The sequence below is a fragment of the Pseudomonas sp. 14A genome, from assembly GCF_018132745.1.
In the GTDB taxonomy this organism is placed as follows: Bacteria; Pseudomonadota; Gammaproteobacteria; order Pseudomonadales; family Pseudomonadaceae; genus Aquipseudomonas; species Aquipseudomonas mercuritolerans.
The window spans coordinates 115,343-230,685 of sequence record NZ_JAGRQJ010000003.1 but is presented as its reverse complement, the minus strand read 5'-3'; the positions used below and the strand labels follow the sequence as shown (position 1 = coordinate 230,685).

Below are 115,343 nucleotides of genomic sequence, written 5' to 3'. Positions count from 1 at the left end.
TGGTGCCTGGGGCGCAGACACAACCTTAGATTTTCGGCGACATAGAAACAGCTTTCGCGAGCAGGCTCGCTCCCACATGGGTACTGCATTCTTTCAGATGGAATGCGGTTGAAGGTGGGAGCGAGCCTGCTCGCGAATGGTTCGAACTGGCGCCGCTTAGACCAAGGTCATCAACGCCTCACGACTAAACGGAAGAATGTCCTGCTCCCGCCCTTCACGGACTTTCTGCGCCCAGTCCGGATCGACCAGCAGCGCGCGGCCCACTGCTACCAGGTCAAACTCTTCTTTGTTCAGACGCTCCAGCAGGTTTTCCAGGCTGGCCGGTTGCGCGACCTTGTCGGTGTTGACCATGAACTGCAGGAACTCGCCATCCAGGCCGACGCTGCCCACGGTGATGGTCGGTTTGCCGGTCAGCTTGCGGGTCCAGCCAGCAAGGTTCAGATCCGAACCGTCGAACTCCGGCTCCCAGAAGCGGCGGGTCGAGCAGTGGAAAATGTCCACGCCGGCGTCAGACAGCGGCTTGAGAAACTCGCCCAGCGCTTCCGGGGTTTGCACCAGACGCGCGGTGTAATCCTGCTGTTTCCATTGCGAGAAGCGGAAGATGATCGGGAAGCCTTCACCGACCGCCGCGCGCACTGCTTGAATCAATTCGATGGCAAAACGCGAACGGTTGGCCAGGCTGCCACCGTATTCGTCGCTGCGCTGATTGCTGCCTTCCCAGAAGAACTGGTCCACCAGATAGCCGTGGGCGCCATGGATTTCCACACCGTCCATGCCGATGCTCTGCGCATCTTTGGCAGCCTGGGCAAACGCGGCGATCACGTCCTGGATGTCCTGCTTGGTCATGCCGTGAACCACGACCTGACCGTCCTTGAGTTTTTCCGACGGACCGTAGCCCGGCACGCTGGCGTCCGGCTCGGTGCCAAGGCGACGTACGCTGCCGACATGCCACAGTTGCGGGACGATCTTGCCGCCCTCGGCGTGCACGGCGTCGACAACTTTTTTCCAGCCGGCCAGCGGCGCGTCACCGAAAAACTGCGGCACGTTAGGATAGCCGTTGGACGCGATGTGGCCGACCGTGGTGCCTTCGGTGATGATCAAGCCAACCCCAGCGGCCGCGCGACGGCGATAGTACTCAATGACTTTGGAATTCGGCACGCCGCCCGGCGAGAACGAGCGGGTCATTGGCGCCATGACCACGCGGGTCGGCAGTTCGAGGGCACCGAGATGGAACGGTTTGAACAGGGCTTGAACAGGCATCGAGAGGCTCCATAGCGATCGATTTATGACGGCGATAATATGGAGAGCCGGAGCCTTTGAACAGCATTATTGATTTGGGTGATTAATGATTAAAAGATTGAAAAGCAAAGATCGCAGCCTTCGGCAGCTCCTACAGAGGAAACACAAACCACCTGTAGGAGCTGCCGAAGGCTGCGATCTTTTGATGCTGCTTGTCAGCTCAGCGCTTTTTCAATCGCATGCACGATGGTCGGATCATCCGGCGCCGTACGCGGCGAGAACCGTGCCAGCACGCGGCCGTCCTTGCCGAGCAGAAACTTTTCGAAGTTCCAGGTGATGTCACCGGGAAACTCGGCGCCCTCGCCCGCCAGCAGGCGATACAACTGATGCCGCTCGTGGCCGTTGACTTCGAGCTTGCTCGACAACGGAAAGGTCACGCCATAGTTGAGGCTGCAGAACTCCTGGATTTCTTTCTCCGAGCCTGGCTCCTGACCGGCAAACTGGTTGCACGGCAGGCCCAGCACAGCAAAGCCTTTATCTTTGTATTGCTGGTAGAGGTTTTCCAGTGCCGCGTACTGAGGGGTCAAGCCGCATTTGGAGGCCACGTTGACCACCAGCACGACTTGGCCCTTGAACGGCGCCAGCGGTAGCTCCTGACCATCCAGGGCTGTCAACTTAAGGTCGTGAAAAGCACTCATGCCGAACTCCAGGATTCTCGTGTTCTACTCGAAACAGCCACTTGGCGAGGCCACCAAGGACAGCCGCGGACTAAAAAGGCGCCCACAGGCGCCTCTCCAGTACTCGAAGCTTAGCGCAGAAAATCAGTGGTGATGGCCACCTTCGCCATGGACGTGACCATGAGCGATTTCTTCCTGGCTGGCGTCACGGATATCAACGATCTTCACTTCAAAGTTCAGGCGCTGACCGGCCAGAGGGTGGTTGCCATCAACGGTGACGTCGTCGCCGTCCAGATCACGGATGGTGACGATCTGCATCTGGCCGTCCGGCGCCGAAGCGTGGAACTGCATGCCGACTTCCAGCTCGTCAACGCCTTCGAACATGCTGCGGCTCAGGGTGCTGACCAGTTCAGCGGCGTATTCACCGTAAGCGTCTTCCGGCTCAACGGCCACTTTCAGCTCGTCACCGACAGCTTTGCCTTCAAGGGCTTTTTCCAGGCCCGGGATGATGTTGCCTGCGCCTTGCAGGTAAACCAGCGGAGCGCCGCCGGCGGAGCTGTCGATGACCTCACCAGCGTCGTTGGTCAGGGTATAGTCGATGGAGACAGCCTTATTGGCGGCGATCAGCATGGGGCGAGACCTTTTGCATAAGAATATAGAAAGGCCAAGTTTAGCGAAGCAATCGCGTGAAAGCGACCACAAGCCGGACAAACGGGTTTCGACCATCACCGGCTTCCATCAGGACGAAGACGGCCATTGGGTGGTCGAGCTTTCCTGTGGCCACACCCAGCACCTGCGCCACCAGCCGCCGTGGCAAACCCGCGCCTGGGTCCTGGATCCGGCGCAACGTATTGAAAAAACAGGTCAACCCTTTGCCTGCGGTTGGTGTGCACAAGGCTCGGTTAGCGATAACCTTGGCGACTGAATTTCGGTAGTCGGCCAGACATAGGCTGACACCCTTGCATAGAGAATTCCCATGCAAACTTTTTTTATCGCCCCCACCGATTTTGGCGTGGGTCTGACCTCCATCAGCCTCGGGCTGGTACGCACGCTTGAACGCGCCGGCCTCAAGGTCGGCTTCTTCAAACCGATCGCCCAGCCGCACCCGGGCGACACCGGCCCTGAACGATCCACCGAACTGGTGGCGCGCACCCACGGCCTGAAACCGCCGCAGCCATTAGGCCTGGCGCACGTTGAACGCATGCTCGGCGACGGTCAGCTCGACGAACTGCTCGAAGAAATCATCGCCCTGTATCAGCAAGCGGCCGTCGGCAAAGACGTGCTGGTGGTCGAAGGCATGGTGCCGACCCGCAGCGCCAGTTACGCGGCGCGGGTCAACCTGCACTTGGCCAAGAGCATCGATGCCGAGGTCATTCTGGTCTCTGCGCCGGAAAACGAAGTGCTCGCCGAGCTGTCCGGCCGCGTCGAGTTGCAGGCACAAATGTTCGGCGGCCCGAAAGATCCGAAAGTCCTCGGCGTGATCCTCAACAAGGTCAAGACCGACGAAAGCATGGACGCCTTCGCCACGCGTCTGAAGGAACATTCGCCGTTGCTGCGCAGCGGTGATTTCCGCTTGCTTGGCTGCATCCCGTTTCAGCCGGAACTCAATGCGCCGCGCACCCGCGACGTCGCCGACCTGATGGGTGCGCAAGTGCTCAACGCGGGCGACTACGAAACCCGGCGCATGAGCAAAATCATCATTTGCGCACGGACCATGCGCAACACCGTCGAGCTGCTCAAGCCCGGCGTGCTGGTGGTGACCCCGGGCGATCGCGACGACATCATCCTCGCCGTCAGCCTCGCAGCGATCAACGGCGTGCCGCTGGCCGGCCTGTTGCTGACCAGCGACACCCTGCCCGACCCGCGCATCATGGACCTGTGCCGGGGCGCGTTGCAGGCCGGTTTGCCGGTGTTGTCGGTGAGCACCGGCTCGTACGACACCGCCAACCTGCTCAATGGCCTGAACAAGGAAATCCCGATCGATGACCGCGAGCGCGCGGAGATCATCACCGATTTCGTCGCCAGCCACCTCGACGCCAACTGGCTGCACCAGCGCTGCGGCACGCCTCGGGAGATGCGCCTGTCGCCGGCAGTGTTCCGTTATCAATTGATCCAGCGCGCGCAAGCGGCGAACAAGCGCATCGTCTTGCCCGAAGGCAGCGAGCCGTTCACCGTGCAAGCGGCGGCGATCTGTCAGGAACGCGGGATCGCCCGCTGCGTATTGCTGGCCAAACCCGAAGACGTCGAAGCGGTTGCCCGCGCCCAAGGCATCGTGCTGCCGCCGGGTCTGGAAATCCTTGACCCGGACCAGATCCGCGAGCGTTACGTCGAGCCGATGGTCGCCCTGCGCAAGAGCAAAAGCCTCAACGCACCGATGGCCGAGCAACAACTGGAAGACACCGTGGTGATCGGCACCATGATGCTTGCGTTGGATGAGGTCGACGGCTTGGTTTCGGGTGTGATCAACACCACCGCCAATACCATCCGCCCCGCCCTGCAACTGATCAAGACCGCACCGGGCTGCACGCTGGTGTCGTCGGTGTTCTTCATGCTCTTTCCGGAAGAAGTGCTGGTCTACGGCGACTGCGTGATGAACCCGCACCCGAGCGCCGCGGAACTGGCCGAGATCGCCCTGCAAAGCGCCGACTCGGCGGCCGCATTCGGCATCACCCCACGGGTGGCGATGATCAGCTATTCCAGCGGCGAATCGGCACGCGGTGAAGAAGTCGAGAAAGTCCGCGAGGCGACCCTGCTCGCCCATGAGCAACAAAATTCGCTGCTGATCGACGGCCCGCTGCAATACGACGCCGCCGCCAACGCGGAAGTCGCCCGACAACTGGCGCCGAACAGCCAGGTCGCCGGTCGTGCCACGGTATTCGTGTTCCCCGATCTGAACACCGGCAACACCACGCACAAAGCCGTACAGCGCAGCGCTGATTGCGTCAGCCTCGGGCCGATGCTGCAAGGCCTGCGCAAACCGGTGAACGACCTGCCGCGCGGCGCGCAAGTCGATGACATCGTCTACACCATCGCGCTCACCGCGATTCAAGCCGCCAACCGACCTATGGATCTGTAAATGCTGGATTTTCTACCCGCACCCGTGCGCGGCGTGATCGCCTCGCTGCTGTTGGCGCTCAACACGATTCTGCTGTGCTCGTTCCTGTTTTGCGTGGCGCTGGTCAAGGCCCTGCCGTTTGCCTTTACCCAGCGCATCGCTGGTTGGCTGATGAGCCACACCCATGAGGCGTGGATCAGCAACAACAAAGGCTGGATGAATCTGGTACGGCGCACCCGCTGGCACGTCAGCGGCCTGCAAGGTCTCGACTATCAGCACTCGTACCTGATCACCAGCAACCACCAGAGCTGGGTGGATATTCTGGTGCTGCAATACGTGCTCAACCGCAAGATCCAACCGCTGAAGTTTTTTCTCAAGCAGGAGCTGATCTGGGTGCCAGTGATCGGTCTGGCCTGGTGGGCGCTGGGCTTTCCGTTCATGAAGCGCTACTCCAAGGCGTACCTGGAAAAACACCCGGAGAAGAAAGGCAAGGACCTGGAAACCACGCGCAAGACCTGCGCGAAATTCCGGCATAACCCGGTGGGAATTTTCAACTTCGTCGAAGGCACACGCTTCACCGAAGGCAAGCATGCGCAGCAGCAGTCACCGTTCAAGTACCTGCTCAAGCCCAAGGCCGGCGGGATCGCCTTTGTGCTGGATGCGATGGGCGAACAGCTGGAGTCGATCGTCAACGTGACCATCCACTACCCGGCCGGACGTCCGGGGTTCTGGGACTTGCTCTGCGGCAATGTGCGCGATGTGGTGGTGCATTTTGAAGAAATCAAAATCCCGCCGGCCTTCATCGGCAAGAACTACGACCAGGACGGCGAGTATCGATTGCAGTTCCAGGGCTGGATCAACCAGCTGTGGCTGGACAAGGATGCGTTGCTGGAGCAGATGCACCGCGAGTACCCAAAGCGCTGAAGATCAAAAGATCACAGCCTTCGGCAGCTCCTACAGGATGCACGCCGAGCCAATGTAGGAGCTGCCGAAGGCTGCGATCTTTTGCCGTTCTCCAGGTAATGAAAAAGCCCGCCGATGATCACTCATCGGCGGGCTTTTTCTTGCCGCTTGCAGCTAGAAGCTTGTCGCTGCTTCTACCTTAGATCGCACCACGCTGACGCAACAGATCCAGTACTTGCTTGACGCTTTCTTCCAGCGTCAGCGACTGGGTATCAATCACCAGATCAGCATTCAGCGGCACGTCATACGGGAAAGACTCACCCGGAATGTTATCGCCACCCGCCGCATACAACCCTTGCGGATCACGCTCGGCGCACACGGTCGGCGAGGCCTGCACATAGACCGTCAGCAAGCGATCCTTGCCGATCAGTTCCTTGGCCTGCTCGCGACCTTCGGCACTCGGCGCAACGAACGCGGCCAGGGTCAGCAGCCCCGCTTCGTTGAACTGACGCGCCACGTGGGCGGCTCGACGCCAGTTCTCGGTACGCCCGGCGCGATCCTGTGGCAGACCTTTGTTCAAGTCATGACGCAGGTTCTGGCCATCCAGTACAAACACCGCGCGGCCCATGTCGAACAGCTTGCGCTCGACCGCGTATGCCAGGGTGCTTTTACCCGCGCCCGACAGGCCGCTGAACAGCACGGTGGCCGGTTGCTGGCCGAAGCGCTGGGCACGCTCTTCGGTCGCCACGTGCGCCAGTTTGCCGTGATGCGTGGCAGTGCCGTGCGCTACAGGCTGAGCGACGATCATGCCAGCGCCAACGGTGCCATTGGTCAGGCGATCGATAACGATGAACGCGCCGGTGGTGCGGTTGCTTTCGTAACCGTCGAGGGCGATCGGCGCATCAAGTGCGATCTTCACCTTGCCGATTTCATTGAGCTGCAACGCGCTCGCCGGGCCTTCTTCCAGAGTGTTGACGTCGACCTTGTTGACGATGCTGGCGATCGAGCCCGGCACGTAACTGGTGGCGCGTTTGATGTCGTATTTCTTGCCCGGCAGCATCGGCTCTTCAGCCATCCACACCAGCATCGCTTCAAAGCTGTCGGTGACCGGCGGCACGTTGTCGGCATGCACCAACAGGTCGCCACGGGAGATGTCGATTTCGTCTTCCATGGTCAGCGTTACCGCCTGACCTGGGCCTGCGTGTTCCAGTTCACCTTCAAAAGTGACGATGGACTTCACGCGGCTGCTCTTGCCCGACGGCAGCACCACGACTTCGTCGCCCTTGTGCACGATGCCGCTGGCCAGGGTGCCGGCGAAACCACGGAAGTTCAGGTTCGGACGGTTGACGTACTGCACCGGGAAACGCAGATCGGTGAAGTTGCGGTCGCCCGCCACTTCCACAGTCTCGAGGATTTCCATCAGCGACTGGCCTTTGTACCACGGCGAGCGCTCGGACTTGTTCACCACGTTGTCGCCTTTAAGGGCAGACATCGGCACGAAGTGCATGCTGGTCGGCTTCATCTTCAAGCCTTCGGCGAACTTCAGGTAGTCGGCCTTGATCGACTCGAACACGCCTTCGTCGAAGTCCTTCAAGTCCATCTTGTTGATGGCGACGACGATGTGTTTGATACCCAGCAGGGAAGCGATGAAGCTGTGGCGACGGGTCTGGGTCTGCACGCCGTAACGGGCGTCGACCAGAATGATCGCCAGGTCACAGGTGGACGCACCGGTGGCCATGTTGCGGGTGTACTGCTCATGGCCGGGGGTGTCGGCGATGATGAATTTGCGCTTGGCGGTGGAGAAATATCGGTAAGCGACATCAATGGTGATGCCCTGCTCACGCTCGGCCTGCAGACCGTCGACCAGCAATGCCAGGTCGATGTCGTCACCGGTGGTGCCGACTTTCTTCGAATCGCGGGTGATCGCTTCGAGGTGATCTTCGTAGATCATTTTCGAGTCGTGCAGCAGGCGCCCGATCAGGGTGCTCTTGCCGTCATCGACGTTACCGCAGGTCAAAAAGCGCAGCAGCTCTTTACGTTCGTGCTGGCCCAGGTAGGCGAGGATGTCCTCGCTGATCAAATCAGAAACATGCGACATGACAGCCCCTTAGAAATAGCCTTGACGTTTTTTGTCTTCCATCGAGCCGGCGCCATCGTGGTCGATGACACGGCCCTGGCGCTCGGAAGTTCGCGTCAGGAGCATTTCCTGAATGATGTCCGTCAGGCTTTCGGCCTCGGACTCCACCGCGCCCGTCAACGGGTAGCAGCCAAGGGTGCGGAACCGCACTTTCTTTTTCACGATGCGCGCTTTGTCTTCGTCGGACAGGTGCTCGAGGATGCGCTCGTCGTCGATCATGATCAGCGTGCCGTTCTTCTCGATCACTTCGCGTTCGGCGGCGAAGTACAGCGGCACAATCGGGATGCCTTCGAGGTAGATGTACTGCCAGATGTCCAGTTCGGTCCAGTTCGACAACGGGAACACACGAATGGATTCGCCCTTGTTGACCTTGCCGTTGTAGACGTTCCACAGCTCCGGACGCTGGTTTTTCGGGTCCCAGCGGTGCTTGCTGTCGCGGAACGAGTACACGCGCTCTTTGGCGCGGGATTTCTCTTCATCGCGACGGGCGCCGCCGAACGCTGCGTCGAAACCATGCTTGTCGAGTGCCTGTTTCAGGCCTTCGGTTTTCATGATGTCGGTGTGTTTGGCACTGCCGTGGGTGAACGGGTTGATGTTCTGCGCCACGCCATCGGGGTTGATGTGGGTGATCAGGTCCAGGCCCAAGTCTTCGACCATCTTGTCGCGGAACTTGTACATTTCCTGGAATTTCCAGCGGGTGTCGACGTGCATCACCGGAAACGGCAGTTTGCCCGGGAAGAACGCCTTGCGTGCCAGGTGCAGCATCACGGCGGAGTCTTTACCGATGGAGTACAGCATCACCGGGTTATCGAACTCGGCGGCCACCTCGCGGATGATGTGGATGCTTTCCGCCTCCAGCTGTTTCAGATGCGTCAGTTTGTCGACCATGGCTACTCACGAAAGCTTTCTTATGAACGGCCAGCGGGCCGTGTTCGAGCGAGGAATCCTAGCACAGCGTCCTCTTCTAATCAGGACGCCAACTAGATCGAAAGGGTATATGAATATGCCCACCAGTTCGGCCCGTCAGGGCCGAATGTGGGAGCGAGCCTGCTCGCGAAAGCGGATTGTCAGGCACCTTTGTATTGAAGGTCTGAGGCGTTCGCGAGCAGGGCTCGCTCCCACAGGAGTTTGCGGCGAGCTCAGATCGGATTCGGGCAATCGATGAAGATGTGTTCAAGGGCAAAGCGCTTCGCCAGATACTCGCCCAGCGCCTGCGCGCCGTAGCGTTCAGTAGCGTGGTGGCCGGCGGCGATGAAGCTGATGTCGTTTTCCCGCGCACTGTGGAAAGTCTGCTCGGAGGCCTCGCCACTGATGAACAGATCGACCCCCGCCGCCACGCCCTGATCGATATAGCCCTGGCCGCCGCCGGTGCACCAGCCGACGCGGCGGATCATGCCGCTGCCTTCGATCAGCAGCGGCTCGCGCCCCATGACTTCCTGCACCTTGCGCGCGAAATCCCGCGCAGTCATTGGCTCATTCAGCGAGCCGACCAGCCCGACGACTTTCGGATTGCTCGGGTCGAGCGGACCTTCGACAGTGATGTCGAGCTGACGCGCCAGTTGCACGTTGTTGCCGACGTCAGGGTGCAGATCCAGCGGCAGGTGATAGGCGAGCAGACTGATGTCGTGCTTGAGCAGGGTTTTCAAGCGGCGCTGTTTCATGCCGGTGACGCAAGGGTTTTCGCCTTTCCAGAAATAACCGTGGTGGACCAGGATCAGGTCGGCGTCGGCTTCGACGGCGGCATCGAGCAACGCCTGGCTGGCGGTGACGCCACTGACGATGCGCATCACCTGCGGGCGGCCTTCGACCTGTAATCCGTTGGGGCAATAATCGGCAATTTTCGCACTGCCCAGGTAACGGTCGGCTTCTTCGACGAGGGTGCTGAGGGCAACGGCCATGAAAGACTCCTAAATATCCCGTTCAGAGGCGCGCGCGGCCTCGTATAATGCGCGACATTATGGGCGGTCTGACCTCGCCTGCAACCTTTCCAGGAACGTGCTTAATGCTCAAGGCGCTGCGTTTTTTTGGCTGGCCGCTGTTGGCCGGTGTGCTTATCGCTCTGTTGATTATTCAGCGTTACCCCGAGTGGGTCGGGCTGCCGAGCCTCGACGTCAATCTGCAACAGGCCCCTCAGACCACGATCGTGCAACAGGGACCGGTGTCCTATGCGGATGCGGTGGGCATCGCCGCGCCGTCGGTGGTCAACCTGTACACCACCAAGGTCATCAACAAACCGGCGCATCCCTTGTTCGAGGATCCGCAGTTCCGCCGCTTCTTCGGTGACAATTCGCCGAAACAGAAGCGCATGGAATCGAGCCTCGGTTCCGGGGTGATCATGAGCCCGGAAGGCTACATCCTCACTAACAACCACGTCACCAGCGGCGCCGACCAGATCGTCGTGGCGCTCAAGGATGGTCGCGAGACGCTGGCACGGGTGATCGGCAGCGATCCGGAAACCGACCTCGCTGTCCTTAAAATCGACCTGAAAAACCTCCCGGCAATCACCGTCGGCCGCTCCGACAGCATTCGCATCGGCGACGTCGCGCTGGCCATCGGCAACCCGTTCGGCGTCGGCCAGACCGTGACCATGGGCATCATCAGCGCCACCGGCCGTAATCAGTTGGGCCTGAACAACTACGAAGACTTCATCCAGACCGATGCGGCGATCAACCCGGGCAACTCCGGCGGTGCGCTGGTCGACGCCAACGGCAACCTCACCGGTATCAACACGGCGATCTTTTCCAAGTCCGGCGGCTCGCAAGGCATCGGTTTTGCCATCCCGGTGAAACTGGCGATGGAAGTGATGAAGTCGATCATCGAGCACGGTCAGGTGATTCGCGGCTGGCTGGGCATCGAAGTGCAACCGCTGACGCAGGAACTGGCGGAGTCGTTTGGCTTGTCCGGGCGACCGGGGATTGTCGTCGCGGGGATCTTCCGTGACGGCCCGGCGCAGAAAGCCGGCCTGCAACTGGGCGATGTGATTCTGAGCATCGATGGCGAGCCCGCCGGCGATGGTCGCCGCTCGATGAACCAGGTGGCGCGGATCAAACCGACCGACAAGGTGACGATTCAGGTCATGCGCAACGGCAAGGAGCTGAAGTTGACCGCTGAAATCGGCCTGCGTCCCCCACCGGCACCGGTGAAAGAAAAAGAAGAGTAAAAATGTTTTCGCGCCAGCGGCGCGAATAACAGACATTCTCAACGGGCATGTTATATTGTTTCAATTCTAGCAATTGGAACAACATAACATGTCGTCTCGCAAAAAGGCCTCGCTGTTGGGCCTGACTCTGGGTTTGCTCTGCGATCCCGCCTTCGCCGATGAGCCGCAGCCCGTTGAGCTGGAAGCCATCAGCGTCACTTCCGACTACGAATCACCCACCGGCCCGGTCAGCGGATATCGCGCGACTCGCTCGGCCAGTGCGACCAAAACCGACACGGCGATTCGCGATATCCCACAAGCCATCAGCGTCGTGCCGGCCAGTGTGCTCTCGGATCTGGGCCGCACCAGCGTTGAACGCGCGCTGGATTTTGCCGGCGGCGTGTCGAAGCAAAACAACTTCGGCGGCCTGACCCTGTACGAATACAGCGTGCGCGGCTTCACCACCTCGGAGTTCTACAAGGATGGTTTCAGCGCCAATCGCGGTTACCCGAGCACGCCAGATGCGGCCAATATAGAACGCATCGAAGTGCTCAAAGGCCCTGCCGCCAGCCTGTACGGCCGGGGTGATCCCGGCGGCACGGTGAACATCGTCACCAAGAAACCGCAGCCTGAAGCGTTCACCACTCTGCAGACCAGCGCCGGCAGTTGGGACCGCTACCGCACCGCGCTGGACGTCAACACGCCCCTTGATGATCAGGGCAATGTGCTCTCGCGCATCAACCTCGCCGTGGAAGACAACAAAAGCTTTCGCGACCACGTCGACAGCCAGCGGGTATTCGTCGCGCCTTCGATCAGTTGGCAGTTGAACCCGGACACCTCGCTGCTGGTGGAAAGCGAAATCGTCCGTCACAACTCGACGTTCGATCGTGGCGTGGTGGCGCCGAACAACAAGTGGAGCGGCGTATCGCGCTCGACGTTCTTGGGCGAGCCCAACGACGGCAACATCGACAACCACAACAACCTGCTCCAGGCCACCCTTGAGCACCATCTGAACGACAGCTGGAAACTGCGTCTGGCCAGTCACTACAAGGAAGGCAAACTCTGGGGCGACGCCACGGAACAACGCGCGCTGAACGCCGACGGCCACACGGTCAATCGCCGCTTGCGCGAACGCGATACGAGTTGGCACGACAGCATCACCCAACTGGAACTGCGCGGTCTGTTCGACCTCGGCCCGTGGCAGCACGAATTGCTGATCGGCACCGAGTACGAGAATTACCGCAAGGACGAACGCGTCACCACCATTGCTGGCGGCCCCTACGCCATCGACATCTATAAGCCGGTTTACGGTCAGCCTAAGCCCAACGACGCACGCTCGGGCACCGACTTCTTTGAACACGTCGAAAGTCATGCGCTGAATCTGCAGGACCAGATCATCATCACCGACAAGCTGCGCGGCATGGTCGGCGCGCGCTTCGAGCATTTCGATCAGCGCATCGACGATCACAGCCGCAACGCCAAAAGCCAGCAGCGCCACGACGCACTGACTCAACGCGCCGGCCTGCTCTATCAGCTCACGCCGAACACCGGCCTGTTCGCCAACGCCTCGACCTCGTTCAAACCGAACAACGGCCTGGATGCATCGGGCAAATCCTTCGACCCGGAAGAAGGCGTCGGTTACGAAGTGGGGATCAAGAACGAGCTGTTCGATGAGCGGGTGAGCAGCACCCTCTCCTTCTTCCACATTGACAAGGAAAACGTTCTCGCCCTCGATCCGGGCACCGACACCAGCCGCGCCATGGGCAAGGCGCGCAGTCAGGGTTTCGATTGGCAAGTGAGCGGTCAGGTGACCGACGCAGTGCGGGTGATCGGCGCCTTCGCCTACATCGACGCCGAGGTGACCAAGGGCGACGCGACCATTCCTACCGGCAGCCGCATCCTCGGCGTGGCTAAACGCAGCGGCAGTCTGCTGGGTGTGTATGAATTTCAGGACGGCCGTCTGCGCGGTTCAGACGTCGGCGCAGCGTTCACCTACGTCGGCGACCGCTCCGGCGAATCCGGCAGCGACTTCGAATTGCCGGCCTACCAGACCGTCGACTTGCTCGCCCATTACAAGGCCAGCGACAACGTCACGCTCGGCCTGAATCTGAACAACATCTTCGACGAGAAATACTACGAGCGCTCCTACAGCAACTACTGGGTCAACCCCGGCGAGCCACGCAATTTCACTGTCAGCCTGACACTCAACCTGTAAAAGGACGTCACCATGCACTACGGCAAATCCCTTCTGCTCATCGCTGCGCTGTTCACCGGTCAGGTGTCGGCCCACGGCCTGTGGACAGAGGAGCGACGCGGCAACATCGAAGTGGTCTACGGTCACGGCGCCGAAGACAACGCCTTCAAGGCGCAGAAAATCAGCGGTGCCTGGGCTTATGACGCAAGCGGCAAAATGATCCCGGTCAGCGTCGAGCGCCTGGCCGATCATGCCCGTTTGAAACCATTGAAGCCGCCGGCGCTGATGGCCGTGGCGCTGAACAACGGCATGTGGTCGCAGACGGCGGACAAGAAGTGGATCAACGAAGGACGCAGCAAAGTACCCGGCGCCACCGAGGCCACGCAGACGTTCAAGTACAGCCTGGCGATCTATCAGCCGGGGGCGAAGTTGCCGAAACTGGAGCAGATCAAACTGCTGATCCTGCCGGAGGTCGATCCGCTGACGGTCGGGCCGGGCAACTCATTGCCGGTGCGGGTGCTGCTCGATGGCAAACCGGCGGCGGGGGTGAAGTTATATGGCGACTATCGCAGCGCGCCAAACACCCTGAGCACCGAGACCGACAAGGATGGGCGTGCGCAGGTGCTGGTGCGTAATGAAGGGTTGAATGTGATTGCGGCGCAGGTTGAAGTGCCGGTGAAGGGCAGTGTGGATGTGGAAAGTAGAGGTTTGTTTACCTCACTGACCTTCCTTGGCGAGCCGCATCACGAGTGAGCAAGGGTCGTTTTCAAAATCCATGTTCGATCTGAATACCATCCCCCTCACCCCAGCCCTCTCCCCCAAGGGGGCGAGGGGGAAAGGGAGCCGATCTGTTTGCTTTTCAACACTGGAGTTCGACTCGGTATCTCACGTCGGTGCAACTCTAAAGTGCGCCTCGGTCAGTCCCCTCTCCCTCTGGGAGAGGGCTAGGGTGAGGGGCTTTTGCTTTTAGAGGTCGCCAAGGCCGTTGATCAACGCCTGATTCTGCTCAGGCGTCCCCACCGATATCCGCAGGAACTGCGCAATCCGCTCCTGCTTGAAGTGCCGCACGATCACGCCCTGCTCGCGCAGCTTGGCCGCCTGGCCCGCCGCATCATGCTGCGGGTGGCGAGCGAAGATGAAGTTGGCCGCCGACGGCAGCACTTCAAAGCCCTTGGCCTGCAACTGCGCCACCACCCATTCGCGGCTCTCGATCACCTGACGACAGGTCTTGTCGAAATACTCGCGATCGGCAAAAGCCGCCGCCGCGCCGACAATCGCCAGACGATCCAGTGGATAGGAGTTGAAGCTGTTCTTGATCCGCTCCAGCGCTTCGATCAGGTCCGGATGCCCTACCGCCAGACCGACACGCAGGCCGGCCAGCGAGCGTGACTTGGACAGCGTCTGCGTCACCAGCAGATTCGGATAGCGGTCCACCAGACTGATCGCCGTCTCGCCGCCGAAGTCGATGTACGCCTCATCCACGACTACGACCGAATCAGGACTGGCCTTGAGGATTTGCTCGACCGCGTCCAGCGCCAGCAGGCATCCGGTCGGCGCGTTCGGGTTGGGGAAAATGATCCCGCCATTCGGTTTGGCGTAATCGGCCGGGTTGATCTGGAACTGCGCATCCAGCGGCACCGCGTCGAATTCAATGCCGTACAGACCGCAGTAAACCGGATAGAAGCTGTAGCTGATGTCCGGGAACAGCAGCGGCTGATCGTGTTGCAGCAAGCCGTGGAAGATGTGCGCAAGCACTTCGTCCGAACCGTTGCCGAGGAACACCTGACTGGTTTGCACGCCGTAGTATTCGGCCACGGCGTTTTTCAGCAGATCACTGTTCGGGTCCGGATACAGGCGCAGGTTGTCGTTGAGCTCGGCTTGCATCGCCGCCAGCGCTTTTCGCGACGGGCCATACGGATTTTCATTGGTATTGAGCTTGACCAGTTTGGTCAGCTTCGGCTGTTCGCCCGGCACGTAGGGCACCAGGTCCTTGACGAACGGGCTCCAGAATTTACTCATCGCTCAGTTCCCCTGCCCTTTCAGAAAGTCTTGGTCTTTGAGGCGGTATTCGGCGCTGCGTGCGTGGGCGCTCAGCGATTCACCACGGGCCAGTACCGATGCTGTTTTGCCCAGCTCGGAAGCGCCGGCCTCGGAGCAGAAGATGATCGACGAGCGCTTCTGGAAGTCGTAGACGCCCAGCGGCGAGGAGAAACGCGCGGTGCCGGAAGTCGGCAACACGTGGTTCGGGCCGGCGCAGTAGTCGCCCAACGCTTCGGAAGTGTGGCGGCCCATGAAGATCGCACCGGCGTGGCGGATCTGCGGCAGCCAGGCCTGTGGATCGGCGACCGACAATTCCAGGTGTTCCGGGGCGATGCGGTTGGCGACTTCGATGGCCTGGGCCATGTCGCTCACCTGAATCAGCGCACCTCGGCCATTGATCGAAGTTTCGATGATGGTCGCGCGGTCCATGGTCGGCAGCAGTTTGTCGATGCTCGCAGCCACCTTGTCGAGGAACTCGGCGTCGGGGCTGACCAGAATCGCTTGCGCGTCTTCGTCGTGCTCAGCCTGGGAGAACAGGTCCATGGCAATCCAGTCCGGATCGGTCTGGCCGTCGCAGACCACAAGAATTTCCGAAGGGCCGGCGATCATGTCGATGCCGACCTGGCCGAACACATGGCGCTTGGCCGTGGCCACATAGATATTGCCCGGGCCGACAACCTTGTCGACACGCGGCACGCTTTCGGTGCCGTACGCCAGGGCGGCAACCGCTTGCGCGCCGCCGATGGTGAACACGCGGTCGACACCGGCGATGCAGGCAGCGGCCAGCACCAGCTCGTTGATTTCACCGCGCGGGGTCGGCACGACCATGACCACTTCGGTCACGCCGGCCACCTTGGCCGGAATCGCGTTCATCAATACCGACGACGGATACGAGGCCTTGCCGCCCGGCACGTAAAGGCCTGCGCGATCCAGTGGCGTGACTTTCTGGCCCAGCACGGTGCCGTCAGCCTCGGTGTAGCTCCAGGAATCCTGCTTCTGTTTTTCGTGATAGCTGCGCACGCGGGCGGCGGCTTTTTCCAAGGCCTCGCGTTGCGGCACAGTGATGCGGGTCAGGGCCAGTTCAAGGCGCTCGCGCGGCAGGATCAGGTCGGCCATCGAGGCGACTTCAAGACCGTCGAACTTCTGGGTGAATTCGACCAGCGCCGCGTCACCGCGCTCGCGCACAGCCTTGATGATGTCGAGCACGCGCTGATTGACCGAGTCGTCAGACACACTTTCCCAGCTCAGCAGATGATCCAGATGATGCGCGAAATCCGGGTCAGCAGCGTTGAGTCGGCGAATTGCAGTCGGTGCGGTCATAGCGAGAGCCTCATAGGAATTGGCAAAAAAACTCAGGCGCCCGAAACTAGCATTCGATCCGCTTGGGCACCTGAGAATTCTGGCTATGAGGCGGATAGACGGCGCGGCCTCGGGCCGCGCTGGTAGATCAGCCGCGGTGTCGCGATTCCACTGCGTTGCGCAGGGTGTCGATCAACGCCTGGATTCGGGCGTGCTGCATTTTCATCGAAGCCTTGTTGACCACCAGACGCGAGCTGATCGTGGCGATCAGTTCCTGTGGCTCCAGGCCGTTGGCGCGCAGGGTGTTGCCGGTGTCGACCACGTCGATGATCTTGTCGGCCAGGCCGATCAGCGGCGCCAGCTCCATCGAGCCGTACAGCTTGATGATGTCGACCTGACGGCCCTGCTCGGCGTAATAACGCTTGGCAACGTTGACGAACTTGGTCGCCACGCGCAGACGGCCCTTGGGCTCGGCCGCGCCGATCTTGCCGGCGGTCATCAGCTTGCACTGGGCGATCTGCAGGTCCAGCGGCTCGTACAGGCCCTGGCCGCTGTATTCCATCAGCACGTCCTTACCGGCGACGCCGAGGTCGGCCGCGCCATGCTCGACATAGGTCGGCACGTCGGTGGCACGCACGATCAGCAGACGCACGTCGTCCTGGGTCGTGGGAATGATCAGCTTGCGGCTCTTGTCCGGATTCTCGGTCGGCACGATGCCCGCTTCAGCGAGAAGCGGCAGGGTGTCGTCAAGGATGCGGCCCTTGGACAGTGCGATGGTCAACATGGGAAACGTCAGTCCTTATCAAGGTACTCATGCCCGGTCGCAATTGGCGCCGGACACACATCGAGGGTGCGTACACCCTCGACTCGAAACGAATTCAGTGGACACGTCCTTGTGTCCCGATGCAGCGATCAGCCCGGAACGCGGCGGATCTTGGCACCCAGCATTTGCAGTTTTTCTTCGATGCACTCGTAACCACGGTCTATGTGGTAGATGCGGTCGATCAGCGTGTCGCCTTCGGCAACCAGCGCCGAAATCACCAGGCTGGCCGATGCGCGCAGGTCGGTGGCCATGACTGGCGCGCCCTTGAGCTTCTCGATACCGGTGACGATGGCAGTGTTGCCTTCAACCTGGATGTGCGCGCCCATGCGGTGCAGTTCGTACACGTGCATGAAGCGGTTTTCGAAGATCGTCTCGATCACCGCACCGGTGCCTTCGGCAATGGCGTTGAGCGAGATGAACTGGGCCTGCATGTCGGTCGGGAACGCCGGGTACGGCGCGGTGCGCACGTTGACCGCTTTCGGGCGCTTGCCGTGCATGTTCAGCTCGATCCAGTCTTCACCGCAGGTGATTTCCGCACCGGCTTCACGCAGCTTTTCCAGCACTGCTTCGAGAATGGTCGGATCGGTGTCCTTGACCTTGACGCGGCCACCGGTGACGGCAGCAGCGACCAGGTAGGTGCCGGTTTCGATACGGTCAGGCATGACCTTGTAGAAGGCCGAACCCAGACGCTCGACGCCATCAATGGTGATGGTGTCGGTGCCAGCACCGGAAACCTTGGCGCCCATGGCATTGAGGAAGTTCGCCAGGTCGACCACTTCAGGTTCGCGAGCGGCGTTCTGCAACACGCTGCGGCCTTTGGCCAGTGCAGCGGCCATCATGATGTTCTCGGTACCGGTCACGCTGACGGTGTCGAAGAAGAAGTGTGCGCCGCGCAGGCCGCCTTCAGGCGCCTTGGCCTTGATGTAGCCGCCTTCGACGTCGATGACCGCGCCCATGGCTTCCAGACCGCGGATGTGCAGGTCGACCGGACGCGAACCAATGGCGCAACCGCCAGGCAGTGCGACTTCGGCTTCACCGAAACGCGCGACCATCGGGCCGAGCACAAGGATCGACGCGCGCATGGTTTTCACCAGTTCGTACGGCGCGATCAGGGTCTTGATGGTACGTGGGTCGATTTCGACGCTGAGCTTCTCGTCGATCACCGGCTCGATGCCCATGCGCCCGAACAGCTCGATCATGGTGGTGATGTCGTGCAGGTGCGGCAGGTTGCCAACGGTGACCGGGCCATCGCACAGCAAGGTCGCGGCCAGAATCGGCAGGGCGGAGTTCTTCGCGCCGGAAATGCGGATCTCGCCATCAAGACGAGCGCCACCGGTAATAATCAATTTATCCATTAGTATCTCGACGCCCTAGGGCTCAGGTGCGCTCGGCCCAGGCCGCGCTGCTGAAAAATTTCATAGTGACCGCGTGGATGCTGCCATCGGCGATCCATGGGTTCAAATGGGCATAGATGCTTTGCTGACGCTTCACCGGGCTCAACGCCGCCAGTTCATCGCTGATCACGTTCAGTTGGAAGTTGCAGCCTTCGCCTTCAACTTCTACCAGCGTTCCTGGCAGCTTTCCTTCAAGGAAGCTCTTCACTTCTACGGCCTGCATGCTCAACCTCAATCGGCGCCCTGTGCGCACGGGTCGGACATCATACAAAAAAGCCCCGCGCCTGCGAACCCCGCAACGCAGGACTCTGACGGGGGGCTTCTTTATAGATGCTGGTTCAGGGATGCGCCAACAGCTCGGTCAGTTCACTGACCTGAGCGATTTCGCGCATGTCTTCGGGCATCGCGCGGATGCTGACGGCCTTGCCGGCCGCCTGTGCATCACGCATGAAGCACAGCAGCAACGACAGGCCGACGCTGCTGGACTTCTGCACCGCCGAACAATCGATGACCAGCGCCGACGCCTTGCTCGACTTGATCAGCGCCTGCCCTTCCTTGCGCAGCTCAGGCCCGGTGCGGTAATCCAGCACGCCGCTGAGCACCAGCTCGTCGACATCACTCATACGAACTGCCGCCTCACTCATTGCGCTGGCTTCGCGGCGGCTTTGTCGGTTTCCTGCTTGGCCTTGGCCACTTCACCGGCCCAGCCATCGATGGTCTTGTCCAGATCGTTGCCATTGCGCTGCATGGCGTCGGCGAACTGGTCACGGAACAGCTTGCCGATGTTGATGCCATTGATGATCACGTTGCGCAGCTTCCACTCGCCGCTGATCTTCTCAAGCGTGTACTGCACCGGATAGATCGCGCCGTTGCTGCCCTTGACGGTCATGTTGACGCTGGTGCGCTCGCCCGATTCGTCTTTGGCCGGGTCAACGGTGATGCCCTGGTTGTTGTATTCCAGCAGAGCGTTACCGTAGAACTGGAACAGACCGCGCTTGAAGTTTTCCTGAAAGCGCTGCATCTGCTCAGGCGTGGCCTTGCGCGAATACTTCACGGTCATGATGCTTTTGGAGATGCCCTCGGCATCCACCACCGGACCGACAATGTTGTTCAGCGCCGCATAGAAATCCTGCGGATCCTGCTTGTACTTCTCTTTGTTTGCCTGCAAGTCGGCAAGCATCCGGTTCGTGGTGTCCTGAATCAGGTCATGAGCCGATTGCCCCGGTGCAGCGTTAGCCATCAACGGCAGGGCCGCGAGCAACACCAACAGGCCACGTCGCAAGATAGAGATCATTCAAAAGCTCCTCATTTGGCGTCTTTGCTAACGGTATTGAGCAGGAATTTACCGATCAGGTCTTCCAGTACCAGTGACGACTGCGTGTCGTGGATGGTTCCACCGTCTTTCAACTGGGTGTCTTCACCGCCGACGCTGATACCGATGTATTTCTCGCCCAGCAGACCCGCGGTGAGGATAGACGCTGTGGAATCGACCGGCAGGTTGTCGACCTTCTTATCCACTTGCAGCGTGACCCGACCGGTGAAGCTGTCGCGATCCAGATCGATAGCGGTGACCTTGCCGATGGTCACACCGGCCATGGTCACTTTGGCTCTGACCGTCAGACCGGCGATATTGTCGAAATACGCATACAACTTGTAAGTGTCGGTGGACGAAGTCGGAGACAGGCCGCTGACGCGCAAGGCGAGCAGCAGCAAAGCCAGGATCCCTGCCAGCAGGAACAGGCCGACACCGATTTCCAGGGTGCGGTTTTGCATCAGAAATCTCCAAACATCAAAGCGGTCAGAATAAAGTCCAGGCCGAGCACTGCCAGCGAGGCAAACACCACGGTCTTGGTGGTGGCACGACTGATCCCCTCGGAAGTGGGCTCACAGTCATAGCCTTGGAATACGGCGATCCAGGTCACCACAAAGGCGAAAACGACACTCTTGATCACGCCATTGAGCACGTCACTGGTGAAATTCACGCTGTTCTGCATGTTCGCCCAGTACGAGCCTTCATAAACGCCCAGCCAGTCGACTGCGACCCACGAACCGCCCCAGATGCCGACGACGCTGAAGATCATCGCCAGCACCGGCAGGGAAATGAAGCCGGCCCACAGGCGCGGGGCAATGATGTACTTGAGCGGATCGACACCGATCATTTCCAGGCTGGACAACTGCTCGGTGGATTTCATGTTGCCGATCTCGGCGGTCAACGCCGAACCGGCGCGCCCGGCAAACAGCAACGCGGTGACAACCGGCCCCAGTTCACGCAGCAGCGTCAGGGCGACCATCTGCCCCACCGCCTGCTCTGAACCATAGCTGGAAAGAATGCTGAAGCCCTGCAACGCCAGGACCATGCCGATGAAAATGCCGGAGACCACGATGATCACCAGCGACATGACGCCGACCGAATGCAGCTGCTTGACCAGCAGGCCGAAACCACCGCTGATACCGCCACGGCCCAGCAGGGCGTGAAACAGGAACAGGGTCGCCCGACCAAACACCGCGACCGCGTCGATCGCCGATTCGCCGAACCGACGCACGCGTTCCATCAATGAAATTCTGCGCATCAGCGCTTCCCCAGAAGATCTGCGCGGTAATCCGTCGCTGGAAAGTGATACGGCACCGGGCCATCGGGATCACCGGTCATGAACTGGCGGATACGCGGGTCATCGGATTTCATCAGCTCATCCGGTGTGCCTTGGCCCAGCACCTGACCATCGCCCACTACATAGATGTAGTCGGCAATGCTCGCGGTTTCTGCAAGATCGTGCGAGACCACGATGCTGGTGATGCCCAGGGCATCGTTGAGCAGGCGGATCAGGCGCACCAGCACGCCCATGGCGATCGGGTCCTGGCCCACGAAGGGCTCGTCGTACATGAGAATCTGCGGATCGAGGGCAATCGCCCGGGCCAGCGCCACGCGGCGCTTCATGCCGCCGGACAGTTCGTCCGGCATCAGATCGATGGCGCCACGCAGACCCACTGCCTGCAATTTGAGCAGGACGATGTCGCGGATCATGTCTTCCGGCAGTTGCGTGTGCACCCGCAGCGGGAAGGCCACGTTCTCGAACACATCAAGGTCAGTGAACAGCGCACCGCTCTGAAACAGCACGCCCATGTGCTTGCGCGCATCGAACAGATCACTGCGCGACAGCGTCGGCAGATTCTGCCCGTTGACCCAGACTTCACCGCTGGACGGCCGCAACTGTGCGCCCATCAGGCGCAGCAGCGTGGTCTTGCCGCAGCCGGAAGGCCCCATGATGCCGGTGACCTTGCCGCGGGGGATGCGGATATCGACGTTATTGAAAATGCTCCGCGCACCGCGCTTGAAGGAGACTCCCTTCAGCTCGACCGCGTAGGCGTTATCGGCACTCATCTAAACTCCTTGCGATGCAGCCTCTCACTGGGATGCCAGACTTTCCTCGGAAACACCTGCATCCCGGGCAGGCCGAACTGGCGGCGAACTATATCACTGCAAAGGCTGAGCGCCCAAGCGAGAACCCGGCCAGAATCGCCGACACATGAGGGTCGCAGCGACTTTCAGAGTGTTTTGGTAACCAGTAATGACAAAGCACGACGAACTTGCGTGAGGCTTTGCCACATAACCGCTATAATCGCCGCCTTTTCATCGGCCCATACGATTCTGACATGAGCAAAACCCGCGACCTGATTCAGTCGGCACAACGCACCATCCGCCTCGAAGTGGAAGCCGTCCAAGGCTTGATGGCCCATATCGACGCCGATTTCGTACGCGCTTGCGAGATGATTCTGGCCAGCAAGGGCCGCGTCGTCGTGGTCGGCATGGGCAAATCCGGGCACGTCGGCAACAAGATCGCCGCCACCCTGGCCAGCACCGGCACCCCGGCGTTTTTCGTGCATCCGGCCGAAGCCAGCCATGGCGACATGGGCATGATCACCCGCGACGACGTGATTCTGGCACTGTCGAACTCCGGCTCGACCAACGAAATCGTAACGCTGCTGCCATTGATCAAACGCCTGGGCATCCAGTTGATCAGCGTTACCGGCAACCCGCAGTCGCCCTTGGCGAAGGCCGCCGAGGTCAATCTCAATGTGCATGTCGAGCACGAAGCCTGCCCGTTGAATCTGGCGCCGACTTCTTCTACTACTGCAGCACTGGTCATGGGCGATGCCCTCGCCGTGGCCTTGCTGGAAGCGCGTGGTTTCACCGCTGAAGACTTTGCCTTCTCGCATCCGGGTGGCGCCCTTGGCCGTCGCCTGCTGCTGAAAGTGGAAAACGTCATGCACGCCGGGCAGGAGCTGCCGCAAGTACAACGCGGCACCCTGCTCAAAGACGCGCTGATGGAAATGACCCGCAAGGGTCTGGGCATGACCGCTATTATTGAAGCCGATGGCAAGCTCGCCGGGATCTTCACTGACGGCGATCTGCGCCGCACCCTGGATCGTGCCATCGACATTCGCAGCGCCACCATCGATCAGGTGATGACCGCCCACGGCAAGACCGCCCGGCCCGACATGCTCGCCGCCGAAGCCCTGAAAATCATGGAAGACCATCGAATCAACGCCCTGGTAGTCGTCGACGAGGAGGATCGCCCGATCGGCGCCTTCAACCTCTCCGATCTGCTGCGCGCAGGAGTCATGTAATGAGCAACGATCTGCTGCAACGCGGCAAAGCAATCAAACTGGCAGTGTTCGACGTCGACGGTGTGCTCACCGACGGCCGCCTGTACTTCCTCGAAGACGGCAGCGAGTTCAAGACCTTCAACACCCTCGACGGCCAGGGCATCAAAATGCTGATGAATGCCGGCGTGCAAACGGCGATCATCAGTGGCCGCAAAACCCCGGTGGTCGAGCGCCGCGCGAAAAACCTCGGCATCCCGCACCTGTTTCAGGGGCGCGAAGACAAACTGGTGGTGCTCGACGGCCTGCTCGGACAACTGGGCCTGAGCTATGAAGAAGTCGCCTATCTCGGTGACGATCTGCCAGACTTGCCGGTAATCCGCCGTGTAGGGCTGGGCATGGCGGTGGCCAACGCTGCCGACTTTGTCCGCGAACACGCCCACGGGGTTACCCGCGCCCGCGGCGGCGAAGGTGCCGCCCGCGAATTCTGCGAATTGATCCTGCGCGCCCAGGGCCGCCTTGAAGCGGCCAACGCCGCGTACCTGTGAGCCTGACCATGTTTAGCAAAAAGTTTCGCAACTTCCTGCTGTTCGGCTGCATCGCGGCGATTTTCGCTGCGGTCGGCTATTGGAACATCAGCCCGGAACGCTTCCTCGACAAGCCACCGCTTTCGGCGGCCGAGAATCCGATCGACTGGTACGCGACCAACACGCATACCATTCAGTACCTGCCCGACGGTAAGGTGCAGTACGAGATGACTTCCGACAAGGCCGAGCACGTCAAGGCTACCGATATCACCCTGGTGACCAAGCCTGATTTGAACATGTACCGCGGCACCGACTTCCCATGGCACGTGACCAGTGAGCGCGGCGAAGTGAATTCGGGCGGTACCGAAGTGGAATTGATCGACTCGGTACGCGTACAGCGCACCGACGAGAAACAGCGCGGCACCCTGATCACCAGCACCCGCATGACCGTGTTCCCGCAGCAGGAATATGCGCAGACTGCGCAACCCGTTAGAATCGAGGGCGCTGGCGGTGTATCGACTGGCGTCGGAATGAAAGCGTACCTGAAGGAAAGCAGGATACACCTGCAATCGAACGTAAGAGGACAGTATGAGGCTCGTTAAAACCCTCCCTATTTTGCTCAGTCTGGGCGCAGCACTGGGAAGCGCGAGCGCCTGGTCCCTGCCGAACGATCAGCAGCAGCCTATCCGCATTCAGGCCGACGACGCGCAACTGGACGACAAGAATGGCATCGCCACCTATAAAGGTGACGTGATCATTACCCAGGGTTCGATGATCGTCAAAGGCAACACAGTGACCATGACTCGCGCGCCCAATGGCGACATCGACGTGGTGACCTCGGTGGGCAACCTGGCTTACTTCGAGCAGCTGCAGACCCAGGGCGACGCCAACCCGGTCAAGGGCTACGGCGTGACGATTCAATACCACGCCCAGCAGAACCGGGTGGTGCTGATCGACAAGGCCAAGGTTATCGACAAGGATAACAACGTCACCCAGGGCGAAAAAATCGTCTACGACACCGTGAAGAAACTGGCCAGCGCCGGTCGCGCCACGGGCAGCAAGGTCACCGAATCGCGTCCGCGCATCGACATGGTGATCCAGCCGAAGAAGAAAACCGAAGAGAAATCCCAGTAATGGCAACTCTGAAAGCTCAGCACCTGGCCAAGGCCTATAAAAGCCGCCAGGTCGTGCGTGACGTCAGCCTGTCGATCGACAGCGGGCAGATCGTCGGCTTGCTCGGCCCGAACGGCGCTGGCAAGACTACGTGCTTCTACATGATCGTTGGCCTGGTGCAGGCGGATCAGGGCCGTGTGCTGATCGATGACCTGGATGTCAGCCACCAGCCGATGCACGGCCGCGCCAAGGCCGGTATCGGCTATCTGCCGCAAGAAGCGTCGATCTTCCGCAAACTGTCGGTCGCCGACAACATCATGGCGATCCTCGAGACCCGCCCGGAACTCGACAAGGCCGGTCGTCGCAAGGAGCTGGAAAGCCTGCTGCAGGAATTCCACATCAGCCACATCCGCGACAACCTCGGCATGAGCCTGTCCGGTGGTGAACGCCGCCGAGTGGAAATTGCTCGCGCGTTGGCCACTGCGCCGAAGTTCATCCTGCTCGACGAACCGTTCGCCGGTGTCGACCCGATCTCGGTCGGCGACATCAAGCAGATCATCCATCACCTCAAGGCCAAGGGCATCGGTGTGCTGATCACCGACCACAACGTCCGTGAGACGCTGGACATCTGCGAAACCGCTTACATCGTCAACGACGGTCAACTGATCGCTGAAGGCGATGCCGAAACCATCCTGGCCAACGATCTGGTCAAGGAAGTGTATCTGGGTCACGAGTTCCGCCTGTAAGCGCGACAGCGCTGTATCGATTCAAGGCGCATTTATCCGCTTTAATTGTTACAGCGCTCTAGGCAAACACTTCAGTTTCAGGCATATAATTTGCTTAAGTTTGGCGCTTCGGCGCCCTGTAGTGGATGGCGCAAAGCGCCGGCGAATAAGGTGTTAAGCCCCTGCCATGAAACCATCGCTAGTCTTGAGAATGGGCCAGCAGCTGACGATGACACCGCAGCTGCAACAGGCCATCCGCCTGCTCCAATTGTCGACCCTGGACCTGCAACAGGAGATCCAGGAGGCTCTGGAATCCAATCCGATGCTCGAACGCCAGGAAGAAGGCGACGACTTCGACAACGCCGATCCTCTGGCCGACAACGCCGAACAGAAGCCCGCCGAAATCCAGGAACCCTCCTACCAGGAAACCGCCCCGACGGTGGACAACCTCGAGGATGGCGAATGGAACGAGCGCATCCCCAACGAACTGCCGGTGGATACCGCCTGGGAAGACGTCTACCAGACCAGCGCGAGCAGCCTGCCCAGCAGCGATGACGACGAGTGGGATTTCACCACCCGCACCTCGGCCGGCGAGAGCCTGCAAAGCCATCTGCTCTGGCAACTGAACCTGGCGCCGATGTCCGACACCGATCGCCTGATCGCCGTGACCCTGATCGACTGCATCAACAATCAGGGCTATCTGGACGAAACACTCGAAGAAATTCTTGAAGCGTTCGATCCGGAACTGGACATCGAGCTCGACGAGATCGAAGCCGTCCTGCATCGCATCCAGCAATTCGAGCCCGCCGGGATCGGCGCCCGCAACCTCAGCGAATGCCTGCTCCTGCAACTGCGCCAGTTGCCGGCCAAAACACCTTGGCTGGCCGAAGCCAAGCGGCTGGTCGCCGATTACATCGACCTGCTCGGCAGTCGCGATTACAGCCAGCTGATGCGCCGGATGAAGCTCAAGGAAGACGAGCTGCGCCAGGTCATCGAACTGGTGCAGAGCCTCAATCCGCGTCCGGGCTCGCAGATCGAGTCGACCGAAGCCGAGTACGTCATTCCCGATGTGATCGTGCGCAAGGACAACGAGCGCTGGCTGGTCGAGCTGAACCAGGAATCGGTGCCACGCCTGCGTGTCAACGCCCAGTACGCCGGTTTTGTGAAACGTGCCGACACCAGCGCCGACAACACTTTCATGCGCAACCAGTTGCAGGAAGCCCGCTGGTTCATCAAGAGCCTGCAGAGCCGCAACGAAACCCTGATGAAAGTGGCCACGCAGATCGTCGAACATCAGCGCGGTTTCCTCGAATACGGCGACGAAGCGATGAAGCCGTTGGTATTGCATGACATCGCCGAAGCGGTCGGCATGCACGAATCGACGATTTCCCGGGTGACCACACAAAAATTCATGCATACCCCGCGCGGTATTTATGAGCTGAAATACTTTTTCTCCAGCCACGTCAGCACCTCCGAAGGCGGCGAATGCTCGTCCACGGCGATTCGCGCGATCATCAAGAAACTGGTCGCAGCGGAAAATCAGAAAAAGCCGTTGAGTGACAGCAAGATCGCTGGTTTACTGGAGGCACAAGGCATTCAGGTGGCTCGCCGCACCGTCGCCAAGTACCGCGAATCCCTCGGAATCGCGCCTTCGAGCGAACGCAAGCGGTTGATGTAAGCCACGTTACAGCGTTCCAGTGGCAGGCTTTTCGGCCTGCCGCTTTATGCACTGGCAACGAAGGAGAAGCTGTATGCAAGTCAACATCAGTGGACACCAACTGGAAGTGACCCAACCTCTGCGTTCCTACATCGAGGAAAAACTCCAACGACTGGAGCGACATTTCGACAAGATCACCAACGTGCAAGTCACGATGTGCGTCGAAAAGCTGAAGCAGAAGATCGAAGCCACCTTGCATATCCCCGGCAGCGAAGTGGTCGCCAACGCAGAAGATACCGACATGTATGCTGCGATCGACTCACTCACCGACAAGCTGGATCGCCAACTCAAAAAGCATAAGGAAAAGACCCAGAGCCTCCTCCAGGGCGCGACCGGTCGTTAACCCCCCTATCCCATGATCCGACTTGAAACCATCCTGACCCCCGGCCGTTCCCAAGTGAACGCGCCGGGCGGCAGCAAGAAAAAAGCCCTCGAACATATTGCCAACCTGATCCACCGCGAAGTGCCGGATCTGGCGATGCAGGATGTCTTTGAGGCGTTGATCGCCCGTGAAAAACTCGGTTCTACCGGTTTTGGCAACGGCATCGCCATTCCTCACTGCCGCCTCAAGGGCTGCACGGCGCCTGTCAGTGCCCTGCTGCATCTTGAAGCGCCAATCGATTTCGACGCCATCGACGGCGCTCCGGTCGACCTGCTGTTCGTGCTGCTGGTCCCGGAAGCCGCGACCGATGCGCATCTGGAGTTGCTGCGCCAGATCGCCAGCATGCTCGACCGCAAGGAAGTTCGTGAAAAACTGCGCAGCGCCGCGAGCAACGAAGCCTTGTACCAGGTTGTACTGGACGAGCAGAACGGGCACTAATCATGCGTTTGATCATTGTCAGTGGCCGTTCGGGCTCGGGTAAAAGTACCGCCCTGAATGTCCTTGAGGACAACGGCTACTACTGCATCGACAACCTGCCGGCCGGCTTGCTGCCGGAACTGGCCGAGCGGGCGCTGATTCACACCGAACTGGCGCAGCCGCTGGTCGCCGTGTCGATCGATGCACGCAACCTGCCCAGCCATCTGTCACGTTTCCCTGAGCTGCTCGAAGACGTGCGTGCCAAACATATCAAGTGCGATGTGCTGTACCTGGACGCCGATGAAGAAACCCTGCTCAAGCGTTTTTCCGAGACCCGTCGTCGTCACCCGCTGAGCAACGCCAATCGCTCACTGGCCGAGGCGATTCACGATGAAACCGCCCTGCTTGGCCCGATCGCCGATCTGGCTGACCTGAAAATCAACACCACCAACCTCAATCTGTATCAACTGCGCGATACCCTGAAGTTGCGCCTGTTGAATCAGCCTGAGCCCGGCACGGCGTTTCTGGTTGAATCATTTGGCTTCAAGCGCGGCATGCCGGTCGATGCCGATCTGGTCTTCGATGTGCGCTGCCTGCCCAATCCGTACTGGAAACCGGAGCTTCGTGCGCAGTCGGGCCTTGATGCACCGGTGGCGGAGTACCTGGCGCAGCAGCCGGATGTCGAAGAAATGTATCAGGACATCTACGCCTACCTGAACAAGTGGCTGCCACGTTTCGCCGCCAGCAACCGCGCTTACGTGACCATTGCCATCGGCTGCACCGGCGGGCACCACCGCTCCGTCTACCTGACCGAACGTCTGGGTCAGGCCCTGCAGAAAACCCTGAAGAACGTCCAGGTTCGCCACCGCGACCTCACCTAAAGGATTCACACCGCGATGCCTGCTCGTGAAATCGAAATCATCAATAAGCTGGGTCTGCATGCCCGGGCATCGGCCAAATTCGTCGGCGTGGCCGGTCAGTATCCAGACTGCACGATCCGGGTGGGACGCACACCTGAAACGACTGTCGACGGCAAGAGCATCATGGCAATGATGATGCTCGCGGCGGGTAAAGGCACCAAAATCCATTTGAGCACCGAAGGCGAACAGGCTCAGGAAGCCATGGACGCATTGGTCGATCTGATCGAAAGGTATTTCGACGAAGGTGAATAATCCTTGAGGCGGGGACACTGTTCCTCGCCTCCATTCACCCCAACGCCGTATCCATCACCATCATCAGACAAAACCCGACCAACAGGCCCAGACTGGCCAGCTTGTCATGCCCATGACGACGCGACTCCGGAATCACTTCGTGGGTCACCACCAGCAACATCGCCCCGGCCGCCAACGCCAGCCCCAGCGGCAACAGCACTTGAGCCAGACTCACCAGCCACGCGCATAACAGTGCAAATACCGGTTCGACCAGCCCAGACGCCGCGCCAATCAAAAATGCCCTGACCCGCGACATCCCTGCCCCGGCCAGCACCAACGCAATCACCAGCCCTTCCGGCACATCCTGCAGAGCGATGCCCATCGCCAGGCTGTCGGCGTCCGTCATCCCGCCGCCGGCAGATACGCCAACCGCCATGCCTTCCGGAATGTTGTGCGCGATGATGGCGAACACGAACAGCCAGATTCGCGGTGGAATCACCGGATGCTCCAGCGTGCCGACGAGCATCTCCGGCGAGGCACCCGAAACGCGCCGATCCACCAGATACAGACCGAACGCGCCGAGCAGGATGCCGAAGCAGATCAGGCTACTGGCGGCCCACGGCGTCAGACCAAGACTTTCGGCCGCAGCGATCCCCGGCACGATCAACGAAAACGCCGTCGCCGCCAGCATCACCCCGGCACCAAACCCAAGCAAGGTATCGCTGAGTGCCTGCGGCATGCGCCGGATCACCAGCACCGGCACGGCGCCAAGCGCCGTGCCCAACGCGCAGATGGCACCGCCCTGCAAGGCGCGCAACAGCCGCGGTTCCAGATTCAGCCACTGCAAACCGTGGGCGACCAGCAAAGTCATACCCGCCAACAGCAACAGCGAACCCACCGCGTAACGAAACATGCGCCCGCTGGCAATCGCCAGTGTTTCCGTGCCCATAGTCAGCCCTGATTGTTTTTATGGAAGGCTTAAACCAGTGCGGCCTGATAGCGCGCAGCAACTTCCGGCCAGTTGATCACGTTGTAGAACGCGCTGATGTATTCCGGGCGACGGTTCTGGTAACGCAGGTAGTAGGCGTGTTCCCAGACGTCGAGACCGAGGATTGGGGTATTGCCGTTCATCAACGGGCTGTCCTGATTGCCGCTGCTTTCCACGACCAGTTTTTTCTCCGGTGTCACGCTGAGCCAGGCCCAGCCGCTGCCGAAACGGGTCAGCGCGGCTTTGGTGAACGCGTCCTTGAAACTGTCGAGTCCGCCCAGTTGCTCATCGATGGCCTTGGCCAGTGCGCCGTCGGGCTTGCCGCCTCCGTTGGGCACCATCACTTCCCAGAACAGCGAATGATTGGCGTGCCCGCCGCCCTGGTTGATCACCGCCGCGCGAAGCTTTTCCGGCAGTTGCTGAACGCTGGCGACGAGTTTTTCCACCGGCCACTCGGCGAACTCGGTGCCTTCAACGGCGGCGTTGAGGTTGTTGATGTAGGTCTGGTGGTGCTTGGTGTAATGAATCTCCATGGTCTGCGCATCGATGTGCGGCTCGAGGGCATCGTAGGCGTAGGGCAAGGCAGGCAAGGTAAAAGCCATTTCAGTGGACTCCATGCTGATGAGAATTTGCGGCGCGGCGAGCATTGCCGGTGTCTGGATGCAGCAGACGCTGGGTGCGCGGGTATTCGCCGTGCTCGCTGATGAAATTCAGCAGCTCGACGTAGGTCTTGCTGCTCTGGCGTAACGCCGCTTCACGCAGGGCCGGGCGCAGGCGTTCGTCCTGCATGGTCTGCAACAAACGTTGATGGATAGCGCACAGGTATTCGGCGCTCTCCTCCGGTTGGTTCAGGCGCAAATGCAGGTCGGCGAGGTTGTGATGAGAGACGACGCAGGCCGCCACCGCTTCGTCGGCATCCGCCCAGCGTTCGAACAACACTTGCGCCAGGGCCAGGGCTTGCAGGTAAGCCTCACGGGCGTCGATCAGTTCGCCCAGCATGAAGCAGCGATTGGCCCGTTCGATCGTGCGTTTCCAGTGCTCCATGGTGAGCCTCCAAAGCGGTTGCGGGGTTTACACGCCGCCGGCGGTGAGTTTCTCGGGGTTGAGCAACTCTTCCAGTTGGCTGCGCGACAGGTCGGTGTATTCCAGAGCGACGTCGATCACCGCGCGGCCATCCTTGTAGGCCTGCTTGGCGATTTCGGCGGCTTTCTGGTAACCGATGATGGGATTGAGCGCGGTGACCAGAATCGGATTGCGCGACAGCGCCTCTTTCAAACGCGACTCATTGACCTTGAAACTGGCGATCGCCTTGTCACCGAGCAGGCGACTGGCATTGGCCAGCAGTTCGATGCTGCTCAGCAGGTTGTGCGCGATGATCGGCAGCATCACGTTCAGTTCGAAGTTGCCGGATTGACCGGCGACGGTGATCACCGAGTCGTTGCCGATCACTTGCGCAGCGACCATGGCGGTGGCCTCCGGAATCACCGGATTGACCTTGCCGGGCATGATCGACGAACCCGGTTGCAGCGCTTCGAGTTCGATTTCGCCGAGACCGGCCAGCGGACCAGAGTTCATCCAGCGCAGGTCATTGGCGATTTTCATCAGCGACACGGCGGTGGCCTTGAGCTGGCCGGAAACGGCGACGGCGGTGTCCTGCGAGCCGATCAGCGCGAACAGATCCTTGCCTGGGGTGAACTGCACGTCGGTCAGTTGGCTCAGATGCCGACTGAATCGCGCGGCGAACTCCGGATGCGCATTGATCCCGGTACCGACCGCGGTGCCGCCCTGCGCCAGCGCTTGCAGGCTTGGCAGCAAATCCTGCAGATGGCCGATATTGGCCTTGAGCTGCTGCGCCCAACCGTTGAGCACCTGGCTCATGCGCACCGGCATCGCGTCCATCAGGTGAGTGCGCCCGGTCTTCACATGGTGATGCACTTGCTCGGCCTTGCGCTCGATGACCTGGACCAGATGCAACAGCGCCGGCAGCAATTGTTCATGCAGGGCCAGCGCGGCGCTGACGTGGATGGTGGTCGGGATGATGTCGTTGCTGCTTTGCCCGCAGTTGACATGATCGTTGGCGTTGACCGGCTCGCCGAGCATGCGACTGGCCAGCGTCGCGATCACTTCGTTGGCGTTCATGTTCGAGCTGGTGCCGGAACCGGTCTGGAAGATATCTACCGGGAAATGCTGCATGAAATCGCCTTCGAGCAGACCTTGCGCGGCATCACTGATGGCTTTGCCCTGGGCCGCGCTGATCTGGTTCAGCTCAACGTTGGCCCGGGCAGCGGCGGCTTTGGCGAGGATCAGCGCGCGGATGAACTGCGTCGGCATCGGCTTGCCGCTGATCGGGAAGTTGTCCACGGCGCGCTGGGTCTGCGCGCCATAGAGCGCATCGACCGGCACCTGCAGTTCGCCCATGCTGTCGCGCTCAATACGTGTCTTGGTCATGCGAGTGTCCTTGCAGCAGATCAATGAGAGGAATCGAGGGTTGCAACTCGCAGGTGGCGAGCTGCCAGGTGTAGCGTTGCCAGCGCTGCAAGCGGCATTGGCAAAGCGCCAGGCGCTCCATTTCACGCAATGGGCGCCAGGCTTGATCGAGACAGACGCTGCGCCAGTGCCACGGCAACGCAATGTCGGTGGCGGTATCGAGCAGCAGACGGAAAGACGTTTCGGCGACGGTCCAGGGCGAGGTGGTTGTGCAACAGGACAAATAGCGCCCTTCGGCGAGGTAGTGTTCGATCAGGCGCGGTTCGTCAGGATCCAGCGCGCAACGGATCTGGCGGCTCATCCAGCGCCAGCTTTCGAGGTAGGGCTGCTCGTGCAAGGCAGAACTCATGATCCGGGACTCGTTCGGAGATGAGATTTATTATTAGATGATAATGAGAACCAACACAATAGCTTGGGTTTGCTCTGTTCACTTGTGGGAGCGAGCCTGCTCGCGAATGCGCTGTGTCAGTCAGCACATTTACAACTGATCCACCGCTTTCGCGAGCAGGCTCGCTCCCACAGGGGATTTGTGCGAAGCGAATAAAAAAGGCGCGCCATCCAGAACGGATGGCGCGCCTTTTTTGTTGGCGGATTCGCGGCTTAGCTGCCGGCGACAGTCATCCGCTCGATCAACACCGAGCCGGTGCGGATGTTGCTGCGCAGCTCCAGATCATTACCCACCGCGACAATCTGCTTGAACATGTCGCGCATGTTGCCGGCGATGGTGACTTCCTGCACGGCGAACTGGATCTCGCCGTTCTCGACCCAGAAGCCCGCCGCACCGCGCGAATAGTCGCCGGTGACCATGTTCAGGCCGTGGCCCATCAATTCGGTGACCAGCAGTCCTCGGCCCATGCGCTTCAACAGCGCTGCCTGATCCTCATCACCGTGGGTGACGAACAGGTTGTGCACCCCGCCCGCGTTGGCGGTGCTCGGCATGCCCAGTTTCCGTCCGGAGTAAGTGCCGAGGATGTAGGAGACCAATTCGCCCTTTTCGACGAACGGTTTGGCGTAGGTCGCCAAGCCGTCACCATCGTAGGAAGCACTGCCCATGGCGCGCATCAGATGCGGACGCTCATCGATGGTCAGCCATTCCGGGAACAGCTTTTGCCCGAGTGTGCCTTCGAGAAACGACGATTTGCGATACAGGCTGCCGCCGGATACTGCCGAGAGGAAGCTGCCGAACAGACCGCCCGCCAGTTCGGCGGAAAACAGCACCGGCACTTCGCAGGTCGGCACCGGCCGCGCGCCCAGACGGCTCGCCGCCCGTTGCGCGGCACGCTGGCCGATGCTCACCGGATCGGCGAGCAAACTGCCCTGGCGATTGACGTCGTACCAGTAATCGCGCTGCATCTGGCCGTCAGCTTCGGCGATCATCACGCAGCTCAGGCTGTGCCGGGTCGACGCGTAGCCGCCGATGAAACCGTGGCTGTTGCCATACACCCGGCAGCCCTGATGGGTGCTGAGGGTGGTGCCGTCGGCGTTCTTGATCCGCGCATCAGCATCGAACGCCGCCGCCTCGCAGAGCAAAGCCTTCTCGATGGCCTGCTCCGGGGTAATGTCCCACTCGTGGAACAGGTCGAAATCCTGCACATCCCTGGCCATCAGTGCGGCGTCGGCGAGGCCCGAGGCTTCATCTTCGGAAGTGTGCTTGGCGATGGCCAGTGCTGCTGCGACGGTTTCACGAATCGCCTCCGGCCCGGTGGCCGAGGTGCTGGCCGAGCCTTTGCGCTGGCCGACATACAAGGTAATGCCAAAACCCTGATCACGATTGAATTCAACGGTTTCGACCTCGCGCTGACGCACCGAAGTCGACAGCCCCTGCTCCAGCGACACCGCGACTTCACAGGCGCTGGCGCCCTGGCGCTTGGCTTCGGCGATGATCTGCTCGACCTGTTCTTGCAGTGCCGGCAATGCCTGCGGGCCGACGCTTTGAACTGCACTCATGCTCATCTCCACTCAAATTCTGCTTTCGGCTGGGGTCATCGAGCGACCGGGCCGGACAAGCGGCCCCCGACTGGTTATCATGGCGGCGTTTCTTTGCGGACTGCCACCATGGTTGATTCTTACGACGACTCCCTCGATACGGGAGAAAAAAGCAAATCTCAGGTCAAACGCGAGTTGCATGCGCTGGTTGACCTCGGCGAGCGCCTGACCACACTCAAGCCTGATCTGGTCGCCAAACTGCCGTTGACCGACGCTTTGCGCCGGGCATTGGCCGATGCGCCCAAGCACACCGCGAACATCGCGCGTAAACGGCATTTGCAGTTCATCGGCAAACTGATGCGCGACCAGGACACTGACGCGATTCTGACTCTGCTCGATCAACTCGATGCCTCCACTCGCCAGTACAACGAGCGTTTCCATAATCTGGAACGCTGGCGTGACCGCCTGATCGCGGGCGATGACGCCGTGCTGGAGAAATTCGTCATCGAGTACCCGGACGCCGATCGCCAGCAATTGCGTTCCCTGATCCGTCAGGCCCAGCATGAGGTTGCGCAAAACAAACCGCCTGCTTCGAGCCGCAAGATCTTCAAATACATTCGGGAGCTGGACGAGACTCAACGCGGCCTGCGTTGAAAATCGCCACCGGGTGGCCGTCCTGCGCGCCACCCGAAAGCCCCACCGTTCTTATGCGCCCGTGCCACCCACGGTGATCGCATCGATTTTCAGCGTTGGCTGGCCGACACCCACCGGCACCGACTGCCCATCCTTGCCACACGTACCCACACCGCTGTCCAGCGCCAGATCGTTACCGACCATCGACACCCGGCTCATCGCCTCGGGACCATTGCCGATCAATGTCGCGCCTTTGACCGGTGCAGTAATCTTGCCGTCCTCGATCAGATAAGCCTCGCTCGTGGAGAACACGAACTTGCCGCTGGTGATGTCGACCTGACCGCCGCCGAGGTTGGCGCAGTAGATGCCCTTCTTCACCGAAGCGATGATTTCTGCCGGATCGCTTTCACCGCCGAGCATGTAGGTGTTGGTCATCCGAGGCATCGGCAGGTGCGCATAGGATTCGCGGCGACCGTTACCGGTGCGCGCCACGCCCATCAGCCGCGCGTTGAGCTTGTCTTGCATATAGCCCTTGAGTACGCCGTTTTCGATCAGCGTGGTGCACTCGGTCGGCGTGCCTTCGTCATCGACGCTGAGCGAACCGCGACGGCCACTCAAGGTGCCGTCATCGACGATGGTGCAAAGTTTGGAGGCAACCATTTCACCCATGCGCCCGCTGTAGGCCGAGCTGCCCTTGCGGTTGAAATCGCCTTCCAGACCGTGACCGACCGCTTCGTGCAGCAGCACGCCGGACCAGCCGGAACCCAGCACCACCGGCAAGGTACCGGCCGGCGCCGGAATCGCTTCGAGGTTGACTAGCGCCTGACGCAACGCTTCACGGGCATAACCCATGGCGCGGTCTTCGGCGAGGAAGTAGCGGTAATCGGTACGCCCACCGCCGCCGTGCCCGCCGCGTTCGCGGCGGCCATTCTGTTCGACGATGACGCTGACATTGAAACGCACCAGCGGACGCACATCGGCAGCCAGGCCACCGTCCGTCGAGGCCACCAGAATTCGCTCCCAAACCCCGGCCATGCTCACGCTGACTTGCTGAATCCGTGGGTCGAGCGCGCGGGTAGCAACGTCGATACGCTTGAGCAGCTCGACTTTTTCCGCGCGGCTGAGCACTTCCAGCGGATTATCCGGCGCGTACAGTTGCGCCACGTCCTGGGTGCTGAACGCCTGCACCGTGCCGTTCTGCCCGGCGCGGGAAATCGAGCGCGCAGCACGGGCAGCAGCACCGAGGGCTTCGAGGGTGATCGCGTTGCTGTAGGCGAAACCGGTCTTCTCACCGGACTGCGCACGTACGCCGACACCCTGGTCGAGGTTGAAGCTGCCTTCCTTGACGATGCCGTCTTCCAGCGCCCACGACTCGGAGATCTGGCCCTGGAAATACAGGTCGGCGGCATCGATGCCCGGCCCGGCCAGATCGCCGAGCACGCCTTGCAGGCTCTCGATCGTGACACCGCCGGGTGCCAACAGGTGATCACTGACTGAGGACAACAACTCGCTCATAGGTTTACGCCTTAAATTCGTGTTCTGAAGCAGGCCGCTGGGCGCCCTGCGAGAAAAACCGCCGATGACGCGTCACCGGCATGCGCGCCCGGATGGACGCTTGTTCATCGCTGTCGCGGGCGGCCAGCAACACCGCCTCGCCTTGATCCTGCTGGGCCAGCACACGCCCCCACGGGTCGACAATCGCCGCATGCCCGAAGGTCTCGCGTGGCCCCGGATGACTGCCGCCCTGTGCGGCCGCGAGGATATAACACTGTGTTTCGATGGCCCGCGCGCGGATCAGCACATCCCAGTGCGCGGCGCCGGTTACGGCCGTAAAGGCCGACGGTGCAGTAATCAATTCGGCACCGGCGGCACGCAATTCACTGTACAGCTCCGGGAAACGCAAGTCGTAACACACGCTCAGACCGACTCGCCCCACCGGCGTATCCGCCACCACCACATTACCGCCATAAGCATAGTCATCGGATTCCCGGTACCGACCGCGATTGTCGGCGACATCGACATCGAACAGATGCAGCTTGTCATAGCGCGCGACGATCTCGCCGTGTTCGCTGATCAACAGCGAGCAGGCATTGGCCTTGGCCGAGGGCTGACCCAGCGGTGGCAACGGCAATGTGCCGGCGACTATCCATAAGGTGAGGTCACGGGCGGTCTGTTTCAACCAGGGCAGGATCGGCCCTTCGCCCAACGCCTCGGCGCGGCCGATATCGGCGACATCACGACGGCCCATGGCGGCGAAGTTTTCCGGCAGCACCGCGAGTTTCGCCCCGGCGGCGGCTGCCTGTTCAAGCAGGCGTCGGGCCTGGGCCAGATTGGCCGGCACGTCGCTCTGGCTGACCATTTGAATCACCGCTAAAGACATCGCCGCTCCTCGGGATTTGCATGTACCGGTGTAGGAGCTGCCGCAGGCTGCGATCTTTTGATCTTGATCCTGAAAAGCAAAATCAAAAGATCGTCCGATCGCGGCCCGAGCCTTCGGCAGCTCCTACAGGGGTAGTGTCTGCTAGTTAAAAAGGCTTGTCGAAGGTGATTTTCGGCTCTTTCCATGGGCCTTTGACGGTGTACTTGACGCTGGCGAAGCGCGCGACGCGGTCGCCGATCAGCTTGTCGATAAGGAACAGCGCGCCGCCGACCGCCGGTGCGCCGACGAGCAGCGCGGCGATCGGCAGGTTGTTGGTCACCGGCAACGTCACCAGCAATTTCGCATCGACCTTGTCACCGACCAGATCCAGCGTGCCGTCCAATTCCAGGTTGCTCGAAGGTCCGGTCAGGCGAATCGGCTCACGTGTCACGTAGACACCATTGTTCGCCACCAGCAGACCTTTGACCCGGTCGTAGCTCAGGCCTTTGCCGAACAGGTCGGAGAAGTCCAGACGCAGGCGCCGGCCGATCGAGTTGAAGTTGAGCAGGCCGAACACCCGCAGCGCCTGAGCACCGCCTTCCACTTCAACGAACTGGCCCTTGTTCAGCGAGGCATCGAGCGTGCCGGAGAAGCGCTTGGTCGCCAGCCACGCCGGCGAGCCCGGCCAACGTCCATCGACGTCCATATGGAATTCTTCGCTGGTCACGCTTGGCGCGAAGCCCCAGCCTTTGAGCACGTCGGCCAGATTCTTGCCGCCGACCCGGCCCTTGTACCAACTGCTGGTTGCCCCCGGCGCGCCTTCCCAGCCACCGTTGCCTTGCAGCAGGATGCCTTTGAGGCCCATGTCGAGGTTGTTCAGGGCGATGCCCTTGGCGGTCGGCCGCACTTTCAGCGACCAGCCACCGACCAGATCGGGGCCGAGGAACAATTGATTGAGGGTGATATCCAGCGCCGGGATTTTCGTCGGGTCGACCGATGCCAATGGATCAGGCGCATTCTCGTCTGCCTGCACTGCCGGGTCCGGCGCCGGCAGTTTTACGTACTGAAGATTCACTGCAATCGGCACGCCCTTGGCGTCTGGCAGGCTGGCCGTGCCCTTGGCCTGCTGACTATCGAGAGCGAGATTCCACGCGCCGGGCTTGCGATTGATTTGCACCGAGGCCTGATCCAGCGTGGTACCGAACGCTGTCAACTTGCCGACTTTGACGTCAGCGCTGCTGAGCAATTGTTTGGCGCTGCCGCCCGGATCCTGGCCGGCGTACTTGCTGGCCAGATCCTGCCACGGCGCGACATCGAGTTCCGACAGCACCCCGCGAATGCGCAGGCCCTTGGCGCCCGGCAACACCGCTTCGCCAGCGCCGAGAAACAGTTCGCCACGGCCATCGGCGAAATTGCTCGGCGGCGCGGCAAAGGTGAAATTGGCCAGTTGATCGTAATTGACCCAGTAACGCCGCTCCTGCCCTTGCAGGGTCATGCGGAACACTGTGTCCCGGCCGACATCGGCGGCCATGCCGAACGGCGCGGGCAGATCCACCGCCACGCCTTTGAGGCTGGAGCTGACCATCAACTGGCTGTCGGCCCCTGAGAGGTTCAGCTGCAACTGATAAGGAATGGTCCCGGACACCGGCAACGGCTGGGTCACGCCCAGCCAGTCAGTGAGTTTTTTCACTTCAACCTGCCCCGAGGCAGCCACCCGAGTCTTGATCTGGTTGGGGCTGCCGTCGGCGAATATCTGCGCAGTGACCGGTTTGTCGAAGGCCCGTGCAGAGATGTTCTGGCCGCTGAGGCCTTTATTGCTGTCGAAGCGGAAATCGCCCTTGAGCTGGCTAAGTTCCAGTTTCGGTTCGGCCAGTTTCAAACGCGCATTGGCGGTCTTGAAATCTACGAGGATTTTCGGTTGTTCGCCCTTGGCCAGCGGAATATCCAGCTTGAGCTTGCCGTTCAGATCACCCGCGCCCTCCCAACCGGCAAAGGTTTCGCCGGTGCCGATCGGCGCGTCCTGAAGAATCTTCAAGCCATCGCCCAGGCCACCAGCAAACGCGCCGTCGAGGAACAGATGGCTATTCTGCCCGGCCGGTACGTGCGGAATATTGACGAAGACATCGCTGACTTGGGTATCGAGCAACTGGCCCTTGCTGGCCCAGATGCGCACGCCGCTGTCCTCGATGAACACGTCGCCGCTGACCTTGCTCACATGCGGCCAGCCCGGCTGAAAGGCCAGTTCGGCGTCATGGACCTTGAAGAACAGGCTGATGCTGCGATCAGCCTCGCCGGCGTTCTTGCTCAGTGAGCCCTGATACTGGAAGAAGCCCTGGTCCACCGCGCCTTTGAGGATCGCCGTGCGCAGCCACTCATCGAGCGCCGGGCTCAACACAGCCGGCAGGTATTTGGCGGTGTAGCGACCGTCGCCATCGACCAGGCCGACGCGCAGGTCCATGTAGTCTTCCTGGCTATGGTCGAAGTGCAGGCGGATGAGGAAGTCGCCGGCAATCTTGCCCTCCTCGCCCAGCACCTTCAGGTACGGCGCAATCAGCGTGAAGCCGTCCTTGTCGAGCTTCCAGGTCAGCCGCGCATTGGCCTGCAGGTATTGCCATGGCTTGGCGAAAATCGGATCGAGGTGCAGGACGAAGTCCTTGCTGTCGAGGCGCAACTCGCCGCCGTCGAGGTTGCCACTCAGGCTGCCACTGACATTCCGCGCCGCCGGAGCGCCGTGGTAGGCATCGAAACCGACATTATCGAGGTTGGCGGCAAAGCCGAATTTGCTGCCATCGGTGGCGGTCGGGCGGAAGTCCAGCAACACGTTGCGCAGGCCGCCGGTTACCTTCAAACGCTCGACCACTGTGGCGAAGCTTTGCGGCAACGGCCCCAACGCATTGAGCAGCGGCGTGATCGGGGTCAGATCGAGGCGATCGGCCTGCAAATGCCAGAGCTCTTCAGCGTTGGCGCTGGCGCGAGTCTGCTGCACCTGCACATGGGATTCCCAACGGGTGTCGCCGAAGCTCATCGCCAGTGAATCAAGAGTGACCTTTGCGCCCTCGGCGGTGTTGCGGTAATAGGCGTTGAGCGCCAGATTGTTGATCTGGATCGGCTTGCGCTCGGCGTAGGCACCGGTCACTTGCGGCGCATTCAGGCGCAACGCGGCGCTTTGCAACGCGCCTTCGGCCCAATCGACCCAGAGTTCACCGCCGGCCTTGATCTCGGAAAAATTCCATTGCTGGGTCAGGCGCTCGGGCAGCCATTTCGACCAGTCGCTTTGCGGCAGGCTGGCATAACCCTCGATAGCGCTGTTCTGCCACTGATCAGGACGCAACTGGCTGCGCAGGCTCAGCGCCACAGGCTGGCCATCGGGCAAGGTCAGACGCGCGTCGACACGCTGGCGGCTGGCGCCGGTGCGCAGATTCAGACCGACATAGGTGAGCGTCATGGGCGGGTGGTCGAGCGGTTGCAGGGTCACTTGGCTGTCGAGCACCGACAATTGCCTGATCATCTGCGAGCGCTGGAACAGTTGCACCGCATCGAACGGTTGATCCTTCTGCACCGGCAGCCCTTCCAGCGCCCAGGTACCGTCTTCGGCTTCCTTGAGGCTGATCTTCAAACCGTTGAGTTCGATATGCGCGAGGCGCACCTCGCGGGCGAGCACGCTGCCCCACATATCCGGCACCACCCGCACGCGGTCGAGGCGCAGCGCGTTGGCGCCGTCGCCGACCATCACGTCATGGGCCAGCAGGATCGGCGCGAAACCGCTCCAGTTGCCTTCCAGCTCACCGATCTGCAAGGGCATGCCGAGGGCGGCGCTGGCCTTGTCTTCGATGTCGGCGCGGTATTCCGCCACCAGAGGGGTCAGCTCGCGGCCGAGGCTGACGTACAACGCCATCAACACCAGAACCAACGCGCACAGGCCCAGCCCCCAGCGGGTGAGTGCGGCCAGAATGCGTGTCAGACGCTCCATGTCAGTTGGCTCCCATGGCAAAAATACTGCGAAAAGCTGAGGCCAGCCGCGTTGAATGAGTGGTGATGCAGGGCTTCAGAGCAGCACCACGTCATATTGTTCCTGGGAATACATGGTTTCCACCTGGAAGCGTATGGTGCGGCCGATAAAGCCTTCAAGCTCGGCGACGTTACCGGACTCTTCATCGAGCAGACGATCGACTACTTTCTGGTTGGCCAGCACCCGATAACCCTCGGCCTGATAGGCCCGCGCCTCGCGCAGAATCTCGCGGAAGATCTCGTAACAGATGGTTTCGGCGGTTTTCAGTTTGCCGCGTCCCTGGCAACTGCTGCACGGTTCGCACAGTACCTGCTCAAGGCTTTCGCGGGTGCGCTTGCGGGTCATCTGCACCAGGCCCAACTCGGTGATGCCGATGATGTTGGTCTTCGCGTGATCGCGCTCCAGCTGTTTCTCCAGAGTGCGCAGGACCTGACGCTGGTGCTCTTCATCTTCCATGTCGATGAAGTCGATGATAATGATCCCGCCAAGATTGCGCAGGCGCATCTGCCGGGCAATCGCCGTGGCCGCTTCGAGATTGGTCTTGAAAATGGTTTCTTCGAGGTTGCGATGACCGACGAACGCCCCGGTGTTGACGTCAATGGTGGTCATGGCTTCCGCCGGATCGATCACCAGATACCCCCCGGACTTCAGCGGCACCTTGCGCTCCAGCGCGCGCTGGATTTCGTCTTCGACACCGTACAGATCGAAGATCGGCCGCTCGCCCGGATAGTGTTCCAGACGATCGGCGATTTCCGGCATCAGTTCGGCGACGAATTGCGTGGTTTTCTGGAAGGTTTCCCGCGAGTCGATGCGGATCTTCTCGATTTTCGGATTGACCAGATCACGCAGGGTGCGCAGGGCCAGGCCGAGGTCTTCGTAGATCACGCTCGGCGCGGCGATGGTCTTGATCTGCTCGTTGATCTGGTCCCAGAGGCGCCGCAGGTAACGGATGTCCATCAAGATTTCATCAGCGCCCGCGCCTTCAGCGGCTGTGCGCAGAATGAAACCGCCGGCTTCCTTGATGCCTTCTTTGGCTACGCAATCGCTGACCACCTGCTTGAGGCGCTCGCGCTCGGCTTCGTCTTCGATCTTCAGGGAAATGCCGACATGGGCGGTGCGCGGCATGTACACCAGATAACGCGAAGGAATCGACAGTTGCGTGGTCAGGCGTGCGCCTTTGGAGCCGATCGGGTCTTTGGTGACTTGCACCACCAGGCTCTGACCTTCGTGGACCAGCGAACTGATGCTTTCCACCGCCGGGCCTTCGCGCAGGGAGATTTCGGCGGCGTGAATGAAAGCTGCACGATCGAGGCCGATGTCGACAAATGCCGCCTGCATGCCCGGCAGTACACGAACGATCTTGCCTTTATAGATGTTGCCGACGATCCCGCGCTTCTGCGTGCGCTCGACGTGGACTTCTTGCAGCACACCGTTTTCGACCACCGCCACGCGCGACTCCATCGGCGTGATGTTGATCAGAATCTCTTCACTCATGGCAGGATCTCGTTCAGGCATGTTCACGATAGTGGCCGCATCTGGATTCGTACGACGCTCAGGGCGTGTTCAGGTTTTGCCAACAGGGTATGCCGAAATGGCCCAACACCTCGCAGGTTTCGCACAGCGGCAGGCCGACCACCGCCGAATAGCTGCCGTCGAGCCCGGCGACAAACACCGCCCCCAGGCCCTGAATGCCATAGCCGCCGGCCTTGTCGCGCGGTTCGCCACTGGCCCAGTAGGCGCCGGCCTCTTCGCGGCTGATGCTGCGAAAACGCACGCGACTGCGCACCACCCGCGACTCGCAGCGCTCACCTTCAAGCACGGCGATGGCGGTCAGCACTTCGTGTTCGTTGCCGGACAACATCATCAGCATGGCGCATGCATCGGCTTCGTCCACCGGTTTGCCAAGTATTTTGCCGTCGAGTACCACAGCGGTGTCGGCGCCAAGCACGCAGAACGGCTGGTCAGAGACGACCGAGCGGCGCCCGGCCTCAGCCTTGCCACGCGCGAGGCGCTCGACATAGGCCGATGGGGATTCTTCAGAAAGCGGGGTTTCGTCGATGTCCGCGCTGATGGCGGAGAAATGCACGCCGATCTGCGTGAGCAATTCACGGCGCCGCGGTGAGCCGGAGGCGAGGTAAAGCAGTTTCATCAAAACATCTCCCTGTTCAGTGCCCTGCTTCACCGGCTCAATAAATTCTGTAGCGTCGGCACATCCCGCGAAGGGCGAAGCTGACCCACGGCCAGAGCAAGGCGCTGACCAGCGCCGGCAGGACCAGCGCCAGGGTTGGCTGACGGTTGCCGGTCAGAGCGCTGAGCCACAGTTGCGCCAATTGTGCGAGGCCGAAGATCACCAGGATCACCAGACACTGCTGCCACATCGGGAACATGCGCAGACGCTGCTGCAACGACAACACGAGGAAGGTAATCAGGGTCAGGATCAGCGCGTTCTGCCCGAGCAGGTCGCCCTGCAGGACATCTTCGGCCAGCCCCAGACAGAACGCCGTGACCATGCCGACCGTGTGCGGCATGTACAGCGCCCAAAACGTCACGAGCAAGGCCAGCCACAGAGGGCGAAGGATTTCCATGAAGATTGGCAACGGCGATACGCTGAGCAGGATGCCGACGAAGAACGTCAGCCAGATCATCCAGCCGTTTGCGGATTTTTTCGCGCCGACCATTATTCTCGTCCCCCGGTAGTCGCTGGCGGTTTTGCCGGTGGTTTGCTCGCGGCCGGCGGTTTGGCAGCGGCCGGAGCGGCAGCGGGCGGCTTGCTCGCGGCGGGCTTGGCAGGCGTGGTGGCAGGCGCCGCTGCTTCAGCGGCCGGCGCTGCGGCAGCGGTCGACGGCGTGGCAGGCATGATCAACGGTTTCGGCACGCTGGCCGGCAACATCGGGCCGCCGCCGTGGGCATCGAGCTGTTCCTGGGCCTGGGCGGCGTCATTGGCGCGTTCCTCGGCGGTGCGGCTATCGCTGAACACCAGCAGCAGGTAGCGGCTGCGGTTCAGGGCGGCGGTAGGTACCGCACGGACAATGGCGAACGGTTGGCCGGAGTCGTGGATGACTTCTTTTACCGTCGCCACCGGATAACCGGCCGGGAATCGCTGGCCAAGACCGGAGCTGACCAGCAGATCGCCTTCCTTGATGTCCGCCGTGTCGGCGACATGACGCAATTCCAGGCGTTCCGGGTTGCCGGTGCCGCTGGCAATCGCGCGCAGACCGTTACGGTTCACCTGCACGGGAATGCTGTGAGTGGTGTCGGTCAGCAGCAGGACACGCGAGGTGTAAGGCATCAATTCGACCACCTGGCCCATCAGCCCGCGCGCATCGAGCACCGGTTGACCGAGCACCACGCCGTCGCGCTCACCTTTGTTGATGATGATGCGATGGGTGAAGGGGTTGGGGTCCATGCCGATCAACTCGGCCACTTCGACCTTTTCATTGACCAATGCGGAGGAATTGAGCAACTCGCGCAGCCGAACGTTCTGCTCGGTCAGGGCCGCGAGCTTTTGCATGCGTCCCTGCAACAGCAGGTTTTCGGTCTTGAGTTTTTCGTTTTCGGCGACGAGCTCGGTGCGGCTGCCGAACTGACTGGCGACCCCTTCCCACAAGCGGCCGGGCAGGTCCGTGATCCAGTAGGCATCCATGAGCACCAGCGACGCTTGCTTGCGCGCGGGCTTGAGCAGGTCGAAACGTGCATCGACCACCATCAGTGCGACCGCAAGCACGGCCAGCACCAACAGGCGCACGCCCAACGAAGGGCCTTTGGTGAAAAGCGGTTTAATAAGCCGCTCCTCCCAGGCAAATGTTCTGTTTATTCATACGGCATCAAACCGGCCTGGATGAAGACTGACAGAAGATAAACGCCAACAGGCAGCACTGCAAAGTGCTGCCTGTGCGTTCACCCACGTATTGCATTCGAAGCTTATTCGCTCGAAAGCAGATCCATGGTGTGCTTATCCATCATTTCCAGCGCACGGCCACCGCCGCGAGCAACGCAAGTCAGCGGATCTTCGGCAACGATCACCGGCAGACCGGTTTCCTGGGCCAGCAACTTGTCGAGGTCACGCAGCAGCGCGCCACCACCGGTCAGCACCAGGCCGCGCTCGGCGATGTCGGAAGCCAGTTCCGGCGGCGATTGCTCCAGCGCGCTTTTCACCGCCTGAACGATGGTGGCCAGCGACTCTTGCAGAGCCTCGAGCACTTCGTTGGAGTTCAGGGTGAATGCGCGTGGAACGCCTTCGGCCAGGTTGCGACCGCGAACATCGACTTCGCGCACTTCGCCGCCCGGGTAGGCAGTACCGATTTCCTGCTTGATGCGCTCGGCGGTGGATTCACCGATCAGGCTGCCGTAGTTGCGGCGCACGTAGGTGATGATCGCTTCGTCGAAACGGTCGCCGCCGACACGTACGGATTCGGCGTAAACCACACCGTTGAGGGAGATCAGGGCGATTTCAGTGGTACCACCGCCGATGTCCACGACCATCGAACCGCGCGCTTCTTCAACCGGCAGGCCGGCACCGATCGCAGCAGCCATCGGCTCTTCGATCAGAAACACTTCACGGGCACCGGCGCCAAGGGCCGATTCACGGATGGCGCGACGCTCAACCTGGGTGGACTTGCATGGAACGCAGATCAGCACACGAGGGCTGGGCTGCAGGAAACTGTTTTCGTGAACCTTGTTGATAAAGTACTGCAGCATCTTTTCGCAGACGCTGAAGTCGGCGATCACGCCGTCCTTCATCGGACGAATGGCGGCAATGTTGCCCGGCGTACGGCCGAGCATGCGCTTGGCCTCGGTGCCGACAGCGACGACACTTTTCTGGTTACCGTGTGTCCGAATGGCCACAACCGATGGCTCATTCAGGACGATACCGCGCTCGCGCACGTAAATAAGGGTGTTGGCAGTGCCCAGGTCAATGGAAAGATCGCTGGAAAACATGCCACGCAGTTTCTTGAACATGGGAAAGGGACCCTAGGCAACGCGTGGGTAAAAAAGTGCGGCAAACTCTAACAACGACAGGGATTTTGGGCAAGGCGCCAATATGTTAAATTGGCCGCTTTTCTGTGCACCAAGCCCCACAATCGCGGCCTTATGACCGTAGAAGTGCGGTAGTGTTCCGACAATCTAACACACGGACGCCGTCCGTTCTGTTTTCCACTGGAGAATCCCGATGGCGCTAGAACGCTCCGACGTGGAAAAAATCGCGCACCTGGCCTGCCTTGGCCTCAACGATGCCGATCTTCCGCACATTACTTCCGCCCTCAACAGCATTCTCGGGCTGGTCGACGAAATGCAGGCCGTTGATACCGACGGTATCGAGCCGCTGGCCCACCCCCTGGAAGCCAGTCAGCGCCTGCGCGCCGACGTGGTGACCGAGACGAATAATCGCGAGGCCTACCAGTCCATCGCACCAGCGGTCGAAAACGGCCTGTATCTGGTTCCGAAAGTCATCGACTAAAGGGAAAGAGCCTGCAATGCATCAAATGACTCTGGCCGAGATCGCCCGCGGTCTCGCCGATAAAAAGTTTTCTTCCGAAGAGCTGACCAAAGTCCTGCTGGCGCGTATTACCCAGCTCGACCCGCAGCTCAACAGTTTCATCAGCCTCACCGAGGATCTGGCCATCGAGCAGGCGAAAGCCGCCGATGCACGCCGGGCCAACGGTGAGAGCGGCGCCCTGCTCGGCGCGCCGATCGCCCACAAGGATCTGTTCTGCACCCAGGGCATCCGCACCAGTTGCGGCTCGAGGATGCTCGACAACTTCAAGGCTCCCTACGACGCCACCGTGGTCGCGAAACTGGCCGCTGCCGGCGCTGTGACTCTGGGCAAGACCAACATGGACGAATTCGCCATGGGTTCGGCCAACGAGTCGAGCTGGTACGGCGCAGTGAAAAACCCGTGGAATCTGGAACACGTACCGGGCGGTTCGTCCGGCGGCTCGGCGGCGGCGGTTGCTGCTCGTTTGTTGCCAGCGGCCACGGCCACCGACACCGGCGGTTCGATCCGTCAGCCGGCGGCGTTCACCAACCTCACCGGCCTGAAGCCGACCTACGGTCGCGTTTCGCGCTGGGGCATGATTGCCTACGCTTCCAGCCTCGATCAGGGCGGCCCGTTGGCGCGCACGGCCGAAGACTGCGCGATCCTGCTGCAAGGCATGGCCGGCTTCGACCCGAACGATTCCACCAGCATCGATGAGCCGGTTCCGGATTACTCCGCCAGCCTCGGCGAGTCGCTGCAAGGGCTGCGCATCGGCGTGCCGAAGGAATACTTCAGCGCCGGTCTCGACCCGCGCATTGCCGAGCTGATCCAGAACAGCATCCAGCAGTTGCAGAAGCTCGGTGCGGTGATCAAGGAAATCAGCCTGCCGAACATGCAGCACGCGATCCCGGCTTATTACGTGATCGCCCCGGCAGAGGCCTCCTCGAACCTGTCGCGTTTCGACGGCGTGCGTTTCGGCCATCGCTGCGAGAACCCGGAAAACCTCATCGATCTGTACAAGCGTTCCCGTGGCGAAGGCTTCGGCGCGGAAGTGCAGCGCCGGATCATGGTCGGTGCCTACGCGCTGTCCGCCGGTTACTACGATGCCTACTACCTGAAAGCGCAGAAGATCCGTCGTCTGGTGAAGAACGATTTCATGGCTGCGTTCAATGAAGTCGACATCATCCTCGGCCCGACCACGCCAAACCCGGCGTGGAAACTCGGCGCGAAGAACAGCGACCCGGTCGCTGCCTATCTGGAAGACGTCTACACCATCACCGCCAACCTCGCCGGCCTGCCGGGCCTGTCGATGCCGGCCGGTTTTGTCGACGGTCTGCCGGTGGGCGTGCAGTTGCTCGCGCCGTATTTCCAGGAAGGCCGCCTGTTGAACGTTGCCCACCAGTATCAGCTCAACACTGACTGGCACACCCGCACCCCAACCGGCTTCTGAGGAGACACACATGCAATGGGAAGTCGTGATCGGGCTGGAGATTCACACTCAGCTCACCACCCGGTCGAAAATCTTTTCCGGTAGTTCCACCACGTTCGGTTCCGAACCGAACACCCAGGCCAGCCTGATCGATCTGGGCATGCCCGGCGTGCTGCCGGTGCTCAACCAGGAAGCGGTGCGCATGGCGGTGATGTTCGGTCTGGCGATTGACGCCGAGATCGGCCAGCACAACGTGTTCGCCCGCAAGAACTACTTCTACCCGGATCTGCCGAAGGGCTACCAGATCAGCCAGATGGAATTGCCGATCGTTGGCAAGGGTCACCTGGACATCGCCCTGGAAGACGGCACGGTCAAACGCGTCGGCATCACCCGTGCGCACCTGGAAGAAGACGCCGGCAAGAGCCTGCACGAAGAATTCAACGGTGCCACCGGCATCGACCTGAACCGTGCCGGCACGCCGCTGCTGGAAATCGTCTCCGAGCCGGACATGCGCAGCGCCAAGGAAGCCGTGGCTTACGTCAAGGCGATCCACGCGCTGGTGCGCTACCTGGGTATCTGCGACGGCAACATGGCCGAAGGCTCGCTGCGTTGCGACTGCAACGTCTCGGTGCGCCCGAAAGGCCAGGTCGAGTTCGGCACTCGCTGCGAGATCAAGAACGTCAACTCGTTCCGTTTCATCGAGAAGGCGATCAACTCGGAAATCCAGCGCCAGATCGAGCTGATCGAAGATGGCGGCAAGGTCATCCAGCAGACTCGCCTGTACGACCCGAACAAGGACGAGACCCGTCCGATGCGTTCGAAAGAGGAAGCCAACGACTACCGTTACTTCCCCGATCCGGACTTGCTGCCTGTGGTCATCGAAGAGTCGTTCCTCGGTGAAGTGCGTGCCACCCTGCCGGAACTGCCACCGCAAAAGCGCGAACGCTTCCAGAGCCAGTTCGGTCTGTCGGCTTACGATGCCAACGTGCTGGCCACCAGCCGTGAACAGGCGGACTACTTCGAGAAAGTCGCGGCCATCGGTGGCGACGCGAAACTGGCGGCGAACTGGGTGATGGTCGAGTTGGGCAGCCTGCTCAACAAGCAGGGCCTGGACATCGAAGACTCGCCAGTCTCCGCCGAGCAGCTGGGCGGCATGCTGCAGCGCATCAAAGACAACACCATCTCCGGCAAGATCGCCAAGGTAGTGTTCGAAGCGATGGCCGACGGCGAAGGCGGTGCTGACGAGATCATCGAGAAGCGCGGCCTCAAGCAAGTCACCGACACCGGCGCGATCTCGGCCGTGCTCGACGAAATGCTCGCGGCCAACGCCGAACAGGTCGAACAGTACCGCGCGGCAGACGAAGCCAAACGCGGCAAGATGTTCGGCTTCTTCGTCGGCCAGGCCATGAAAGCCTCGAAAGGCAAGGCCAACCCGCAGCAGGTGAACGAACTGCTGAAAAGCAAGCTCGAAGGCTGACCACCAATGGAGCCGGATGCAAAGCCTGGCTCCATCCCCTGTGGGATTGATCTTCTGTGGCAGAAGATCAGTCCCACATTTGTATTCGGGAAACCTTGAATGAAGCGTCTGTTGCTGAGCAGCGCCCTGCTCTCTCTGCTGGCCGGTTGCGCCAGTACCGACACCGTCGACCCGCACGGTTACGACCAGACCGGCGTCGCCTCCTATTATGGAGCCAAACATCACGGTAAACGCACCGCCAGCGGCGAAGCGTTCAACCAGCATTCCCTGACCGCCGCCCACCGCCAGTTGCCGTTCGGCACGCGGGTGAAGGTCACCAACCTGAAAAATGATGAATCAGTCGTGGTCCGCATCAATGACCGTGGCCCGCACACCCGTGGCCGACTCATCGATCTGTCTCGCGAGGCCGCCGACGAGATCGGCATGCTGCGCAGCGGCACCGCACGGGTACGCGTGCAGGCCCTCGACTGATGGAGCGCCGACCATTTTCGGACTAGCCGATCTGCCGCTGATCAACGTCATCGAATTGTTCAGTGGCCTGTGTCTTTTGATCATCGGCGCCGAGCTGATGGTGCGCGCCGCCGTGCGTCTGGCCGAACGTCTGCATGTGCGCCCGCTGATCATCGGCCTGACCATCGTCGCCCTCGGCAGCAGCGCGCCGCAGATGACCGTGAGCCTGCAAGCGGCGCTGACCGACAACCCGGACATCGCCGTCGGCAGCGTGGTCGGCAGCGGCATCTTCAACATCCTCGTCACCCTTGGCCTCTCGGCACTAATCATTCCGCTGCGCGTGTCGCGGCAACTGGCGCGCCTGGATATCCCGCTGATGATCGGCGCCAGCCTGCTGGTATTCATCCTCGCCTGGAATAAAGATCTCGGGCGTTTCGACGGCGTCCTGCTGCTCGGGGCGTTGGCGCTGTACCTTGGCTTGTTGTTCCGCCAGTCGCGACACTCGACCCGCCCCCATACAGAGCGACCCACCGAGACGCAGCAATCCTGGCTGATCAGTGTGCTGATGATTCTCGCTGGCCTGGCCATGCTGGTGTTCGCCGGGCGTTTGCTGCTCGGCGCCGCCGTGGTCGTGGCCACCGACTTGGGCCTGTCGGAACGGGTCATCGGTCTGACCGTGGTCGCGGTCGGCACTTCGCTGCCGGAGCTGGCGACTTCGCTGATCGCTGCGTTGCGCGGCCAGCGCGACATTGCCGTGGGCAACGTGATCGGCGCCAACCTGTTCAACCTGCTCGGGGTGCTGGGGCTGACGGCGCTGCTCGCACCGACGCCGCTTTCCGTATCGCCCAACGCACTGGATTTCGACTTGCCGGTGATGCTCGGCGTTGCTGCGCTGTGCTTGCCGGTGTTCTATTCCGGCTATCGCGTCACCCGGGCCGAAGGCTTGCTGCTGCTCGGTTTGTATCTGGTCTACGGGCTGCACGTGGTGTCGTTCACCACTGGTATGCCGCTGGCCGGCAAACTCGAGCGCTTGATGCTGTTTTATGTCCTGCCGGCGCTGCTGACGTTTCTGCTGTTCACGTCGATCCGCGCCTGGCGTCGCCAACACCACAAGAGAGATGTGCCATGAGCGAGTCGAAGCAGTCCGGGGTTGAAATCCGTCGTCAGGTCATGGGCGATGCGTTCGTTGATCGCGCCCTGGGCAACGCCACCGAGTTCACCCAGCCGTTGCAGGATTTCGTCAATGAACACGCCTGGGGTGGGGTGTGGAATCGTGAGGGGCTGCCGCTGAAAACCCGCAGCCTGATCACCCTCGCCGCGCTGACCGCGTTGAAGTGTCCGCAGGAGTTGAAAGGCCATGTGCGCGGTGCGCTGAACAACGGCTGCACGGTGGAAGAGATTCGCGAAGCGCTGCTGCATTGCGCGGTGTATGCCGGCGTACCGGCGGCGATCGATGCGTTTCGCGCGGCGCAGGAAGTGATCGATACCTACCAGAAACCGCAGTGACCGCCTTCGCGAGCAGGCTCGCTCCCACATTTGCAATGCGCTTCCCTGTGGGAGCGAGCCTGCTCGCGAAGAGGCCCTGGCAGACAATGCGAATCCTTGCTCAGATCCACCCACCCCACTGCAACACAAAGATCCCGACATTGGTGGTAATCGCCGCCATCAAGGTGGTCATCACGATGATCGCCGCTGCCAGCTCATGATTGCCCTGCGCTGCCCGGGCCATGACGAAACTCGCCGCTGCCGTCGGGCTGCCGAAGTACAGAAAAAGAATCCCCAGTTCCGCCCCGCGAAAGCCCCACAGCCACGCGCCCACGGTTGCCAGTAACGGCAGACCGACCATCTTCACCAGACTGGAACTGAGCGCCATCTTGCCGCTCTTGCGCAACGCCGCCAGCGACAGCGTGCCGCCGATACAGATCAGCGCCAGCGGCAAAGTGGTCTGCGCCAGATACTGGCCGGAGGTTTCCAGCCAGCCCGGCAGTCCGATCTTGAAATAGGCAAACGGCGCCGCCGAAATCACACTGATGATCAGCGGGTTGCTGAACACGCTTTTGCAGATGCTCCACGGATCGGACTTGATCACCGGGCTGTACACCGCCAGTACGATGGTGGAGAGCGTGTTGTAGAACAAGATCACCAGCGCCGCGAGAATTGCCCCGAGGGAAATGCCGTAATCGCCGTACATGCTCGCGGCGAGTGCAAGGCCGATCACGCCGTTGTTGCCACGAAACGCGCCCTGGGTGTAGATGCCGCGATCTTCCCGCGGACATTTGAAAATCGCCCAGCCCCAGGCCACGGCGAAACTCACCAGGGTCGCGAGGGAAAAGTAGATGAGCAGCGAGGGTTGCAGCGCGGCGTGCAGGTCGGCGTGGAGAATGCCGAGAAACAGCAGCGCCGGCATGGTCACGTTGAACACCAGCGACGAGGCGGTGTGGATGAAGTTGTCGTTGATCCAGTCGATGCGCTTGAGCAGCACACCGAGAAACAGCATGGCAAACACCGGCGCGGTGATGTTCAGGGTTTCAAGAAAGATTGCCAGCATGCCGGAGAGCCTTGGGTGAGCGTCGATAGGGGGCTAATGATAAGCCACTTTCACCCTGATCGTTCCCACGCTCTGCGTGGGAATGCAGCCCCGGGACGCTCTGCGTCCCAAAGCGTGACGCGGAGCGTCACATGAGGCATTCCCACGCAGAGCGTGGGAACGATCACAGGCACCGCAAGTCCTTCGGCGTCTGGCAGATCGCATTCGCGAGCAGGCTCGCTCCCACATTTGCAATGCATATCCCTGTGGGAGCGAGCCTGCTCGCGAAGAACGATGACGCGGTCTCAGGTAATCGGCGCCGGGTTGAACAGGGTGATGTCGTTATGCAGCTTGTGCTTTTCCGCCCAGGTCTGTTGCTTGCCACTGGCAACATCCAGGTAATAGTGAAACAACTCCCAGCCGAGTTCTTCGATGGTCGCGCGCCCGGTAGCAATGCGGCCGGCGTCGATGTCGATCAGGTCCGGCCAGCGCTGCGCCAGTTCAGTCCGCGTCGATACCTTGACCACCGGCGCCATGGCCAGCCCATAAGGCGTGCCGCGACCGGTGGTGAACACGTGCAGGTTCATCCCCGCCGCCAGTTGCAACGTACCGCAGACAAAATCGCTGGCCGGCGTCGCGCAGAAAATCAGGCCCTTGTGCTTGAAACGCTCGCCCGGGCCGAGCACGCCATTGATCGCGCTGCTGCCGGACTTGACGATCGAGCCCAAGGACTTCTCGACAATGTTCGACAACCCGCCCTTCTTGTTGCCCGGCGTGGTGTTGGCGCTGCGATCGGCTTCGCCCTTGGCCAGGTAACGGTCGTACCAGTCCATCTCGCGTACCAGCTCTTCGGCGACGGTTTGCGTTTGCGCCCGTGAGGTCAGCAGGTAGATCGCATCGCGCACTTCGGTGACTTCGGAAAACATCACCGTCGCCCCCGCGCGCAACAGCAAGTCCGAGGCATAACCCAGCGCCGGGTTGGCGGTGATGCCGGAGAACGCGTCGCTGCCGCCGCACTGCATACCGAGGATCAGCTCGGAGGCCGGCACGGTTTCGCGGCGGCGCTGGTCGAGTTTCTTCAAGCGCACTTCGGCCAGTTCCATGATCTGTTCGATCATTTCGGTGAAGCCGTGACTGGAATCCTGCAAGCGGTACAGCCATGGATCGCTGAGATCCACCGAGGCATCGTCCTCGTGCATCACCTGCCCGGCCTGCAATTTCTCGCAGCCCAGACCGATCACCAGCGCCTCGCCACCCAGGTTCGGGTTGCGCGCCAGATTGCGCACGGTACGAATCGGGATGTAGGCGTCGGTGGCGGTGATCGCCACACCGCAGCCATAGCTGTGGGTCAGCGCCACCACGTCATCGACGTGCGGGTACTTCGGCAGTAGCTCTTCCTTGATGCGCTTGACCGCGTGATCGAGCACACCGGTGACGCACTGCACGGTCGTAGTGATGCCGAGAATGTTGCGCGTGCCAACGGTGCCGTCGGCGTTGCGATAGCCCTCGAACGTGAAGCCTTCCAGCGGTGCCTGCGCATCCGGCACCTCGGTGGACAGCGGCAAGCTGTCCAGCGGTGGCGCGGTGGGCATGCGCAGTTGATCTTCCTTGACCCAACTGCCACGGCGAATCGGCTGCAAGGCGTAGCCAATGATCTGCCCGTAACGAATCACCGGGCCGCCTTCGGGAATATCCTCCAGGGTGACCTTGTGGCTCTGCGGGACGAAATCCACGGTGACCAGGCCATCGGCAAACTCGGTACCGGCCGGTACGCCCTGATCGTTGACCACCACTACAACGTTGTCCCGCTCGTGCAGGCGGATGTAGCGCGGCGAGTCGGAATGTTCAATCAACTGCATGACGCCGCTCCTCAGGAATGCGCTTGAGACAAATTGCCAGTGGCTTCATTGCCGCCCTTGGCTGGCGGCTCTTTCAAGACCACACGCTTGATCGGGCCGACGATCACCAGATAGCTGAACACCGCGACCAGTGCGTTGGCGCCGACAAACACCAGCGCCCACTTGAACGAGCCAGTGGAGCTGATGATGTAGCCAATGACGATCGGCGTGGTGATCGAAGCGATGTTGCCAAAGGTGTTGAACAGGCCACCGCTCAGACCGGCGATCTGTTTCGGCGAAGTGTCGGAGACCACCGCCCAGCCCAGTGCGCCAACGCCTTTGCCGAAGAATGCCAGAGCCATGAAGCCCACGACCATCCATTCCACTTCAACATAGTTGCACGCGACGATGCTGCTCGACACCAGCAGGCCGGCGATGATCGGCGCCTTGCGGGCGAAGGTCAGTGAATGGCCCTTGCGCAGCAGGTAATCGGAAATCACCCCGCCGAGCACGCCGCCGATAAAGCCGCAGATCGCCGGCAACGAAGCGATGAAACCGGCCTTGAGAATGGTCATGCCACGCTCTTGCACCAGATACACCGGGAACCAGGTCAGGAAGAAATAGGTGATGCCGTTGATGCAGTACTGGCCCAGATACACGCCAAGCATCATGCGGTTGGTCAGCAGCTGACGGATGTAATCCCACTTCGGACCGTCGGACTTCTTGCCCTTCTGATCCATGTCGACCATGCCGCCGTTGTCAGCGATGTGCTTGAACTCGGCCTCGTTGACCCGTGGGTGTTCGCGCGGGCTGTAGATGACTTTCAGCCACACCAGCGAGAACACGATACCGAGGATACCCATGACGATGAACACGTGCTCCCAGCCGAAGCTGTAGACGATCCAGCCCATCAACGGCGCGAACAGCACGGTGGCAAAGTATTGCGCCGAGTTGAAGATCGCCGAAGCGGTGCCGCGTTCAGCGGTCGGGAACCACGCCGCCACGATGCGCGCGTTGCCGGGGAACGATGGCGCTTCGGCCAGGCCCACCAGAAAGCGCAACATGAACAGCGCAACCACTGCCGTGGACATGCCGAATTCACCGACAAAGCCTTGCAGCACGGTGAACAGCGACCAGGTGAAAATGCTCAGGGCATAGACTTTTTTCGAGCCGAAGCGATCGAGCAGCCAGCCACCGGGAATTTGCCCGGCGACGTAGGCCCAACCGAATGCGGAGAAGATGTAGCCGAGGGTAACGGCGTCGATGCCAAGATCCTTTTGCAGGCTGGAGCCGGCAATGGCGATCGTGGCACGGTCGGCGTAGTTGATCGTGGTCACCAGAAACAGCATGAGCAGGATCAAATAGCGGACGTGAGTCGGCTTGGAGGATTGCATGCAGATGTACTCCCACTGATTATTTTTATGCGGGGTGAAGCTTCTTTGGTCTTGCATCTATTCCCTGTAGGAGCTGCCGAAGGCTCGGGCCGCGATCGGACGATCTTTTGATCCTGATCTTAAAAACAGGATCAAAAGATCGCAGCCTTCGGCAGCTCCTACAGGAGTATTGCGGGTATCAGGAGCCTACGTAGGCGGTTTTCACCACGGTGTAGAACTCTTGTGCATAGCGGCCCTGCTCACGGGAGCCGTAGGACGAGCCTTTACGCCCGCCGAACGGTACGTGGTAATCCACACCGGCGGTCGGCAGATTGACCATCACCATCCCGGCCTGGGAGTGGCGCTTGAAGTGGTTGGCGTACTTCAGCGACGTGGTGGCGATGCCGGCCGACAAGCCGAATTCGGTGTCGTTGGCCATTGCCAGCGCAGCCTCGTAATCGGCCACACGAACAATGTTGGCCACCGGGCCGAAGATCTCTTCGCGGCTGATGCGCATCGACGCTTCGCTGTCGGCAAACAGGGTTGGCGCGAGGAAGTAGCCTTCGGTATCGCACGTCACCACACCGCCGCCGCTGACCAGACGTGCACCTTCGGACTGGCCGATGTCGATGTACTTCATGTCCTGTTCAAGCTGCGCTTGGGAAACCACCGGACCGATGTCGGTGCCGGCCTTCAGCGCGTGGCCGACCTTGATCGACTTCATGCGCTCGGCCATCGCTTCAACGAACTTGTCGTGAATGCCGGCGGTGACGATCAGACGGCTCGACGCTGTGCAGCGCTGGCCGGTGGAGTAGAACGCGCTCTGCACCGACAGCTCGACCGCTTGCTTGAGGTCGGCGTCGTCGAGAATGATCTGCGGGTTCTTGCCGCCCATTTCCAGCTGCACCTTGGCCTGGCGCGAAACGCAGTTGACCGCGATCTGACGACCCACGCCCACCGAACCGGTGAAGCTGATGCCGTCGACTTTCGGGCTGTTGACCAACGCCTCGCCAACCACGCGACCGCTGCCCATTACCAGGTTGAACACACCGGCCGGGAAGCCCGCGCGGGAGATGATTTCCGCCAGCGCCCAGGCGCAGCCCGGCACCAGATCGGCAGGCTTGAGCACGACGCAGTTGCCGTAGGCCAGGGCCGGGGCGATTTTCCACGCCGGGATGGCGATCGGGAAGTTCCACGGGGTGATCAGACCGACCACGCCCAGCGCTTCGCGAGTGACTTCGACGTTGACGCCCGGGCGTACCGACGGCACATAGTCACCGGACAGGCGCAGGCATTCGCCGGCGAAGAACTTGAAAATATTGCCGGCGCGGGTCACTTCACCGATCGCTTCCGGCAGGGTCTTGCCCTCTTCACGGGCCAACAGCGTGCCGAGCTCTTCGCGACGGGCGAGGATCTCGCTGCCGACTTTATCCAGCGAATCGTGACGGGCCTGAATGCCCGAAGTGGAGTACGCCGGGAACGCAGCGCGAGCAGCGTCGATGGCGGCGTTGACCTGGGTCAGGTCAGCCTTGGCGTAGTCGCCGATGGTGTCGCTGAGTTCGGACGGGTTGATGTTGGCCGAGTAATCGGCACCGGCGACCCATTCGCCATTGATGTAGTTGTCGTAGCGTTTTGCAGTTGTCACAGGGCAGCCCTCAACTCTAAAAGCCTTCACGCAAAAAGCCGCTGATTGCTCAGCGGCCTCGCTTTTCTCGTTTATTGCGCGCCTTGCTTGTCGATCAGCGCGGCGAGCATTTCGTACTCTTCGCCGGTCAGGTCGGTCAGCGGCGCACGCACCGGACCTGCGTCATAGCCGGCGATTTTTGCACCTGCCTTGACGATGCTCACGGCGTAACCGGCCTTGCGGTTGCGGATGTCCAGGTACGGCAGGAAGAAGTCGTCGATGATCTTGCCGACGGTGGCGTGATCTTCGCGAGCGATCGCGTGGTAGAAGTCCATCGCGGTTTTCGGGATGAAGTTGAACACCGCCGAGGAGTAGACCGGCACGCCCAACGCCTTGTAGGCAGCGGCGTAGACTTCAGCGGTCGGCAGACCACCGAGGTAGCTGAAGCGATCACCGAGGCGGCGACGGATCGACACCATCAACTCGATATCGCCCAGGCCATCCTTGTAGCCGATCAGGTTCGGGCAGCGCTCGGCCAGACGTTCCAGCAGCGGCGCGTTGAGGCGGCAAACGTTGCGGTTGTAGACGACCACGCCGATCTTCACCGATTTGCACACGGCTTCAACGTGGGCGGCAACACCGTCCTGGCTCGCTTCAGTCAGGTAGTGCGGCAGCAGCAACAGGCCCTTGGCGCCCAGACGCTCGGCTTCCTGAGCGTATTCAATGGCCTGGCGGGTCGAACCACCGACGCCGGCGAGGATCGGCACGCTGGTTGCGCAGGTGTCGACGGCAGTCTTGATGATTTCCGAATACTCGCTGGCGGCCAGGGAGAAGAACTCACCGGTCCCGCCGGCGGCGAACAGAGCCGAAGCGCCATACGGAGCCAGCCATTCCAGGCGTTTGATGTAGCCCGCGCGGTTGAAATCGCCCTGCGCGTTGAAATCGGTCACCGGGAAAGACAGCAGGCCGGCAGAGAGGATGGACTTCAGTTCTTGTGGATTCATTATTCGAACACCCTGGTAGCAACGTTTTATTGTGAGTGGACCGTTCAGCCTTCGCCGAAGTTGTAGGTCATCGTACAACTTAAAAAATAACCGTCAACTGCATTTCATCGTTGGCAGCGCTTTTTTGTCGGACAAGATTGGCTTTCGCGCTTAACGAAAAGGCTACGAGGCGCGTGCTTGACGTCTTCGATGGCTGAAATATCCGGTCTGGATTCGTTTAATTCTGAGGGGACCAGCGGCTCGTAAAGTACGTCGACTGCCACGAAGGATCGTGGCGAACCACTCAAAGGAAGCCGTTATGTCGATGCACTTTGCTGCCCCTACCCTCACCCACATCGCCCCCGCACAGGACGACTGCGTCACGCTTCAGCTCTCGCAATTGCCGGACATCCTCACCGTGCAGGTCCCGGACTCCAGCGATTTCGCAGCGAACTGGAGCGTCTACGCGATTCTCGGCAGCGATGGAGAAGAACCTGAATGGGAAGGTGATGAAGTGGACACTGGCGCCTGGGATGACGCCGAGGATGAAATGGAAAAGCTCTTCGACATCGAGGTGCAGCTGCCGAAAGAAGCATTGCAACCGTACCTGAACCGCGAGGTGGAACTGCGCTACAAGTTTCGGGATGAGTCGAGTATGGAGCCGTATTCGCAGGGGTTGAGGTTGCGGATCGAGGCGTGAACACGGCGTTTCTCATCACCATTTCACGTTTCCAGGCGCAGCCGCTTTGCGTGACGACCGTTGGTCGGGACTGGTATTTCTAACAGGTGCGCAAGAAGGGGCCTAACTGAGCTAATGACCGCAGGGGATAGCGAACCGGCTCCTATCGTAGCGCGTCATTACTACGGAATTAAAAGGTTTGATTAGGTATAAAAGGAATTTCAATCATGACTGCAAACCCAACAAACCTCGCCCCGCCTCAACTTCTCGAAGCCACCGTGCATGACGGGAAACTGACGCTTTACATCCATAATTTGGTTGACCCTGCTCACGGCAGCGTCGAGTCGTACCAAAATGTTATGGAGGGAGACAAGGTCATCTTCGAGGTGAGCACTTCCACAGGGAACCAAGATAAGCAGGAGCTCGAAGTAAAATCACCCACCGACGCCTCATTTGTATTCGTTATTGCGAAAAAAATCTTTGCAGAAAAATTTGAGCCGGGTGCCATCGCTACATTGAGCTATAGCGTGCAGAGATCATCTGGTAATACTGCACAGTCTGAAGAGCAGAAGGTTTATCTCGAACTCTGACAACATCACCCCTGCGCCTGCGCCTCTTCATGGGCCTGGCGCAGTCTTTCGCGGCTGTTCGTCAGGTGCAGACGCATCGCCGCACGCGCCGCATCGGAATCCTGGCGGGCAATCGCGTCGTAGATTTCTTCGTGCTCGCGGCTCAGGCGGCCCATGTAGTGCTGCTGATCATCATGGGCCAGGCGCGCCGAGTTCAGCCGCGTACGCGGAATGATGCTGGTGCCCAGGTGCGTCATGATGTCGGTGAAATAACGGTTGCCAGTGGACAGGGCAATTTCCAGGTGGAAAGCGAAGTCCGACGACACTGCATCGCTGGCATGCGAGGCGCTTTCGTTCAGAGCGTCGAGGGCGGCGCGCATGGTTGCCAGTTGTTCGGGGCTGCGGCGTTGCGCGGCGAGGCCGGCGGATTCGACTTCGAGGCTGATGCGCAATTCGAGAATCGCCAGCACATCACGCAGAGTGACAACGGTGGCCGGGTCGATGCGGAAACCGCTCGGGCTTGGCGTGTCGAGGACGAACGTGCCGATGCCGTGGCGGGTTTCCACCTGGCCGGCGGCCTGCAGACGGGAAATCGCCTCGCGCACCACGGTGCGGCTGACACCATGGGCTTCCATGATCGCGGACTCGGTGGGCAACTTGTCGCCACGCTTGAGCAGGCCATCGCGGATCTGCTCGCTCAACACCGTCACCAATTCCTGGGCGAGGCTGCGGCGCTTGCGGGGGAGGCGCGGGGTGTCGATCAGCTTTTCCATGGTCTGCATCTTGTCTCGAAAGTTCGGCTTGGCGCCATCATAGCTCAAGCGAGTTGTACGATCACCGGGCAGATCACATTACCCCACTGTGGGAGCGAGCCTGCTCGCGAAAGCGGTGGTTCAGACGACAGATTCGTCGACCGATATGGCCCCTTCGCGAGCAGGCTCGCTCCCACAGGTGAGTGTTCAGACAGTTATGGCCTGTTCGACCAGATGCCCGCTGTCGATCCGCACATGCCGTGGATGGAATCGTTTCAAACTGCTTCGGTGACCAACGCTGACAATGCTCAGCCCTGGAATCTCGTCGATCAACGCCTGATACAAGGTCGCCTCATCCTCTTCATCCATCGCCGAAGTGGCTTCGTCCATGTACAGCCATTGCGGTGCGTAAAGGAGCGCGCGGGCAAAGGCCAGGCGTTGCTGTTCACCCGGCGAGAGCATGCGCTGCCAGTGATTGGCTTCATCCAGCCGCCCGACCAGATGCGGCAAACGGCAGGTTTCCAGTACCTGTGCATAACGTTCCGGCGCATAGGTGTCGCCGGGTTGTGGATAACTCAGCGCTTCACGCAATGTGCCGATCGGCAGATAAGGCTTCTGCGGCAGGAACAGATAACGCGCCGCCGGCAAACGAATATTGCCGTGCCCCGCCGGCCACAAATGCCCCATCGCCCGCAACAACGTGGACTTGCCGCTGCCGGAACGGCCGCTGAGCATCACCCGCTCGCCCGGTTCAACAGTCATGCCGGCGTTGGTCAGCAGGTGACGACCATCGGCCAGATCGAGGCCGAGGTTGTGCACCTGCAACTCACTGCCCTGGTTCTGCACATTGATAGCGGGCACCCGCTCTTCGTTGTTGCTCATGGCATTGCGGAAACTCAGCAGACGATCGCAAGTGGCGCGCCACTCGGCCAGATCCTGGTAAGCACTGATGAACCAACTGAAGTTCTCTTGCACATTGCCGAACGCCGAGTTGATTTGCATCAGCTCACCCAGCTCGATCTTGCCGCTGAAATACCGTGGCGCCGCAACAATGAACGGGAAAATAATCGCGATCTGCCCATAGCCCGAAGTGAAGAATGTCAGACGCTTGGACACCCGCATGATGTCCCAGAAGTTGTGCCAGACCAGGCCGAAACGATTGCTCAAGCGGCGGTTCTCATTCGGCTCGCCGTTGTAGAGGGCGATGCTTTCTGCATTTTCACGAACCCGCACCATCGAAAAACGCAGGTCAGCTTCGAAACGCTGCTGGTTGTTGTTCAAGCCGATAAGGCGTCTGCCGATCAGATGGGTCAGCCAACTGCCGACCGCCGCATAGACCAGTGCACACCAGAACATGTAGCCGGGAATAGTGAAACCGAACACCTCGATGCTCCCGGAGACGCCCCACAGGATGATCGAAAAGGACACCAGACTGACGATCGTGCGGATCAACCCCAAGCCAAGGGCCAAGGTGTTCGCGGTGAATTTATTGAGGTCTTCGGAGATGCGCTGGTCCGGGTTATCGGTATAACCGCCCTGCTCCAGCTGGTAGTAATTCTTGTGTTCAAGCCAACGGGTGAAGTGTTTTTCGGTCAGCCACGCCCGCCAGCGGATGGTCAGCATCTGCGTCAGATACTGCCGGTAAACCGCGGCGAGAATCGCCACGGCGGCGATACCGCAGAAGTACAGAATCAACTGCCAGAACGCCGCCTCATCCTTTTTCTGCAAGGCGTTGTAGAAATCCTTGTACCAACTGTTCAACCACACCGCGATCCATACGCTGAACAGCGTCAGCGCGATCACGGCAATCAGCAACGTCCAGGCCTTGCCCTTCTCTTCGCTGCGCCAGTAAGGCGTGGTCATCGCCCAGACTTTGCGAAAAAACTGCCCGCGCACAGCATCGTTGACCGCGGAATATTCAGCGTTCTGATTCATGGATAAGGCTCGATAGTAAAAAGAACGGACACGCGCCGATCATAGATGATCGGCGCGATTTATCGCGAGGGCTGGCGATAGTCGTTCAGCGCAGGTTCAGCGACGCACCGGGCGCTTCTGCAGTTTGCGCTGCAAGGTGCGGCGGTGCATGCCCAGCGCGCGGGCCGTGGCGGAAATGTTGCCTTCGTGCTCGGTGAGCACGCGCTGGATGTGCTCCCATTGCAGGCGGTCGACCGACATCGGGTTTTCCGGCACCAGACTGTCGAGGTCGGCGTGCTCGGACAGCAGCGCGGCCAGCACGTCGTCGGCATCGGCTGGTTTGCACAGGTAGTTGCAGGCGCCACGCTTGATCGCCTCCACCGCCGTGGCAATGCTCGAATAACCGGTGAGGATCACCACGCGCATTTCCGGATCGAGTTCCAGCAGCTTGGGCAGCAGGACCAGACCGGAATCGCCGTCCATTTTCAGGTCCAGCGCGGCATAGTCAGGCAGATCGGCCTGGGCGATGGTCAGGCCTTCTTCCGCAGAACCGGCAGTGCTGACGCGAAAGCCGCGGCGGGCCATGGCGCGGGCCATGACGCGGGTGAAGGTCGCGTCGTCGTCGACCAGCAGCAGATGCGGCAGTTCTTCGCCTTCGACTTGGATTTCGTCACTCATGTTGGTCTCCTCGGGCGCCGTGGGGCAGGCGCAGCTCGGTGAGCGTGCCGCCTTCCTCATGACTATAGAGTTTCACTGAGCCGCCGGCGCGTGTCACGCTGGCCTTGCTCAAAAACAGGCCCAGGCCGAAACCTTTGCCCTTGGTGGTAAAAAACGGCTTGCCGATCTGCTCGGCGATGGCCAGCGGCACACCCGCGCCGTGGTCGCGAATGCTGATGGTCAAAGTCTCTGCGTCCCAGTCCAGCGTCACCTGGAGATTTTCCGGGCAGGCGTCAGCGGCGTTATTGAGCAGATTCAGCAAAGCCTGGGTCAGATCCGGCGGCGGCGCCATGCGCGGCACCGCCCCCTGGCCGAGACGCTGGAAGCGGTAACTGGCCTCCGGGCGCATCAGGTGCCAACGGTTCAACGCCTCGTCGAGCCAGTCGGTAACGTCCTGCATCTCGACCGCCAGACGCCGGTTGGCCTCAGCGGCGCGGACCAGTTGCTGCAAGGTTTCCTTGCACAGCTTGACCTGATCCTGCAGCACTTTCAGATCATCCTGCAGCAACGCATCGGGGTGATCCTGCTGCATTTCCTTGAGCAACACGCTCATGGTCGCCAGCGGCGTACCCAACTCATGCGCCGCACCGGCGGCCTGGGTCGCAACGGCGAGCAACTGCTGATCGCGCAGCCCCTCCTCCCGACGGATCGCGCGCAGTTCTTCCTGCCGGCGCAGCTCTTCAGCCATGCGCGCGGCGAAGAAGGTAATCACCGCAGCGGCCAGGGCAAAGCTCAGCCACATGCCGTAGATCTGCAGATTCTCACGGGCGACCGGCAGGGTTTCCAGCGGATAGAAACGCGTCAACATTACCGTGTAAAGCGCCAGCGCGATGCCCGACAGAATCACCGAATAACGCCACGGCAGCGTCACCGCCGCGATGGTCAGCGGCACCAGATAATAAGAAACGAAGGGGTTGGTCGAGCCGCCGGAGAAATACAGCAGCGCACTGTGAATCACCAGATCGCAGGCCAGTTGCAGCGCGTATTCAAGCTCGGTCACCGGCCACGATGTGCGCAGGCGCACGGCAGTGAACACGCAGAGCAGAATCGAACAGCCCAGGGTCATCGCCAATTGCACCCACGGCAACGGCAACAATTGCAGCCAGTAGGCCAGGCCCACGGACCCGGCCTGCGCGGCGAGCACCAGGGTGCGGATGAAAGTCAGCCGCCAGAGGTTCTGGCGAGTGGCGGAAGTCAGTTGTACGGGGGCGAGCATGAGCTCTCCTGATGAGCGCTCCAGGCGGATCGCACGGAGTATAACCAACGTGCGGGGTTCAGAGGCGAAAGTGCGGCAAACGACCACAGGAGAGCAGCTGCAAGTTGCAAGCTTCAAGCGGCAAGCAAGATCAAAAGCGCCGCAGTTCTTGCTCTTGCCTTTACTTGCAGCTTGAAGCTTGCAACTTGCAGCTGCTTTATAGAGTCTGATGGTTCACGCAGCGCCCTCTGCGCCTCACTCAAGGAGCCTTCATGCACACATTTCGCCGCAGCGCCGCCCTCCTCGCTCTGACCGTCGGCAGCGTCGCCAGCCTCCCGGCGCTGGCCGCCGATGAGCTGCACTACAACCAGATTTCCCTGCGCGCCGAAGTCAGCCAGGAAGTGGCCCGCGACCAGATGATCGTGACGCTCTATACCGAAGAGCAGAACACCGACCCGGCCAAACTCGCCGCCGCCATCAGCACCACCATGAACAAGGCCACCGCCCAGGCCAAACAAGTCAAAGACATCACCCTGCGCACGGGCAGCCGCAACAGCTATCCGATCTACGACACCAAAGGCCAGAAGATCACCGGCTGGCGCGAACGCGCCGAACTGCGCCTGGAAAGCACCGACTTCGCCGCCCTGTCCAAACTCACCGGCGAGTTGCTGACCGAGCTGAAAATGGGTGGCATGGACTTCGCCATCGCCGATCCAACGCGCAAGGCCAGCGAAGACCAGTTGCTCAAAGAAGCCGTCACCGCCTTCAAGACCCGCGCGCAACTGGCCACCGACGCCCTGGGCGGCAAGGGTTACAAAATCGTCAACCTGAACCTCAACACCAACGGTTACCCACAACCGTACCTGCGCGCGCCGATGATGATGAAAGCCGCGGCCATGGATTCCGCGCCAGTCACGCCGGAAGTCGAAGCCGGCACCAGCCAGGTCAGCATGACCGCCGATGGCTCGATTGAAGTGTTGATGCAGTGATTTGAGCTTGGCTGAATGAAAGACCGGCAATCAGTAAATGGTTGCCGTTTTTTTTGTGTCCGGGTTTTGTAGTGAATGATCCACCGCTTCGCGAGCAGGCTCGCTCCCACAGGTTGAACGCATTTGAATGTGGGAGCGAGCCTGCTCGCGAAGAACGATGACGCGATCTCAAGCGTGCGGATCAACCCGATCCAGCGCCCGATTCACCGCCAGCTCCGCCAGCATAATGATCTGCTGAATCGCCAGCGCCGTATTGCGCTGCGGACGACCAAGCTGATCGGCGAAATCGCTGGCCAGCGTATTGGCTGAAGCAAGGGACTCACAGGCGTGAGCCAGCAGGCTTTCGGTGTCGATGTCGGGCCGGATCTGAAACATCGTGCCGGGTGGATGGGGTTTGCCGGGGGGCGGGCAGAGATAGAAATCGAGGGCACGCTTGATGGCTTCGCGGTTCTTCGCGAGATCGTCGGCACGCAGCGCGGCTTCGAGGGGTGTTGAGGTTTCTTCGGGTGGGTCGGGGACTGGTTTGGTCATGCGCTTCACCTATGAGGTTGAGCCATCTCGATGCCGTTTCTCACACGGCGAAGAGGTGGCAGCTTTGTGCGGGGTGAGAAAACCGGTCATAGGCACCCGGCCGGACATAAGCCCGCCCGCACAGAGCCGCCATAACGCATTTGCAGGCAGCAAATTTGCTGGCGGCAATTATGCGGATCTGGGCACTGAATGACTATGAATGTCGGGTTCTCACACCCGATCGCTGAACAACCAGCGACGACCCAAGCCTAGAGAGCGGACGTCCGACGGACAACCTGAAAACCTTGTGGGAAGGTTCTGGCTGTTTCGCATCGAATTTAAACAGCCAAAAAGCAAACCCTCACCCTAACCCTCTCCCAGAGGGAGAGGGGACTGAACGAGGTGTTTGGGGGAGATACGCCAACGTGAAATTCCGAGTTGAACTCAGGATTTGAAAAGCACACAAATCAGCCCCCTCTCCTCGGGGAGAGGGCTGGGGTGAGGGGCAAATCCACAACAAAAATAACGCCGAACACCCGCTCTTCACCACTCAATAGGCCGAGTGTCAGCTCGCCTGCTCTTGATGTTGATCTTGATCCACCGGCGACGTCGGAAGGCTGAGTGGAGGGATTGATCCGGGCGTGGGAGCGCAGCGACCGTTCGACGAAGTCGAACACAGCGGAAGGAGGTGCAGCGAAGCAAACCGGAGCCGCTGCGCCCGGATCAGTCCCGGAGCGAAGGAACCCGAGCCTGCGAGGGCCGAACGTAGGAGCAAGCCTTTTGGGTTACCTTTTTGGCGTTTGAAAAAGGTGACCCGCCGTAAGGGCGGAACCGCAATCCGCAACACCCGCAGAAACGGATATACACCCAAAACCCAAGAGCCTGGTCGGCCCAAAGGCCGCCAAGGTGCCACCAATCGAAACACCCAGTTGCACCAAGTAAAACTCCCCAATCCCTGCCCCAATCCACCCCACCCTAAGCCACCCCAAAAACCCCTCAACCCCGCCCATCCCCAAGGGTATAAATAAGTAACACCAAGCCCCACCCAAGCGCACCCGACACCTCCAGCGCACCAATTCAGTGCCCCGAATGCACCGCAAAAACCACCCGCAAACGGTCAAATGCGTCAAAAGTTATACGGATGCGACATTAAGGTACGTTCGTGCCACCGTTTAACGCCGCCGACCGCTCTGGATCTTGCATTGGGTATGGGGCCTGCATAAGTATCCGCAGGCACGACTCACGAGGTCGTACCTCACAACTAAAAAATGACAACAAATCATGAGGCCAACATGCTTAAACACGCGGTCATTCCGTTTCTAGTCGGCGCAGGCTTGTTAGCCTCCGCACCTTTCGCCACCGCTGCGACTAACCTGGTGTTCTGCTCCGAAGGGAGCCCGGCCGGTTTTGATCCAGGCCAGTACACCACCGGAACCGACTTCGACGCCTCAGCCGAAACCATGTTCAACCGCCTGACCCAGTTCGAGCGCGGCGGCACCGCCGTGATTCCTGGCCTGGCGACCAAGTGGGACATTTCCGATGATGGCCTGACCTACACCTTCCACCTGCGCGAAGGCGTCAAGTTCCACACCACCCCGTATTTCAAGCCGACTCGTGAATTCAACGCCGACGACGTGCTGTTTACCTTCAATCGCATGATCAACAAGGACGACCCGTTCCGTAAGGCCTACCCGACCGAATTCCCGTACTTCACCGACATGGGGATGGACACCAACATCACCAAGATCGATAAAGTCGACGACCACACCGTCAAGTTCACCCTGAAAGAAGTCGACGCCGCGTTCATCCAGAACATGGCCATGAGCTTCGCGTCCGTGCAGTCCGCCGAATACGCGGCCCAACTGCTCAAGGATGGCAAAGCCGCCGACATCAACCAGAAGCCGATCGGCACCGGCCCGTTTGTGTTCAAGAGCTACCAGAAAGACTCGAACATCCGTTACACCGGCAACAAGGATTACTGGAAACCTGAAGACGTGAAGATCGACAACCTGATCTTCGCCATCACCACCGACCCGTCGGTGCGTATTCAGAAGCTGAAAAAGAACGAGTGCCAGGTCACCCTGTTCCCGCGTCCGGCCGATCTGAAAGCGCTGAAAGAAGACAAGTCTCTGAAGATGCCGGATCAGGCCGGCTTTAACCTCGGCTACATCGCTTACAACGTGATGGACAAGGTCAAGGGCAGCAACGAGGCCAACCCACTGGCTGACCTGCGCGTGCGTCAGGCGCTGGACATGGCCGTGAACAAGCCGCAGATCATCGACTCGGTTTACCAGGGCGCGGGCCAACTGGCCGTCAACGCCATGCCGCCGACCCAGTGGTCCTACGACACCACCATCAAGGATGCCAAGTACGACCCTGAGAAAGCCAAACAGCTGCTCAAGGAAGCCGGCGTCAAGGAAGGTACCGAGATCGTCCTGTGGGCGATGCCGGTGCAGCGTCCGTACAACCCGAACGCCAAACTGATGGCTGAAATGCTCCAGTCCGACTGGGCCAAGATCGGCTTGAAAGTGAAGATCACCAGCTACGAGTGGGGCGAGTACATCAAGCGTTCCAAAGGTGGCGAGAACCAGGCCATGATCATTGGCTGGAGCGGTGACAATGGTGATCCGGACAACTGGCTCAACGTTCTGTTCGGCTGCGACTCGCTGAGCGGCAACAACTTCTCCAAGTGGTGCGACAAGAAGTTCGACGGCCTGGTGAAAGAAGCCAAACGCACTACCGACCAGGGCAAGCGCACCGAGCTGTACAAACAGGCGCAACACGTCCTCAAAGATGCAGTTCCAATGACACCTATCGCTCACTCGACGGTGTATCAACCCATGCGCGCCAACGTGCAGGATTTCAAGATCAGCCCATTTGGCCTGAATTCCTTCTACGGCGTCAGCGTCAGCAAGTAAGACATTGCAACGGCGGCGTTTCTGACGTCGCCGTTGCTTTATCTACCGGGAAAAAAGGAAAAGGCCTACACCCAAATCCGCCGCAGATGATTGCTTCGGTATAGGCGCGTCGACTTTTCCTACGAGCATTAAGGCAATTACGTATTTACTGCCAGAGGCACGGTGCCTACCGTCGCGTACTGACCAGTGTCTGCGTGGGCCACCGGTTTTGCCGTACGTATTGGATTGAGCTCAATGCGACCAGAAAGTCCCGGGATAGGGACCCTGATGCATTGCACAACACTAAAAAGAGGGAGCGTCATGCGCCATACCTTGATTTTTTCCGCACTGTTGGGCGCCGGCCTGTTGGCCGCCACGTCTGCAAGCTACGCCGCCAGCGACAGCCTGGTGTTTTGCTCGGAAGGCAGCCCGGCGGGTTTCGATACCGCGCAGTACACGACGGCCACCGACAACGACGCCGCCGAGCCGCTGTACAACCGCCTCGTCGAGTTTGAAAAAGGCGCGACCAATGTCGTACCGGGCCTGGCGACCAAGTGGGACATTTCCGAAGATGGCCTGAAATACACCTTTCACCTGCGTGAAGGCGTGAAATTTCATACAACCCCTTACTTCAAGCCGAGCCGCGATTTCAACGCTGACGATGTCGTGTTCACGTTCACTCGCATGCTCGATGCGCAACAGCCGTTCCGCAAGGCCTACCCCACCGAGTTTCCGTACTTCAACGGGATGAGCCTGAACAAGAACATCGCCAAGGTCGAGAAGACCGGGCCGCTGACCGTGGAGTTCACGCTCAACAGCGTCGACGCCGCGTTCATCCAGAACATCGCGATGAGCTTCGCTTCGATTCTGTCTGCCGAATACGCCGACAAGCTGCTGGCCGACGGCAAGCCGAGCGACATCAACCAGAAGCCGATCGGCACCGGGCCGTTCGTATTCAAGAGCTACCAGAAAGACTCGAACATCCGCTATACCGGCAACCCGCAGTACTGGGATCCGAGCCGGGTCAAGCTGAAGAACCTGATTTTTGCGATCAACACCGACGCTTCGGTACGCGTGCAGAAGCTCAAGGCCAACGAGTGCCAGATCACCCTGCACCCGCGGCCTGCCGATGTTGAAGCACTGAAGGCCGACCCGAAACTGCAACTGATTTCCAAGCCGGGCTTCAACCTCGGCTACATCGCCTACAACGTGCGCCACAAGCCGTTCGATCAACTCGAAGTGCGTCAGGCACTGGACATGGCGGTGAATAAACAGGGAATTCTCAACGCTGTTTATCAAGGCGCCGGCCAACTGGCCGTCAACGCCATGCCACCGACCCAGTGGTCCTACGACGACACCATCAAGGACGCCGCCTACAACCCGGAAAAAGCCAAGGAACTGCTCAAGGCTGCCGGTGTGAAAGAAGGCACCGAGATCACCCTGTGGGCAATGCCGGTGCAGCGTCCATACAACCCGAACGCCAAGCTGATGGCCGAAATGCTCCAGTCCGACTGGGCCAAGATCGGTCTGAAAGTGAAGATCGTCAGCTACGAATGGGGCGAGTACATCAAGCGCACCAAGAACGGCGAGCACGACGTCAGCCTGATCGGCTGGACCGGTGACAACGGGGACCCGGACAACTGGCTGGGCACGCTGTACAGCTGTGACGCCATCGGCGGCAACAACTATTCGATGTGGTGCGACCCGGCGTACGACAAGCTGATCAAACAGGCCAAGGTCGTCACCGACCGCGACCAGCGCACCGAGCTTTATAAACAGGCCCAGCAATTGCTTAAACAGCAAGTGCCGATCACGCCTGTCGCCCACTCGACGGTCAACCAGCCGTTAAGCACCCGGGTCGAAGGGTTCAAAGTCAGCCCGTTCGGCCGCAACGTGTTCTCGGGTGTCAGTATCGATTAAACCAACCGATTAGCCGCAATGCTGAGGGGAGCCGTCTACTCCCCTCACGCAAGCGCTTTGCCGAAATTCGCCAATCCGGCTTTTTGCAAACGTTTGCGATGTGTGAACGAGTTCTAAACCAATAACCGGCATACCAAAAAAAGCCGGGATAAAAAGAAAGTAAAGGAGCTTCACCCATGAAACTGAGCAGCACCGCGATACTGGCCCTGGCCATCAGCAGCATCACTGCTACCGCGTACGCCGAACCTGCAAGTCAGGAGTTCGTCCCTACCACGTTGGCCGGCAGCAGCGCCCAAAGCGAGGCCAAAGGCTTTATCGATGGACAAAGCCTGGGCGGTACAACTCGTAACTGGTACGCCAACGAACTGAAGCGTCGTGATGACCGTTTCAGCTACGTGAAAAACAGCGACAAGAATACTTCGCCATTGGTCAAGACGCCGACTGCGCGTCGCATCAACTGGGTGCAAGGCACCATCGTCAACTACACCTCGGGCTTCACCCAAGGCACCGTGGGCGTGAGCACCGAAGTCGCCGCTTACAACGCAATCGTGCTCGACCGTGATCGCAAGGACATCGCCGGCGGGTCCAACCGTACTCTGGCGGATTCCGACGGCGACGCCGTTGACCAGTGGAGCAAACTGGGTCTGGCCAACGTCAAGTTCCGCGTGTCGAACACGACCCTGACTGCCGGCCGCCAGAACTTCAGCACGCCGATCGTTGATGTCATCGGCAACCGTCCGCTGCCTTCGAGCTTTGAAGGTATCAGCCTGCACAGCGAGGAATTCAACAACCTGTCGTTCGACCTGGGCGGTTTCGACCGAGTATCGCCGCGTACCGAGCAGAGCCTGTCGAAATTCCGCACCGAGTATTCGCAAACGGGCGTGGAAACCGACAAGGTCTACACCGCAGGCGTGAACTACCAGCCGCTGAAAAGCCTGAAAACCAGTCTCTATGTGGCCAACGTCGAAGATTTCTGGAACCAGTACTACTTCGGTGGCACCCACGAACTGGGTGACAGCCAGGTGCTGAGCCTGACCACCGGTCTGAACTACTACAAGACCGTCGACGAAGGCAAAAAGCTGATGGGCAACATCGATAACGATACCTACTCGCTGTCGCTGGGTCTGACTCACCAGGCCCACAGCCTGACGTTCTCGTATCAGGAAGTTAACGGTAACGAGTACTTCGACTACCTGCACGAAACCAACGGCATCTACCTGGCCAACTCCCTGCTGTCGGACTTCAACGGTCCGAACGAGAAGTCGTTCCAGATTGCCTACGGCATCAACATGGCCGAATACGGCGTACCTGGCCTGAAGTTCAATATCTACCAGGCACGCGGTTGGGGCATCGACGGTACTCACTACCGCGGCACCGCCTACACCGATCCGGGCGCCAAGCGCGGCGACCTGAGCCTGATGGATGGCGAGTCTCACTATGAATACGGTGTCGGGGCTTCCTACGCTGTGCAAAGCGGCCCGCTCAAAGCCACTGCAATTCGCGCGACGTACACCACTCACCGCGCCAGCGAGCATCAGGCTGACGGCAACATCAACGAGTTCCGTCTCGTGACCACCATCCCGTTCAACATTCTGTAAAAACGCCAGCCGACGGCTGACTCATGATGAGTCGGCCGTTCGGCTTTTTGTCTTCAACCGATTGCAGAGGGTTATCGATGAAAATGCTTCCCCTACGTGCGGCCATCGCGGCTGCGTTGCTGAGTGTCGCTGTCGGCGCCTCGGCCAAACCCTTGGTGGTCTGCACCGAAGCCAGCCCGGAAGGCTTCGATATGGTCCAGTACACAACTGCAGTCACGGCGGACGCTGTGGCCGAAACCATCTTCAATCGCCTGGCCGATTTCAAGCCCGGCACCACCGAAGTGATCCCGGCGCTCGCCGAGTCCTGGGACATCAGCGAAGACGGCCTGACCTACACGTTCCACCTGCGCAAAGGCGTCAAGTTTCACACCACCGAATATTTCAAGCCGACCCGCGACATGAACGCCGACGACGTGGTGTGGAGCTTCCAGCGTCAGCTGGACCCGAATCACCCGTGGCACAAACTGTCGAGCGTGGGCTTCCCGTACTTTGAAAGCATGGGCTTCAAGGAATTGCTCAAAAGCGTAGAAAAAGTCGACGACAACACAGTCAAGTTCACCCTGACCCGCCGCGAAGCGCCGTTCCTGGCCGACATCGCCATGGCCTTCTCGTCGATCTACCCGGCCGAATACGCCGACCAGTTGCTCAAGGCCAACAAGACTGGCGATCTGAACAACAAGCCGATCGGCACCGGCCCGTTCATCTTCCAGCGTTACGCCAAGGATGCGCAGGTGCGCTTCAAGGCCAACCCGGATTACTTCCGTGGCAAGCCGCCGGCCGACGCGTTGATCCTGGCGATCGCCACCGACAACAACGTGCGCCTGCAAAAGCTCAAGGCCAACGAGTGCCAGGTCGCGCTGTATCCGAAACCGGATGACATCCCGAGCATCAAGAAAGACAGCAAGCTGAAAGTCGACGAGCTGGACGCGATGACCGTTTCATACATCGCCATGAACACCCAGCACAAGTACATGAGCGACGTGCGCGTGCGCAAAGCCATCGACATCGCGTTCGACAAGGAAGCCTACGTCAACGCACTGTTCGGCAAGGGTAACGCGTCGGTGGCGGTCAACCCGTACCCGCCGACCCTGCTCGGCTACAACCATGATCTGAAGAACCCGCCGCGCGACCTCGACGCAGCGCGCAAGCTGCTCAAGGAAGCCGGGGTTCCGGAAGGCACCACCTTCACCCTGTTCACCCGTAACGGCGGCGGTCCGACCAACCCCAACCCGATGCTCGGCGCGCAGATGATGCAGGCTGACCTGGCGAAAGTCGGGATCAAGATCGACATCCGCGTGATGGAATGGGGCGAGATGCTCAAGCGCGCCAAGGCCGGCGAGCACGACATGGTCTCGGCCGGATGGGCGGGCGACAACGGCGACCCGGATAACTTCCTGACGCCTATGCTCAGTTGCGAGGCCGCCAAGAACGGCGAAAACTACGCACGCTGGTGCAACGAGAAATTCCAGGCACTGCTGGATGAAGCGCGGGCTAAAGTAGATCCGGCCGAACGCGCCGCGCTCTACGAACAGGCCCAAGTGCTGTTTAATCAGGACCAGCCATGGATCAGCATGGCCCATACTCGGATGTTCACTGCAATGCGCAACAATGTAGAGGGCTACCACATCAGCCCTCTCACCACTAATAACTTCGCCACCACCCAGGTGAAGTAGATAAGAAACGCCCGGCGTCCCTTACCTGAGGGACGCCGGACACGCCTAACCGGCTGATGAGGTACCACACAAGATGTTTAGTTTTATTGCCCGCCGACTGGGGTTGTTGATCCCCACGTTTTTCGGCATCACCTTGCTGACTTTCGCGTTGATTCGCATGATTCCGGGCGACCCCGTGGAAGTGATGATGGGCGAACGTCGGGTCGACCCCGAAATGCACGCTCAGGCAATGGAACGCCTGGGGCTGAACAAGCCGCTGTATGCCCAGTACCTGGACTACATCGGCAAACTGGCCCAAGGCGATCTCGGTGAGTCGTTGCGTACCCGTGAAAGCGTGTGGACCGAGTTCACCTCTCTTTTCCCGGCGACCCTGGAACTGTCCATGGCCGCCCTGCTGTTCGCTGGCATCCTCGGGCTTCTGGCCGGGGTGATCGCGGCACTCAAACGAGGATCGCTGTTCGACCACGGGGTGATGGGCATCTCCCTCGCGGGCTATTCGATGCCGATCTTCTGGTGGGGCCTGATCCTGATCATGTTCTTCTCGGTGAGCCTGGGCTGGACCCCGGTCTCCGGGCGCATCGACCTGCTGTATGACATCGAGCCGAAAACCGGCTTCATGCTGATCGACACGCTGCTGGCCGATGACGTCGGCGCGTTCTTCGACGCCCTGCATCACCTGATCCTGCCGGCCATTGTGCTCGGCACCATTCCGCTGGCGGTGATCGCGCGGATGACCCGTTCGTCGATGCTCGAAGTGCTGCGCGAAGACTACATCCGCACCGCCAAGGCCAAAGGCCTGTCGCCGTCGCGCGTGGTCTTCGTGCACGGTCTGCGCAACGCACTGATTCCTGTGCTGACGGTTGTAGGTCTGCAAGTCGGCACGCTGCTGGCCGGTGCGGTCCTGACCGAAACCATCTTTTCCTGGCCCGGCATCGGTAAATGGCTGATCGAAGCCATCGGCGCCCGGGACTATCCGGTGGTGCAAAACGGCATCCTGTTAATCGCCTGCCTGGTGATTCTGGTCAACTTCGTGGTGGACATCCTCTACGGCTTTGCCAACCCACGCATCCGTCATCAGCGCTGAGGTCAATACCCATGAGCACTCCAACATCCTCAGTAGCCACCGCCACGTCCGCCGTGGATCAAAGCCTGCTGTACCCGTCGCCGTACAAAGAATTCTGGCAAGCGTTCTCGAAGAACAAGGGCGCCGTTGCCGGCCTGCTGTTCATGCTGCTGATCATCTTCTGCGCGATCTTCGCGCCGTGGGTCGCGCCGCATAACCCGAGCGAGCAATACCGTGACTTCCTGCTGACGCCGCCGGCGTGGCTCGAAGGCGGGCAGATGCAGTTCCTGCTCGGCACCGACGAACTCGGCCGTGACCTGCTGTCGCGTCTGATCCAGGGTTCGCGCCTGTCGCTGCTGATCGGCTTGTCGTCGGTGGTGATGTCGCTGATTCCGGGGATCCTGCTGGGTCTGTTTGCCGGTTTCTTCCCGAAAGTGGTCGGCCCGACCATCATGCGTCTGATGGACATCATGCTGGCCCTGCCATCGCTGCTGCTGGCCGTGGCGATCGTCGCCATCCTCGGCCCTGGCCTGATCAACACAGTGATCGCGATTGCTGTGGTTTCCCTGCCGTCCTACGTGCGTCTGACCCGTGCCGCCGTCATGGGCGAACTGAACCGCGACTACGTCACCGCCGCGCGTCTGGCCGGTGCCGGTCTGCCGCGCCTGATGTTCATCACCGTGCTGCCCAACTGCATGGCGCCGCTGATCGTGCAGGCGACCCTGAGCTTCTCCTCGGCGATTCTCGATGCCGCTGCACTGGGCTTCCTCGGCCTCGGCGTACAACCACCAACCCCTGAGTGGGGCACCATGCTGGCCTCGGCCCGCGACTACATCGAACGCGCCTGGTGGGTGGTAAGTCTGCCTGGTCTGACCATTTTGCTCAGCGTGCTGGCAATCAACTTGATGGGCGACGGCCTGCGCGATGCGCTGGACCCGAAACTCAAGAACGCCGCCTGAGGAGATTCAAATGTCACTGCTAGAAATCAAGAATCTCAACGTCCGCTTCGGCGACAAGACCGCGACCCCGGTGGTCGACGGCCTCGACCTGAAAGTCGACAAAGGCGAAGTATTGGCCATCGTTGGCGAGTCGGGTTCGGGTAAATCCGTGACCATGATGGCGCTGATGGGCCTGATCGAGCATCCCGGCATCGTCACCGCCGACTCGCTCAGCTTCGACGGCAAGGACATGCTCAAACTCAGCAACCGCCAGCGTCGGCAGATCGTCGGCAAAGACCTGTCGATGGTCTTCCAGGACCCGATGACCGCGCTGAACCCGAGCTACACCGTCGGATTCCAGATCGAGGAAGTGCTGCGCCTGCACCTGAAAATGTCCGGCAAGCAAGCGCGCAAGCGTGCCATCGAACTGCTGGAAAAAGTCGAGATCCCGGGCGCCGCCAGCCGCATGGACGCCTATCCGCATCAACTGTCCGGCGGTATGAGCCAGCGTGTCGCGATCGCCATGGCGATTGCCGGCGAGCCGAAACTGTTGATCGCCGACGAACCGACCACCGCGCTGGACGTGACGATTCAGGCGCAGATCATGGATCTGCTGCTGGCGTTGCAGAAAGAGCAGAACATGGGCCTGGTGCTGATTACCCACGACCTCGCCGTCGTGGCTGAAACTGCCCAGCGCGTCTGCGTGATGTACGCCGGCCAGGCGGTTGAAGTCGGTCAGGTGCCGCAACTGTTCGACATCCCGGCGCACCCGTACAGCGAAGCGCTGCTCAAGGCGATTCCCGAGCACAGCCTCGGCGCCTCACGCCTGTCGACCCTGCCGGGCATCGTTCCGGGCCGCTACGACCGTCCGCAGGGTTGCCTGCTGTCGCCGCGCTGCCCGTACGTGCAGGACAACTGCCGCACCCAACGTCCGGGCCTTGATCCGAAAGCCAACAGCCTCGCCCGCTGCTTCTACCCGCTGAACCAGGAGGTGGCGTAATGGCCGTCGTACTTACCGCCCGCGACCTGACCCGTCACTACGAAGTCTCCCGTGGCCTGTTCAAGGGCCACGCCACCGTGCGCGCGCTCAACGGCGTGTCGTTCGAACTGGAAGCCGGCAAGACCCTCGCCGTAGTGGGGGAGTCGGGCTGCGGCAAATCCACTCTCGCCCGCGCCCTGACGCTGATTGAGGAGCCGTCATCGGGCTCGCTGCAGATCGCCGGTCAGGAAGTTGCCGGCGCCGACAAGGCCGAGCGCAAGCAACTGCGCAAAGACGTGCAGATGGTGTTTCAGAGCCCGTATGCGTCGTTGAACCCACGGCAGAAAATCGGTGATCAACTGGCCGAGCCGCTGTTGATCAACACCAAGCTGTCAGCCGCCGAACGTCGCGAGAAAGTCCAGGCGATGATGAAGCAGGTCGGCTTGCGCCCCGAGCACTACCAGCGCTATCCGCACATGTTCTCTGGCGGTCAGCGCCAGCGTATCGCTCTGGCGCGGGCAATGATGCTGCAACCGAAAGTGCTGGTCGCGGACGAACCGACTTCGGCGCTGGACGTGTCGATTCAGGCCCAGGTGCTCAACCTGTTCATGGATTTGCAGCAGGAGTTCAACACAGCCTACGTGTTCATCTCGCACAACCTCGCGGTGGTGCAGCACGTGGCCGATGACGTGATGGTGATGTACCTCGGCCGCCCGGTGGAACTGGGTCCGAAGAACGACATCTACGAACGCCCGCTGCATCCGTACACCCAGGCCCTGCTGTCGGCGACCCCGACCATTCATCCGGACCCGAACAAGCCGAAAATCAAGATCGTCGGCGAACTGCCCAACCCGCTGAACCCGCCACCGGGCTGCGCGTTCCACAAGCGCTGCCCGTATGCGACCGAGCGTTGCACCACGGAAGAGCCGCTGTTGCGTGAACTGGATAACCGGCAAGTGGCTTGCCACTACGCCGAGCAGTTTCTCGACGGCGCGGCGTAAGACCACGGAATATCCATGTGGGAGCGAGCCTGCTCGCGAATGCGGTGTAACAGTCACCAACATTGTCGACTGAAATGACGCTTTCGCGAGCAGGCTCGCTCCCACAGGGAGTTCGTGTTGATTCAAGAATTCATGCGATAACAAAACCCCCTCCACCTCGATTGCGCATCAGTCGAGGCCGAAGGGGTTTTTGTTTGGCCGGCGATCTATGTCTGGCTATCGCCTTCGTCATCCGGGTCATCGGTGTCCGGCTCATCAGTGGTCGAGTCGTCGTCATCGGCGCTGCCACCCTGATTCATATCCCCCGGTTCCGACTCGGACTTGGCCAGCATCAGGCCGCTATGCCCGACCTGGCCGTTAAACGCCTGAGATTCGTGATCCTCGCACTCGGCCCATGCCGTTGCGGTGCCGAGGGATAGCATCACCATCACTTTCAACAACATCAAAACCCGTAGCAATCTGCTTTTCATGGCCGACTCCATCCTGTTGCGCTAAGACATGCTTGCCGGACTGGCTCGATGTGAAATCTAGTTGCGATCCGACCGGCTCACCACTTAGGACGCGACCGCGCAGGCAGAAATGCCATTGACCGCCAGATTGCTTTCGAATAACCCCGATAACCGAATCAGCTAAGCGCTGCGCGTGGCCTGCCAGGTCAGTGGAATGGAGATCAGCACCAGCAGCGCGCTCATCAGCCAGACACTGTGCCCGCCAAACTGGCCGTAGAGCTGCGCACTGAGCACCGGCGACAATAACGCACTGGCGCTCCAGCTCATGAAGAACAGCCCGAAGTATTGACCGCTCTTGCCGCTCTGCGCGAACTGCATCGCCAGTACATTCAATGGTGGCATGAACAGCGCCTCGCCCAGCGTCCAGATCAGCGTCGACAGACAGACAAAAGCCAAGCCGGAACCGAACGGCAACATGCCCAATCCGCAGGCCAACAGCACACTGCCGACGAGCATTTGCCAGCGCGAGCCCCAGCGCTCGACCGAGTGCGACAGCGGGATTTGCAAAGCGATCACCAACAGCGCATTGAGCCCGAACTGCCAACCGATCGCCTCTGTGCTCAGGTGGTAGTAATCACGCAGATAATTGCCCAGCGTGCTGTACACCGTGTCGAATGCAATGCCGAGCACGGCCGTCGCCGCCAGCAGCCAGAGGAACGGCTTGTCGCGATACGGCAGGCTTGAGCCATCGGTCGATTCGTCTTCAACCACCAGCACCGGCCGCCGCCACGTCGTGCGCACGAACCACAGCAACGCCAGCATCGTCATTGCCGCACTGACAAAAAACACCCAACGAAAATCCGCCTGCGCCAACACTCCGCCCGCCACCCCGGCAGCGGCCATGCCCAGATTACGCGCCACCCGACTCAGGGCCTGCGCACGGGAACGTTGCGCGACTTCGCAATACTCCATGATCAGCCGCTGATGCAACGTCCGAATCGCCCCATCGATGACACCGCTGAGCAACAACAAAGCGGCCAGCCACGGCACCTGCGTCACCAGCCCCAACAGCATCAGCACCCACACCGAAACGAAAAACAGCACCGCCGTCAGCCGCGCCGTGCGCACATGATCACTGAGCCAACCACCGAGCATCGAACCGACCAGCAACCCGGCGCCATAGGCCGAAAGCAACCAGCCGACGGTTTCAATCGCCAGGCCCAATTCCTGACGCAGGTACAGCGCCATGAACAGCTTGACCATGGCGCTGAGGCGGTTGATGAACAACAGCGCCGCGAGGACCCAGGCCATGGGGGTGAAATAGCCGTTGGGGCGCAGGAGATGGGTCAGTCCTTTGAGCATGTAACGTCCGATGGGCGCGAGGGTTTGCTGAACAGTAGACGGGTTGGATTGGAATGTCGTGGGGGTGAGGTCAGCCGAAGTAAAAGCAGAGTATGGCTACGACGTAGAGGGAAAACGCCTTACGGAAAAATCGCCGCGCCCGGATTCAACTTGATTTTTCACGCGGCGTTAAAGACCAAAAGCCCCTCACCCTAACCCTCTCCCGGAGGGAGAGGGGACTGACCGTGGTGATTGGGCGAGGTACGCCGACCTGCAATACCAAGTCGAATGCAGATTTTGAACAACCAACAGATCGGCTCCCTCTCCCTCGGGAGAGGGCTGGGGTGAGGGGCAGCAACAATGCAAATCAAAAGCCGAAAACCCACGCTTTTCACCACTCAATAGGCCGAGTGTCAGCTCGCCTGCTCTTGATCTTGATCCACCGGCGACGTCGGAAGGCTGAGCGGAGGGATTGATCCGGGTGTGGGAGCGCAGCGACCGTTTGACGAAGTCGAACACAGCGGAAGGAGGTGCAGCGAAGCAAACCGGAGCCGCTGCGCCCGGATCAGTCCCGGAGCGAAGGAACCCGAGCCTGCGAGGGCCGAACGCAGGAGCTAGCGTTTTTTGCTTACTTTTTTTGGCGCTTGTAAAAAAGTAAGTCGCCGTCAGGCGAAACCGTCAGCAGCCGCTACCGAAGCAACGGATATTCACCCGAACCCAAGGCAATAAAAAGCCCCCAAGGCCTACACCTCAGGGGCTTTCAGAAAAACACCTCAAACCTTAATGATGCTCCCGCGTCGCGCGGAACTTCACATCAGGCCAGCGCTCTTCCATCAATGCCAGATTCACCCGCGTCGGCGCCAGGTAAGTCAGGTGACCACCGCCATCCAGCGCGAGGTTCTCCACCGCCTTGTTGGAGAATTCCTCAAGCTTCTTCTTGTCGTCACACTCGATCCAGCGCGCCGAATACACGGTGATCGGCTCATACGAGCACTCGACCTTGTATTCCTCTTTCAAGCGGCTGGCGACCACATCGAACTGCAGCACACCGACGGCGCCGAGAATGATGTCGTTGCTGCGCTCGGGGAAGAACACCTGCGTCGCGCCCTCTTCCGCCAACTGCTGCAAGCCCTGACGCAACTGCTTGGATTTCAGCGGATCACGCAGACGCACGCGACGGAACAGTTCCGGGGCGAAGTGCGGGATGCCGGTGAAACCGAGGACTTCGCCTTCGCTGAAGGTGTCGCCAATCTGGATCGTGCCGTGGTTGTGCAGACCGATGATGTCTCCAGCGTACGCCTCTTCCAGTTGCTCACGCTCGGAGGAGAAGAACGTCAGGGCGTCGCCGATGCGCACGTCCTTGCCGGTGCGCACATGGCGCATCTTCATGCCTTTTTCGTACTTGCCGGAGCAGATACGCATGAAGGCAATGCGGTCGCGGTGTTTCGGGTCCATGTTCGCCTGGATCTTGAAGATGAAGCCCGAGAACTTCTCTTCCACCGGCTCGACAGTACGCTCGTTGGCCACACGGGCCAGCGGACGCGGCGCCCAATCGACGACAGCATCGAGCACGTGGTCGACACCGAAGTTGCCAAGCGCGGTACCGAAGAACACCGGGGTCAGTTGGCCGTCGAGGAATTCCTGCTGGTTGAATTCGTGGCAGGCGCCCTGCACCAGTTCCAGCTGTTCGATGAAACGCTCGTACTCGTCGCCCAGATGCGCGCGCGCCTCGTCGGAGTCGAGTTTCTCGATGATCTTGGTTTCGGTGCGCTCGTGACCATGACCGGCGGTGTAGACAATGATGTAGTCGTCGGCCAGGTGATACACGCCCTTGAAATCGCGGTAGCAACCGATCGGCCAGGTGATCGGCGCAGCCTTGATCTTCAGGACCGCTTCGATTTCGTCGAGCAGTTCGATCGGGTCGCGGATATCACGGTCGAGTTTGTTGATGAAGCTGACGATCGGCGTGTCACGCAGACGGCAGACGTCCATCAGCGCAATGGTCCGTGGCTCTACACCCTTACCGCCGTCGAGCACCATCAGGGCCGAGTCCACCGCTGTCAGGGTGCGGTAGGTGTCTTCGGAGAAGTCTTCGTGGCCCGGAGTGTCGAGCAGGTTGATCATGTGTTCGCGATAGGGGAACTGCATCACCGACGTGGTAATGGAAATACCCCGCTGCTTCTCCATCTCCATCCAGTCGGATGTCGCATGGCGATCGGATTTACGGGATTTCACCGTACCGGCCACTGCAATCGCCTTGCCCATCAACAGGAGCTTTTCGGTGATCGTGGTTTTACCGGCATCGGGGTGGGAAATAATGGCGAAAGTGCGGCGTTTCGCGACTTCGGCGGCCTGTTGGGTCATGGGAAATCGCCTGGCGGTGATTCAAAAAAGGGCGGCGAGTATAGCTTAAAAAGTGATCGCCAAACCACCGTCCCTCGGCCGCACAAAACCCCGCAGAAGCTGCCGAAGGCAGCGATCTTTGACCTGTTTTTTAGAAGCCAGATCAAAAGATCGCAGCCTGCGGCAGCTCCTACAGGTGGCCAGATGGCATCCAATGTGGGAACCTTTTAAAGCACGGAGACGTCCATCCCCTGTTACGAACTTTCGTCAGGGGCTGAAAAATCAGCAAGTTAGCCTGACGAGGCTGCGCTCATGGCTCGCTTTCGCACCGCTTGGCCGGTGCTGGAAAACGGCTACTTTTCGCGAACGCTGACTCCGGCAGCCAGGAATGGCTTGCCACGCGGAGCAGCGCTCGCCGACTACAAAAAAAGGAGTCCGCCTGTGGCTATCCGCTATGGCAAAGGGCTGATGGGAGGTGCGGTGGTGATCGCGCTCCTGGCCCTGCTGGTCCACTGGATCGGCATCAACACGATCGAACACTACCGCGACGATTTGTTGTTTTACCTGCAAGCTCATCTGATTCTCGTCCTCGCTTCCATGCTGGCCGCCCTTGTCGTGGGCATCCCCGCCGGTATCTTCCTCAGCCGCCCGAGCATGGTCGGCCGCGCCGAACGCTTCATGCAGATCTTCAATATCGGCAACACCGTGCCACCGCTGGCCGTGCTCGCGATTGCGCTGGGCATCCTCGGCATCGGCAGTGGCCCGGCGATCTTCGCCCTGTTCCTCGCCTCGCTGTTGCCAATCGTGCGCAACACCTATGAAGGCCTGAAAAATGTCCAGGGCTCGCTGAAGGAAGCCGCTGTCGGCATCGGCATGACCCCGCGCCAAGTGTTGTGGAAAGTCGAATTGCCCAACGCCGTGCCGATCATCGTCGGTGGCGTGCGGGTCGCACTGGCGATCAACGTCGGCACCGCGCCGCTGGCGTTCCTGATCGGCGCCAACAGCCTCGGCAGCCTGATCTTCCCCGGCATCGCCCTGAACAATCAGCCGCAACTGCTGCTCGGCGCCGCGTGCACCGCGCTGTTGGCGCTGTTGCTCGATGGCGTGGTCACCCTCGCCAGCCGCCTATGGCTGGAACGCGGTCTGCGCCCGTCTTAAGGCTTTGCGAAGGAATATTTATGAAACGACTTAGCTTGATCTTAGGCTGCGTCCTGCTGTTCGCAGGAATCGCGCAAGCCGCTGAAAAACCGGTCATCCGCCTCGGCGCCCGGGTCTTCACAGAGCAGACCCTGCTCGCCGAAATCACCGCGCAATACCTGCGCAGCAAAGGCTACGACGCGCAGATCACCGGCGGTCTGGGCAGCAACCTCGCGCGCAGCGCCCACGAAAGCGGCCAATTGGACCTGCTCTGGGAATACACCGGCGTGTCGCTGGTGGCCTACAACCATGTCACCGAGAAACTCGACAGCGCGCAGTCCTACGCCCGGGTCAAAGAACTCGACGCGAAAAAAGGCCTGGTCTGGCTGACGCCTTCGAAGTTCAGCAACACCTATGCCCTCGCCCTGCCGAAAAAGGTTGCCGAGCAATACCCGCAGATCGGCAATATCAGCCAGCTCAACGAAGTGCTGCGCGCCGAGGCCAAGACCAACCACCTGGTGGCGCTGGATACCGAGTTCGCCAACCGCTCCGACGGTCTCGACGGCATGGTCAAGCTCTACGACATGAACCTGACCCGCAAGAACATCCGGCAGATGGACGCCGGCCTGGTCTACACCGCGCTGCGTAACGGTCAGGTGTTTGCCGGTCTGGTCTACACCACAGACGGCCGTCTCAACGCCTTCGGCCTGAAATTGCTGGAAGACGACAAGCATTACTTCCCCGACTACACCGCCGCTCCCGTGGTGCGTCAGGCCACGCTGGACGCCAACCCGAAACTGGCCGAACAACTCAAGCCGCTGGCCGAACTGTTCGACGACGAAACCATGCGCCAACTCAACGCGCGGGTCGATGTCGACCACGAAAGCCCATCGTCCGTTGCCGCCGATTTCCTGCGCCAGCACCCACTGAATTAAGAGAGGAGAAGTCATGGAATTTCTGAACGCCTTTTCCCATCTCGACTGGCAGCAGGTGATGCACCTGACCTGGCAGCACATCACTCTGGTCGGCATCGCCGTGACCCTGGCCATCGTCATCGGCGTGCCGCTGGGCATCCTGATGACGCGCTTCCCCACCCTCGCCGGCCCGCTGCAAGCCAGCGCCACGGTGCTGCTGACCGTGCCGTCGATCGCCCTGTTCGGCCTGCTGCTGCCGTTCTACTCCAAGTTCGGCCAGGGCCTGGGGCCGCTGCCGGCAATCACCGCCGTGTTCCTCTATTCGCTGCTGCCGATCATGCGCAACACCTACCTCGCCCTCACCGGCGTCGAGCCGGGCATCCGCGAAGCCGCGCGCGGCATCGGCATGACCTTCGGCCAGCGCCTGCGCATGGTTGAGCTGCCGATCGCGGTGCCGGTGATTCTTGCCGGCGTGCGCACCGCGGTGGTGATGAACATCGGCGTGATGACCATCGCCGCGACCATCGGCGCCGGCGGCCTCGGTGTGTTGATCCTCGCCTCCATCAGCCGCAGTGACATGTCGATGCTTATCGTCGGCGCGCTGCTGGTCAGTCTTCTGGCGATTTTCGCCGACCTCGTTTTGCAGTGGCTGCAACGCTCGCTGACTCCAAAAGGACTCCTGAAATGATCGAACTTCAAAACCTCAGCAAAACTTTCCAAAGCAACGGCAAAGATGTCAAAGCCGTGGACTCGGTGAGCCTGACCGTCAATGAAGGCGAGATCTGCGTGTTCCTCGGGCCATCGGGTTGCGGCAAAAGCACCACGCTGAAAATGATCAACCGCCTGATCAAACCGACCTCGGGCAACATCCTCATCAACGGCGAAGACACCACCGATCTCGACGAGGTGACCCTGCGCCGCAACATCGGCTACGTGATCCAGCAGATCGGCCTGTTCCCGAACATGACCATCGAAGAGAACATCGTCGTGGTGCCGAAACTGCTCGGCTGGGACAAACAGAAATGCCACGACCGCGCCCGCGAACTGATGAGCATGATCAAGCTCGAGCCCAAGCAGTATCTGCATCGCTACCCGCGTGAATTGTCCGGTGGTCAGCAACAGCGTATCGGCGTGATTCGTGCGCTTGCGGCTGACGCCCCGCTGTTGTTGATGGACGAGCCGTTCGGCGCGGTCGACCCGATCAACCGCGAGATGATCCAGAACGAATTCTTCGAGATGCAGCGCGCACTGAACAAGACCGTGATCATGGTCAGCCACGACATCGACGAAGCGATCAAGCTGGGCGACAAGATCGCCATTTTCCGCGCCGGCAAGCTGCTGCAGATCGACCATCCGGACACCCTGCTGGCGCATCCGGCGGATGATTTCGTCAGCAACTTCGTCGGCCAGGACAGCACGCTCAAACGCTTGCTGTTGGTGAAGGCCGAAGACGCGGCGGACAACGCGCCGTCGGTCAGCCCGGAAACCCCGGTGGCCGATGCGCTGGAATTGATGGACGAGCACGACCGTCGCTACGTGGTGGTCACCTGCGCCGAGAACAAGGCGCTGGGTTATGTGCGCCGTCGCGACCTCCATCGCCAGACCGGCACCTGCGCGCAATTCCTGCGCGAGTTCAACGCCACCGCAGCGTACGACGAGCACTTGCGCATCCTGTTGTCGCGCATGTACGAGTTCAACCGCGCCTGGCTGCCGGTGATGGATGCCGAACGGGTATTCCTCGGTGAAGTGACGCAGGAATCGATCGCGGCGTACCTGAGCTCGGGACGTTCGCGGGGGATGAAGACCAGTATCGTCTCGCCGGCTGAGACGGTGGTCGCATAATCCGTCTGCGTGGTTGAAACCCGATCCCTGTGGGAGCGAACCTGCTCGCGAAGCGCAATTTCAGTCGACGCTGATGGCGGCTGTGAAAATGCCTTCGCGAGCAGGCTCGCTCCCACAGGATCTGCGTGATTTTGTTGATCTTCGCAGGGTGACAAAGAATCTCAACAGCCTCTCCTGCAATAGCGTCGTCAATCCAGCTTCTTCAAGATCCAAATCCCCCTTCAACACCCTCTCTCGACGCCAACGTCGCCGATGTTGCGGCTATCACACTTACCTGTGATCTAGCCGACAAAAGCCACGAACGTGCAGATATGTTTAACACCCGAAAATTCGCCGGGAACATCTGCCCGTCATCTCGGTCGGGTAGAAGGAGTGATGAACGCGACGCACGTCAGAAGCGTGCAAAAACGCGACATTTTTAGTTGATCTCGCGCCCCTCACGCCCTAAAGTTCGCGCCGAACGTCCATGCTGGAAACGATCCATCCGGCTCAAGTACTGACGACGAGACAGCGAGGCCAAGGGATAGCTGCACATCTCTGGGCCTTTTTGCTTTCGGCGACATGCCTTGGGAAGTAGGCGAACCAAAGTGGGGATACGGAGGGCGTTCATGCACCCATTGATTAACTTAGTTTGCCAGCAGGAGTTCCCAGCATGTCGATCCAGGTCGAAGACTATTTCGCGCGCGCTACATTCGACAAAATGAAGGCGTTCGCCGACAAACAGGAAACCCCGTTCGTGGTGATCGACACCGCGATGATCGCCCAGGCCTACGATGACCTGCGCGCCGGTTTCGAATTCGCCAAGGTCTACTACGCGGTCAAGGCCAACCCGGCCGTCGAGATCATCGACCTGCTCAAAGACAAGGGTTCGAGCTTCGACATCGCCTCGATCTACGAGCTGGACAAGGTCATGGACCGCGGCGTCAGCCCGGACCGTATCAGCTACGGCAACACCATCAAGAAATCCAAGGACATCCGCTACTTCTATGAGAAGGGCGTGCGTCTGTTCTCCACCGACTCCGAAGCCGACCTGCGCAACATCGCCAAGGCTGCACCGGGTTCGAAAGTCTATGTGCGCATCCTCACTGAAGGCTCGACCACGGCTGACTGGCCACTGTCGCGCAAGTTCGGCTGCCAGACCGACATGGCCATGGACCTGTTGATCCTCGCCCGCGACCTGGGTCTGGTGCCGTACGGCATCTCGTTCCACGTCGGCTCGCAACAACGCGACATCAGCGTCTGGGACGCGGCGATCGCCAAGGTCAAAGTGATCTTCGAACGCCTGAAAGAAGAAGACGGCATCCACCTCAAGCTGATCAACATGGGCGGCGGCTTCCCGGCCAACTACATCACCCGCACCAACAGCCTGGAAACCTACGCCGAAGAGATCATTCGCTTCCTCAAGGAAGACTTCGGTGATGACCTGCCGGAAATCATCCTCGAGCCGGGCCGTTCGCTGATCGCCAACGCCGGTATTCTGGTCAGCGAAGTGGTGCTGGTTGCGCGCAAGTCGCGCACCGCTGTCGAGCGTTGGGTTTACACCGATGTGGGCAAGTTCTCCGGCCTGATCGAAACCATGGACGAAGCGATCAAGTTCCCGATCTGGACCGAGAAGAAAGGCGAAATGGAAGAAGTCGTGATCGCCGGCCCGACCTGCGACAGCGCCGACATCATGTACGAGAACTACAAGTATGGCTTGCCGCTGAACCTGGCGATTGGTGATCGTCTGTACTGGTTGTCGACCGGTGCGTACACCACCAGTTACAGCGCGGTTGAGTTCAATGGGTTTCCGCCGTTGAAGTCGTTTTACGTTTAAGCGCTGAATCGGTAATGCAAAAAGCCCATGATGTGTCATGGGCTTTTTTGTGTCTGGCTTTGAGATTGGTGGTGTGCTTTCGATCTATCCCCCTCACCCCAGCCCTCTCCCCCAAGGGGGCGAGGGGGAAAGGGAGCAGATCGGGGGCTCTTCAAAACCTGAGGTCGACTGGATATCTCAGGTCGGTGTACCTGGAACATCCAACTCGGTCAGTCCCCTCTCCCTCTGGGAGAGGGTTAGGGTGAGGGCTATTGGCACCGAAGCGCATACCGCCCAGCCAACGCCTGAATCTTCGGATCTACAGCATTCGCCAGCGCCTGACTCGCCACCCGCAGGAAATTCAGATTGCCGGCGGCCAAGGCTTTCTCCAGCCACTCGACCGCTTCATCAACCCGCCCCTCAGCCGCCAACACCGCCGCATAACTGAACTGCCCACGAAAATCCCCTGCCTCGGCAGAGCGCCGATACCACTCGCGCGCCGCCAGCGGATCCGCTGGACACACCTGCCCTTCCTCCAGATAACGCCCCAGCAGATTCATCGATTTCGCATGGCCCAACTCAGCCGCGCGCCGATACAACGCCAACGCCTGCTGATGATCAACCGTCACCCCGCGCCCGGTCGCCAGCAAGTTGGCCAGGTTGTACATCGCCCAGTCCAGCCCCGCCTCGGCGGCGATCCGATAATGCTGCGCCGCCACCGACGCATCCGCAGCACAACCCCAGCCATGCTCATGACAGCGTCCGAGCATGTTGCGCGCCATCAGATGCCCGCGCCCGGCGGCAATGCCGAACCAGCGCAGCGCCAGCGCTTGATCCTGGGCGATGCCCTGGCCGTCGAGCAGGATCTGCCCAAGCAGCGCCTGCGCTTCAACCTCGCCCTCGCCCGCCGCCAGCAAAATCGCCTGCGCAGCGCGGGCCGGGCTTTCTTCAAGCATCGCCGCGAACCCGGCCGCATCGAGGACTTCCTCGCGGCGCAACTGGAAACTCATACCTCGACCCAACGCCGCAGCAAGTTGTGATAAGTGCCGGTGAGGCGGATCAGCGAAGGGTGATCGGGCATGTCCTGGGTCAACTGCTGAATCGCGCCGTCCATCTCGAACAGCAAGGCGCGCTGGCTGTCTTCGCGCACCAGGCTCTGCGTCCAGAAGAATGAGGCGTAACGCGCGCCGCGAGTGACGGCATTGACCTTGTGCAAACTGGTGCCCGGATACAACACCATGTCGCCGGCTGGCAGCTTCACTCGCTGGGTGCCGTAGGTGTCCTGAATCTCCAGTTCGCCGCCGTCGTAATCTTCCGGCTCGCTGAAAAACAGCGTCGCCGACAAATCGGTGCGCACTCGCTCGATGCTGCCCTTGGGCTGGCGCACGGCATTGTCGATATGGAAATCGAAACTGCCGCCAGCCGTGTAGCAGTTCACCAGCGGCGGGAAGACCTTGTGCGGCAATGCGGCAGACATGAACAGCGGATTCTTCCACAGTCGCTCGAGCATCGCCGCGCCGATTTCCTTCGCCAGTGGATGGCCTTCTGGCAGTTGCAGATTGTGCTTGGCCTTGGCCGACTGGAAGCCGGCGGTGACCTTGCCGTCGGCCCAATCCGCTTGCTCCAGGGCCAGGCGGATGCGCTGCACTTCGTCTTTTGCGAACAGCCCGGGAATGTGCAGCAGCATGGCGATGTCACCTGATGGCAAGAAGGCGGCAATGGTATTGATTCTTATTGACTGTGTAAAACCCCCAAGACGAACGAACAGGCAGAAACCGTAAGGGCAAATTGTAAAGAATGTAAATTCAATGCGAATAACAATGTTTCGCAATTGATACAAATACCTGTTTACCCTATATTCCGCCGCCTCAAATCCTTGGGGAGGGGAATAAAAATGGCACGTCAACACGCACAATTACCGGTCAGTTCACCACGTCTGCTCGCCTCGGCAATCGGTGTCGCAATCACCGCCGGCTCCGCTGGGCAGATGGTCTTCGCGGCGGAAAAAACCGACAGCAAAGCGTCCGGCAACGCCATCGCCCTGGACGCCACCGCCATCACCGGCGAAGCCCAGGACTCGACGTCCTACCAGGTCGAAAAAGCCTCCTCGCCCAAGTACACCGCGCCGCTGGTCGACACGCCGCGCTCGGTCACCGTCATCCCGCAACAAGTGCTCAAGGACACCGGCGCGCTGAACATGCAGGACGCGCTGCGCACCGTGCCGGGCATCACCTTCGGCGCCGGTGAAGGGGGCAACCCGCAGGGCGATCGTCCGTTCATTCGCGGCTTCGACGCCCAGGGCGACACCTATCTGGACGGCGTGCGCGACACCGGTTCGCAGAGCCGCGAGATCTTCGCTGTGGAAAACATCGAAGTCAGCAAAGGCCCGAACTCGGCGATTGGCGGTCGCGGTGCAGCCGGCGGCAGCATTAATCTGGTGAGCAAGAAAGCCCATCTGGGCAACTCCTTCGACGGCGGCTTCACCTACGGCTCCGACCAGACCCAGCGCTACACCCTCGACGGCAACTACCAGTTCAGCGACAGCGCTGCCGGCCGTCTCAACCTGATGAGCCACGAGAGCAACGTCGCCGGTCGCGACAAGGTCGATTACGACCGCTGGGGTATCGCACCGTCGCTGGCCTTCGGCCTGGGCACTGACACCCGCGTCAACCTCGACTACTACCATCTGGAAAGCAACGACACCCCGGACTCGGGCATCCCGTACACCATTCCCACCGGTGGTTCGGCCGCACGCACCAAGTCCAACCCGGACAAGCCGTATGCCGGTGGCGATCACGACAATTTCTATGGTCTGGATCGCGACTTCCGCAAGGGCCGCACCGACACCGCGACCTTCGCCATCGAGCACGACCTCAATGATGCGCTGACCATCAAGAACACCCTGCGCCACGGCAGCAGCATGCAGGATTACATCCTCACCCAGCCGGACGACAGCAAGGGCAACGTCAACAACGGCAGCGTCTGGCGTCGGGCCAACACGCGGGTGAGCAATACTGAAACCACCACCAACCAGACCGACCTGTTCGGCACCTTCTACGTGGCCGGTTTCAAGAACAGCTTCTCCACCGGTGTCGAATACACCCGCGAGCAGAGCGAGAAATCCTCGTACAACGTCAACACCGACACCACGCCGCGCACCAGCGCTGTCACCACCAACTGCAACCCGGGCCTGATCGGCGCCGCCAGCGGTTACAACTGCACCTCGCTGTCGAACCCGAATCCGAACGATCCGTGGAACGGCGCGATCTCGCGCAACTACGCCGGCACCGACACCCAGGCCGACACCTACGCGCTGTACGTGTTCGACACGCTGGAGTTGTCCGAGCAATGGCTGGTGAACATGGGCCTGCGCTACGACCACTTCGACACCGACTACAAAACCTACAACGCCGCAGGCACCACCACCTCCAAGGGTGATGACACCAGCGAATTCGTCACCGGCCAGTTCGGCGTGGTCTACAAACCGGCGGAAAACGGCAGCATCTACGCCTCTTATGCAACTTCGGCGACACCGCCGGGCAACACCTTGGGCGAAGGTCAGGAAGGCAATCCGCTGGGCGGCACCCCGGATCGCAGCGGCAACCTGCTGAGCAGCGACATGGAGCCGGAAACCACCAAGAACTACGAAATCGGCACAAAGTGGGACCTGCTCAACGATCGCCTGTCGCTGACCGCCGACATCTTCCGCACCGAGAAGGAAAACGCTCGCGTGCAGGTCGACACCAGCTCCTACGAGAACGCCGGCAAGACCCGCGTACAAGGCTTCGAACTGTCGGCCAGCGGCAAGATCACCGACAAGTGGCAGGTGTTCGCCGGTTACGCCTTCATGGACAGCGAACAGGTTGACGGTGGCCCGCTGGGTCGTGCCAACGACGGCAACGATCTGCCGAACACACCGAAAAACAGCGCCAGCCTGTGGACCACGTATCAGGTCACGCCGAAGCTGACGATCGGTGGTGGCGCGTTCTACGTCGACGACGTCTACGGCAGTGTGGCGAACACGACAATGGTCGATTCGTACGTGCGTTACGACGCGATGGCGGCCTACAAGCTGACCAAGAACGTCGACCTGCAACTCAACGTGCAGAACCTGACCGACGAAACCTATTACGACAAAGCCTTCTCGACCCACTTCGCCAACCAGGCGGCGGGACGCACGGCGCTGTTGAGCACCAATTTCCACTTCTGACCGATGTGAAAACCTGTGGGAGCGAGCTTGCTCGCGAAAGCGGTGGCTCAGTGAAGTCGATGCTGACTGACACGACGCCTTCGCGAGCAAGCTCGCTCCCACATAAGATCTGCGAAACGGATCAGGCCCCGTTCATTCAGTTGAACGGGGCTTTCGTGTGTTACGCAAAACGCATCTTGATAACCCACGGCATAATGCGCGCCGTGATGACAATTTCCGAACGGACGGCGAGTGACGTGTTGAAGAAAACCCTGTTCCAGTTGCACTGGTTTTTTGGCATCACCGCAGGGCTGGCGCTGGCTCTGATGGGCATCACCGGCGCGGCCTATTCGTTTCAGGACGAGATCCTGCGCGCGCTGAATCCGTCCGTTCTGCAGGTGGAAAAGCAGGTCGCCGGCGTGCTGCCGCCAGTGGAACTGGTGGAGCGCATTGAAGCCGCGTCCGGCAAGAAAGTCGCGATGCTCTGGGTCGAGACCGACAGCGGTCACGCCGCACGGGTATTCTTCACGCCGCCCAAGGGCGAACGGCGTGGCGAAATGCGCTACTTCGACCCGTACACCGCCGAATTCAAGGGCGACGCCACCGGCCAGGACTTCTTTGGCCTGATGCTGCAACTGCACCGCTTCCTCGCCATGGGCGACACCGGGCGCAACATCACCGGCGCCTGCACCTTGATGCTGTTGTTCTTCTGCCTTTCTGGTCTGTATTTGCGTTGGCCGCGTCAGTGGAACAGCTGGCGCGTGTGGTTGACCCTGGACTGGAAAAAGAAAGGCCGCGCGTTCAATTGGGATCTGCACTCGGTGGCCGGCACCTGGTGCCTTTTGGTCTATCTGCTGCTGGCGTTGACCGGCTTGTCATGGTCGTACGAGTGGTACAACAAAGGCCTGACCCGACTGCTTTCCGACGCGCCGCAAAACGAACGCGTACGCGGCGGTCGCGGCCCGGCGCCGGAAGGTCCGGCACCGACCGCCGACTACGCGGCGATGTGGAGCAGCATCTACAGCGCTGCCGGCCCGGGTCTGGCCGGGTACAACATTCGCATGCCGGCGGTGGCCGGCCAGCCGGCGACGGTGTTCTACCTGCTCGACAGCTCGCCCCATGACCGCGCGCTGAATCAGATCACCCTCGACCCGGCGACCGGCGTGGTCAAACGCGTCGACCGCTATGCCGACAAAAGCTTCAAGGCCCAACTGCTGACCAGCATTTATGCACTGCACGTCGGAAGTTATTTCGGCCTCGTCGGGCGCATCATCGTGACGATTGCGGCGGTGTGCATGCCGCTGTTCTTCATCACTGGCTGGCTGCTATACCTCGATCGTCGACGCAAGAAAAAGCAGATCAAGGATGCCCGCCAAGGCCTCGCGCAACCGTCCGCCGATGCTTCGGCATGGCTGATCGGCTTCGCCAGCCAGAGCGGTTTCGCCGAACAATTGGCGTGGCAGACCGCCGGACAATTGCAGGCCGCCGGATTGCCGGTCAACGTGCAGCCGCTGGCCAATCTGAGCGAACAGGATCTGCGGGACTCGAACAACGCATTGTTCGTGGTCAGCACCTTCGGCGACGGCGAAGCGCCGGACAGCGCCCGTGGTTTCGAACGCAAAGTGCTGGCCAACGCCTCGACGCTCGACAGCCTCAACTACGCCGTGCTCGGCCTCGGCGATCGGCAGTACGCGCACTTCTGCGGCTTCGCCAAACGCCTGCATCAATGGCTCGGCGAGCACGGCGGCAAAACGTTGTTCGCCCCGGTGGAAGTCGACAGCGGCGATCCCTACGCGCTGCGTCACTGGCAAACCCAACTCGGCCAGCTCACCGGACAGGCGCCGAGCGAAACCTGGCAAGCACCGAGCTACGACAACTGGACGCTGGTCCGTCGCGAACTGATGAACCCCGACAGCAGCGGTGCGCCGGTCTACCTGCTCGGCCTCAAAGCCCCGGACACCCGCAGCTGGCTGGCCGGTGATCTGGTCGAAGTGCTGCCACGCAACTGCCCGTGGGCCATCGAACATTTCCTCGACGGCCTCGGCATTCGGGGCGAGACCCCGGTGAAGGTCAACGGCATCGACGAGCCCCTGGAAGTGGCCCTCGCCTCACGGCAATTGCCCGAACACCGCGCACATCTGGTCGGTTTGCATGCGCAGTCGCTGGTCGACGCGATGGTGCCGCTGGCGATGCGCGAATACTCGATCGCCTCGATTGCCGCTGACGGCGTGCTGGAACTGATCGTGCGCCAGGAACTGCACAACGACGGCAGCCTCGGCATCGGCTCCGGCTGGCTCACCGAACACGCGCCAGTGGGCGGCAGCATCAGCCTGCGCGTGCGGCGCAACAGCGGTTTCCATCTGCCTAACGAACCCGTGCCGATGATCCTGCTGGGCAACGGCACCGGCCTGGCCGGCCTGCGCAGCCTGCTCAAGGCACGCATTGCCGATGGCCAGCAACGGCAGTGGCTGCTGTTCGGCGAGCGCAACCGTGAGCACGATTTCCTCTGCCGCGCCGAGCTGGAAGAGTGGCTGGTCAATGGTGATCTGGCGCGACTGGACCTGGCGTTTTCGCGGGATCAGGCTGAGAAGGTTTATGTGCAGGATCGCTTGCGTGAGTCTGCGGATGAATTGAAGAAGTGGTTGGCTGATGGTGCCGTTATCTATATCTGCGGCAGCCTTCAAGGGATGGCCTCAGGCGTAGACCAGGCCCTCAACGATATCCTCGGCAGCGCCGAAGTCGAACGCCTGATCGAACAGGGCCGCTATCGCCGGGACGTTTACTGACCAAACACCATCCCCTTGTGGGATCGAGCCTGCTCGCGAAGGCGATTTAACAGTCAACATTGGTGTTGGCTGTAAGTCCGCTTTCGCGAGCAGGCTCGCTCCCACAGGGGACGCGGTGCTCAGACCGGTTGGAGTTTCTGTTCGAAAACAGCGATGCCATCCAGATCCCGCAACACCACACTCATCTCCCCGCTCTGCCCTTCGATATTCACCTCGCCAAAAAACTGAAACCCGGCAAACGGCGAGGTGTTCTGTGCGGGCGGTGCTTTCTCGAACACCACCTCAGGCCCAAATGTCTTGTCCAGTGGATTCGGCCCGAAACTGCCGGCGTTCAACGGCCCGGCGACGAATTCCCAGAACGGTTCGAAATCCTGGAACGCGGCGCGGTCCGGGTGGTAGTGATGCGCCGCGCAGTAGTGCACGTCCGCCGTCAGAAACACGAAATTGCGCACCTGCTGCGAGCGCAGAAAGCCGAGCAATTCGGCAATTTCCAGTTCGCGCCCCTGCGCCGGGCCGGGGTCGCCGTTGGCCACGGCTTCCCAGCGTGCAACGCCTGGGCTGACCTCGCCGTCCGGGACGCCAAGGCCGATGGGCATGTCGGCGGCGATGACTTTCCACTGCGCCGTCGACGCCTGCAATTCACGCTTGAGCCAGTCCAGCTGTTCACGGCCGAGAAACGGTTTTGCCGCGCCCAGGTTGGCATCGTTGGCTTCGCGATAGCTGCGCATATCCAGCACGAATACGTCGAGCATCGGCCCGTAACTGAGCTTGCGATAAATGCGCCCGCCGCCGTCCGCCGCCTGCAAGCGCATCGGCGCATATTCCAGCCACGCCTGCCGGGCGCGGCCGACCAGCTTGTGGATATCTTTCTCCTGATAACGCTCATCCAGCTGCTTGCCCGGCGACCAGTTGTTGACCACTTCGTGGTCGTCCCACTGCCAGATCTGCGGCACTTCGGCGTTGAAGCGGCGGATGTTTTCGTCCATCAGGTTGTAGCGATAGTTGCCGCGATAATCGTCGAGGGTCTGCGCGACTTTGCTCTTGGCTTCGGTGGTGATATTGCGCCAGATGCGCCCGCTTTCGGTGGTCAGTTGCGCGGGCACCGGGCCGTCGGCGTAGATGGTGTCGCCGCTGTGGATAAAGAAGTCCGGCAGGCGCAGGCGCATCGCTTCGTAGATACGCATGCCGCCGATGTCCGGATTGATCCCGAAGCCTTGGCCGACGGTGTCACCGCTCCAGACAAAACGGATGTCGCGCCTGGCCGTTGGCACGCTGCGCAGATGGCCGAACCACGGTTCGCTGGCGACGCCACTCTGCGCATCTTCGAAGTGCACGCGATAGAAGATTGCCTGGTTGGCCGGCAGGCCGGTGAGTTCGACGCGGGCGGTGAAATCGCTGCGCGCATCGGCCAGTGGCGAGACGAATTTGCGCGGGTTGCCGAACAGGCTGCCGGTGTCCCACTCGACCACCATGCGCGCCGGGCGATCGCTGCGGCTCCAGATCATCGCGCGGTCGCCGAGCAGGTCGCCAGACTGCACGCCGTCGGTGAGCTGGGGACGATCCTTGACCGAAGCAATCACCGCCGGCGCCAGCCCCGGCAGCAACAGCCCGGCGCCGACCGCTTGCATGACGCGACGCCGACCGAGATTGAAATCGCTCATGGTGTTCTCCCTGTAAAAGGGAAAACTTAAGCATGCCTATATGAACTCGCCATGACACCACTAACCATTGTGAGAGCGAGCCTGCTCGCGAAAGCGGTGTGCCAGTCTACATACATGTCGCTGGTAGATTGCATTCGCGAGCAGGCTCGCTCCCACAGGGATTTGGTGTTGTCGGTCAGGCCTTGGCGGGCTCCAGCGGTAGTTCGACAGCCTCAGGCCGTTTGAGCAGCGCATACACCACCGCCGTGACCAGACTCCCCGCAACAATCGCCAGCAGATACAGCAGCGCATGGTTGATTGCATTCGGGATCGCCAGCACGAACAAGCCACCGTGCGGCGCCATCAGTTTGCAGCCGAAGTACATCGACAAGGCGCCGGTCAGCGCGCCGCCGGCGATGCTCGCCGGGATCACCCGCAGCGGATCTTTCGCAGCGAACGGAATAGCCCCTTCGGAGATGAAGCACAAACCGAGCACGAAGGCCGCTTTGCCGGCCTCGCGCTCGGTCTGGGCGAACTTGCGCCGGGCAATGAAGGTGGCGATGCCCAAGCCAATCGGCGGCACCATGCCGGCGGCCATGGTCGCGGCCATCGGTGCGTAACTCTGCGAGGCCAGCAGCCCCACCGAAAACGCATAGGCAGCCTTGTTGATCGGCCCGCCGAGGTCGACGCACATCATGCCGCCGAGCAACACGCCGAGCAGAATCGCGTTGGTGGTGCCCATGCTGTCGAGGAACTGCGTAAGCGCCGCGAGCATGCCGGCGACCGGTTTGCCGACCACGTAAATCATCACCAGGCCGGTGGCCAGACTGGCCAGCAACGGGATGATCAGAATCGGCTTCAACGCTTCCAGGCTCTGCGGCAATTTCACATAGCGGGCGATGGCTTTGGCCGCATAACCGGCGATGAAGCCGGCAATGATCCCGCCGATGAATCCAGCGCCCAGAGTGCCTGCGAGCAAGCCGCCGATCATCCCCGGCGCCAGGCCCGGGCGGTCGGCAATCGAGTAAGCGATGTACCCGGCCAGCAGCGGCACCATCAGCTTGAACGCGGTTTCGCCGCCGATCTGCATCAGTGCCGCCGCCAGCGTGCCTTCTTCCTTGTACGCGGTGATGCCGAACACAAAGGACAACGCGATCAGCAAACCACCCGCCACCACCATTGGCAGCATGTACGACACACCCGTGAGCAGGTGCTTGTAGACGCCGGTTTTCTCGGACTTGGCCGGGGCCTTGCCGTCGCTTGCCCCACTTTCGACAGCGCCTTCGGCCAAGGCTTTTTTCAAAGTCGCTTCAGACTGCTTCAGCGCAACGCCCGTGCCGCAGCGATAGATCTTTTTGCCGGCGAAACGCTCGGTGGCGACGTCGATATCCGCCGCCAGCAACACCACGTCAGCCTCGGCGATGGCCGTTGCGCTGAGTGGGGTTTTCGCGCCGACCGAGCCTTGGGTTTCGACCTGCAATTCATAGCCCAGGCGCTTGGCAGTCTGCTGCAACGCTTCGGCGGCCATGAAGGTGTGAGCAACGCCGGTCGGGCAGGCGGTGATGGCGACGATGCGCGGCGCACGTGGCGCATCAATAGCCGGTTCGACTGCGCTGGCGACGTAGACTTCGGCCTCTTCGGCACCGCGACGCAGCACCGCTTCGACATCCTGCAAGGCCTGCGCCGGAGCGATCTGGAACACGCGCTTGCCGACGAAGCGACTCATGTCCACCGCGCCAGTGGTGACCAGCAACACCCACTCGGCGGCTTCGATGGTCGCCGCCGACAATTCGCGTTCCGGGTGCGCCGGATCGACCACTTCAACGCTGGTGCTCCAGCCCTGACGCTGCGCCGCTGCATCGAGCAGACGCGCGCACAGCACACTGGTGACCATGCCGTTCGGGCAAGCCGTAACAATGGCTAACTTCATGACAAACCCTCTTATTGTTCTGTCAGGGGGCGCACGCGCACGCCCTGTTCGAGCTGCGCCAGTTGCGCTGCGTCGTTGATACCAAAACCGATCTGGGTCACCGCCATCGCCGCAATCGCGGTGGCGGTGCGCAGGGTTTGCTCCGGCGTATCAGCACTGAGCAGACCGTGAAGCATGCCAGCCAGCAACGAATCGCCGGCACCGACCGTGCTGGCCACGCTGACCTTCGGCGGCGAGGCATGCAGGGCCGAGCCGACACTGAACCAGTTGACCCCGTCGGCGCCGTGGGAAATCACCACGTGCTCGATGCCTTGGCCGTGCAAGCGTGCAGCGGCTTGTGCTTCAGCGATTGGCGAGACCACTTCGCAACCTAATGCGTCGGCGAGTTCCTCGGTGTTCGGCTTGATCAGCCACGGGCTGGCCTGCAACGCCGCGCGCAAGGCTTCGCCGCTGGAGTCGAGGGCGACTTTCAAGCCGAGCGCGTTCAACCTTTCAATCAGCTCACGCAACCACTGCGCAGTGACGCCACGCGGCAGACTGCCGGCGACCACCACCGCATCGTGCCCCGGTGCGATCTGCTGCAAGCGATCAAGCAAGGCTTGCTGCGCCGCTGCATCGACCATTGGCCCCGGACCGTTGATGTCGGTGATGCGCCCGTCCTGCTCGGCGACTTTGATGTTGCTGCGCGTCTCGCCCGGCACGCGGATGAACGCGTCGACGAAACCGCGCTTGGCGAACAGGGTTTCGAACGCTTGCTGATTGTCTTCGCCGAGAAAGCCGCTGACGGTGACCTGATGGCCGAGATCCGCCAGCACCTGGGCGACATTGACGCCTTTGCCCGCAGCGTGGGTGTGCATTTCCTCGCTGCGATTGACCTGACCGGCATCCAGCCGCGACAGCTCGACAGTGAGGTCGAGTGCCGGGTTAAGGGTCAGGGTGAGAATCTTGGCCATTTACAGGGCCTCCACTAATGCGCGTACTTCATTCGCGCTGCCCACGGCCAGGGCCTGTTGGGCGAGGGTTTGCGCCTGGGTCAGGCTGAGTTCACGGATGCGCGCCTTGACTTCGGCAATGCTGCGCCCGGACACGCTGAGTTCGTCGACACCGAGGCCGACCAGCACCGGCACCGCCAGCGGATCAGCCGCCAGTTCGCCGCAGACGCCCACCCATTTGCCATGGGCATGGGCGGCGCGCACGGTGATGTCGATCAGTTGCAGGACCGCCGGGTGCAAGCCGTCAGCTTGCGCCGACAGGGTCGGATGACCACGGTCGATGGCCAAGGTGTATTGGGTCAGGTCGTTGGTGCCAACGCTGAAGAAGTCGACTTCCTTGGCCAGTACCGGCGCGAGCAATGCGGCCGATGGCACCTCGATCATGATCCCCAATTGCAGGTCGGCGACCGGAATTTCCTTGCGCAGACGCTCGGTCATGTCGCGGGCCTGACGCCACTCTTCGACGCTGCCGACCATCGGGAACATGATTCGCAGCGGACGGTTGTCGGCCGAGCGCAGCAAGGCGCGCAGTTGCGCTTCCATGATCTGCGGCCGCTGCAGGGTCAGGCGAATACCGCGCACGCCGAGGAACGGGTTTTCTTCCTTGGCGATCGGCCAATACGGCAGCGGTTTGTCGCCGCCGACATCGAGCGTACGCACCACCAGCGGCCGCCCGGCCAGACCATCGAGGACGCGACGGTATTCGACTTCCTGGGTTGCCTCATCCGGTGCCTGTGGGTGGGCCATGAAAATCAGTTCGGTGCGCAGCAGACCAATGCCTTCGGCGCCCTGCTCCACCGCGCTGGTCACGCCTGCGCTTTCGCCGATGTTGGCGAACACTTCGACGGCGTGGCCGTCGGTGGTGTGTGCCGGTTGATGGCGTTGTTCGGCGGCGATCTTCAGGCGTTGCTCGCGGGTGTCGCGCTCTTCAGCGGCACGCTTGAGGGTCGCGGCATCGGCGTCGACATGCAGACGGCCACGCTGACCGTCGAGCAACAGCGGCGTGCCGGGCTCGAGCAACAGCACCGCTGCACCCGCGCCGACCAGTGCTGGAATACCGAGCGCGCGGGCGACGATGGCGCTGTGCGCGGTAGCACCGCCGCGCGCGGTGAGAATCCCTGCCACTCGCGCAGGATCCAGGCGCGCGACATCGGACGGGCCGACTTCGTCCATCACCAGAATGTACGGTTGCTCAGGTTCGTTCGCGGTCTGCACGCCACACAATTGCGCCAGCACCCGTCGACCGATGTCACGCAGATCGGCGGCACGCTCGGCGAGCAAAGCGTCCTGCAGCGATTCCTGCTGTTTGGCGGCGGCTTCGATCACCGCCATCCACGCCGCTTCGGCGCTTTCGCCTTGCTTGAGGCGGGTGTCGACTTCGTCGGTCAGATCCGGGTCGTCGAGCATTTCCTGGTGAGTGATGAAAATCTCGCGAATCGCCTTGGCCTTGCTGCGTTCGATCAAGCCTTGGATGTCGCGGCGCACGTCGCTCAGCGCTTGCTTGAGGCGCTCGCGCTCGATCGCGGCAGATTCGCCGCGCAACGGGTAATCGATGGCTTGCAGCACCTGAATGTGCGCAGGACCGATGGCGATGCCCGGTGCGGCAGGAATCGCCTGCAACAGGCTGCCGGAGGCCGGCGCGATCAATACTTCGGCGATGTCGGCGATCACTTCGCGCTGCTGACTCACGGCCGGCAGCGGCTCGACTTCCTCACCGAGGCCTTCTTCAATCGCCGCGAGCAGGGCCGGCAAGGCATCGGCGGCGATGCTCGGCTCGGCGATCAGCTCCAGCACCTGACCGCGGCGGGCGCCGAGACTGAGCAGTTTGCTCAGGCTCTTCACCGACACGGCGCTGTCCTGGCTGTCGACGATGCGCACGCGGATTTCGCCATCAAAACTCTTCGCCAGTTGCGCAAGAATCTTCGCTGGTCGTGCGTGCAAACCATGGGCATTGGCCAGGGCAATACGTGCACTCGGCCAGTCGGCCGGCAGTTCACCGCCGAGCACTTCGAGAACTTTGCGGCTGCTGGTGGCGCGGCCCAGTTCGTGGCCGCGACCTTCGATCAGCAACGCGCACAAACGCTCGAGCAACGCCTGATGCGCTTCGCCCAGACTGGCGAGGCAGAACAGTCCGCTGAGCGGCTGGCCGAGGTAGCGCATCGGTTTGTCCGGGGTGACGAACGCCAGCCCCGGACGCTTCACGGTCTGCTCGCTGTGCAGCCACCACAGGCCATCGCCCAGTGGCAGCGCTTCGACTTGCTGCAACACGCCGGCAAAGCCGTTGCTCACACAATCGGCCTGACGCAGCAGACGTGCGCCGCGCCAGACCAGTTCTTCGAAATCGTCGGCCGACACGCCGAGGCCGATCATCTGCGCATCCAGCGCCAGTTCCTGCGGCGCGCCTTGCAACAGTTTAAGCAGCGCTTCGGGGGAGCTGGCGCGACGCAAGGCCTGGCCCAGATCGGTCTCGCCGAGGGCGCGGGTCAGTAGTTGCAGCAGGCGCAGGTGTTCGTCGGATTTCGCCGCGATGCCGATGGCCAGATAAACGATCTGGCCATCGCCCCAGTCGACGCCGTCGGGAAACTGCATCAGGCGCACGCCGGTGGCGAATACCTGATCGCGGGTTTCCGGCGTACCGTGGGGAATGGCGATGCCTTGACCGAGAAAGGTCGAGCCCTGGGCTTCCCGGGCCTGCAGGCCGGCGAGGTAGCCGTCGGCAACCAGACCGTCGGCAACCAGATGACTGGCCAGCAATTGCAGGGCAGCGGGTTTATCCACGGCCGACTGGCCCATGGATATCTGCTCTATAGTGAGCTCGAGCATGCGATCTCCTTTTTGGCGCAGTTCAACGCCAGGTATTGTTTTGAATGGTTCACAGCTTAGGCGCTCTGCCGCGCTTTTCAGCGGCAGTTTTGGCGGTTTCACGGCAGGACCGGCCAAAGGCATCTAAAACGTAGAAAATACGCTTGCTGAAACGTTTAATCTAGATTGATCGGCACGTTACTCGATAATGTCTCATCCTTGAAGTCCAACTTGTCGGAAGCGCGTAGGCAATAAGTCGGCTGCCCTTATCGGGTAGGATTGGCGAAAATGTCGCGGCATGCTCGAAAAAACAAGGAAATACCGGGTTGAAACTCAGTGATATCGCGCGGTTGGCCGGCGTCTCCGTCACCACCGCCAGCTACGTCATCAACGGCAAGGCCGAACAGCAACGCATCAGCAACGCGACCGTCGAGCGCGTGCGCGCGGTGGTCGATCTGCACGGCTTCACGCCCAATCCGCAAGCGGCCGGCCTGCGCAGTCGGCACACGCGCACCCTGGGTTTTATCCTGCCGGATCTGGAAAACCCCAGTTACGCGCGCATCGCCAAATTGCTCGAGCAAGGAGCGCGGGCTCGCGGCTATCAACTGTTGATTGCCAGCTCCGACGATGCGCCGGACAGCGAGCGGCAGTTGCTGCAACTGTTCCGTGCCCGTCGCTGCGATGCGCTGATCGTCGCCAGTTGCCTGCCGGCCGGCGATGACAGCTACCGCCAGTTGCAGGCCAAGGGTCTGCCGATCATCGCCATCGACCGGGTCATGGAGCCGGAGCATTTCTGCTCGGTGATCAGCGACGACCGCGAGGCCAGCCTGCACCTGACCCAGAGCCTGCTCGATCCGCAGCCCAAGCAGATCGTGCTCCTCGGCGCCCGCCCGGAGCTGAGCATCAGCCAGGAACGTGCCGCCGGTTTCCGCGCAGCGCTCAACGATTTCAAAGGCGAGGTGCTGGTCGAGCACGCCGAGTCGTTCAGCCGCGAGTGCGGCAAGCAATTGATGGAAGAACTCCTGCAGCGTCTGGGGCATTTGCCTGACGCGCTGGTGACCACTTCCTACGTGCTGCTGCAAGGCGTGTTCGATGCGCTGCATGATTTCCCGTTGAAATCACGGCCGCTGCGCCTCGGCACCTTCGGCGACACGCAGTTGCTGGATTTCCTGCCGCTGCCGGTCAATGCCATGTCCCAGCAACACCAGTTGATCGCCGACAAGGCCCTGGAACTGGCGCTGGCCGCCGTGGAGCAGGACGACTACCAACCGGGTGTGCAAGCCATTGCGCGGACCTTCAAGCAGCGTATTCATCGGGACTGAATCGTGGAGCTGATCGACAGCCACACTCACCTCGACTTCCCCGACTTCGACGCCGATCGCGCAGAGTTGCTGGCCGAAAGCCGCGCCCTCGGCGTGCGGCGCATCGTCGTGCTGGGCGTGCATCAGGGCAACTGGCAACGGGTGTGGGATCTGGTGCAGAGCGATGCCGACCTGTACGCGGCGTTCGGATTGCACCCGGTGTTTCTCGATCAGCATCGCCCCGAGGATTTGCATGCGCTGGGTGACTGGCTGACGCGGTTGCGCGGGCATCGGCAGTTATGCGCGGTGGGCGAGATCGGTCTGGATTACTTCATCGAAACCCTGGATCGCGAACGCCAGCAAGCGTTGTTCGAAGCGCAGCTTCAACTGGCGGCGGATTTCGAGTTGCCGGCGCTGATCCACGTACGCCGCAGCCACGCAGCGGTGATCGCCACGCTCAAACGCTTCAAGCTCAAACGCGCCGGCATCATCCACGCTTTCGCCGGCAGTCGCGAGGAAGCGCGGGAATACATCAAGCTTGGTTTCAAACTGGGCCTCGGCGGCGCACCGACCTGGCCGCAGGCATTGCGCATGCATCGGGTGCTGCCGGAACTGCCGCTGCAATCGGTGGTGCTGGAAACCGACTCACCAGACATGGCCCCCGCCATGTTCCCCGGCCAGCGCAACAGCCCGGCGCATTTGCCGGCGATTTGCGCGGCGCTGGCCGAACTGATGAATATCACGCCTGAACAACTGGCCAACGCCAGCACCGCCAACTGCTGCGAAGTCTTCGGCTGGTAACACGTACCCGTGTAGGATCTGACGAGTGCAACGAGGCTGCGATCTTTTGATCTTCAGAGGCAAAGTCAAAAGATCGCAGCCTCGTTGCACTCGTCAGCTCCTACGGGGGGACGGTGTCAGGCTCAGACACGAAACGCGCTGATCAGTTGTTTGAGCTCAACCACCTGCGCCGACAGCGCGCGGCTGGCATCTTCGGTCTGGTGCGCACCTTGCGCTGTGCGTTCGCCAGCGCGGTTGATTTCGACGATGTTCTGGTCGATGTCATGGGCCACGGCGGTCTGCTGTTCGACGGCAGCGGCGATCTGCTGGTTCTGATCGACGATCATGCCCACCGCGCCAAGAATGTTTTCCAGCGCCTGCTGGACTTTTTCCGACTGGCCAACCGTGCCGTTGGCCATCTGATGGCTGACGCCCATGGCCTTCACCGCCGCGCCGACGCCACCGTGCAGCTTGGCGATCATCTGCTCGATTTCTTCGGTCGATTGCTGGGTACGCTTGGCCAGCGTGCGCACTTCATCAGCGACCACGGCAAAACCGCGCCCCTGCTCGCCGGCTCGCGCGGCTTCGATAGCGGCGTTGAGCGCCAGCAGGTTGGTCTGTTCGGCGATGCTCTTGATCACCTCAAGCACACGGCTGATCGACTGGCTGTCGCTGGCCAGTTGATTGATCACCAGCACCGACTGATCGATTTCGCTGGCCAGTGCGGCAATGCTGCCCTGCTGCGATTCCACCAGCCCGCGACCGCTCAGGGTCTCATCGTTGACGCTGTGGGCGCTGCTCACCGCAGCGGCGGCACTGCGAGCGACTTCCATTGAAGTCGCCGACATCTGGTTCATCGCCGTCGCAACTTGTTCGATCTGCGTACGTTGCCCGGCGACCGCCTGATTGCTCTGCGCCGATACGCTTTCCACCTGCCCGGCCTGACGTTCGACCTCGCCGACGGTATGACCGACACGTTCGATCAAGTCGTGAATCTTTTTCACCGTGCCATTGAACACCTCGCCCAACTCGCCCAGTTCATCGCGGCTGCTGGCCTTGAAGTTGACAGTCATGTCACCGGCCGCGACCTTGTCCATCATCGCGCCCAGGCTTTTCAGAGTGGTGCGGGTCGAGGCGTAGAAACCGCCATAAAGATAGAAAATCAGCACGAACACCACCGACAGCGCCGAGGCTTGCAGAATCATGTGCGTGCGGTTCTGCGCCAGTCGCTGCTGCAACTGGTTGTCGAGGAATTTCAGCGTGGCCTGATTGAGCTGATAGGTGTGTTCCATCAGCCCGGTGACCTGATCGTAGAATGCCTGCCACGGCGCATCGAGGGTGTCGGCCATCACCACTTGCTCTTCGAATAGCTCGCTGGCCTGCTTGAGCGAAGCCTTGCTGCTGTCGGCCTGGGCACTGAGGGATTCGCGTGCGGCGTTGCTGGAGCCGAGGGCGTCCTGCAGTTTCAGGGCGTACTCGGCCTGGAGTTTTTCGATCTGCACCAGCAGCTCGTCAAAACGCGTGCTCGAGGAACTGTTGAGAAAGCCCTGACCCAACGAATACGAACCCATCGCCCGGCCCTCGCCGAGGGTCTGCGTGACGCTAGGGGTAATCAGCGTGACCAGTTCGCTGAGCTGGCGAATGTCGCTCTGATTATCGCGGCTCAACCCGGCCTGACTGGTGATGATCTGGCTGAAAATCTGCGCACTGGCCAGCAACTTGCCGATCAACGCGCTTTTGCTTTGCAGCGAGCTCTCCGCCTGCTGGGCCTTGAACGCGGCGATCATTTCATCGCGCTTGGCCTCGAATTGCCTGATCTGTTCGGGATCCTCGGTCATCGCCGTCAGCCCTTCGAGGCGCGCGAGCACAGCCTGCTCCAGCGTCTGGATCTGCGCTTCGACATTGCCGGCCTTGCCGGACTGGCCGAGGCTGACATCGATCTGCACCAGATTGTTCAGGGTTTCCAGATCCCGACGCAGGGTCAGGCTGCTGCCCAGCAGGTCGAGGCTCTGCAGTTCGACGCGGGTGCCCTGAAATTCGCGATAGGAATCGCGCACCAGATAGAAATTGGTCACCAGCATCGGCACCAGGAACAGCACGCTGATCAGGCTGAACTTCATGCCGAAGCTCAGACGGTTCATCAGCGAGACGGCGGGATAGAGCAAGCTCTTCACTGGAAGTCTCCCTTGGTTTTTCTTGTTTTTATTGGCAGGCGCGGGACGACAGCAGATAGCCACTATCGGGCGCTATCTCTGTATAGCGTAAATCGGCGGGAGGTTTTGTAACTTAAGGTTAATGGCGATGCAGTGATCGCCGAATCAAAAGCAAAAAGATCGCAGCCCGAGCCTTCGGCAGCTCCTACAGGGAAATGCGTTCCAAGGTAAGAGCTGCCGAAGGCTCGGGCCGCGATCGGACGATCTTTTGATCTTGCTGTAATCAGTGAACCAGAACCGTCCACAAGGCAAACCCGGCATACCACAGCACCGCCGCACGCAGCAGCAGTTCCCACAGGCAATCGAGGGTGTTGATGCCGTCCGGGCCGACCACTGGCGGTGGAACTTCCCCGGCTGCCAGGCCGACCTTGTTGATCAACTGCGCAGCGCTGATGTTCCAGTTCAGCAGCTCATGCAGCATCACCCGGCTGACCGCGACGAAGTTGCCGACCAATGCAAGACTCGCCGCCAGCAAACGCACCGGCACCCAATCGAAGGCATGACGCAGCTGAGCAGCACGCTCGACCAGCGCCACAGTGCTGCCGTGCTCTTCGGCCAGCGCCAACAGGCGATAGGCCAATGCCGCCACCGGGCCGAGGAGGAAATACCAGAAGATCACCGCAAAGAAACTCTGGTAGGCCTGCCACAGCAGATGCCCCTGCACTTGCTCGAGCAATTGCTCGCCGCTGTCGGCGCAGATGTCCAGGTCGCGCTTGGCCACGTGGGCCGCCGCTTGCAGATCCTCACGGCGCCAGGCATCGCGGAACGGCCCGAGGCCGCCGAGCAGATCGCCGCGTCCGAGGCTGTAAATCACCACCAGCAAATGCACCGGCAGCGCCAGCAGACCGTACGCCACCGGTTCGAGCACCAGCAGCAACAGCGCCAGCAACGCCACCGGGCACAGCACCAGAATCGTCAGCACCAGCCACGGTTGCCTGGCCAGCCGTTTGCTGTTTTCGAGTTTGTGCAGTTCGCGGATCCATCCGCCGTCGCGTTGAAGCCGATGGCGCAGGGCCGAAAATTTCTCGATCCACACCGCCAGCAGTAACACCAGAAAACTCATTGTCCTTCCTCTTTTGCCAGGGCCGCGCGGTAGCGTGCCCAGTCGAATGCCGGTCCCGGATCGGTCTTGCGCCCCGGAGCGATATCGCTGTGGCCGCAGATACGCTGGTCGGTGATCGCCGGAAAGCGTTTCTGCAACTGCCGGGTCAGCGCCGTCAGCGCCCGATACTGTTCGTCGGTAAACGGCAGATCATCGGTGCCTTCCAGCTCGATGCCCACGGAAAAATCGTTACAGGTTTCGCGGCCTTCGAACAGCGAAACGCCGGCATGCCACGCCCGCGCAAGACAGGAGACAAACTGGGTGATCTTGCCGTCACGTTCGATCAGGAAATGCGCCGAGACGCGCAGGTCAGCGATGCCTGCAAAGTACGGGTGTTCGGTGACATCCAGACGATTCTGGAAAAATTCCTGGACCTTGCCGGTGGCGAATTGCGCCGGCGGCAGGCTGATGTTGTGGATGACCAACAGCGACACTTCGCCCGCCGGGCGCTCATTGAAGTTGGGCGACGGGCAGATCTGCACGCCATGACACCACCCGCTCGCGGGATCCAACTGCATACCGATTCCTTCAACGCCGACCATGTGGGCGCCCAGTATGCCGCGATCCGCCCCCGCCGCGCGATCACTTGCCGCGATTGAGTTGCCGCAGGTCGCCCAGCACCGATTCCAGTGCGCGGTCGAACAGCAAGGTGTCATCCAGCGCACGCGCGGCGCCACGGCTGAAAGCCAAGGCGAGGTCGGTGCGGCTGTGCTCCAGCACTTTCGTCCCGGTGCGGTCGACGAAGACATATTTGCCGGTCTCTTCGATGATCGCGGCGAGTTTGCAACGCAAGGTCTGTTCGTCGTCTGCGTCGAACACCACCCAGTGGCCCACACGCAACTGCTCGACCTGAGACAGACCGGCAGCGTCTTGCGCCAGGCGCGGCGCCGGGGTGGCTGCTGCCTGGTCGGCGCTGTGCTGCAAGACCTCGGGCGTGATTTCGATCAGCGGCGTAACGCTGTGCTCGGCTTCGTCGGAACGCTCCAGTACGCGCACGTGCAGAGCCTCCAGCTCGCTGAAAAATTCGCTGGTGGCAAACGGGTCGAAAGCCGTGCTGCTGAGGCCATCGCGCAGTGACTTGAGCAAACCCGGGACCAGTGCCAGCAGGCGCAGGCTGGATTCGCCGTCGTCATGGCGCTGCACGCTCCAGACCAACTGTTCCATGGTCTGCACATCGGCGTGCCATTCGGCGGACTGATCACCGTGCTTGAGGCAAGTCAGCAACAGCACTTTGCTCCAGGCCTGCTGGACGAAACTCACCACCGTCGCCGGCAGCACTTTGCCCAGCAGCGCCTGTTGCAACGCCTGCGCAACGCGATGCTGAGCCAGCTCGGCCTTCGCCCGGCCTTCCTCGGCATCGCGCAAGCGTTGTTCGAGCAGTTCAGTGCGACGGCGTTCTTCCTGAGTGAAGGCGAGGAAGTCGGCGAGCAGTTCGGAGAAGATCGCCGGGTCGTCGACAAACTCGCTCAGCAAACGCTGCACCACTTGCTCGATGCGCACGTAGAGGCTGTCGCGCTCAGCGCCGTCGCAATCGCTCCAGCCCATTGCGGCCTCGGCGATTTCGTTGAGCAGGCGCCGCGCCGGGTGCGTGCTGCGGCTGAAGAAACTCTTGTCCAGCACGGCGACCTTGAGCATCGGAATCTGCAATCGGCCGATCAGCGCCTTGAGCGCGTCAGGCACGTTGCGATCGTCGAGGATGCAGTCGAAGACCATGGCGATCAGGTTGATCACATCTTCGTCAGCAGTCGCGACGACGCGGGAGCGGCCACTTCTGACGCTGACCCGGGTCAGCAGTTGTTCGAGCTGATGGCGCAGATCGAAATCCTCCTGAGCCTCAAGCGCCGGTACGTATTGCTGCAAGTGCGACAACAACCGCAGCAGGTCGCGGGTGTTGATCGGATGCGCCGGGGCGCCGGGCTCCAGGGTCGGTGTGACGCGGCCGCGCACCTGGGCGAGCAATTGCTGCATCGCGGCGAACACTTCCTCGATGCCTTCGTCCGCTGGCGGCTCGTCGAGATCTTCAATCAATGTGTCGCTGTCCGCAGGCTCGACCATGCGACGAGCCACGGCGGGCTTCAGATGTGGCAACACGCCGGTGGCGAGCAACAGCTGATTGGCCTCGCCATACAGCTGCTCGGTGTCAGCCAGCACATAGCGTTCGAACAGCTTGAGCAGGATCAGCTTGACCTTGATCTCGACGCCGAGGTTACGCCCGGCCTGCAGGAAATATTCACAGAGCATCGCCGGACTCAGCGGGTTGTGCTGATCGTCCAGACGCTTGCCGAGCATGGAGCTGAAGCGTGCAGTCAGTTGATCGAGAGCGAAGCCGTCGCGCTTGAGCACGCGACTGACCATGGTCTGCACGGCCACGGTGCGCTCCATGGCATCGGTGCGCGGCGCCGATTCTTCGACCACCGGCGTGCGTGGCAGGGTGTTGGCGGCGGGATCGTATTGGGTAAGGCTGGCGAAAGCCTCAAAGAACAGTTCAAGAAAGCCGCGCTCGATGTTCTTGCGCTTGAGGCGCAGGTCGCGCATGGCTTCGAAAAAGATGTTCTGATCGACGTCGTTGCGCGCCCGATCAGCCATTTCGAACAGCGTGTCGTCGGCGTTATCGAACAGCTCCTGCAAATCGTGGCGCAGCTGCTGCGCCGCCTTGTCGCGAACCTGCAACAGAATCACCGGCAAGCGGGCAAGCGGCGAATGGTCCGCCAGATCGGCAGTCGCCCGGTGCAAAGGCACCACTTTCCCGTCGTTGCGCATCCAAGCCTCCTGGAACGGTGATTCGGTTCGTCGCTTTCGACACTGCCCCAGCGGAGTCGTTCGTCAAAGCCATGACGTCAAATACAAGGCGGATTATCTGGCAAAAGATGTCGACGATGCTATAGGCCTCAGGGTTTCCCCTATACGCCACGCCCACGCACTCGGCTCAGAAAAATCGACCAGATGCGTCAGGCACGCGCGTTCTCGCCTTGGGTTGGCTCGCGCCCTGCCCCTATAATCGAACCACTTTGTTTGTGGAGTTCGTTATGCCGAATCTACGTCTCGCCGATCTGACCGCCGAAATCGAAAACAACGTGCGCCGTGCGTTGCTCGAAGACGTCGGCAGCGGCGACATCACCGCGCAACTGATCCCGGCCGAACGCCTGGCCAAAGCCACCATCATCACCCGTGACGACGCCGTCATCTGCGGCACCGCGTGGGTCGATGCGGTGTTTCGCCAGCTCGATCCGCGTGTAGCGGTGCATTGGCAAGTGGTCGACGGCCAGCGGGTCAAAGCCAATCAGCCTCTGTTTCATCTGGAAGGCCCCGCGCGCTCACTGCTGACCGGTGAACGCAGCGCGCTGAACTTCCTGCAGTTGCTGTCCGGCGTGGCGACGCGCGCGCAGTACCTGGCGGACTTCGTCGGCGAGACGCAGGTCAAGTTGCTCGACACGCGCAAAACTCTTCCCGGCCTGCGCCTGGCACAGAAATACGCAGTGACCTGCGGCGGCTGCCACAACCACCGCATCGGTCTGTACGATGCCTTCCTGATCAAGGAAAACCACATCGCCGCCAGCGGCGGCATCGCCGAAGCCGTGGCCGCCGCGCACAAGATCGCCCCGGGCAAACCGGTGGAGATCGAAGTGGAAAGTCTTGAAGAGCTGAAGCAGGCGCTGGAAGCCGGCGCCGACATCATAATGCTCGACGAACTGAGCCTGGACGACATGCGCGAAGCGGTACGCCTGACCGCCGGCAACGCGAAACTAGAAGCCAGCGGCGGCATCAACGAAAACACGCTGCTGCCGATCGCCGAAACGGGCGTGGATTACATCTCGATCGGCGCAATGACCAAGGATGTCAAAGCGGTGGACCTGTCGATGAGACTCAGTCTCTGACAGCAGCGGCAAGCTTCGAGCTACAAGCTGCAAGCCACAGCGCTTTTGCTTTGACTTGCAGCTTGCCGCTCGAAACTAATAGCTGCTTTTATACGACGAGATTGTTCATCTCGCAGTACTCTTCCCACTCGACACCCAAGACTTCCGCCGCTTCCTTGTGCAGCACGAGGCGCTGCGCCTCGAACTCCTCCGGCGTGCTCGTGTACTTGAGCGTCAGCTCCCACGGCTGCAAGCCCTGCGCTTCGGCTTCGTCTTCGAAGGCCCACTGGATCTGGTCTTTCTGATCATCGGGACTCAGGTCCTTGATCTCGACCTTCAGGTCCGGCACATCCAGAAGGTATTTTTCCAGCGCTTGTTCGTGGCGTTGCTCTTGGGTCAATTCAGTCATGGGGTTCTCGCTGATCTTGGGAATGGAGGATGGATCTGGATCATCAAGGATCTCTCTGACGCGGACTGGCCGGCCTTCGGAACCATTCGGGATCATCTGAAAACTGCTAAGCGATGCTCATGCAGGCACCGAATATAGGACGTTTGCATGACGAATTACACGGCTCTTTACATCTCTCGCACAAAAAGCTGACCTGCGGAACATGACTGCGCGGATAAAAACAACAAACGGGCGCTCAAGACAGCAGCCCTATAATGCCCGCGAGTTATTGCAGACATTGGATGCCATGACCCAACGTTGAATCGGGTGTACCAATGAATGCACTTATAACGCTTCGCTGCCAATAGCAGGAAGGTAACAAGCCGTTTAGACTCTGCCCCCTCTCCGGCCTTCACGCAACCTTCTATAGCAGTGGACGTATGATAAAAAACATTCAATACCTGCGCTTTATCGCGGCGTTTCTCGTCGTTTGCGCCCACGCAAACCTGCAGATTTACGGCGTCCCCTCGAGCGTGACGAACCTCGGCGGTTTCGGTGTTGACATCTTCTTCATTATCAGTGGTTTCATCATGCCCTTCATTCTGTACGGCGGCCTGTACAGGAAAGACGCGGTAGCGTTGATGGGACCGGCAAGCTTCATGTGGCGCCGGATTACCCGGATATGGCCGATGTACTGTTTCACCATCAGTGTGGTGGTGCTCGTTTCATGGCTGGTCATGAACGGTAAAATCGACAACGTCACCAACGACCTGGCTTATTTCTTCAACGGCTCAAAAATGGACTGGGCCTGGTATGTGCAAACGCTGACATTCACTCACTGGACGCGACCTCCGATTCTCGGCATCGGATGGACACTGCAAGTCGAGTTCATGTTTTACACCGCCATTGCCGTCGTGCTGCTGTTCCGCGCGCAGACACTGGCGACACTGGAAGTGGGCCTGGTCGTTTTCTTCTTCGCTGCCATGCTGCTCGTTTCCAACCCGCAAGTTGGCGCGGTGGCCACGACATTCGCAAATCCGATGATTGTCGAGTTCATGCTCGGCATCTTCCTTTACCGTCTGGTTTCGGGGGGCACACTGATGCCCAGAAGCGTGGCCATTGCGGTTGCTGTTCTGGCGATACCGCTGTTCCTGTTTGTAGAGCACAACGGGCTGCTCAAAATCCCCGGCTTGCTTTATCGCCCGGTTGCCTGGGGCATGCCTGCATTCCTTCTTGTCTGGGCAGCGCTGAGCCTTGAACGGGAAACCAAAGAATCGAAGATGTTTGGCCTGCTCGGAGATGCCTCCTACAGCCTGTATCTGGTCCATGGATTCGTTGCGCCACTGTTCCTGTTCTTCTGGATGCGCGCCGGACTGGATCAAACTGTCAACATCTGGATCTATCTGGCTTGCTACCTGTTGGTGTGCCACGTAGCCGGCATTTCCGCTCACCTCTTTATTGAAAAGCCGCTGAACACGGCAATTAGAAAATACACGCGAGCAAAACCTAAATGCGTTACCTCCTGACTTCCCTGATACTGGTTATTGCCAGTACCGCTAATGCTGCAAATGGCCCGGATGGCGTTCCTATCGAGGAAAGCTTCCAGTCCTGCAACAATCTTGACTGCGGGGCTGCGGTCGTCAGCAAGTTCCACACTGACAAGCATGTCCTGACTGGGACTACTGTTTTCGGCGAAACCTTTTACACAGAGGAAGGCCGCTCCAGCTTTGTCCGCACAATGTTTGCCCCCACGAAAATCCGTATGGTCTACAACCCCGCGAACGGTCAAGTGTTCAAGCCTATGGTGGACTACATACCGACGAAAGAAGGGATAAAGCTGACACTTGGCAGCGCCATCAAGCGGGCGCCTCGTGGGTATTCACAGGACACAAATGATAGCGATCGGAAAAATTATGGCGTTCGAGTCGCCACAGGGTTCCAGGACTTTCAATACGCAATCACTTATGACAAGAGGGAAACATTCACACCCAACGCTATCGGAAGCTTAGGCGGCTTCAGGAAGGCTGTCGGGGCTGTTCCTCTTTCCATCACCTTTTTCGGCGACTCCATTACCGCCGGTGCCAACGCTACCAGCATCTACGCAGCACCCAATCAACCTGGTTACACAGGCCTTGTGATGGCGTATTTGAATAACAAATACCCGTCGATGTTCGAGTCGCGCAATAACGCAGTCGGCGGCTGGAGCTCTATCAACGCCGTGTCGGCCGTTGAATATCGCGTCAACGATAAAAAGTCGGACCTGATTGTGTTGGCGTTCGGGATGAACGACGGCGGCGTATTCGCACCTGACGAATACAGGAAAAACATGCAAACCCTGATTACCGCCATTCGAGCCAAACAGCCAAGAGTGCCGATTCTTCTGGTGTCCCCACTACGGGCAAACCCGTTGACCTTCACTCAAAAGCGCTCGAACATCACAGGATATTTGCCGGTGCTGAAACAGCTGGCCAAGCAAAACCCTTCTGTGGCGGTAGCCGACATGACGTCGACGTGGGACATGATGATGTCCAGGAAAAATTATCTGGATGTCACCGGAAACGGGCTGAATCATCCGAACGACTTCGGTCACCGGATTCTGGCTGAAGTGGTGCTGACCGCCCTCCTTGGCCCCAACTACTGATCAACTTTCACAACTCCGGCATCACGGTGAAGCGTGCCTGCCGGCTTTACGTCAGGACACCGCCGCCCGTATCAAAGCGCGCAGCAGCGAAAGGCACGCAAAAGGAAAGGCCGCTACCAGCGGCCTTTTTTGGCAAATTGCGAAACTCCCCGAACGAGGGAGAAGTACAGTTGGTGCCCGAGACAGGAATCGAACCTGCGACCTTCGCGTTACGAGTGCGCTGCTCTACCGGCTGAGCTACACGGGCAGTGGGCTAAACCTAGCACCGGACTGGGGCTGCGGCAAATTTGTGGGTTGCCTGATGGTTTTCTTTTGAGAACTACACAATTTCCTTATTTCAGATAAAAAATGCCCCCGCCGTTTGCACGGCGGGGGCATCTTCATTGCGCTAAAGCGT

101 protein-coding genes and 1 tRNA gene (1 of these 102 cut by a window edge) are annotated in these 115,343 nt (G+C 60.7%); 47 read left to right on the top strand and 55 right to left on the bottom strand.

What is annotated here, in order from left to right; all coding sequences use genetic code 11:
* Positions 1-29 carry the 3' portion of a glycosyltransferase family 1 protein gene (locus PS14A_RS03700; RefSeq protein ID WP_212615338.1) on the top strand. The gene continues 1,171 nt to the left of window position 1, outside the view, so only the last 29 of its 1,200 coding nucleotides appear in the window; its start codon lies off the left edge, out of view; its stop codon occupies positions 27-29.
* A gap of 127 nt (positions 30-156) precedes the next feature.
* On the opposite strand, the gene PS14A_RS03695 is transcribed toward PS14A_RS03700, so the two are convergent.
* From PS14A_RS03695 to PS14A_RS03685, 3 genes are all read right to left on the bottom strand, one after another.
* Positions 157-1,260, bottom strand: a complete 1,104-nt coding sequence (locus PS14A_RS03695; protein WP_212615337.1) for an NADH:flavin oxidoreductase — start codon at positions 1,258-1,260, stop codon at positions 157-159.
* A 194-nt stretch (positions 1,261-1,454) separates the two neighbouring features.
* On the bottom strand, positions 1,455-1,937 hold the full coding sequence (locus PS14A_RS03690; protein WP_130911284.1) for a glutathione peroxidase: 483 nt from the start codon (positions 1,935-1,937) through the stop codon (positions 1,455-1,457).
* 123 nt (positions 1,938-2,060) lie between these two features.
* Positions 2,061-2,546, bottom strand: a complete 486-nt coding sequence (locus PS14A_RS03685) for a peptidylprolyl isomerase (protein WP_016771661.1) — start codon at positions 2,544-2,546, stop codon at positions 2,061-2,063.
* On the opposite strand from PS14A_RS03685, the gene PS14A_RS03680 reads away from it, so the two are divergent.
* Genes PS14A_RS03680 through PS14A_RS03670 form a run of 3 tightly spaced genes read left to right on the top strand, consistent with a single transcriptional unit; the run spans position 2,515 to position 5,895 of the window.
* Positions 2,515-2,841, top strand: coding sequence for a DUF3565 domain-containing protein (locus tag PS14A_RS03680; RefSeq protein ID WP_137215488.1), 327 nt, complete (start codon positions 2,515-2,517; stop codon positions 2,839-2,841). The two genes, PS14A_RS03685 and PS14A_RS03680, sit on opposite strands and share 32 nt — an antisense overlap.
* Positions 2,842-2,892: 51 nt before the next feature.
* Complete coding sequence (gene pta, locus PS14A_RS03675) at positions 2,893-4,992, top strand: phosphate acetyltransferase (protein WP_212615336.1); 2,100 nt, start codon at positions 2,893-2,895, stop codon at positions 4,990-4,992.
* Complete coding sequence (locus PS14A_RS03670) at positions 4,993-5,895, top strand: acyltransferase (RefSeq protein ID WP_212615335.1); 903 nt, start codon at positions 4,993-4,995, stop codon at positions 5,893-5,895.
* Between the two features lie 178 nt (positions 5,896-6,073).
* Here the strand turns inward: PS14A_RS03670 and cysN are convergent, their stop codons facing one another.
* The 3 genes from cysN to PS14A_RS03655 all read right to left on the bottom strand — a co-directional run bounded on the left by cysN (position 6,074) and on the right by PS14A_RS03655 (position 9,909).
* Positions 6,074-7,972: a sulfate adenylyltransferase subunit CysN gene (gene cysN / locus PS14A_RS03665; RefSeq protein ID WP_212615334.1), complete on the bottom strand. Its 1,899-nt coding sequence runs from the start codon at positions 7,970-7,972 to the stop codon at positions 6,074-6,076.
* A 9-nt stretch (positions 7,973-7,981) separates the two neighbouring features.
* Positions 7,982-8,899, bottom strand: a complete 918-nt coding sequence (cysD, locus tag PS14A_RS03660) for a sulfate adenylyltransferase subunit CysD (protein WP_016771664.1) — start codon at positions 8,897-8,899, stop codon at positions 7,982-7,984.
* A gap of 251 nt (positions 8,900-9,150) precedes the next feature.
* Positions 9,151-9,909 carry a Nif3-like dinuclear metal center hexameric protein gene (locus PS14A_RS03655; protein ID WP_212615333.1) on the bottom strand — a complete coding sequence of 253 codons (759 nt, stop codon included), beginning with the start codon at positions 9,907-9,909 and terminating at the stop codon, positions 9,151-9,153.
* 104 nt (positions 9,910-10,013) lie between these two features.
* Between PS14A_RS03655 and algW the strand changes: the two genes are divergently transcribed.
* From algW to PS14A_RS03640, 3 genes are all read left to right on the top strand, one after another.
* Complete coding sequence (algW, locus tag PS14A_RS03650; protein WP_016770590.1) at positions 10,014-11,171, top strand: Do family serine endopeptidase AlgW; 1,158 nt, start codon at positions 10,014-10,016, stop codon at positions 11,169-11,171.
* An 88-nt stretch (positions 11,172-11,259) separates the two neighbouring features.
* The gene (locus PS14A_RS03645) at positions 11,260-13,365 is read left to right on the top strand and encodes a TonB-dependent siderophore receptor (RefSeq protein ID WP_212615332.1); all 2,106 of its coding nucleotides are present in this window, start codon (positions 11,260-11,262) and stop codon (positions 13,363-13,365) included.
* A 12-nt stretch (positions 13,366-13,377) separates the two neighbouring features.
* Entirely contained in the window at positions 13,378-14,097 is a 720-nt protein-coding gene (locus tag PS14A_RS03640; RefSeq protein WP_212615331.1) for a DUF4198 domain-containing protein, read from the top strand.
* Positions 14,098-14,310: 213 nt separating this feature from the next.
* Here PS14A_RS03640 and hisC read toward each other — a convergent pair whose 3' ends face one another.
* The 10 genes from hisC to PS14A_RS03590 all read right to left on the bottom strand — a co-directional run bounded on the left by hisC (position 14,311) and on the right by PS14A_RS03590 (position 22,279).
* Complete coding sequence (hisC, locus tag PS14A_RS03635) at positions 14,311-15,363, bottom strand: histidinol-phosphate transaminase (protein WP_212615330.1); 1,053 nt, start codon at positions 15,361-15,363, stop codon at positions 14,311-14,313.
* Positions 15,364-15,366: 3 nt separating this feature from the next.
* A complete protein-coding gene (gene hisD, locus PS14A_RS03630; protein ID WP_212615329.1) occupies positions 15,367-16,704 on the bottom strand; it encodes a histidinol dehydrogenase in 1,338 nt (445 codons plus the stop codon).
* A gap of 127 nt (positions 16,705-16,831) precedes the next feature.
* On the bottom strand, positions 16,832-17,467 hold the full coding sequence (gene hisG, locus PS14A_RS03625; protein WP_016771668.1) for an ATP phosphoribosyltransferase: 636 nt from the start codon (positions 17,465-17,467) through the stop codon (positions 16,832-16,834).
* A 128-nt stretch (positions 17,468-17,595) separates the two neighbouring features.
* Positions 17,596-18,861: a UDP-N-acetylglucosamine 1-carboxyvinyltransferase gene (murA, locus tag PS14A_RS03620; protein WP_016771669.1), complete on the bottom strand. Its 1,266-nt coding sequence runs from the start codon at positions 18,859-18,861 to the stop codon at positions 17,596-17,598.
* A gap of 22 nt (positions 18,862-18,883) precedes the next feature.
* A complete protein-coding gene (locus PS14A_RS03615) occupies positions 18,884-19,123 on the bottom strand; it encodes a BolA family protein (RefSeq protein ID WP_039769303.1) in 240 nt (79 codons plus the stop codon).
* Positions 19,124-19,238: 115 nt separating this feature from the next.
* On the bottom strand, positions 19,239-19,544 hold the full coding sequence (locus PS14A_RS03610; protein ID WP_130909585.1) for an STAS domain-containing protein: 306 nt from the start codon (positions 19,542-19,544) through the stop codon (positions 19,239-19,241).
* Positions 19,541-20,194, bottom strand: coding sequence for an ABC transporter substrate-binding protein (locus PS14A_RS03605; protein WP_110603726.1), 654 nt, complete (start codon positions 20,192-20,194; stop codon positions 19,541-19,543). Before PS14A_RS03605 ends, PS14A_RS03610 begins: the two co-directional genes overlap by 4 nt.
* An 11-nt stretch (positions 20,195-20,205) precedes the next feature.
* Positions 20,206-20,673 (bottom strand): outer membrane lipid asymmetry maintenance protein MlaD, encoded by a 468-nt coding sequence (gene mlaD / locus PS14A_RS03600; protein WP_016771673.1) that lies wholly within the window; start codon positions 20,671-20,673, stop codon positions 20,206-20,208.
* Complete coding sequence (mlaE, locus tag PS14A_RS03595; RefSeq protein ID WP_016771674.1) at positions 20,673-21,470, bottom strand: lipid asymmetry maintenance ABC transporter permease subunit MlaE; 798 nt, start codon at positions 21,468-21,470, stop codon at positions 20,673-20,675. The genes mlaD and mlaE overlap by 1 nt, the downstream gene beginning before the upstream one ends.
* Positions 21,470-22,279 carry an ATP-binding cassette domain-containing protein gene (locus tag PS14A_RS03590; protein WP_212615328.1) on the bottom strand — a complete coding sequence of 270 codons (810 nt, stop codon included), beginning with the start codon at positions 22,277-22,279 and terminating at the stop codon, positions 21,470-21,472. Before PS14A_RS03590 ends, mlaE begins: the two co-directional genes overlap by 1 nt.
* A 272-nt stretch (positions 22,280-22,551) precedes the next feature.
* Between PS14A_RS03590 and PS14A_RS03585 the strand changes: the two genes are divergently transcribed.
* From PS14A_RS03585 to PS14A_RS03540, 10 genes are all read left to right on the top strand, one after another.
* Positions 22,552-23,526, top strand: a complete 975-nt coding sequence (locus tag PS14A_RS03585) for a KpsF/GutQ family sugar-phosphate isomerase (protein ID WP_041477981.1) — start codon at positions 22,552-22,554, stop codon at positions 23,524-23,526.
* The gene (locus PS14A_RS03580; RefSeq protein WP_212615327.1) at positions 23,526-24,050 is read left to right on the top strand and encodes an HAD family hydrolase; all 525 of its coding nucleotides are present in this window, start codon (positions 23,526-23,528) and stop codon (positions 24,048-24,050) included. Before PS14A_RS03585 ends, PS14A_RS03580 begins: the two co-directional genes overlap by 1 nt.
* Positions 24,051-24,058: 8 nt before the next feature.
* On the top strand, positions 24,059-24,631 hold the full coding sequence (gene lptC / locus PS14A_RS03575) for an LPS export ABC transporter periplasmic protein LptC (protein ID WP_212615326.1): 573 nt from the start codon (positions 24,059-24,061) through the stop codon (positions 24,629-24,631).
* The gene (gene lptA, locus PS14A_RS03570) at positions 24,618-25,163 is read left to right on the top strand and encodes a lipopolysaccharide transport periplasmic protein LptA (RefSeq protein ID WP_016771679.1); all 546 of its coding nucleotides are present in this window, start codon (positions 24,618-24,620) and stop codon (positions 25,161-25,163) included. The genes lptC and lptA overlap by 14 nt, the downstream gene beginning before the upstream one ends.
* The gene (gene lptB, locus PS14A_RS03565) at positions 25,163-25,888 is read left to right on the top strand and encodes an LPS export ABC transporter ATP-binding protein (RefSeq protein ID WP_024011621.1); all 726 of its coding nucleotides are present in this window, start codon (positions 25,163-25,165) and stop codon (positions 25,886-25,888) included. The genes lptA and lptB overlap by 1 nt, the downstream gene beginning before the upstream one ends.
* 166 nt (positions 25,889-26,054) lie before the next feature.
* A complete protein-coding gene (locus PS14A_RS03560) occupies positions 26,055-27,545 on the top strand; it encodes an RNA polymerase factor sigma-54 (protein WP_130888597.1) in 1,491 nt (496 codons plus the stop codon).
* Between the two features lie 73 nt (positions 27,546-27,618).
* A complete protein-coding gene (gene raiA, locus PS14A_RS03555) occupies positions 27,619-27,927 on the top strand; it encodes a ribosome-associated translation inhibitor RaiA (RefSeq protein ID WP_007912419.1) in 309 nt (102 codons plus the stop codon).
* A gap of 12 nt (positions 27,928-27,939) precedes the next feature.
* Complete coding sequence (gene ptsN, locus PS14A_RS03550) at positions 27,940-28,404, top strand: PTS IIA-like nitrogen regulatory protein PtsN (protein WP_130910549.1); 465 nt, start codon at positions 27,940-27,942, stop codon at positions 28,402-28,404.
* Positions 28,405-28,406: 2 nt separating this feature from the next.
* Positions 28,407-29,264, top strand: a complete 858-nt coding sequence (gene rapZ / locus PS14A_RS03545) for an RNase adapter RapZ (RefSeq protein WP_076565860.1) — start codon at positions 28,407-28,409, stop codon at positions 29,262-29,264.
* A gap of 15 nt (positions 29,265-29,279) precedes the next feature.
* A complete protein-coding gene (locus PS14A_RS03540; RefSeq protein WP_016771685.1) occupies positions 29,280-29,555 on the top strand; it encodes an HPr family phosphocarrier protein in 276 nt (91 codons plus the stop codon).
* Positions 29,556-29,589: 34 nt separating this feature from the next.
* On the opposite strand, the gene PS14A_RS03535 is transcribed toward PS14A_RS03540, so the two are convergent.
* From PS14A_RS03535 to pmbA, 6 genes are all read right to left on the bottom strand, one after another.
* Entirely contained in the window at positions 29,590-30,483 is an 894-nt protein-coding gene (locus tag PS14A_RS03535; protein WP_212615325.1) for a ZIP family metal transporter, read from the bottom strand.
* 29 nt (positions 30,484-30,512) lie between these two features.
* Positions 30,513-31,124, bottom strand: a complete 612-nt coding sequence (locus tag PS14A_RS03530) for a superoxide dismutase (RefSeq protein WP_212615324.1) — start codon at positions 31,122-31,124, stop codon at positions 30,513-30,515.
* Between the two features lies 1 nt (position 31,125).
* Entirely contained in the window at positions 31,126-31,566 is a 441-nt protein-coding gene (locus PS14A_RS03525) for a hypothetical protein (RefSeq protein ID WP_212615323.1), read from the bottom strand.
* Positions 31,567-31,593: 27 nt separating this feature from the next.
* Positions 31,594-32,970, bottom strand: a complete 1,377-nt coding sequence (locus tag PS14A_RS03520) for a class II fumarate hydratase (RefSeq protein WP_212615322.1) — start codon at positions 32,968-32,970, stop codon at positions 31,594-31,596.
* A complete protein-coding gene (locus PS14A_RS03515) occupies positions 32,951-33,358 on the bottom strand; it encodes a FagA protein (RefSeq protein WP_212615321.1) in 408 nt (135 codons plus the stop codon). Before PS14A_RS03515 ends, PS14A_RS03520 begins: the two co-directional genes overlap by 20 nt.
* Positions 33,359-33,609: 251 nt before the next feature.
* Positions 33,610-34,962: a metalloprotease PmbA gene (gene pmbA / locus PS14A_RS03510; RefSeq protein ID WP_172834015.1), complete on the bottom strand. Its 1,353-nt coding sequence runs from the start codon at positions 34,960-34,962 to the stop codon at positions 33,610-33,612.
* Positions 34,963-35,064: 102 nt separating this feature from the next.
* Between pmbA and yjgA the strand changes: the two genes are divergently transcribed.
* Complete coding sequence (gene yjgA / locus PS14A_RS03505) at positions 35,065-35,589, top strand: ribosome biogenesis factor YjgA (protein ID WP_016771692.1); 525 nt, start codon at positions 35,065-35,067, stop codon at positions 35,587-35,589.
* Between the two features lie 51 nt (positions 35,590-35,640).
* Here yjgA and tldD read toward each other — a convergent pair whose 3' ends face one another.
* The 8 genes from tldD to mreB all read right to left on the bottom strand — a co-directional run bounded on the left by tldD (position 35,641) and on the right by mreB (position 46,895).
* Positions 35,641-37,083, bottom strand: a complete 1,443-nt coding sequence (gene tldD, locus PS14A_RS03500) for a metalloprotease TldD (RefSeq protein WP_093104683.1) — start codon at positions 37,081-37,083, stop codon at positions 35,641-35,643.
* A 4-nt stretch (positions 37,084-37,087) separates the two neighbouring features.
* Positions 37,088-37,948 (bottom strand): carbon-nitrogen hydrolase family protein, encoded by an 861-nt coding sequence (locus PS14A_RS03495; RefSeq protein WP_212615320.1) that lies wholly within the window; start codon positions 37,946-37,948, stop codon positions 37,088-37,090.
* Between the two features lie 145 nt (positions 37,949-38,093).
* Positions 38,094-41,897, bottom strand: coding sequence for a YhdP family protein (locus tag PS14A_RS03490; protein WP_212615319.1), 3,804 nt, complete (start codon positions 41,895-41,897; stop codon positions 38,094-38,096).
* Between the two features lie 75 nt (positions 41,898-41,972).
* Positions 41,973-43,430, bottom strand: coding sequence for a ribonuclease G (gene rng / locus PS14A_RS03485; protein WP_016771696.1), 1,458 nt, complete (start codon positions 43,428-43,430; stop codon positions 41,973-41,975).
* Between the two features lie 58 nt (positions 43,431-43,488).
* Positions 43,489-44,085: a Maf family protein gene (locus tag PS14A_RS03480; protein ID WP_212615318.1), complete on the bottom strand. Its 597-nt coding sequence runs from the start codon at positions 44,083-44,085 to the stop codon at positions 43,489-43,491.
* A 37-nt stretch (positions 44,086-44,122) separates the two neighbouring features.
* A complete protein-coding gene (gene mreD, locus PS14A_RS03475; protein WP_042608773.1) occupies positions 44,123-44,614 on the bottom strand; it encodes a rod shape-determining protein MreD in 492 nt (163 codons plus the stop codon).
* A complete protein-coding gene (gene mreC / locus PS14A_RS03470) occupies positions 44,614-45,717 on the bottom strand; it encodes a rod shape-determining protein MreC (RefSeq protein ID WP_130911321.1) in 1,104 nt (367 codons plus the stop codon). Before mreC ends, mreD begins: the two co-directional genes overlap by 1 nt.
* Before the next feature lie 140 nt (positions 45,718-45,857).
* Positions 45,858-46,895, bottom strand: coding sequence for a rod shape-determining protein MreB (gene mreB, locus PS14A_RS03465; RefSeq protein WP_002555108.1), 1,038 nt, complete (start codon positions 46,893-46,895; stop codon positions 45,858-45,860).
* A gap of 211 nt (positions 46,896-47,106) precedes the next feature.
* On the opposite strand from mreB, the gene gatC reads away from it, so the two are divergent.
* From gatC to PS14A_RS03435, 6 genes are all read left to right on the top strand, one after another.
* Positions 47,107-47,394 carry an Asp-tRNA(Asn)/Glu-tRNA(Gln) amidotransferase subunit GatC gene (gatC, locus tag PS14A_RS03460; protein ID WP_024011606.1) on the top strand — a complete coding sequence of 96 codons (288 nt, stop codon included), beginning with the start codon at positions 47,107-47,109 and terminating at the stop codon, positions 47,392-47,394.
* Positions 47,395-47,410: 16 nt separating this feature from the next.
* Positions 47,411-48,862: an Asp-tRNA(Asn)/Glu-tRNA(Gln) amidotransferase subunit GatA gene (gene gatA, locus PS14A_RS03455; protein ID WP_137215504.1), complete on the top strand. Its 1,452-nt coding sequence runs from the start codon at positions 47,411-47,413 to the stop codon at positions 48,860-48,862.
* 10 nt (positions 48,863-48,872) lie between these two features.
* Entirely contained in the window at positions 48,873-50,318 is a 1,446-nt protein-coding gene (gene gatB, locus PS14A_RS03450; RefSeq protein ID WP_212615317.1) for an Asp-tRNA(Asn)/Glu-tRNA(Gln) amidotransferase subunit GatB, read from the top strand.
* Positions 50,319-50,417: 99 nt separating this feature from the next.
* Positions 50,418-50,789 carry a septal ring lytic transglycosylase RlpA family protein gene (locus tag PS14A_RS03445; protein ID WP_212615316.1) on the top strand — a complete coding sequence of 124 codons (372 nt, stop codon included), beginning with the start codon at positions 50,418-50,420 and terminating at the stop codon, positions 50,787-50,789.
* A gap of 31 nt (positions 50,790-50,820) precedes the next feature.
* Positions 50,821-51,897 carry a calcium/sodium antiporter gene (locus PS14A_RS03440; RefSeq protein WP_212615623.1) on the top strand — a complete coding sequence of 359 codons (1,077 nt, stop codon included), beginning with the start codon at positions 50,821-50,823 and terminating at the stop codon, positions 51,895-51,897.
* Positions 51,894-52,274, top strand: coding sequence for a carboxymuconolactone decarboxylase family protein (locus tag PS14A_RS03435; protein ID WP_137215505.1), 381 nt, complete (start codon positions 51,894-51,896; stop codon positions 52,272-52,274). Before PS14A_RS03440 ends, PS14A_RS03435 begins: the two co-directional genes overlap by 4 nt.
* Before the next feature lie 100 nt (positions 52,275-52,374).
* Here the strand turns inward: PS14A_RS03435 and PS14A_RS03430 are convergent, their stop codons facing one another.
* The 5 genes from PS14A_RS03430 to kdgD all read right to left on the bottom strand — a co-directional run bounded on the left by PS14A_RS03430 (position 52,375) and on the right by kdgD (position 59,134).
* Positions 52,375-53,316: an AEC family transporter gene (locus PS14A_RS03430; RefSeq protein WP_016770674.1), complete on the bottom strand. Its 942-nt coding sequence runs from the start codon at positions 53,314-53,316 to the stop codon at positions 52,375-52,377.
* A gap of 284 nt (positions 53,317-53,600) precedes the next feature.
* A complete protein-coding gene (gene garD, locus PS14A_RS03425; protein WP_212615315.1) occupies positions 53,601-55,154 on the bottom strand; it encodes a galactarate dehydratase in 1,554 nt (517 codons plus the stop codon).
* Positions 55,155-55,165: 11 nt separating this feature from the next.
* Positions 55,166-56,527 carry an MFS transporter gene (locus PS14A_RS03420; protein WP_051600602.1) on the bottom strand — a complete coding sequence of 454 codons (1,362 nt, stop codon included), beginning with the start codon at positions 56,525-56,527 and terminating at the stop codon, positions 55,166-55,168.
* Positions 56,528-56,705: 178 nt separating this feature from the next.
* The gene (locus tag PS14A_RS03415) at positions 56,706-58,151 is read right to left on the bottom strand and encodes an aldehyde dehydrogenase family protein (RefSeq protein ID WP_137215508.1); all 1,446 of its coding nucleotides are present in this window, start codon (positions 58,149-58,151) and stop codon (positions 56,706-56,708) included.
* A 71-nt stretch (positions 58,152-58,222) separates the two neighbouring features.
* Entirely contained in the window at positions 58,223-59,134 is a 912-nt protein-coding gene (gene kdgD / locus PS14A_RS03410) for a 5-dehydro-4-deoxyglucarate dehydratase (RefSeq protein WP_016771708.1), read from the bottom strand.
* Between the two features lie 298 nt (positions 59,135-59,432).
* On the opposite strand from kdgD, the gene PS14A_RS03405 reads away from it, so the two are divergent.
* Both PS14A_RS03405 and PS14A_RS03400 read left to right on the top strand, forming a co-directional pair.
* Complete coding sequence (locus tag PS14A_RS03405; protein ID WP_130911318.1) at positions 59,433-59,813, top strand: hypothetical protein; 381 nt, start codon at positions 59,433-59,435, stop codon at positions 59,811-59,813.
* 206 nt (positions 59,814-60,019) lie between these two features.
* Positions 60,020-60,382 carry a hypothetical protein gene (locus tag PS14A_RS03400; RefSeq protein ID WP_212615314.1) on the top strand — a complete coding sequence of 121 codons (363 nt, stop codon included), beginning with the start codon at positions 60,020-60,022 and terminating at the stop codon, positions 60,380-60,382.
* Between the two features lie 5 nt (positions 60,383-60,387).
* Here PS14A_RS03400 and PS14A_RS03395 read toward each other — a convergent pair whose 3' ends face one another.
* The 4 genes from PS14A_RS03395 to PS14A_RS03380 form a co-directional block, all read right to left on the bottom strand.
* Positions 60,388-61,134 (bottom strand): FadR/GntR family transcriptional regulator, encoded by a 747-nt coding sequence (locus PS14A_RS03395; RefSeq protein ID WP_024011597.1) that lies wholly within the window; start codon positions 61,132-61,134, stop codon positions 60,388-60,390.
* A gap of 186 nt (positions 61,135-61,320) precedes the next feature.
* On the bottom strand, positions 61,321-63,048 hold the full coding sequence (locus tag PS14A_RS03390; protein WP_212615313.1) for an ABC transporter ATP-binding protein/permease: 1,728 nt from the start codon (positions 63,046-63,048) through the stop codon (positions 61,321-61,323).
* Between the two features lie 96 nt (positions 63,049-63,144).
* Positions 63,145-63,705, bottom strand: a complete 561-nt coding sequence (locus PS14A_RS03385) for a response regulator transcription factor (protein ID WP_003221630.1) — start codon at positions 63,703-63,705, stop codon at positions 63,145-63,147.
* Positions 63,698-64,960: an ATP-binding protein gene (locus tag PS14A_RS03380; protein WP_212615312.1), complete on the bottom strand. Its 1,263-nt coding sequence runs from the start codon at positions 64,958-64,960 to the stop codon at positions 63,698-63,700. The genes PS14A_RS03385 and PS14A_RS03380 overlap by 8 nt, the downstream gene beginning before the upstream one ends.
* Before the next feature lie 251 nt (positions 64,961-65,211).
* On the opposite strand from PS14A_RS03380, the gene PS14A_RS03375 reads away from it, so the two are divergent.
* The gene (locus PS14A_RS03375) at positions 65,212-65,928 is read left to right on the top strand and encodes an SIMPL domain-containing protein (RefSeq protein ID WP_212615311.1); all 717 of its coding nucleotides are present in this window, start codon (positions 65,212-65,214) and stop codon (positions 65,926-65,928) included.
* 168 nt (positions 65,929-66,096) lie between these two features.
* On the opposite strand, the gene PS14A_RS03370 is transcribed toward PS14A_RS03375, so the two are convergent.
* Positions 66,097-66,459, bottom strand: a complete 363-nt coding sequence (locus PS14A_RS03370; RefSeq protein WP_137215512.1) for a DUF6124 family protein — start codon at positions 66,457-66,459, stop codon at positions 66,097-66,099.
* A gap of 1,271 nt (positions 66,460-67,730) precedes the next feature.
* Between PS14A_RS03370 and PS14A_RS03365 the strand changes: the two genes are divergently transcribed.
* The 8 genes from PS14A_RS03365 (at position 67,731) to PS14A_RS03330 (ending at position 78,507) form a co-directional block, all read left to right on the top strand.
* Positions 67,731-69,356, top strand: a complete 1,626-nt coding sequence (locus PS14A_RS03365) for an ABC transporter substrate-binding protein (protein WP_016771716.1) — start codon at positions 67,731-67,733, stop codon at positions 69,354-69,356.
* Between the two features lie 300 nt (positions 69,357-69,656).
* Positions 69,657-71,255, top strand: coding sequence for an ABC transporter substrate-binding protein (locus PS14A_RS03360; RefSeq protein ID WP_130911421.1), 1,599 nt, complete (start codon positions 69,657-69,659; stop codon positions 71,253-71,255).
* 176 nt (positions 71,256-71,431) lie between these two features.
* The gene (locus PS14A_RS03355; RefSeq protein WP_122699944.1) at positions 71,432-72,853 is read left to right on the top strand and encodes an OprD family porin; all 1,422 of its coding nucleotides are present in this window, start codon (positions 71,432-71,434) and stop codon (positions 72,851-72,853) included.
* Between the two features lie 77 nt (positions 72,854-72,930).
* The gene (locus tag PS14A_RS03350; RefSeq protein ID WP_130910323.1) at positions 72,931-74,526 is read left to right on the top strand and encodes an ABC transporter substrate-binding protein; all 1,596 of its coding nucleotides are present in this window, start codon (positions 72,931-72,933) and stop codon (positions 74,524-74,526) included.
* Positions 74,527-74,599: 73 nt separating this feature from the next.
* Positions 74,600-75,610, top strand: coding sequence for an ABC transporter permease subunit (locus PS14A_RS03345; protein WP_016771720.1), 1,011 nt, complete (start codon positions 74,600-74,602; stop codon positions 75,608-75,610).
* Positions 75,611-75,621: 11 nt separating this feature from the next.
* Positions 75,622-76,548, top strand: coding sequence for an ABC transporter permease subunit (locus tag PS14A_RS03340; protein ID WP_016771721.1), 927 nt, complete (start codon positions 75,622-75,624; stop codon positions 76,546-76,548).
* Between the two features lie 10 nt (positions 76,549-76,558).
* Complete coding sequence (locus PS14A_RS03335) at positions 76,559-77,527, top strand: ABC transporter ATP-binding protein (protein ID WP_016771722.1); 969 nt, start codon at positions 76,559-76,561, stop codon at positions 77,525-77,527.
* Entirely contained in the window at positions 77,527-78,507 is a 981-nt protein-coding gene (locus PS14A_RS03330; RefSeq protein WP_212615310.1) for a peptide ABC transporter ATP-binding protein, read from the top strand. Before PS14A_RS03335 ends, PS14A_RS03330 begins: the two co-directional genes overlap by 1 nt.
* Before the next feature lie 206 nt (positions 78,508-78,713).
* On the opposite strand, the gene PS14A_RS03325 is transcribed toward PS14A_RS03330, so the two are convergent.
* From PS14A_RS03325 to PS14A_RS03315, 3 genes are all read right to left on the bottom strand, one after another.
* Positions 78,714-78,977: a hypothetical protein gene (locus PS14A_RS03325; RefSeq protein WP_016771725.1), complete on the bottom strand. Its 264-nt coding sequence runs from the start codon at positions 78,975-78,977 to the stop codon at positions 78,714-78,716.
* Between the two features lie 159 nt (positions 78,978-79,136).
* Positions 79,137-80,318, bottom strand: coding sequence for an MFS transporter (locus PS14A_RS03320; RefSeq protein WP_212615309.1), 1,182 nt, complete (start codon positions 80,316-80,318; stop codon positions 79,137-79,139).
* A 759-nt stretch (positions 80,319-81,077) separates the two neighbouring features.
* A complete protein-coding gene (locus tag PS14A_RS03315) occupies positions 81,078-82,661 on the bottom strand; it encodes a peptide chain release factor 3 (RefSeq protein WP_016771727.1) in 1,584 nt (527 codons plus the stop codon).
* A 447-nt stretch (positions 82,662-83,108) separates the two neighbouring features.
* Between PS14A_RS03315 and PS14A_RS03310 the strand changes: the two genes are divergently transcribed.
* The 5 genes from PS14A_RS03310 (at position 83,109) to PS14A_RS03290 (ending at position 88,349) form a co-directional block, all read left to right on the top strand.
* Entirely contained in the window at positions 83,109-83,798 is a 690-nt protein-coding gene (locus tag PS14A_RS03310) for an ABC transporter permease (protein WP_166554532.1), read from the top strand.
* A gap of 20 nt (positions 83,799-83,818) precedes the next feature.
* Entirely contained in the window at positions 83,819-84,712 is an 894-nt protein-coding gene (locus tag PS14A_RS03305; RefSeq protein WP_016771730.1) for a glycine betaine ABC transporter substrate-binding protein, read from the top strand.
* Between the two features lie 13 nt (positions 84,713-84,725).
* Positions 84,726-85,379, top strand: coding sequence for an ABC transporter permease (locus PS14A_RS03300; protein ID WP_024011588.1), 654 nt, complete (start codon positions 84,726-84,728; stop codon positions 85,377-85,379).
* Positions 85,376-86,533, top strand: a complete 1,158-nt coding sequence (locus PS14A_RS03295) for an ABC transporter ATP-binding protein (protein WP_212615308.1) — start codon at positions 85,376-85,378, stop codon at positions 86,531-86,533. The genes PS14A_RS03300 and PS14A_RS03295 overlap by 4 nt, the downstream gene beginning before the upstream one ends.
* 652 nt (positions 86,534-87,185) lie before the next feature.
* Entirely contained in the window at positions 87,186-88,349 is a 1,164-nt protein-coding gene (locus tag PS14A_RS03290; RefSeq protein WP_016771733.1) for a type III PLP-dependent enzyme, read from the top strand.
* A gap of 248 nt (positions 88,350-88,597) precedes the next feature.
* On the opposite strand, the gene PS14A_RS03285 is transcribed toward PS14A_RS03290, so the two are convergent.
* Both PS14A_RS03285 and PS14A_RS03280 read right to left on the bottom strand, forming a co-directional pair.
* A complete protein-coding gene (locus PS14A_RS03285; protein ID WP_212615307.1) occupies positions 88,598-89,338 on the bottom strand; it encodes a tetratricopeptide repeat protein in 741 nt (246 codons plus the stop codon).
* Complete coding sequence (locus tag PS14A_RS03280; protein ID WP_212615306.1) at positions 89,335-90,015, bottom strand: Fe2+-dependent dioxygenase; 681 nt, start codon at positions 90,013-90,015, stop codon at positions 89,335-89,337. Before PS14A_RS03280 ends, PS14A_RS03285 begins: the two co-directional genes overlap by 4 nt.
* A 207-nt stretch (positions 90,016-90,222) precedes the next feature.
* Here PS14A_RS03280 and PS14A_RS03275 point away from each other — a divergent pair, with 207 nt between their 5' ends.
* Both PS14A_RS03275 and PS14A_RS03270 read left to right on the top strand, forming a co-directional pair.
* Positions 90,223-92,538 carry a TonB-dependent siderophore receptor gene (locus tag PS14A_RS03275; RefSeq protein WP_212615305.1) on the top strand — a complete coding sequence of 772 codons (2,316 nt, stop codon included), beginning with the start codon at positions 90,223-90,225 and terminating at the stop codon, positions 92,536-92,538.
* A gap of 236 nt (positions 92,539-92,774) precedes the next feature.
* Complete coding sequence (locus PS14A_RS03270) at positions 92,775-95,303, top strand: sulfite reductase flavoprotein subunit alpha (protein ID WP_212615622.1); 2,529 nt, start codon at positions 92,775-92,777, stop codon at positions 95,301-95,303.
* A 119-nt stretch (positions 95,304-95,422) separates the two neighbouring features.
* On the opposite strand, the gene PS14A_RS03265 is transcribed toward PS14A_RS03270, so the two are convergent.
* From PS14A_RS03265 to ptsP, 4 genes are all read right to left on the bottom strand, one after another.
* Positions 95,423-96,964: an alkaline phosphatase D family protein gene (locus tag PS14A_RS03265; protein ID WP_212615304.1), complete on the bottom strand. Its 1,542-nt coding sequence runs from the start codon at positions 96,962-96,964 to the stop codon at positions 95,423-95,425.
* A gap of 175 nt (positions 96,965-97,139) precedes the next feature.
* Positions 97,140-98,873, bottom strand: coding sequence for a PTS fructose-like transporter subunit IIB (locus PS14A_RS03260; protein WP_212615303.1), 1,734 nt, complete (start codon positions 98,871-98,873; stop codon positions 97,140-97,142).
* Positions 98,874-98,884: 11 nt separating this feature from the next.
* Entirely contained in the window at positions 98,885-99,826 is a 942-nt protein-coding gene (gene pfkB, locus PS14A_RS03255) for a 1-phosphofructokinase (RefSeq protein WP_212615302.1), read from the bottom strand.
* Entirely contained in the window at positions 99,827-102,688 is a 2,862-nt protein-coding gene (gene ptsP, locus PS14A_RS03250) for a phosphoenolpyruvate--protein phosphotransferase (RefSeq protein WP_212615301.1), read from the bottom strand.
* A gap of 305 nt (positions 102,689-102,993) precedes the next feature.
* Between ptsP and cra the strand changes: the two genes are divergently transcribed.
* On the top strand, positions 102,994-103,989 hold the full coding sequence (cra, locus tag PS14A_RS03245) for a catabolite repressor/activator (protein WP_024011578.1): 996 nt from the start codon (positions 102,994-102,996) through the stop codon (positions 103,987-103,989).
* A 3-nt stretch (positions 103,990-103,992) separates the two neighbouring features.
* Positions 103,993-104,769: a TatD family hydrolase gene (locus tag PS14A_RS03240; protein ID WP_212615300.1), complete on the top strand. Its 777-nt coding sequence runs from the start codon at positions 103,993-103,995 to the stop codon at positions 104,767-104,769.
* A 122-nt stretch (positions 104,770-104,891) separates the two neighbouring features.
* Here PS14A_RS03240 and PS14A_RS03235 read toward each other — a convergent pair whose 3' ends face one another.
* From PS14A_RS03235 to PS14A_RS03220, 4 genes are all read right to left on the bottom strand, one after another.
* Positions 104,892-106,922: a methyl-accepting chemotaxis protein gene (locus PS14A_RS03235; protein WP_212615299.1), complete on the bottom strand. Its 2,031-nt coding sequence runs from the start codon at positions 106,920-106,922 to the stop codon at positions 104,892-104,894.
* Positions 106,923-107,184: 262 nt separating this feature from the next.
* On the bottom strand, positions 107,185-108,024 hold the full coding sequence (ampE, locus tag PS14A_RS03230) for a regulatory signaling modulator protein AmpE (RefSeq protein WP_212615298.1): 840 nt from the start codon (positions 108,022-108,024) through the stop codon (positions 107,185-107,187).
* A complete protein-coding gene (gene ampD / locus PS14A_RS03225) occupies positions 108,021-108,581 on the bottom strand; it encodes a 1,6-anhydro-N-acetylmuramyl-L-alanine amidase AmpD (protein ID WP_137215527.1) in 561 nt (186 codons plus the stop codon). Before ampD ends, ampE begins: the two co-directional genes overlap by 4 nt.
* A 64-nt stretch (positions 108,582-108,645) precedes the next feature.
* A complete protein-coding gene (locus PS14A_RS03220) occupies positions 108,646-110,823 on the bottom strand; it encodes a DUF1631 domain-containing protein (RefSeq protein WP_212615297.1) in 2,178 nt (725 codons plus the stop codon).
* A 266-nt stretch (positions 110,824-111,089) separates the two neighbouring features.
* Between PS14A_RS03220 and nadC the strand changes: the two genes are divergently transcribed.
* Positions 111,090-111,938, top strand: coding sequence for a carboxylating nicotinate-nucleotide diphosphorylase (gene nadC, locus PS14A_RS03215; protein ID WP_212615296.1), 849 nt, complete (start codon positions 111,090-111,092; stop codon positions 111,936-111,938).
* Positions 111,939-112,026: 88 nt separating this feature from the next.
* On the opposite strand, the gene PS14A_RS03210 is transcribed toward nadC, so the two are convergent.
* Positions 112,027-112,326 (bottom strand): DUF6388 family protein, encoded by a 300-nt coding sequence (locus PS14A_RS03210; RefSeq protein WP_122699433.1) that lies wholly within the window; start codon positions 112,324-112,326, stop codon positions 112,027-112,029.
* A 419-nt stretch (positions 112,327-112,745) separates the two neighbouring features.
* Here PS14A_RS03210 and PS14A_RS03205 point away from each other — a divergent pair, with 419 nt between their 5' ends.
* Positions 112,746-113,831 carry an acyltransferase gene (locus PS14A_RS03205; protein ID WP_130910364.1) on the top strand — a complete coding sequence of 362 codons (1,086 nt, stop codon included), beginning with the start codon at positions 112,746-112,748 and terminating at the stop codon, positions 113,829-113,831.
* A complete protein-coding gene (locus tag PS14A_RS03200; RefSeq protein ID WP_212615295.1) occupies positions 113,816-114,946 on the top strand; it encodes an SGNH/GDSL hydrolase family protein in 1,131 nt (376 codons plus the stop codon). Before PS14A_RS03205 ends, PS14A_RS03200 begins: the two co-directional genes overlap by 16 nt.
* A 171-nt stretch (positions 114,947-115,117) precedes the next feature.
* Here PS14A_RS03200 and PS14A_RS03195 read toward each other — a convergent pair.
* Positions 115,118-115,193: transfer RNA gene (locus tag PS14A_RS03195), tRNA-Thr, on the bottom strand.
* Positions 115,194-115,343: the final 150 nt, after the last annotated feature.

Excerpts from the sequence above, each read along its gene's own strand:
- PS14A_RS03695 (WP_212615337.1), bottom strand. The coding sequence starts at position 1,260 with ATGCCTGTTCAAGCCCTGTTCAAACCGTTCCATCTCGGTGCCCTCGAA.
- PS14A_RS03690 (WP_130911284.1), bottom strand. The coding sequence starts at position 1,937 with ATGAGTGCTTTTCACGACCTTAAGTTGACAGCCCTGGATGGTCAGGAG.
- PS14A_RS03680 (WP_137215488.1), top strand. The coding sequence starts at position 2,515 with ATGGAGACAGCCTTATTGGCGGCGATCAGCATGGGGCGAGACCTTTTG.
- PS14A_RS03685 (WP_016771661.1), bottom strand. The coding sequence starts at position 2,546 with ATGCTGATCGCCGCCAATAAGGCTGTCTCCATCGACTATACCCTGACC.
- pta (WP_212615336.1), top strand. The coding sequence starts at position 2,893 with ATGCAAACTTTTTTTATCGCCCCCACCGATTTTGGCGTGGGTCTGACC.
- PS14A_RS03670 (WP_212615335.1), top strand. The coding sequence starts at position 4,993 with ATGCTGGATTTTCTACCCGCACCCGTGCGCGGCGTGATCGCCTCGCTG.
- cysN (WP_212615334.1), bottom strand. The coding sequence starts at position 7,972 with ATGTCGCATGTTTCTGATTTGATCAGCGAGGACATCCTCGCCTACCTG.
- cysD (WP_016771664.1), bottom strand. The coding sequence starts at position 8,899 with ATGGTCGACAAACTGACGCATCTGAAACAGCTGGAGGCGGAAAGCATC.
- PS14A_RS03655 (WP_212615333.1), bottom strand. The coding sequence starts at position 9,909 with ATGGCCGTTGCCCTCAGCACCCTCGTCGAAGAAGCCGACCGTTACCTG.
- algW (WP_016770590.1), top strand. The coding sequence starts at position 10,014 with ATGCTCAAGGCGCTGCGTTTTTTTGGCTGGCCGCTGTTGGCCGGTGTG.
- PS14A_RS03645 (WP_212615332.1), top strand. The coding sequence starts at position 11,260 with ATGTCGTCTCGCAAAAAGGCCTCGCTGTTGGGCCTGACTCTGGGTTTG.
- PS14A_RS03640 (WP_212615331.1), top strand. The coding sequence starts at position 13,378 with ATGCACTACGGCAAATCCCTTCTGCTCATCGCTGCGCTGTTCACCGGT.
- hisC (WP_212615330.1), bottom strand. The coding sequence starts at position 15,363 with ATGAGTAAATTCTGGAGCCCGTTCGTCAAGGACCTGGTGCCCTACGTG.
- hisD (WP_212615329.1), bottom strand. The coding sequence starts at position 16,704 with ATGACCGCACCGACTGCAATTCGCCGACTCAACGCTGCTGACCCGGAT.
- hisG (WP_016771668.1), bottom strand. The coding sequence starts at position 17,467 with ATGTTGACCATCGCACTGTCCAAGGGCCGCATCCTTGACGACACCCTG.
- murA (WP_016771669.1), bottom strand. The coding sequence starts at position 18,861 with ATGGATAAATTGATTATTACCGGTGGCGCTCGTCTTGATGGCGAGATC.
- PS14A_RS03615 (WP_039769303.1), bottom strand. The coding sequence starts at position 19,123 with ATGCAGGCCGTAGAAGTGAAGAGCTTCCTTGAAGGAAAGCTGCCAGGA.
- PS14A_RS03610 (WP_130909585.1), bottom strand. The coding sequence starts at position 19,544 with ATGAGTGAGGCGGCAGTTCGTATGAGTGATGTCGACGAGCTGGTGCTC.
- PS14A_RS03605 (WP_110603726.1), bottom strand. The coding sequence starts at position 20,194 with ATGATCTCTATCTTGCGACGTGGCCTGTTGGTGTTGCTCGCGGCCCTG.
- mlaD (WP_016771673.1), bottom strand. The coding sequence starts at position 20,673 with ATGCAAAACCGCACCCTGGAAATCGGTGTCGGCCTGTTCCTGCTGGCA.
- mlaE (WP_016771674.1), bottom strand. The coding sequence starts at position 21,470 with ATGCGCAGAATTTCATTGATGGAACGCGTGCGTCGGTTCGGCGAATCG.
- PS14A_RS03590 (WP_212615328.1), bottom strand. The coding sequence starts at position 22,279 with ATGAGTGCCGATAACGCCTACGCGGTCGAGCTGAAGGGAGTCTCCTTC.
- PS14A_RS03585 (WP_041477981.1), top strand. The coding sequence starts at position 22,552 with ATGAGCAAAACCCGCGACCTGATTCAGTCGGCACAACGCACCATCCGC.
- PS14A_RS03580 (WP_212615327.1), top strand. The coding sequence starts at position 23,526 with ATGAGCAACGATCTGCTGCAACGCGGCAAAGCAATCAAACTGGCAGTG.
- lptC (WP_212615326.1), top strand. The coding sequence starts at position 24,059 with ATGTTTAGCAAAAAGTTTCGCAACTTCCTGCTGTTCGGCTGCATCGCG.
- lptA (WP_016771679.1), top strand. The coding sequence starts at position 24,618 with ATGAGGCTCGTTAAAACCCTCCCTATTTTGCTCAGTCTGGGCGCAGCA.
- lptB (WP_024011621.1), top strand. The coding sequence starts at position 25,163 with ATGGCAACTCTGAAAGCTCAGCACCTGGCCAAGGCCTATAAAAGCCGC.
- PS14A_RS03560 (WP_130888597.1), top strand. The coding sequence starts at position 26,055 with ATGAAACCATCGCTAGTCTTGAGAATGGGCCAGCAGCTGACGATGACA.
- raiA (WP_007912419.1), top strand. The coding sequence starts at position 27,619 with ATGCAAGTCAACATCAGTGGACACCAACTGGAAGTGACCCAACCTCTG.
- ptsN (WP_130910549.1), top strand. The coding sequence starts at position 27,940 with ATGATCCGACTTGAAACCATCCTGACCCCCGGCCGTTCCCAAGTGAAC.
- rapZ (WP_076565860.1), top strand. The coding sequence starts at position 28,407 with ATGCGTTTGATCATTGTCAGTGGCCGTTCGGGCTCGGGTAAAAGTACC.
- PS14A_RS03540 (WP_016771685.1), top strand. The coding sequence starts at position 29,280 with ATGCCTGCTCGTGAAATCGAAATCATCAATAAGCTGGGTCTGCATGCC.
- PS14A_RS03535 (WP_212615325.1), bottom strand. The coding sequence starts at position 30,483 with ATGGGCACGGAAACACTGGCGATTGCCAGCGGGCGCATGTTTCGTTAC.
- PS14A_RS03530 (WP_212615324.1), bottom strand. The coding sequence starts at position 31,124 with ATGGCTTTTACCTTGCCTGCCTTGCCCTACGCCTACGATGCCCTCGAG.
- PS14A_RS03525 (WP_212615323.1), bottom strand. The coding sequence starts at position 31,566 with ATGGAGCACTGGAAACGCACGATCGAACGGGCCAATCGCTGCTTCATG.
- PS14A_RS03520 (WP_212615322.1), bottom strand. The coding sequence starts at position 32,970 with ATGACCAAGACACGTATTGAGCGCGACAGCATGGGCGAACTGCAGGTG.
- PS14A_RS03515 (WP_212615321.1), bottom strand. The coding sequence starts at position 33,358 with ATGAGTTCTGCCTTGCACGAGCAGCCCTACCTCGAAAGCTGGCGCTGG.
- pmbA (WP_172834015.1), bottom strand. The coding sequence starts at position 34,962 with ATGAGCATGAGTGCAGTTCAAAGCGTCGGCCCGCAGGCATTGCCGGCA.
- yjgA (WP_016771692.1), top strand. The coding sequence starts at position 35,065 with ATGGTTGATTCTTACGACGACTCCCTCGATACGGGAGAAAAAAGCAAA.
- tldD (WP_093104683.1), bottom strand. The coding sequence starts at position 37,083 with ATGAGCGAGTTGTTGTCCTCAGTCAGTGATCACCTGTTGGCACCCGGC.
- PS14A_RS03495 (WP_212615320.1), bottom strand. The coding sequence starts at position 37,948 with ATGTCTTTAGCGGTGATTCAAATGGTCAGCCAGAGCGACGTGCCGGCC.
- PS14A_RS03490 (WP_212615319.1), bottom strand. The coding sequence starts at position 41,897 with ATGGAGCGTCTGACACGCATTCTGGCCGCACTCACCCGCTGGGGGCTG.
- rng (WP_016771696.1), bottom strand. The coding sequence starts at position 43,430 with ATGAGTGAAGAGATTCTGATCAACATCACGCCGATGGAGTCGCGCGTG.
- PS14A_RS03480 (WP_212615318.1), bottom strand. The coding sequence starts at position 44,085 with ATGAAACTGCTTTACCTCGCCTCCGGCTCACCGCGGCGCCGTGAATTG.
- mreD (WP_042608773.1), bottom strand. The coding sequence starts at position 44,614 with ATGGTCGGCGCGAAAAAATCCGCAAACGGCTGGATGATCTGGCTGACG.
- mreB (WP_002555108.1), bottom strand. The coding sequence starts at position 46,895 with ATGTTCAAGAAACTGCGTGGCATGTTTTCCAGCGATCTTTCCATTGAC.
- gatC (WP_024011606.1), top strand. The coding sequence starts at position 47,107 with ATGGCGCTAGAACGCTCCGACGTGGAAAAAATCGCGCACCTGGCCTGC.
- gatA (WP_137215504.1), top strand. The coding sequence starts at position 47,411 with ATGCATCAAATGACTCTGGCCGAGATCGCCCGCGGTCTCGCCGATAAA.
- gatB (WP_212615317.1), top strand. The coding sequence starts at position 48,873 with ATGCAATGGGAAGTCGTGATCGGGCTGGAGATTCACACTCAGCTCACC.
- PS14A_RS03445 (WP_212615316.1), top strand. The coding sequence starts at position 50,418 with ATGAAGCGTCTGTTGCTGAGCAGCGCCCTGCTCTCTCTGCTGGCCGGT.
- PS14A_RS03435 (WP_137215505.1), top strand. The coding sequence starts at position 51,894 with ATGAGCGAGTCGAAGCAGTCCGGGGTTGAAATCCGTCGTCAGGTCATG.
- PS14A_RS03430 (WP_016770674.1), bottom strand. The coding sequence starts at position 53,316 with ATGCTGGCAATCTTTCTTGAAACCCTGAACATCACCGCGCCGGTGTTT.
- garD (WP_212615315.1), bottom strand. The coding sequence starts at position 55,154 with ATGCAGTTGATTGAACATTCCGACTCGCCGCGCTACATCCGCCTGCAC.
- PS14A_RS03420 (WP_051600602.1), bottom strand. The coding sequence starts at position 56,527 with ATGCAATCCTCCAAGCCGACTCACGTCCGCTATTTGATCCTGCTCATG.
- kdgD (WP_016771708.1), bottom strand. The coding sequence starts at position 59,134 with ATGAATCCACAAGAACTGAAGTCCATCCTCTCTGCCGGCCTGCTGTCT.
- PS14A_RS03405 (WP_130911318.1), top strand. The coding sequence starts at position 59,433 with ATGTCGATGCACTTTGCTGCCCCTACCCTCACCCACATCGCCCCCGCA.
- PS14A_RS03400 (WP_212615314.1), top strand. The coding sequence starts at position 60,020 with ATGACTGCAAACCCAACAAACCTCGCCCCGCCTCAACTTCTCGAAGCC.
- PS14A_RS03395 (WP_024011597.1), bottom strand. The coding sequence starts at position 61,134 with ATGGAAAAGCTGATCGACACCCCGCGCCTCCCCCGCAAGCGCCGCAGC.
- PS14A_RS03390 (WP_212615313.1), bottom strand. The coding sequence starts at position 63,048 with ATGAATCAGAACGCTGAATATTCCGCGGTCAACGATGCTGTGCGCGGG.
- PS14A_RS03385 (WP_003221630.1), bottom strand. The coding sequence starts at position 63,705 with ATGAGTGACGAAATCCAAGTCGAAGGCGAAGAACTGCCGCATCTGCTG.
- PS14A_RS03380 (WP_212615312.1), bottom strand. The coding sequence starts at position 64,960 with ATGCTCGCCCCCGTACAACTGACTTCCGCCACTCGCCAGAACCTCTGG.
- PS14A_RS03375 (WP_212615311.1), top strand. The coding sequence starts at position 65,212 with ATGCACACATTTCGCCGCAGCGCCGCCCTCCTCGCTCTGACCGTCGGC.
- PS14A_RS03370 (WP_137215512.1), bottom strand. The coding sequence starts at position 66,459 with ATGACCAAACCAGTCCCCGACCCACCCGAAGAAACCTCAACACCCCTC.
- PS14A_RS03365 (WP_016771716.1), top strand. The coding sequence starts at position 67,731 with ATGCTTAAACACGCGGTCATTCCGTTTCTAGTCGGCGCAGGCTTGTTA.
- PS14A_RS03360 (WP_130911421.1), top strand. The coding sequence starts at position 69,657 with ATGCGCCATACCTTGATTTTTTCCGCACTGTTGGGCGCCGGCCTGTTG.
- PS14A_RS03355 (WP_122699944.1), top strand. The coding sequence starts at position 71,432 with ATGAAACTGAGCAGCACCGCGATACTGGCCCTGGCCATCAGCAGCATC.
- PS14A_RS03350 (WP_130910323.1), top strand. The coding sequence starts at position 72,931 with ATGAAAATGCTTCCCCTACGTGCGGCCATCGCGGCTGCGTTGCTGAGT.
- PS14A_RS03345 (WP_016771720.1), top strand. The coding sequence starts at position 74,600 with ATGTTTAGTTTTATTGCCCGCCGACTGGGGTTGTTGATCCCCACGTTT.
- PS14A_RS03340 (WP_016771721.1), top strand. The coding sequence starts at position 75,622 with ATGAGCACTCCAACATCCTCAGTAGCCACCGCCACGTCCGCCGTGGAT.
- PS14A_RS03335 (WP_016771722.1), top strand. The coding sequence starts at position 76,559 with ATGTCACTGCTAGAAATCAAGAATCTCAACGTCCGCTTCGGCGACAAG.
- PS14A_RS03330 (WP_212615310.1), top strand. The coding sequence starts at position 77,527 with ATGGCCGTCGTACTTACCGCCCGCGACCTGACCCGTCACTACGAAGTC.
- PS14A_RS03325 (WP_016771725.1), bottom strand. The coding sequence starts at position 78,977 with ATGAAAAGCAGATTGCTACGGGTTTTGATGTTGTTGAAAGTGATGGTG.
- PS14A_RS03320 (WP_212615309.1), bottom strand. The coding sequence starts at position 80,318 with ATGCTCAAAGGACTGACCCATCTCCTGCGCCCCAACGGCTATTTCACC.
- PS14A_RS03315 (WP_016771727.1), bottom strand. The coding sequence starts at position 82,661 with ATGACCCAACAGGCCGCCGAAGTCGCGAAACGCCGCACTTTCGCCATT.
- PS14A_RS03310 (WP_166554532.1), top strand. The coding sequence starts at position 83,109 with ATGGGAGGTGCGGTGGTGATCGCGCTCCTGGCCCTGCTGGTCCACTGG.
- PS14A_RS03305 (WP_016771730.1), top strand. The coding sequence starts at position 83,819 with ATGAAACGACTTAGCTTGATCTTAGGCTGCGTCCTGCTGTTCGCAGGA.
- PS14A_RS03300 (WP_024011588.1), top strand. The coding sequence starts at position 84,726 with ATGGAATTTCTGAACGCCTTTTCCCATCTCGACTGGCAGCAGGTGATG.
- PS14A_RS03295 (WP_212615308.1), top strand. The coding sequence starts at position 85,376 with ATGATCGAACTTCAAAACCTCAGCAAAACTTTCCAAAGCAACGGCAAA.
- PS14A_RS03290 (WP_016771733.1), top strand. The coding sequence starts at position 87,186 with ATGTCGATCCAGGTCGAAGACTATTTCGCGCGCGCTACATTCGACAAA.
- PS14A_RS03285 (WP_212615307.1), bottom strand. The coding sequence starts at position 89,338 with ATGAGTTTCCAGTTGCGCCGCGAGGAAGTCCTCGATGCGGCCGGGTTC.
- PS14A_RS03280 (WP_212615306.1), bottom strand. The coding sequence starts at position 90,015 with ATGCTGCTGCACATTCCCGGGCTGTTCGCAAAAGACGAAGTGCAGCGC.
- PS14A_RS03275 (WP_212615305.1), top strand. The coding sequence starts at position 90,223 with ATGGCACGTCAACACGCACAATTACCGGTCAGTTCACCACGTCTGCTC.
- PS14A_RS03265 (WP_212615304.1), bottom strand. The coding sequence starts at position 96,964 with ATGAGCGATTTCAATCTCGGTCGGCGTCGCGTCATGCAAGCGGTCGGC.
- PS14A_RS03260 (WP_212615303.1), bottom strand. The coding sequence starts at position 98,873 with ATGAAGTTAGCCATTGTTACGGCTTGCCCGAACGGCATGGTCACCAGT.
- pfkB (WP_212615302.1), bottom strand. The coding sequence starts at position 99,826 with ATGGCCAAGATTCTCACCCTGACCCTTAACCCGGCACTCGACCTCACT.
- ptsP (WP_212615301.1), bottom strand. The coding sequence starts at position 102,688 with ATGCTCGAGCTCACTATAGAGCAGATATCCATGGGCCAGTCGGCCGTG.
- ampE (WP_212615298.1), bottom strand. The coding sequence starts at position 108,024 with ATGAGTTTTCTGGTGTTACTGCTGGCGGTGTGGATCGAGAAATTTTCG.
- ampD (WP_137215527.1), bottom strand. The coding sequence starts at position 108,581 with ATGCAGTTGGATCCCGCGAGCGGGTGGTGTCATGGCGTGCAGATCTGC.
- PS14A_RS03220 (WP_212615297.1), bottom strand. The coding sequence starts at position 110,823 with ATGCGCAACGACGGGAAAGTGGTGCCTTTGCACCGGGCGACTGCCGAT.
- nadC (WP_212615296.1), top strand. The coding sequence starts at position 111,090 with ATGCCGAATCTACGTCTCGCCGATCTGACCGCCGAAATCGAAAACAAC.
- PS14A_RS03210 (WP_122699433.1), bottom strand. The coding sequence starts at position 112,326 with ATGACTGAATTGACCCAAGAGCAACGCCACGAACAAGCGCTGGAAAAA.
- PS14A_RS03205 (WP_130910364.1), top strand. The coding sequence starts at position 112,746 with ATGATAAAAAACATTCAATACCTGCGCTTTATCGCGGCGTTTCTCGTC.
- PS14A_RS03200 (WP_212615295.1), top strand. The coding sequence starts at position 113,816 with ATGCGTTACCTCCTGACTTCCCTGATACTGGTTATTGCCAGTACCGCT.